Source organism: Aquimarina aggregata, assembly GCF_001632745.1.
In the GTDB taxonomy this organism is placed as follows: Bacteria; Bacteroidota; Bacteroidia; order Flavobacteriales; family Flavobacteriaceae; genus Aquimarina; species Aquimarina aggregata.
On record NZ_LQRT01000024.1, the window covers coordinates 1 to 115,343 of the forward strand.

Here is a 115,343-nt window from a genome sequence, read left to right on the forward strand (position 1 = left end):
TGCTATCAACCTGCATCGAAATACCACTACCCTTTATATCTTTTATAGGAATACTAAGTTCCTTGCCATCTCCTAAAATAACCTTAGCACTATACTGCCCGCCTAAAACTGGACGAAACGTAAACTTACCTAAACCTAAACTATTAGATGTAAAACTTACAAGCTTACTACCCTGAGCATCAACTATAAAACCCTCATCAAAACTCTTGCCTCTACCCTGACTATCTAATAACTTAAATCCAACCGTATTGTCTACTTCACTAACCAAATGACCACCTTCTGGCAATAACTGAAAATCATATGAATCTTCAACACTTGTAGCATCTACTGATAAATCACCATTGATAATACGAATCTTTGAAGTAAAAGAATCATCCTCTATAAAATTATTCATCCAATTCGTAGAGATACGAACATAATAATCCCCACTCTTCCAATCTGATCCAATCGCAATATTACCCAAAGTAACACCTTGATAGCCTAAAAATAATCCACTATACTTCTCGGTACCTTGATCATCAAAAACCTCTATATTAAAATTAGTGCTCGCTAAAGATGGTAAACCATTCTTACGATCATGAACATAACCCTTAAACCAAATCTCATCCTGAACAACATATGTGCTCTTGTTTAAATGTAAGTAAACCGTCTCTCTTGGTAGTTTAAAATAAGACGATACGGCAGCTTCTGAATCCACAACAGTAACCTGACCAAATGAAAGAAACGAACTAAATAATAAACCTAAAAGAAAAGATGATGAACGCATATTATTTTACTTACTAGTTTTTAATGTATTGTTTTGCCCCTTGCGATGTACTAAAGATAAAAATATAATTCCATCTTTAATTTGAGTTTATATTTTTTATTGTCTGAATTTTTGAAACAAGTGTTCCATCACTTCCAATACCTTCGATATAAAATTTTATGCTTTTTAAAAATGTATCCGGAATTTTTAAGGTACCAATTCCTTTGTCATCAAAAATAACTCTAGGTTGCCAATGTACTGTACCATAATCTCTAAAAAGAGGGTCTTGAAAACTGGCATAAATAGGGTTATAAAATTCCTTTGCAGGTGTAAAACCATTCTTAAAAGTATGTTCTGATATTTTATAATCTATTCCGGCACTTGCAGTACCATCAAAAAATGACTTTTTACTATAAATTCTTATTTCGCCGCTACTCCCTCCAAAACCAAATTTATCGTAATAAACATCCTCTACATCTTGGGTAAGTGTACTAAGTAAAATACTAAAATCTATGAGCTGTACATCATCTAGATATATTTCAGGAATATTTCTATTTGTCAATATATTTGGGGTCTGCACATTATCTGCATTGGGGTTTTCTGTAGCTCCCGCTGGATTTATATTTAACCGAATACCCAGAGACCGTATTAAATAATCTGCAATCGTTGTGTATGCATTTGCATCTGTTTCACTAATTTCTCTTGATTTTCCTATTAAAAACTCTGATTCTTCTTCTTTCTGTTTTTTCTTACCCTTTATAAGTACCTCATCTAATAGCTCTGTATCTCCAAAAAAATATGAAGGGATAGAAACATCGTCTGTTTTTTTGATGGTTGTTGAAAAAGCAGGTGGTGAAAAAGGTTTTTGAAACCGTTTTTGAAATGCCTGAACATATATCCCGGTTTTTATAAACTTACCTTTTGCATTTACGGCAGAGACATTGATTAATTCGCCTTGATTTGGGTAATAATTTTGAACCTTAAAGGCATTTGTACTATCCAAATCAATCAATCTAGATGTATTGTTTTTAGTTGGATAAAGATACACCTGTTTAATCTCCTTATTTTTAATATTCTGAAGCTTTCCTTTTAGTGTTAACCCGTTATTAAAATTATGTACAATACTTGGGGGTTTATTAAAGACTGTATCCCAGTTATATTTACTCCAACCCTGAGTTAGTAATAATAAATCCAGGTTATATACTTTTCTTCTATTTAAATTGGTAAAGTAGTACTTTGGATTCTGTATAAAACCTTTAACATAGGGTTTAAGGAGTATTGCAGAACGTATATTATCTTTATGGTTGTACGATTTTGTTTCTTCTGGAAGAACAGAAACACTTAGATCATAGTTTACGCCATTAGTGTAAGGCATCTTTATATTAAACAGTAAAGAATCATTTCTTGCATTTTGATATGTTAATTCTATTTCACTTTCTTTTTTTACCGCTGTATTAAAAAGTAACCGCTCTAGAATAGGTGTTTTATTTTTAAAGAGGGTGATTGTATTTACGCCATCATAAAATTGATCTCTTTTAATGTATATCGCTTTTTCAGTTTTTTTAGCAGAAAAATCTATTGCAATCTTCTTTGATTTGCCATTTCGGTGAATCAACAAATAATGCTTCTTATTTTTTATTTCTTTTAATGTGGTCTTATTTGTATTAAAAACGATTATAACATTGTCTTTATAAAGGTTATTAACGGTTATAGAAATACCTTTCTTTTTAATTTCAGGGAAAGGTATTTTTATTTCTTTTTTATCGTCAAGAACAACAACTGCCGTATATCCTTGATTTGACTGAGGGTTAAAACTAAATTTTCCGATCCCAAATCTATTTGATGTAAAAGATGCTACTTTATTTTCCTTATCATCAAGTACAAATCCATTATCAAAAGATACCCCGAGTCCCGAATTATTAGTTAGTTTAAATCCAATTGTATTCTCAGCATCTGCAATGAGGTGTCCTCCTTCGGGAAGTAATTGAAAATCATAAAGAATGCTTTTTTCGATGACTTGATTATCCAAGGATTGATTTACAATCTTGATTTCCTTTTTATAATAGTCTTCTTCTAGAAAATTATTCATCCAATTGGTCGATACTCTAAGATAGTAACTGCCACTCGGCCATGTTTTTTTAATTTTAATAGCACCACTGGCACTACCGCGATATCCTAAAAATAGCCCACCAAAGACTTGATTGCCTTTAGTATCAAAAAGCTCAACATTGAAATTTGTTGTAAATCGTGATGGTAAATTGTTTTTTCGATCGTATGCGTACATTTTGAACCAAATTTCTTCTCCTGTTAGAAATGTGCTCTTGTTGACATGTGTATACAACGTTTCTCGAGGGCTTTTGAAATATTCGTCTATTGCTTTTTGAGAAATTTCACTAGAATCTGTTTGTCCGGTTATATGATATGAACAAAATAGTAGTCCAAAAATTAAAATTAGAAGCCGCATATAATTTGTGTGTGTCATCTTTATAAATTGTAAATCAATTATTTACACTCTTGTTTCTTTAAATATAAAAAACCCAATGTGCAATCATTATCACTCTGGGGTTTTTAACTTAATCTTATCAAAAATGCTTGTCTTAATTTGCATTTACATTTCTTATAGTGTGAATTTTTGATATAAAACTACCGTCACTTCCCATTCCTTCAATAAAAAACTTAATATTTTCTATTGAGGTATCAGGAATTTTAAAAGTCCCTTTTCCTTTTTTATTAAAGGTAATCTCGGGTTGCCAATGGATAGTACCATAATTCACAAAAAGAGGGTCAGAAAAACTACTATATTCAGGGTTATAAAATTCTTTTTTCGGTTCAAACCCCTCCTTGATCTTATGTTCTGAAACTGTAGCCTTAACCTTTGACCCTGATGTATATCCTTCTAAAGGAGTTTTTCTGGTGTAAATAAAAAACGTTCCGTTTCCACTTAAACCAGTTATCCAGCCTCTTCTATCGATTAGTATTCGATCAATATCTTCAGTTCGTAAATTGAATAGTAGGTCCTGATTGGATATTCTAACATCATCAATATATACTGTATTTACCCCAACTATTTCTATTAAAGGGGAAAATACACCATCACCATATCGTACTCTATATCCATTTGCAACAATGTAATCAAGTATATTTGGAAAATTCTGTGTGTCCTGCTTTGTTATCTTTCTAGAATTTCTTTTAACATTATCAGAAATAAAAGCATCGTGAAACTCTTCTTTCTTATTCGAGCCTTTTAATATCACTTTTTCTAATTCCTCAACATTAGTACTGTATAATGAACCAACAATCTCTATAGGATCAAAATTTGTTATTCTATGGTCAACTTGTGTATTAAAAGTATCCAACGAAAGTGGTTTTTTAAATCTATTTGGTTGTACCTGCAAATACACTCCTGTTTTTGCAAAACGCCCATTTGATTTCATTGCTGATAACTTAATCGTTTCGTTCTTTTCTGGATAAAAATCGGTAATTACAAAGCTATTCCTTGTGCTGTCAAGATCAATAATTTTTGATGCATTATATTTCGTCGGAAACAAATATATTTTATTTATATCTTGACTTCTAGTGTTTTGCAATTTTCCTTTAACCGTTATACCATGGTTAAAATTATAATGAACTTTAGGTTGATTGGCATAGATGTTATGCCAGCTATATTTGCTCCACCCCTGTGTAATTAATAAAAGATCCAAATCATATGATTTTTCTCGATCTACATTTGTAAAGTAATATTTTGGGTTCTCAACAAAGCCTTTAAGGTGGTTTTTTAGCATTAAAGCAGATATTATATTATCGTCATGCTCATATGCCTTGGTGTATTCTGGTAATACTGATATACTCATATCATATTGAATCTCTTTTTTCTTATCTACCGCTATCGTAAAGGATAATGAATCTTTTTCTGTTCCTGTAGATGTAATAAGAACTTCATTAGTATTTATTGTCTGTATTGAGTTAAACAATAATCGTTCTAGAACAGGAACTTCTTCCTCAAATAAAGTTATACTATTAATCCCTTCAAAAAGTTCTTTTCTGCCAATATGAATAGGCTTTTTATATTGATTGGGCAAAAAACTCACAGCTACTTTTCTAGACTCACCATTTTGTCTAATCAATAGATAATATTCTTTTTGTTCTATATCTTTTGATGTGTTAGGGTTTGTATTTAATTCGATAACAATACTATCATCAAAAAGGTTATTAATGCTCATGGCAATTCCTTTAGGAGCTATGCTAGGAAAAGTAGTTCTCACTTCTTTTCCGTTCTTTAATTTTACAATAGCTTCATATTTTTTTTCAGGATCGGGCTGTATAGTAAACTTTCCCATTCCAAAAGCATTAGATTTAAAAGAAATGATTTTAGTATTTTGTTGGTCTACAATATAGGCCTCATCAAATGATACTCCGTATCCACGATTGTTTATTAATTTAAAACCAACTGTATTATCAGTGCCCGAGACGATATGACCTCCTTCTGGAAGTAATTGAAAGTCGTAAGTAATTTCCTGCGTTATATCCTCTTTAGCAATTTTTTGATTTATAATTTTAATCTTTTGTGTGTACGAATCATCTTCTATAAAATTATTCATCCAGTTGGTAGAGATTCTTAAATAATAATTTCCACTGCTCCAGGTCGAATCTATTTTAATAGTTCCGCTGGTTTTACCATTCTCTCCTAAGTGCAAACTACTGTGAAGTTCTTTACCATCTTTATCGAATAGGGCTACATTAAAGTTTTTGGTTCTTAACGAGGGTAATCTATTTTTTCTATCATACGCATAGCCTTTAAACCATATATTCTCTCCTAAAACATAGGTGCTTTTATTAAGGTGAGCGTATAGGGATTCTCTAGGTATTTCAAAATACTTAGCATTTGCATCTTCGGGCAACAACTTAACTTTTTTTTGTGAAAACGAGAAATTAGATAGTACTAGTGTAGTACATAATAATAGAAATAGCCTCATTTGATGGTAGTTTTTAAGTCTTAAAAATTTGTGTGTAATTATTATCACTCTCGGGTTTAATTTAACCGTATCAAAAATGCTTATTTTAATTTGCATTTACATTTCTTACGGTATAAACTTTTGATACCAAACTACCATCACTACCTATTCCTTCAATAAAAAATTTAATATTCTTTAAAGAAGTATCAGGAATTTTAAAAGTGCTTTTTCCTTTTTTGTTAAAGGTAATTTCAGGTTGCCAGTGGATCGTACCATAGTCTATAAAAAGAGGGTCAGAAAAACTACTATATTCTGGGTTATAAAATTCTTTTTTAGGCTCAAAACCGTCTTTTATTTTATGTTTTGAAACTGTAGATCTAACTTTTGACCCTGTTTTATATCCACCCAAAGGAGTTTTTCTAGTATAAATTTCAATAGTTCCTGCTCCTCTCAAACCGGTAATCGAACCCGTTCTGTCTATAAAGATTCGTTCTACTTCTTCTGTTCTAAAATTAAACAAGATATCATAATTGGAAAGTAACACGCCATCAAGAAACACTTGCGGAGAATTAGACCCAAGTGCAGAGACAAGTCTTGTCGAGATTATAGTAACCTCACCTTGAGGTGTTGTACTCACTGCATTTCCATTTTCACTACTTCCATATCTAACACGAAATCCCTTGGTCGAAATATAATCCAATACATTGGGATAAGATCTGGCATCTTGTTCTGTAATTTCTTTAGATCTTTTTTTTACGTAATCGGGTATAAATATATTACTAAGGTTCTCTTGTTTTTTCACAGCACTAATTTCGACTTTATCCAATTTCTGAATTTCGCTATTAAAAAAGTAATCTGGTATATCCACATCATCCAAAACAATATTGTTTACATCTATTTTTGAGGGAATAGTTGCTGAAAACGATTTTTTAAACCTATTTGGTTGTACTTGAAGATACACTCCTGTTTTTGCAAAACGCCCATTTGATTTGATAGCCGAAAGCTTAACTATTTCGTTCTTTTCTGGATAAAAATCAGTAATTACAAAGCTATTTCTAGTACTGTCAAGATCAATAATTTTTGATGCACTATGTTTTGTTGGAAACAGGTAAATCTTATCAATATCATGATCTCTGGTATTTTGCAATTTCCCTTTAACCGTTATACCATAATTAAAGTCATAACGTATTTTGGGTTGATATGTGAAAATATTATGCCAGCTATATTTGCTCCATCCCTGTGTAATTAATAAAAGATCCAAATCATATGATTTTTCTCGATCTACATTTGTAAAGTAATATTTTGGGTTCTCAACAAAGCCTTTAAGGTGGTTTTTTAGCATTAAAGCAGATATTATATTATCATCATGCTCATATGCCTTGGTATATTCTGGTAATACTGATATACTCATATCATATTGAATCTCTTTTTTCTTATCTATCGCTATCGTAAAGGATAATGAATCTTTTTCTGCTTTTGAAGATGTAATAAGAACTTCATTAGTATTTATTTTGGTTATTGAATTAAACAATAATCGTTCTAGAACTGGAGTTTTATCTTTAAATAGTGTTATGATATTAACACCTTCAAAAAGTTCTTTTCTGCCAATATGAATCGTCTTTTTATATTGATTGGACAAAAAACTCACAGCTACTTTTCTAGACTCACCATTTTGTCTAATCAATAGATAATACTCTTTTTGTTCTATATCTTTTGATGTATTAGGGTTTGTATTTAATTCGATAACAATACTATCATCAAAAAGGTTATTAATGCTCATAGAAATTCCTTTAGGAGCTATGCTAGGAAAAGTAGTTCTCACTTCTTTTCCATTCTTCAATTTTACAATAGCTTCATACTTTTTTTCAGGATCGGGCTGTATAGTAAACTTTCCCATTCCAAAAGCATTAGATCTAAAAGAAATGATTTTAGTATTTTGTTGGTCCACAATATAGGCTTCATCAAATGATACTCCGTATCCACGATCATTTATTAATTTAAAACCAATTGTATTATCTGTGCCCGAAACGATATGACCTCCTTCTGGTAATAACTTAAAGTCGTAAGCAATTTCCTGCGTTATATCCTGTTTAACAATTTTTTGATTTATAATTTTAATCTTTTGCGTATATGAATCATCTTCTATAAAATTATTCATCCAGTTGGTAGAGATTCTTAAATAATAGTTTCCACTGCTCCAGGTCGAATCTATTTTAATAGTTCCGCTGGTTTTACCATCTTCTCCAAGGTGCAGACTACTGTAAACTTCTTTACCTTCTTTATTAAATAACTCTATGTTAAAATTTTTAGTTCTTAACGAGGGTAGTCTATTTTTTCGATCATATGCATAGCCTTTAAACCAGATTTGATCTCCTAAAACATAGGTGCTTTTATTAAGATGAACATACAGGGACTCTCTAGGTATTTCAAAATATTTAGCATTTGCATCTTCGGGTAGTTCTGAAGGTGTTTTTTGTGAAAAAGCAAAGTTAGATAGTAGTAGTGTAGTCCACAATAATAGAAATAGCCTCATTTGATGGTAGTTTTTAAGTCTTAAAATGCTTGTGTGCAATTTAAAAGAGTCATCAAAAAATATACCATCTCCTAAAAATCTTAAAAAAAATACAGTTTTTTCAGGTTTCTAAAGCTATATGGGTGAATTTCTTAACAGAAAGTAAGGAAATACACTATTTAATCATACTATATGAGAAATTACTAATTAAATTTGATTGTTTTAATAATCGCTTCAAGTTCAAACATATTATTCCTTTTAGCAATCGAAGGTGCAAAAACAAACCCTTCTAAAACCAGTAATCTATTGTTTGGAACATCCTCGATAACATAATTTACAAAAGGACCTGCCATAAAGCGTTCTTTAATTTCCCAAGTTCCTTTAGTCTCAAAAGTAAATCTATTATCTAATTTAGTTTCATAAAGGTAAGGTGCATACGCTTCTTCGGTGATAAAATTTCCTACTGCCGATGTTGGGATTTTTACTGCGCCAATAGAATCTCTCATTTTAATAATACTAGAAACTGTGTTAGAATCTTTAGGAATCGTTCCTAAAGGGAGTTCATAAATCATTAAATCCATGCTTCCGTTAGTAATTTCTTTACGTATCCAGAAGAATTTATCCTCTTCAATTGCGACACGATATGCGCTAGGAATATCAAGATTGATTCCCATTTTTTCTGATAATTGCGGAATTCTTTCAAGAGATTTTTTAATCCGCTTATGTTTTTCTTTTGTCTCTGTAAGTTTATAGTTTGAAACTATCGTTTCATGATTTTTATGAATCAGCTCAATAATTTCATTTTCGGTACCCGAAATAACCACCCCATTTTGTGGTGTAGCAAATTTATTCTTTAATGTGATATAGCCTTTCTTCTTTCCTTTCTTAATAAGAAGAAATGTTCTGCTTTTACGAGCCAAACCTGAAAATGCTGCATTGGGCATTTGCCTCATTGAAAACAAAGGTTCTACTTGCGGTAATCCTGGTACTTCGGCTCCAAAATATTTACGGATAGTATCGCCTACTCTTCCTTTCCAAAGGTCATTATCGATAACTACTGAAAGTTCATTTATTTTACCCACAGAGTGTGCCATTGCACCTCTTGAGGCAGTATCTTTATTCTCTTTTTTTTTCTCTGTACAACTTAAAATACAAAGTGAAAAAATAAATACTAGTGTAAGTTTTTTCATAATATAATACCCTAATTTATTCAAGTAACGGATCCGTGATATTGAACGCATTACATTTATCAGTGTCAATTCCTGATGATTTAATAGCACAAATCGTACCATTTGCTTTAAATAATTGCCCGTTATCTACCAATAATTCGTAAGTAAATACTTTTTTATCAAAAGATTGGTCTATCAAGTCTAATCCAAACCTTTGATTTAGGTGATAGTTTTCTGTTTCAAAAATCAATACACCTCTATCAAATATCTTAATACTATTATTGGGATAGGCTCCTAAACCTGAAATCACAAATTGATCATTAAAACCATCTTTATTTGGTGTAATTACGTTAAAAATTGATAATTCTGTATTTCCGGGAAGTTCATTTGTTTCGATGCTTAATGCATCTTCTCCACAACAAGATAAGTTATTATTATCAGTGTCATCATCAGAACAACTCAAGAAGAGCAGGCAGGTGATACCTGTTAAGAGTAATTTATACATTATTAGTGCTTATACTTATGATTTAGAAAGTCTTAATTTCATACCTGGTTTAATACCACTGCCACTAATATCGTTCCAGCTTTTTAGGTTTTCTACAGAAATATTTTTAAACTTCTTAGAAATACTCCATAACGTATCTCCTGATTTAACAGTGTACAATTCTGAAGTACTGGTAACTGTTTTCGCTTTAGTAGTTTTTGAAGAAGAAGATGTTTTTTGAGCGGTATTTACTACAGGACGTCTTGGATATACAGTAAGACGTTGACCCACTCTTAGGTTATTACTGCGTAGTCTATTCCATTTTTTTAGTTGGCTTACCCTAACGCCATATCTTCGAGCGATTTTTCCCAAATAATCTCCACTTCGTACTCTATATCTAATCCTGTCATTAGCTTCAAAATATTTAGGAAGCGGTTTCTCTCGTTTATCAAATTCGGCTTTAGCCAATGTATACACTTGATCCTCATTAGCTACAAAAGGGCCTATTTTATCTAACGGCAAACGCAATACATAATTCTCATCTTTTATGTACGGTATAATATCAAGTTTATATGAAGGGTTTAAGAATTGAAGTTCCTCCATGTCTATATTCATATATTCTGAAACCTGATCTAATGAAATCATCTGTTTCACTTTAATAGTATCGGTTTCAAAATATGCAAACTCTGGTTTTCTGGGTTTAAAACCATGTTTGTCTGCATACTCAAAGATATACATAGTGGCTAGAAAGGCAGGCAAATATCCAGCAGTCTCTCTTGGAAGGTTATGTCTTATATTCCAATAATTAGTGTAACCACCACTACGTCTAATTGCCTTAGTTACATTACCTGGTCCAGAATTATATGATGCTAAAGCAAGATCCCAATCTCCAAATATTTTGTACAGTTTGGCAAGGTAAGCACAAGCCGCTTGGGTGGCCATAATTGGATCCATACGTTCATCTACATATGAACTTACTTCTAAGCCATACATTTTTCCTGTACCAAACATAAACTGCCACAATCCTGTAGCGCCAACTCTAGACTTTGCTCTAGGTTTTAAAGCTGATTCTACAATAGCAAGGTATTTAATCTCTAAAGGTATATTTTGATTATCTAATTCTTGTTCAAAAAGAGGGAAATAAAATTCACTAAGTGCCATCAACCTGTTCAAGTGTTCGTGCCTGTTTTTTAAGTAATTTTTGATAACACTCTCTAAAGAAGGGTTGTATTCTACATTAAATGGTGTTCGAGCATTTAACTCTGCTAATCTTGCTTTTAAAGTATCTGTAGGTAAATCAACATATTCTACAGGTTCATATGCTAGTTCTGTAACAGATTTATAAATGGTATCAAAAAGACTAGAGTTGTATAGTTCTTGTTTCCATAAAGAATCTAACTCAGACATTTTTGGATAGTCTTTTGCTGCATAGGTTAGGCTATCTTTTATACTTGTTTTAGTTAGCGTAGTCATTTGCAATTCATTACTTGTAGTAATAATCTGCGTAGTTGTATCTACTACCTGAACTGTATCTCTTTGAACAGTTAGAGACTTTTCTAACAAGATTTCTTTGCTTTTATCTGTATCTGCAGTTTTATGTTCTTTTGTTTTTTGCGCAAATGCACAAAATGAAACCAATAGAAAAAAAAGAAATGAAGAAGTAGTTTTTCTCATACCTAATATTATTTACTTCAAATTTTAGAGATTTAGGGGTATATGTCTTTCTTTATTAAAAAGAATTTAGACAAAACGGGTACTGCTTTCAAAAATAATTAAAAAACAATCACTAATTAACATGTTATCAACAATACCGTCGCGAAAATCGCATTTTTTTTCTAAAGCACAAAAGATCAGAGCGTTAAAAACATAAAAAAACCAGTCGAGATGACTGGTTTTTTCTTCATTTTTTCCAAAACAAGGTTTTTTCTTACAAAACCTTGATGTAACTTATTTTTTTATCGCTGCAATTCCTGGTAATGTTTTTCCTTCTAAACTTTCTAACATAGCCCCTCCACCTGTAGAAACATAACTTACCTTATCACCAAAACCAAACTGTTTTACTGCTGCAACAGAATCTCCTCCTCCTACTAAAGAGAACGCTCCATTCTTAGTTGCTTCGGCAATAGAATCACCTAAGGCAATAGTACCTTTTGCAAAATTTTCCATTTCAAAAACTCCTAATGGTCCATTCCATAGAATAGTTTTTGAAGCCAATATTACTTCATGAAAATTTTTCATAGTTTCAGGTCCTGCATCTAGCCCTTGCCAACCCTCTGGGATTTCTTTTACATCAACCACCTTAGTATTCGCATTATTATCAAATGCATCTGCCCCTAATACATCAACTGGTAAATGAATTTGAACTCCTTTTTCTTCCGCTTGTTTAAGAATATTTAAAGCCAATTCTTGTTTGTCATCCTCACAGATAGAATCACCAATCTGTCCACCTTGCGCTTTTATAAATGTATAGGTCATACCACCACCAACAATCAAGTGATCTACTTTATCTAAAATATTTTCGATAATTGTAATTTTTGAAGATACTTTAGATCCTCCTAAAACAGCAGTTATTGGTTTCTCTCCACTACGTAATACTTTATCAATACTCTCTATTTCTTTTGCAAGCAGACTACCAAAACATTTGTCTTCTGGGAAAAACTGAGCCACTATTGTTGTAGAAGCATGCGCTCTATGGGCGGTTCCAAAAGCATCGTTAACGTAGATATCTCCTAATTTTGATAATTTTTCTGCAAAATCAACATCACCTGCAGTTTCACTAGGATGAAATCTAAGGTTTTCTAACAATAATACCTCACCAGAACCAAGTTTTGCCACTGCATCTTCAGCTTCTTGTCCTGCACAATTTGGCACAAACTTTACCTGTACTCCAAGTACTTCTGATACTTTATCTACAATATGTCGAAGAGAAAATTCATCTTGAACCCCCTTTGGTCTTCCTAAGTGTGACATCAAAACTGCCGAGCCACCATCTTCTAATACTTTAATAATTGTAGGTTTAGCAGCTTGTATTCTAGTCTCGTCGGTTACCTCAAAACTATCATTTAAGGGTACATTAAAATCTACACGAATTAATGCTTTTTTATTTTCAAAATTAAAATCGTTGATTGTCTTCATCTTACAGTATTGATATTGAGTCAACGAAAATAATTCTATTTCGTTAAAAACATTAAAAATCGGCAGAAAAATTCTTTCGAAAACGATAGTAAATTTTCACTTTTATCGATTCTTTAGAAAAAGTGCTTTTTTGATAAAAAAATGATAGTGTTTTATTAAAAGATACTCTTTTCTAAACTTATAAAAAACACTTTTCAGTCCTACTAGTATACAAATATCTTAGTTACAGTACGTGTTTCTTTTGATTCAAAAAGTACCTCAACCTACTTTATATACATAGTTTATTTTTGATTCTGTTTTTTTGCTTTGATCTCATCAAAAAATATATCTCCATTTGGTACATCAAATTCTAATCCTGTTATTTCATTATTTGTATTGGTGATAAAGCCTAGCGTTCCAAAATCAAACCATGCGTGTTCATTTTCCCATTGTATTTCAAAAGTATTGTAGTGCCAATGCGCAAGTTTAGCTGTTAAATCCGGAGCTCCTTCAAAGTTTATTTTTAGTTCATTTTTTGAATTTGTTGATACTGTTATTTTTGCTCCATAAAGATCATCATAATAGCTGCCTTCCATTTCGGTCTTTGCAATGGTAGGAGTGGTACCTTTTTTTTGCTTGGTACGAATGGTATTTTTCTTTTTATCGATCCAATCTGTATAATTAGTATAGTTGTTTAGTCCTATTTTATGCCAATCTGTATCCTTTCTATTTAAAAAGTAATCTAAAATATCATATGTAAGGTAGTCGCCAATACTTTTCATACTATTGGTTAATATTACAATTCCCAATCCTTGTTCTGGTACCATTGCGACTCTTGAATACATACCATCATAGCCGCCACTATGTGTAATTACTTTTTGCCCTTCATAATCATAAAGACCAAAACCTAAACCATATGCCGAAAAATTCATAGGGTATACCGCCCTTCTTTTATAATTTACTTTATAACTATTATTAGGGTGCCACAATTCTTCTTGTTGATCTTGGGAAAAATATGTCTTATCATCAATCTTTCCATTAGAAAGATGAAGGTTAATCCATTTTAACATATCATCTACACTAGAAATAATGGCTCCGGCACTGCCCATACTATCCCAATTTGTCCATGTAATCGGTTTATTTTCATTTTTAATAGGTTTATGAGGTGTAGCGACATTAGAGAATTTGCCAAGCTCTTCTACGCTAGTTATTGTTCGGGTCATTTGTAAAGGTTCAAAAAAACGTGCTTTTACATAATCACTCCAAGAATTTCCTGTAATGGATTTAATGACTTCTCCCGCACTCATATACATCAAGTTACTATAACCGTATCCATTTCTGAAATCATAAGCTTTAGGGACATATTTGATTCTTTTTAAAAGGTCTGCAGCAGATCTATTATTCTTGTACCATATCACATCTCCACTAAAATTAGCAAAACCTACTTTATGGCTTAATATATCTCGAATTGTAACCTGTTCTGAAGTATAACTATCGTATAGTTCATAATCAGGGATATATTTTCGTACCTTATCATTCCATGATAGTTTTCCTTCTTCGACTAATGTTGCTAATGCTGTTGTCGTAAATGCCTTTGTGTTTGAAGCAATGGCATACATTGTCTTACTATTTGGTTTTTCTTTTCCTTTTGCCTTTAAAACACCATATCCTTTTGCCAAGACTACTTTTCCGTCTTTAATAATTCCTATTGACATACCGGGTATATTCCATAATTGCAATGCCTCTTCGAAGCTTTTATCTAACTGCTCGATTGATTTTTGTGCAATAGATGATGCCTGAAAAAAGAACAAAAAAACTAAGACTGTAAGTGTTCTCATTGTTTTATTTATTTTGATAGTTTTAGGTAAGTTATTCATATTTATTATCACTCAAATTATTATTTGCCTCTTAAGAACTATCCCAAATATCTTCTTAAAATTTCTAATAACACAGTTTTACACTAAGACATTTTTACAATATCATTTATTCATTGTGATCATTAAGACTCTTAAAATAGCCAAATGAGTTTAAAAATTAGTAAATACCCTTGGTTTTTAAATATGATCATAGCACAAGGTTTTCTTGTTTAACTATGAATGAGTTCATTATATTTGTCCATGCTTTTCTCAGAAATTTTAGGCCTAAAACATATTAAGAGCTATTTGGCAACAAGTGCAGATCGTAAGAGAATTCCTCATGCGCAACTTTTTGTAGGTCCAAACGGAAGTGGGACTTTACCAATGGCAATTGCGTATGCGCAATATATATTATGTCAAAATGAAAATGGAGAAAACACTAATGGTAATCAATCCTGTAATATTAAGTTTGATCATCTTGCACATCCTGATCTTCATTTTGCTTATCCCGTTGCCGTAAATGATAAAGTAAAAAAACACCCTACCTCTAATCATTTTGCAGAAGAATGGAGAAGCTTTGTAAAAGAAAACCCTTACGGAAGTATTTTTGACTGGTATCTTTCTTTAGGGATCGAAAAAAAACAAGGACAGATTGGTGTTGATGAGGCGCTAGAGATTGTAAAAAAACTTTCTCTAAAAAGTTATGAAGGTGGGTATAAAGTCATGCTTATTTGGATGGCGAATAAAATGAACATCGCCGCATCAAATAAACTTCTTAAACTTATTGAAGAACCTCCTGAAAAAACTGTATTTATTCTTATAGCAGAAGATGAAGAACAGCTTATACAAACCATTAGATCCCGATGTCAGGTTTTACATTTTCCACCTCTAGGAGAACAAGTTATAAAAGATGTATTACTAGAGAAAGAGAATTTATCTGATAGCGAAGCCTCAAAAATAGCACATCAAGCTAATGGTGATTACAGTAAGGCTTTGCATTTGCTACATCATGATGGAGGTGATGATCAATTTGAAGAATGGTTTATACAATGGGTACGTACTGCCTTTAGAGCAAAAGGAAATAAATCTGCTATAAATGATTTGATTAGTTGGAGTGAATCTATAGCGGGAACCGGAAGAGAAACACAAAAAAAATTCTTAAACTACTGTTTAGACTTTTTTAGACAAGCACTATTATTAAATTATGGCGCTAAAGATCTAGTTTTTCTAGAGCCTACTACAAGTGGTTTTAAACTCGAGAATTTTGCTCCTTTTATTCATGGAGCAAATATCATGGATATTTGTACAGAGTTACAAGATGCTGCGTATCATATAGAACGAAATGGTAATGCCAAAATCGTACTTACAGACCTTTCTATAAAACTTACACGTCTATTACATAAGAAAAGTTAATCGTTGTTGTAATACCCTATAGCTTTTCTTAAATGACATCTGGTTTTCAAATCTTATTCTATATTTGATATACTAAACATACTCATCATGGATAATTTTATGACGCATATTGTATCAATTACAATTCAATTATTTTTACTTATTACTTTTTTACAATCAGGAATTGATAAAATAGTGGATTGGAAAGGAAACGTTGGTTGGCTAAAAGAACATTTTGCAGCCAGTTTTATGGGCAAAATGGTGCCTTTACTATTAGTGATTATTTTGATTCTTGAAGTTTTTACTGCACTATGTTGTATAACTGCAATATATGCTCTCCTATGTTGCGGATATGGCTTTTATGCCATCTTAAGTGCATTTTCAGCGTCTGTAACGCTATTACTACTTCTTTTTGGACAACGAGTAGCAAAAGATTATCAAGGTGCTTTAACAATCACGTGTTACTTTATCGTAGCTATCTTTGGATTGTATATGGCAACAAAATAAAACAAAAAAAGCTGCCTAAAAAGTGTTGATAGTTGTAATCCGTCACATTGAGTGAAGTCGAAATGTATTAAAAATCAAGATATACTATTTCTCGACTTCGCTCGAAATGACAGAAAAATCACCTTTTTAGGCAGCTCTTTTTTATTTAACAATTCATGTTATTTTTTTACTAATCGAGTAAAGACCTCATCATTAGTATTGGTTACTACTTTAACAAAATAAATTCCGTTGGTTAACGAAGCAACGTCATAAGTGCTCTCTGATGTTTGTAAGACTAATTTACCCATCACATCAAAAACCTCTATACTTTTAACCTGCTTATTAATTTGTACCAAGCTAGTAGCTGGATTAGGATACATCACAAAATCTGGTTGGGTATCTGGTACTAGTCTTTCTGCCTTAAAATAATAGGTTTGTATTCGGTCTGTAGATTTATTTGCAAACTCGATTACTACCCTATATTCTCCTGCATCTGCAATGTCGCAATCATTAGTGGTACATAAATTAAACCAGCCAGAAGTGCAACTAGAGTCTGTTGTAGGACAATTATCTTGTAATTCTATATCACAATTAATATCATTAAATTTTTGCCAAACTACAGAAACCACATCCAGAAAAGGAATATCTAAGGTTTCACCATTAGCGTTTTCTATTGCAATTGTAGGGTAAATTTGTCCTGTTATCGTACAAAAGAAAATCTCATCTGCATACTCAATAATCGGGTTTTGAGCAGTAGACTCCATGGTAACTGTCTGTCCAATAATACATCCATTGCTATCCAAAACTTCAACAAGATATTCTCCTGATGAACCTACAGTAAAAGTATTTGAAAGTTGCTCATTAACTACAGTACCGGTCTGTATGTCTTTTAATTGATATATATATGGTGGGTTACCTCCTGTAGCGATGACTTCAATAACTCCATCTGCATCATTAGTAATCGGAGTAACTGTCACGTTCAAGAAAATTGCCGAAGCTTCTAAAATATCAACAGAAAGTGTTGTTATACAACTTTTTGCATCTCGAATATAGATTGTTGTTATTCCTGAAGGAAGATTGTCATAATTTAATTGACCTTCAACAAAATCAACATCATTATTTGTTATATTGGTTTGATATGGCGGAGTTCCTCCCGAAATTTCAAATACCACTGAACCATTACTATCTCCAAAACAAATCTCTGGTGTACTATTCACAACTGAAGCAAGTATAGGCGTATTTTCTAAAATTTCTATAGTTGAAAGTTGCTCACACCCATTAGTGTCTTGTGCTAAAACATCATAAGTTCCTGGTCCTAAGTCTTTGAATGCATGTTGATTAAAAATACCATCAGAATCATCACTAAAGAATGTATTAGGAATCGAACTAATTGCAAAAGAATAAGGAGGAGTACCTCCTGTTGCTAATATCGTAACGGTCCCATTATTCTCTCCATTACAAGAAACACTACTTAGCGTTACTTCACTTAAAAACTCTGGTGGGTTTGTAATTGTAAACGGTACCGACACATGTTCTGAGCCATCTCCGTTTACAGTATAAAGGTATGTCCCCGCAAATAGACCAGAAAAAGTACTACTTGTTTGGGGTCCAGAATTTATGGTTTCTCCTAGAATACTTGTTCCTGTAAGAACATACTCATATATACCCGTTCCTCCTGTTACATTTGCTTTTATTGATGCATTACTTTCTCCGAAACAAGATATAAAAGCACTGTCTAAATTTAATACTACCGATATAGGCAATATTAATGGGTCTATCGTTGCCGATACTGTTTTGATACAGCCATTACTATCTTTTATAAATATGGTAAAGGTTCCTGAAGGAAGATTTTCGAAAGTATTTGATGTTTCAAAAATATTTCCCCCATCTAAAGAATATTGATAAGGAGGAGTACCTCCGTCTGTATTTACAATAATTTTTCCGTCATTTATTGTTGTTAGTGGTACGATCTCTGTCGACGCATTTAGGGCAGAAGGTTCTGTGATTTCAAAAATTGAAATATCCTCACAATTTGTAGTAATGTCAAAAACTCTTATAGTATACGTACCAGTTCCAAGATCTGAAACAACAATTGTGTCTACCGTAGACAATGGATTACTAACCATAAATCCAGTTACAGAATCAAAAATTTCATAACCAAAATTAGACGAATTTACTGTAAACGCTACACTACCATCAAGACTACCATTACATGTTATATCTTGAGGATTAAGACTCGTAATTTCAATTTGATTTATTAGATCTGCACTGTAGTTCTTTGCAATACCACATTCGTTATCACTTCTTTTTGCTTCTATAGTATAGATAATACCTCTGCTAAAGGTAATTGGCTGCATGCCCGTTGTAGCTGTAATACTAAATGTTGCCGGTCCAGAAAAAGGAGCTGGTTGTATTGTAAAATCATATTGCACCCCATTTGCTATATCTGTAGAAGATAATGCTGGAAATGCTGTTACATCGGTAAGTACTGTTTGGTTTTCACAACTAGATGCTCCTTCTGTTAATATGATATCATCTATTTCTTCTAATTGATTAATGCTGATTGGCGCACTTGTCGGGCAAGCAGGTGCATTTGGGTTTCTAACAAAAATAGTATATACACCTGCCTCGCTTATAGGAAACGATGTTATATCAGATACTATAGCAACAAAAGGTCCTGAGGCATTTAAACTCCATTCATAATCTCCTGTGCCGCCAGTAAAATTGGATAATGTAACTTGAGCATCTTCATTTCCAGAAATACAACTTAATTCTCTAGTTAGATTAATATCAAAAGTTATTGGGCTTGGTATAATAATATCATAACCTTCTTTAACAACAGGGCAGATTGAGTCGGCTGTTGGGTCTGTTGTGTCATTGTGCGACACTCTTATTTTATAGCCTGGTCCTGAAGGTATATTCGTAAATGTAGTAGTAACATTAGATGTACTTATTGATAGTACTACCTCATCTTCACTAGTTAAAACTTCATAAACAAAAGTTCTTCCTGCAACTGCTGATGAAGGTGTAAGGGAAACCTCTATAGTACCCAAATCTGTTGGACAAACGGGATTGGTAGGCACTACCGAAGCAATCTCTATAGGAACGTACGTTTCTATTCCTGATATACTAGCTTCCTTAATGCAACTCAAAGGTAGACTTGTATCTAAAATTTGAAAATTAAATACATCCGAAGGTACCGCAGTAGTTGGTAGTGTAAATCTAAACCTATCTTGCGGTTCACCAGCATCAGGACTTACAAATACGCCTGAAGCAAATCCGAATTGATATGGCCCACCTGAGCCCTCTAAAACAATTACCTCTACTACTGCTCCCGTATCGCAGCTTGCAGGTGCTATAAAATCCACTCTTGTTGTAAACGCCGGTGCTGCAGGTACCACAACATTGGTAAACTCTTGAATGCATTCTGGATCTGGATTGCGATTAGAAACTATCTGTACAGTATATATTCCAGGTAATAAGCCATTAAATGTATAATCACCTTGGTTTGATGCCTCATCTCCTGTTACTATATCGATAGCATTAGGTCCTCCCTGAATACGATATTCATATAATGGCAGTCCCCCAATAACTTCGGCTCTAATACTACCCAAAGCACTTGGGTTATCAATAGTAGTGCACTCTGGTGCTGTAACAAAAATATCAAAAACAGGGTCAAATGATCTTATCGTACCATCTATCTCATACATACAATTTGGAAGTGCTGTATCCACAGCATACACTGTAAATAAAAATGGATTAGTTTGAAAAGGAATTACAAAACGTCCATCTATATTGGTTGATGCTATTACCTGTGCAGTAGTTGGTGGTGGATCTGAAGCTAGTCGAATCACAAATCTATACGTATCGCCGGGTGGTATATTGCTTACTTGAACAAGTCCATCATTACCACATTCCATATCCGAAATATCTACTTCTGGTTGGTAATCATTTTTATTAATATCAAAATAGAATATCTGCGTGCATCCTCCTACCACTTCTAATACCATTCTGTATTCTCCTGCATCTGTAAATTCATAAGTAGTTGGTGTTCCCGATCCAGAAGGTAAGGTTGTCCAATTTCCAAATGCATCACAACCACCAGTAACGGCAGGGCAACTATCTGTTCTATCCTTACATGTATCGTTAGTTAATTGTTGCCAAGTTATAGCGACTAAATTATCTGGATTTACTTGCGAATCTACAGTATATGTCTCATCACCACATAGATTAACTTTTGCTAAAGGCTGACTACACCCTCCATTAGTATTATCAAAATAATCTATAAAATTCTCTATAGTTGCGTCGTCTTGTAACGGATGAGGAGCCGACGCAAAGTTTATAACATCAAATTCTTCTGTAAGGGTCATACATATACCATCGGCAGGATTAGTATCCTCCTTAATTACGATATACAATCCGCTTTCATTTCCAGATGGCACAACCACTGACGGTATCGTTGTAACTGTAGAAAAACCATTCGGTCCTGACCATGTATAGCGATCATATCCCGTTCCTGCAGTTAATATTAATTCACCGCCACATGTACTTACACTTTGCGTGCATGCAGGTATGTTAACCAAAAAGTTTGTTGCTAATCCATCAGTATTTCCACATTCAAAAACTTCGTTTGCACTCTGTTGTGTTTGTTGTATCCCAGAAACGATACCGGTATATGTAGCTACCGCCAAATTCGTTATTTCATTAGAACATGCATCTCGTAACGATTCACAGTCAGAAACTACGCGTACCGTAAAATCGATACTCAATTCTCCATCTCCTGGTCCCGAAGGGCTCGTATACTCTAAAAGATCAGCAGGTATTGACAATTTTAAGGTTTGAGCTCCTTGGCTATCAATATTTACTGCATAACCTATAGTAGGAATTGTTACCAGATTACCTATTGGGTTTGCTGTAACATCAATACCATCAATAGACTCTAAATCAACATTTGCCGGTAATACATCATCTATAATTACATTCTCTGCATAGTTTTCATTACCAGTATTTTTAACTCGTAAACGATATACTAAAGCATCGCCTGGCTCTACAGCAGTGCCACTAATTGACGTGTTTAAGTCTGTTGGATCGTATACCTCGTTAATCAATAATAGTTCCGGTAAAATATCTTCGACTGCAATGACAGACATAAATGCCTGATAGCCATCACCATTTGATGATAGCCTAAAATTTGCACTAGTAGCATCATTAGGAATAAGATCATTTGCATTATTCGGTAATTCAAAAATATCGGTATCAAAACCAAGCGTGTTGGCAGATGCTGGATTTCTGTTTGTTGATATTACTCCATCAACAGAGATCGAACTATTAAAAAAGTTATTTTGGGGATTAGCTGCATTAAATATGTCTACATAAATCCCAGAGGTGTTTTCTATCTGCAAATTATCATTTACTATACCACTATCACCTTCTAAAGCTCCTATTCCAAACTTTACGTTTACCGGACTGGGAGCGGCAAGTGTTCTAAATCCCTCTATGGGTAAATCGACAGTACTTGATGTCGTACCGGGTTGAATTTCTCTAAAACCATCAAAAACAGACATAAATTTATTGACTCCCTCAAAACTTGGGTCATTATAAATAACAACCAATGACCAACCACCTGTTGCTCCTGAAACTCCCGAAGTATCACCTACCGTTGCTTTCATATTAGCAACTGTATATGTACCATAACCATTTGCTTGCACTATAGCAGTTACATCTGCATAACACGTATATGGAACATTATCGCTGGCCGTTGTACCTGGATTTGAAACTGTACCTGCATAACCGTCATAAATAATACCACCATGAGTCGTTGTTGGCGTACCATTTACATCGATTACCTGAGAACTTACTTGTGGTTGTACAGGGGTATAGGTAACTGCTCCCGGAGTTCCAAAACCTAATTGTATAGCTTTATAATCAGCAGTACCTCTAGCTCTAACATCGTTCAAAGGTAAACCGGTAGTAACTTCGTTACCTGTAGTAGATATGGTAGCATTTATTACGTTAGCCTCAAAATTAATAGCATCGATAAGGTTATTACCAAAAACATCATTATTGCCTATCGTTACAGACGGTATTGTTATGGTTGCACCATCCCCTGTAGCACGTTGCAAATTACCATTGTCATTTACAATTATTACTCCTATTGCTCCTGCATTTTGTGCATTAATGACTTTTTCTCTATCTGTACAACTACCTCCCGTATCAATTACTGCGATGTTGCCAGCTAATGCTCCTGCGTTTGTTATACCACAACCATTTCTAGGTGCTGCCACAACAAGGTTAGATGATGCAGGACTTAACCTAATATCAGAATTATCGTTAGAAAACTCTGTGACCCTAAGAAAATATGTTTCGGCCCATTGTGAATTATTTAGTGTCAATACAGTATTAGAAGTACTAGCATTAACCCTACCAGTACCATCAAAGTCTGTAGTAGGAATTTCATCTTCTATATATAAGGTTGGAATACCACCTCTTGCTAAATAATAATTAGCCGTCCAGTACAATCCAGCATATACAATTGTAGAGCAATTCTCGGTACTTGGGTTTTCTAAATCTGCGCTACTTGAACTAAATGTAGTATTATCCCCATCGATATCTATATATGCAGTATCAAAACTAGATCCATTATTAGTTCCAAGTGTATCATAATTTTCATTTGGATTGGACTGTATACCATGGATAGCATTACCGATTAAAAGTATATCTCCTCTGGTAGAAATATTCTGTCTAGGTCTAAAATCTTGTTGAGCCAGTATATTTGATACTGCACCAAAAAGCAAGCCCAATACTAAGAGTTTTTTGAGTAAAGTTGTTTTCATTTGTTTAGGTTTCGTTGATTATAAATTGTTTGTTACCAATAGATTATTCATATACTGTTATTACTTAGTGCAACCAGTAGAACAATTGTTACCCTTTAAAAACATCTTTTTCTTCTTTTTTTTGCATGAATTCGATATTGCATGATAAAAAATCATGAAATGCTGTAAAAGACATGCATTACATTCAAAAAACGTTTGTAAAATTATAGGGTTATGTGGGGTAGGATTTATTACTGGCAAATATAGTTGTCTAAAAATAAATATCACATATTTATTTATTGTTATTATTTTTAGATAAAATACTAAGCATAAAAAAGCCGATTCTTATAGGAATCGGCTTTTTAGTTATGTTATTTCTTTTCTAGTATGTACATCCACATTTACTTTGTCGACAACCAAAATCTAGTCCTAACGTAATCATATGAGATCCTGCACTTGTAGTTGGTTGTAATACTTCGTTTACGTTTACTTGATATCCATATGCTACATAAAAATTAGCTTTTTTTATACCAATCATTGGTGAAACAGAAAGTGGTTTAAAATCTTGATCCACCAGAGACCTTACGCTTACACCAGCCCAATAATAATCTCCTCGATGTAATTTTCTAACCTTTAAATTTATATCTGTCGTAGAACGGCCATCTCCTGCAAAATTTTGATATAGGATTGAGGGTTCGATCTCTATATCACTAAATCTATGATAAAATGTATATCCTGTATACAAATAGTAGTTTTGTATTTGTGACGGTTCTGTTGGATTAAAATCGTCTATTTGCTTTTGTAATAAGTTTACCGCATTGGCACTTAAGAAAAACCTTCCTAGACGATATAACAATGCAATATCAAAGTTAGAATCATTTACACTTACATCTGCCAATCCTGGATTAAAAGGGTTGTCAGGGTCTCCATTATTAAAATCAGAAGTATCAATACCAAACTGAGTGAATTTATAGCTCAATCCAAAAGAAAGATATTGGTTATCATACTCGCTTATTGTTAAATGGTGTGCAAATGATAATTGAATACCTTTTTGGGTTGTAAAACCATTTTGATCATTAAATAAAATCGCTCCTACTCCTGACCTATCAGATATCCTACCGTCTATAGACAGGGATTGTGTTCCTGGGGCATCTTCGATACTCACCCATTGCTCAAATCCGGAGGCTCTTATTTGCCAACAATCTCCTATACCTGCATACGCAGAAGAGATTAAATAGGGGTTATCTGCAATGTATTGGTTTTGTACAGGGGCAAAAAACTCTTGTCCAAACGTGCAATAACTTGCAAAAAGACTAAGTATTACAATATATTTCTTCATCTAACATTTAAAATTACTAACCATTGACTTTTGTGTTTACGTGTCATTTGGCATTATCCATATTGTTTCTTCTATAACTCTCTTCGTTTTTATATATTATCTATATAAAGTAAAGTGGCCAGTAAACTCTCTTCTGTCAACATCATTAAGAACGATAGTAAACCAATAATCTCCAGACGGAAGTTCTTTTCCTTGATAAATACCAGACCATCCTTGTTGATTTCCTTTAAACTCTTTCAACATTCTACCGTATCTATCAAAAATTGTTACCTCCATATTTTCAAAGAAGAATGGGTCTCCTGCGGTTCCTGGGGGTAAAATTTGTCTAGGATACCAGAATCTTTCTTCTGAGCTTGCATTTGGATCATCTGGTCTAAAGTAATTAGGAATACGAATATTGATATACGTAAGCTCTTGAAGTGATATTACCTCACAACCATTTGCATCTATTACTCGTATTGCATAAAATCCAGTCTGTCGTATTCTAAAGACATTTCCATCAACCGCAATATTATAGTCCACTTCGTTTAATGGTGTCTCATTTGATGTTAATCCTACATATCCCACAAGGAATGTGTAGAAAGGATCTGTTGGTAATTGAACTCCTCCTGTAACATTGATCTCATATTCATTTGGATCTTGAGGGTTACCTGTCATCACTGCTACTGGTAATGTCATTGGTATGTATTCTTCAACCTCTATACGTGGTATTGGCTCAGAACATCCATCAGCATGTAACATTGTTCCTTCATACTCACCAGGTGATACCTCAAAAGTACCTGTCATATTAAAGTTACTAGGTGGGTTTGGTGTACCATTAACTCCTGTTAATGTATATACGATATCTGTAGTCACAGAATTTTCACCCAGTACAAAATCAATAAAGTATCTTGGTGCTTGTGTTACATTTCCATCTAAATCAATAACAGGACAATCTAATCTGTCTCTAAGTATTCCTTCAAGAATAACACCTGGATCTATCGTTACAGAAATATCTGTTGGACAGTCATTAGCATCTCGAATAAATATTCTTACAACTCCTGCGGCAAGGTCATCAAATGTAAATTGATCTTGTACAAAATCTGCATCATTATTGGTTAGACTAGTTCTATATGGTGGTGTACCACCTGTTATTATTATTGTTACCGAACCATCTTCATCACCAAAGCAGGTTTCTGGCGTAGGCTCGCCATCTACACCAACCATTAATGCTGTTGGTTCTGTAATCTCTATATCTCTAATCTCACTACAACCAAGTGCATCCTGAGCTATTACAGTGTACATTCCAGGAGCTAACTCATCAAAAGTATGCTCTCCTATAATTCCGTCTGATACATCATTAAGGAATGCTTCATTATTAATCGCATAAGAATATGGTGGTGTACCTCCACTTGCAACAATTCGAATGAAACCATTGTCCTCTCCAGCACAAGTTACATTTCCAACATCACTAAAATCTGGTGTAAATTCTGGTGGATTAATGATTGTAAATTGCTCTTGAGCAGAACAACTTCTATCGGTTGTTACTGTATATACATACACTGCAGGAGCTAAATCTCTAAACTCACTTGTAGATTGTACAATTGGCGTAAACGGTGTGCCATCTGCAAGGTTACCAGATACTGTACTAAGTGTAAACGTATACATTCCTGTACCTCCTATAACGCTAGCATCTATTACTCCGTTTGATCCTCCATTACAATTTACGAAGGCAAAACGATCGTCTAATGTAATTTCTATATCTGGTATTGCAATAACAGGTAATGCTCCCGATGGTCTTGATTCACACCCTGTGTTATCAATAACAAAGAATTGATATTCTCCGACTGGTAAGGTAAATATACCTGTCGTATTCCTTTGAACCTCTACCGGATTTAATCGATCTGTACCGATATCTAACACTACAAAGGTTGTTATTGTTCTACCATTAATGATTCCTGTAGCTCCATCAAATCCTCCTGTCACAGTTACATCAACCGTTGGGTTAGGGTTTCCTGTACAATCAATTAGTGAGGCATTAAAGTTCACTGTTAACTCAGCAAGTTCATTAATTATAGCTGGTGAAGTATCTGTACAACCTAATTCATCATAAGCCGTAACGGTATAATTACCAGGCGCCAAGTTTCTAAATTCATTTGAAGTTTGCAGTACACCTTCTGTACCTCCTGTTGGAGTTAAAGAATAACGTAATGGTGTATCAGTACCTGTAGCAGTTACTACAATTCTACCATCTGCCTCACCAAAACATGATACATCAAAATCTTCGACTAAGCTTATATTAACATCATCAGCTGGTGGTCGAACAGTGATGATATCATCATCTGTACATACAAAAGTACCTCCCGGATCTGTATCTGTAGCAGTAACCGTAAACGTAAACGTTGGCGGTACTGTTGGTGGTACAACTGGTGTAGCTTGCGCTATTGACAACCCTTCAAATAATCCAGTAGTATTAGTTAATCCAGTTTCAACGAGTGTATAGGTAACATCTCCTCTTGCTCCTGTAACACTAGCCTGGAAAGAAATATCTCCTCCTGGGTTACAAGATTCCTGGTCATTTCTAGGGCTTATGTCTACTTCAAAGTCAGCTGTAGGTCCTGTAATTGTAAAGCTAGCAGCTTCATCACATTCAGGAGCACCAATTTGTACAACGTTAATCGTATAATTTCCTATTCCTAATCCAGGCTCCCCTGCTCTAGGCACTACAAAACTATTAGTTGTTGCTGTAGTTGTTTCGTTAGTACCACTTGCGGCACTATCATAAATTACCGTTACAGTTCCAACTGCATCTTCAGACGTAATTGTATAAGAAACTACACCTATATATCCGCCAAGTACAGTAAAACGAGCTCTACCATCTCTATCTTCGAAACAGGTTTCTGGTGTTTCTTCTGCAGCTGTTAACTCAAAATTATCATACTCAGGTATTGTATATGTTGTCGGTATCGTACACATTGTTCCTTCATCCCTCACTACAAAATTAAATGTATCGCCTACTACATTATTTAATGTGAAATCTGCTTCAAAAATTCCTGCTGCAGGGTCTTGAGTATCTAATACAGCACCCGTGCCATCTACTCTTGTAAAAATATAGTTTCCAGAACCTCCAGTTACCGTAACAGTTACTATTTCATTGCTAGTACATGTCGCAGCCGTATCCTGGTTTGCTTCTGCCATAGTCATAATTTCAAAGACAGGAACGGGTATATTTGTTGTTCCAGAGCAGTTATTACTATCTTCTATTGTGAAAGTATAAGTGCCATTACCTACAGGAGCTGTTACTTGATGTTGTACTCCAGGAGTAACAGGATCAGAATCTACTGCAACCTCATCTACTACAGGAGATAAAGGTGCCGGTCTTGTATATGAAACTCTATAAGTTCCATCGCCTCCAGAAATATCTAATGTAATCACAGGGAATACTTCATTATTAGATGAATCACAACCATATGGTGTTACACTAGGGTTTGCCACTATAGGAGCTGGTTCTGTGATAGGAATATTTGCTGTATTAACACATTCTACAGTTACCGCTCCAGCTCCAGAACCATTCACTACAGTTGCATAAACAGTTACTTCATATACATCCACATCTAAATTATTGAATGTAGGACTAACTTGTCTAGTTCTTAAGTCTCCTGTTGCAGGGGCCGCAGTAATCTCATACTCGTAAGTCACTCCAGCCTCAAAAGGAGCTGTTAATGTTACTGTAATACTTCCTGTAGGCGGTGTATCACTATTACATGTCATGTTTGTTATACCCATTGTAGGGTCAATAACAGGTAATGTCGGCCCCTCTAGACCTACTCTTGTTCTATAAGGACAACCTGTAGCAGGATTTCTATCAATATCGGTCAAGACAATCTCGTACTCTCCAACAGCTATACCAGGAAATACTCCTGTCGCATTTGTTTGAATAGCAGGAGTCACTACAACTCCACCAGTAACAGTAAACAATTCATATCTAGGTGGTGTAGCTCCGGCTAAGGTTCCTGATGTAATACTTGTAGTAATTGTTCCATCTGCTGCCTCACAATTTGGTGCAGTAAATACAGCTTCTATTGCTAAAGGAGGTAAAATGGTTATGGTATCCTCAATAGTACAACCATTATTATCTCGAATAGTAATTCTATATGTTCCTGGGTTATCCACCATAAATTGATGACTAGCACCATCTGCTACATAAACAATTGGATTAGTAATCGGATCTGTTGGAATCAACCCATTATTTATACCATAAAATATTTCTCCATCGGCGTTTAACGCACTCGGGTCTGCACTTCCTTCAACAGTAAAAGTAAAATCTCTTGTATCACATGGATTATCTGCGAAAGTAGGTATTGGATTTGTAAAAGTTGGGCCTGGAACAACAGTAATATTAATCTCAAGTAGATGTCTACAATCATTATCATCACGAGTCCAAATATCCCATTGTAATTGATCTCCTCCAGTTCCATCACCATTAGTATCTGTATCTATTGTTAATGTGCTAGAGGTTAATGTAAACCCTGATGGCGCAACAGGAGGCGCAACACCTCTTTCAACTACAACATAAGCATAGCCATCACCTAGAGTAATTGTTCCTCCATTTTCAGTACCTCCTTGAGTTGTAACTGCTACATCAACTGTAGTTTCACACACTGCCATTGTAGGTGTTGTATTTCCTGTAGTTATTAGCGGATCAGGAACATCAACTCTAAAATCATGACGATTAGAACACCCTGGGCCATCTAATTCTCTAACTATAACGTAATATCTTCCTTCTGGGATATTAGAAATTGTAACTGGAACTGGTATTGCAGGAGTGCTAGCTGCAACAGTCGCCGTATTTGTAAATGCAGCTCCTAATGAAGTGTCTGTTAAATCATTAAAAACTTCCCATTCTAATTGAGTAACTTGATTTGCTGCATTTCCGTAATCAGTAATTGTAAATGTAAGCTCTCCATTAGTCAATGCAGGTGTCTCGTTACATGTAACATCTGTAACCTGTGGATCAAAAATAGTTGGTTCAGAAGGTGCAGGGCCAGTTCTTACTCTTTGTTGGAAAACACATGATGAACCTGTATCTATTACCTCAATTATATATTCAGTATTAAATTCTATATCACCTACAAACTGATGATTTCTTTCAGGCACTGTACCACTAGATACAGGGTTTCCATTCATAGGTCCTACTGGATGTGTAGGATTTCCAATTATACTTATATTAAAGGGACCCGTACCAGATGTAGGATCAATACTTGCATTTATAATAGCTCCTGTGGTACAGCTTCCTGTTGATGCCAAAGAAATATTTAACTCAGTTACGTTAGAGAATACCGGAAATGGTCCAAATGGGTCAGCTGGTTCACAATTATTACCATCTTCTACAAGAATGTAATAATCTCCAAAAGCCAAGTCACCAAATGTAATTGTAGTTCCAGGTTGCGTAGTTGGATTAGCGATATCGGTAGCTGCAGGCACCACTGGACTAGCAAATAGATCTTCAGCTCTAACAAGAGTATATGTATAATTTGGAGTTCCACCATCGATAACAAGTTCAATACTTCCTGGTCGAAGAGTTCCTCCAGCTAAACAACTAATAGAAGTTACGTTTCTAGATACTTCTACGATTTCGCGAGGTTCATTTACTGTTATGGTTCCAGTATAAGTACACTCTCTACCATCCCGTACAACATATTCATAAGTTCCTGCTCCAATATTTGGAAAATCTGTTGATGTTCCCGTTACTACTTGAAAATCTGCAGGTACAGGTGTAAAAGGAGTAGGTCCAAATGCAATATCATAACCCCCAGGATCAGTTCCTACAACATTAATTGTAATTGTTGTTAAATCTTCAAAACAATCTACAGCAACCGTTGTTGGCGCTGTAATCGTTGGCGGTACAGGATTCGTTATGACAGCTGTATCAGTGTCTGTACATGTTTCAGAATCGGTAACAGTGAACGTATAATTCCCTGCTGCTGTACCTATAGGCGTTGGATTGAATGTTACGGTTGTAGCAACTGTTGGTGTTCCAGGAACTGTTCCTGTTGCTGCTGTAGTCGTATTCACATATGTAATTGTATACGGTGGATATCCATCTGCAATAGTAAGTTCAATTTCAGGAACAACGGTAGGGTTTCCTGCTGCGTCACAAGTAATATCATTAATTAGCGTTGCAACTAAGGTAACTGCAGGCTCTACAGTTTCGGTAAGTGTTACAGAACAATCATTATCATCGGTAAGTATAATTTCATAGTCACCATCTTGTGTAAATGTATTTGTAGTGAAACTAGCAACTGCACCAGTAACAACTGTAGATGTCTGAACAATAGTTCCGTTTCTGGATACTGTGTATCTGTAGTCCGGAGTTCCTGTACTTCCATTACTATTTGGATTTATAGTAACAATAAAACTAATCGAATTATCATCTAAACAAACATCTGATGTATTAGCAATTACGGCTTCTAAAGGTGTTAATGGATCTATCGTTAACGTTTGTGTTGCATTACAAACACCAGTAGTATCAAAAACCGTAACCGTATAGTCAGTGCCTGCACCATTAGGTACATTGGGAATTGCATCTGTAGAATTTGCTGGTCCAAAAGTACCATTTACTGGATGTGTTAGTGTATATGTATATGTGGGTCCATTTCCTCCCATCGGGTTACTAATGGATACTTCGTTAAGGTTCGTGCCGCAATCCTGATTTACATCATTGATCGTAAATGTAATAGGCACTACAGGATTAACCGTTACCGTTATGTCATCACTACAATTCGCAGAAGCCGGAGTAAGGCTAGTATCGGTAACTTCTATGGTATATGTTCCAGGAGTCAGTGATACTGCAGGACTCTGAACAGTTACTGTAGGGGTTGTAGAACTCCCATTAGTGACCAAAGCATTAGAAGGAGACGGTCCTCTTATCTCATATTCGAAGTTAGTACTGTTTTCTATTGTAAAGGAGATCCTTCCATCATCGGCATCTTCACAAGACTCAGAACCAGCTGTAGCATCTATAATACGTATTTGAGGAATTGTGTCTTCTGTAAACACCTCATTACGAAAACATTGATTAGTTGTATTTGTTGCTGTAAATGTATAAACGGTTCCTCTTCTTAATCTAAATACTCCTGTGTTTGAATTTCCAGATACCGGTGCAGGAGTAACTGCATATGTATATACTGGACCAACTGGTTCAGCTTGAACGGTAACATTAAAAGTCTGAGTAGTACAATTAGATGCTCCAGGCACACTAAATGTAAGATCGGTAACCTCTAACAATGCAGGAATATCTACAGATTGCGGAACAGAACAATCTGGAGCTAGAGGGTCTCTAACATATACTGTAAAACCTGTTTGAGCTGTATCCACATCTATTACAACCGAAGTACCTGTAATAGCAACAAAACCAGTTGTAGGAGAAGATATAGAATATTCATAAGTTCCTGCTCCCCCGCTAAAGTTGCTAATGGTAACTTGTGCATCTTCACTGCCTGTTATACAACTTAAATCTCTTGTTCTATTGATATCAAAATCAACTGCCGTTGCTGCAGTAATATCAAATGGCGGAGTGGAAAACACTGCACAAATAGGTGCACCTGCAGGATCTGTAGTGTTATTATGAGTTACTCTTATTACATAATCGGTACCTACTGGTACATTGGCAATATTAACTGTTGGATCTGGAGACGTCGCTGTTTGTACTGTAGTTAATACTGTTGGTGGAGTAGTACTTGAGTCTATAGTTACTACCTCATATGTGAAACTCCTACCTGCTATATCAGATGCGGGTGTTAGTGTCACTGCTACACTTCCTGGATCTGTTGGACAAACAGGACTAGCCGGTACTACAGATTGAATCTCTATAGGTACATATGCTTCTATTCCTGTAATATCAGCACTAATAATACAATTTAAAGCTGTACTAGTATCATTTACTCTAAATGTAAATACATCTGTAGGTACAGCCGTTGTAGGTAATATAAATCTAAATCGATCTTGAGGATCGCCTGCCAAAGGTGAATTAAACACCCCTGAAGAATCAGCAAACTCATAAGGCCCTCCTGTTCCTGCCGTAACAACAACTTCGACTATAGCTCCTGAATCACAAGTAGCAGGAGCAATAAGGTCTACTCTCGCTGTAAAATCTGGAGCCTCAGGAACAATGACATTTGTAAATTCTCGAATACATTCTGGATCAGGGTTACGATTAGATACAGCCTGTATGGTGTATGTACCAGGTCTTAAATCTCCAAAAGTAAAATCGCCGTTTGTAGCTTCAGAATTACCCGTTACTATGTTTATATTATCAGGGCCCCCTTGAATACTATATTCATACAATGGTATTCCGCCAGTTATTTCTACTCTTATCGAACCAAGGCCGTTTAAATTGTCATTATTCGTACACTCTGGTCCTGTTATTGTAATATCAAAATTTGGATCAAACGATCGTAAAGTTCCATCGATTTCATAAACACAATTAGGAAAAGAACTATCTACAGCGTATACAGTAAATACATATGGGTTTACTTGAAAAGGTATAATAAAACGACCGTCAGTATTAGTCGATGCCAATACTTGAGCGATAGTTGGTTCTGGATCTGTAGCTAAACGAATTACAAATCTATACGTATCACCTGGAGGTATGTTGTTTACTTGTACAAGTCCATCATTCGAACATTCCATATCGATTGTATCGACTTCTGGCTGGTAATCATTTTTATTGATATCAAAATAGAATATTCTTGTACATCCACCAACAATTTCTAGAACCAATCTATATTCTCCTGCATCAGAGAACTCATAAGTAATTGGTTTTGCATCGGCTGAAGGTAATGAAGTCCAATTTGCATTAGCTTCACAACCTCCTGTAATTGCTGGGCAATTATCATCTCTATCTCTACATGCATCATTCGTTAATTCTTGCCATGTAATACTTACTAGGTTATCTGGGTTACGCTCAGAATCAACCGTATATGTTTCATCACCACATAGAGTAATTTTGGCTAAAGGTTGACCGCAACCACCGTTAGTACTATCAAAATAATCTATAAAGTCTTCTGTAACCGCATCATTTTGTAATGGGTGTGCTATAACGCTGAAGTCTGTTACTTCTATCTCTTCTGTTAACGTCATACAAGTACCATCTGCTGGGTTTGTGTCTTCTTTAATGACAGTGTATGTTCCCGCAAGAGTTGCTGGAGGTATAACATTTGGTACGATAACTGAAGGTATTGCAGTTACTGCAGAAAAACCATTAGGTCCTGACCATGTATAACGATCATATCCCGCTCCTGCTGTCAATATTAATTCATCACCACAGGTACTAGCATTTTGTTCACAAGCAGGAACATTAGCCAAGAAATTAGTAGCCAAACCGTCAATAACGCCACAAGGTTCTATAACAGAACTACTACTTGGCGTCTCTCTTGGTGTGGGTTCATCAGAAAGAATTCCTGTAAAACGACCAATTGCCAAGTTATTTATTTCATTAGAACATGCATCTCTTAAAGAAGCACAATCGGATACTAATTGGACTGTAAAATCTATTTGTAGCTCACCCGTACCTGGACCTGCAATACCTGTATGAGTCAATAAATCAGGTGGTACTTGAAACACTATAGTTTGTTCACCTCCCCCACCAATTGTAACTTCATAAGTAATACTCGGAATACTAACCAAGTTTCCTGTTAAGGTAGCAGGATTAGCGGGATCTATAATAATACCATCTATATTTTGTAAATCTACATTTGCTGGTAACCGATCAGTTACCACTACATTGTCCTTATAATCCTCGTTACCGGTATTTTCTAAACGTAAACGATATGTTAAAAAATCACCTAATTCTACAGATTGACCATTAATAACTGTACCCAAATCTCCTGGGTCATATACCTCTTTTAATAGTCTCAACTCCGGTACTATTTCTTCTACCGAAAACAAAGTCATAAAGGCCTGATATGTATCTTGTGTAGTTCGTAATCTAAAAACAGTTTCTGTTTGACTATTACCAAGTAAATCTTTGGCTGCATTTCCTAATGTCCAAAAATCCGTATCAAAACCAAGAGTATTTGTGGACGCAGGAAGTCTGGTTGTAGTGATATTATCTTCGACTGAAATAGAACTATTAAAAAAATTGGTAACTCCATTGACTCCATTAAATAAATCAGTAAAATCAGTATTATCATATGGTCCAGGTGTAGCCAATCTAGCAGGGTCTATAATTCCCAATCTATCACCAGAAATTCCTAAATCACCTTCTAGAGAAGCTAATCCAAATTTTACATTAACAGGAAGGTTAGGAGGTAAGGTTTGAAAACCAGAAATAGGTATGTCAACACCTGTTGTATTGGTACCTTGAATCTCTCTAAATCCATCAAAAACAGTCATAAATCTATTATCCTCTGCCGGGCTTGGGTCATTATAAATTACAACCAGCGTCCATCCTCCAGCAGCACCAGAGACACCTGAAGTTTCCCCCAAAGTAGCTTTCATATTAGCAACTGTATAGGTACCATAGCCATTCGCCTGTACTATCGCAGTTACATCTGCATAACACGTATATGGAACATTATCTGTTGCTGATGTACCCGGATTAGATAAAGTACCCGCATAACCATCATAAATTACACCACTATGTGTTTCTGTTGCTACGCCATTTACATCTACAAATGCTGTCCCTATTTGTGGTTGTATTGGAGTATATGCTATTGCTCCTGGTGCTCCAAAACCAAATAATATATCCTTATAATCAGCAGTACCATTAATTCTGCCATCGTTTGTGGGCAAACCAGTAAATATTTCATTACCTGTAGTAGACATGGTCGCGTTCATTACATTGGGTTCAGAATTAATAACGTCGATAAGGTTATCCCCAAAAATATCATTGTCACCAATCGTTGCAGAAGGGATAGTTATCGTAGGTCCATTACCTGTTGCACGCTGTAAAAAACCATTATCATTAACGATAATAACCCCTATTGCTCCAGCATTTTGAGCATTGATTACTTTCTCTCTATCTGTACAGCCACCTCCAGTTTCAATTACCACAATATTACCTGCTAAAGCACCTGCGTTTGTTATACCACAGCCGTTTCTCGGTGCAGCAACAACAAGGTTAGATGATGCAGGGCTTAATCTAATACTAGAATTATCATTAGAAAACTCTGTTACTCTTAAGGCATAAATATTTGCTTCCCTTGTATTATTGATAGTTAATACCGTATTAGAATTACTTTCAGCATCAGCAGTAGAAATTTGATCTTCAGTATAGGTTGTCGGAAAACCTTCTCTTGCCATATAATAGTTTGCTGTCCAATATAATCCTGCATATCTAATTGTGGCACAATTTTCAGCACTAGGGTTTATAAGATCCGCACTACTCGAACTAAATGTTGTGTTATCCCCATCGATATCTATATAAGCCGTTTCTAAACCAGCACCACCATTACTTGCGTTTCCATTATATGGACCATTAGGGCCTAATGTTGGGCTTGTTGGGTTGTTTATTAAACCTAATATAGTATTACCAGTAACCAGTATATCTCCTCTGGTACTAATATTTTGTCTAGGCCTAAAATCTTGCTGAGCAAACACCCCTATAGTAGTCAAGAACAATAATACTACTAATTTTAGGCGCTTGTAGTTTTCTTTTTTCATAATGGGGGGTACAACGTTCTCTTTAGGTTTCATCTCCATCTATCTTTTGGGGTTACTGTATCTTTAATATATATAAATCACCATCATACGAATTGTTTACGTTAGAGAATAAGCTCTGTTTCGCATCATCAAGATTATCAAATCTTTTTAGGTAAACATATATATAATTATCTTTTGGATTTCTGAAAAATTGAGGTTCTAAGCCTTGCGATTTTAATTTAGCCATTCCTCTTTCAAAATAGTTTTCTCTCTTAAAAATGTTAGTAATTAAGTAGTATCCGTTCTCTATATTATGGCCTCCAATAAATGAAAGGCTTTCGCTTAATACAGTGTCGTCTTTAACTGTATCGGTAATTAATTTGGTTTCTTGTAATAATCGTTTAAAAGATGCCATTCTACTCTTAGCGATATGTAATATCCACATATCTCCATAGTATCTATTGTCAATATTACTCAAGTACTTCCTTGCTGCTTCATCTTTGTCTTGATAACTCTCAATAGCAACGTACTGGAAGTTGTTTTCAGGGTTTAGAATTATCTGCGAATTATTAAATCCTAAATCCTTCAATGTACTTGTGAATTTATTAGCATACTCGCCACCTTTAAACACGTTACCTATTAAATAATATCCTTCTGGATATCCTGGGATATATTTAGTAGCAAACTGTGCTTCTGGTCTTGTAGCATCAGCAAATTTTACAAATCTATTATTTGCAGACAATCGCTTAGAACTTGATGGATTTGCTTCTGCTTCTTTAGCATCGTCATCCATATTTACAAGAGATTCTAATAATTTATTAAATCCTCGTTTATCCACATTTAGACTAGTCGTTAATAATGAATCTCTACGAGCAAATATTTTATTCGTGATTCGACTATTATTATCTAACTCCTTCTTTATTTCATCTAAACCTTCTTCATTTTCTTCTGGTACATTTGCTGCTGCTGCTAATCGTGCAGCTTCTGCCTCTGCAGCTAATCTTTGCTCTTCTGCCAATCGTGCAGCTTCTGCTTCTGCAGCTAATCTTTGCTCTTCTGCCAATCGTGCAGCTTCTGCTTCTGCAGCTAATCTCTGCTCCTCGGCTAATCGTGCAGCTTCTGCCTCTGCAGCTAATCTTTGCTCTTCTGCCAATCGTGCAGCTTCTGCTTCTGCAGCTAATCTCTGCTCCTCAGCTAATCGTGCAGCTTCTGCCTCTGCAGCTAATCTCTGCTCCTCAGCTAATCTCTGCTCCTCAGCTAATCGTGCAGCTTCTGCCTCTGCAGCTAATCTCTGCTCCTCAGCTAATCGTGCAGCTTCTGCCTCTTCCGCCAATCTCTGCTCCTCAGCTAATCGTGCAGCTTCTGCCTCTGCAGCTAATCTTTGCTCTTCTGCCAATCGTGCAGCTTCTGCTTCTGCAGCTAATCTCTGCTCCTCGGCTAATCGTGCAGCTTCTGCCTCTGCAGCTAATCTCTGCTCTTCTGCCAATCGTGCAGCTTCTGCCTCTTCCGCCAATCTCTGCTCCTCAGCTAATCGTGCAGCTTCTGCCTCTGCAGCTAATCTCTGTTCCTCGGCCAATCGTGCAGCTTCTGCTTCCGCAGCTAATCTCTGCTCCTCAGCCAATCGTGCAGCTTCTGCAGCTAATCTCTGCTCCTCGGCTAATCGTGCGGCTTCTGCCTCTGCAGCTTGTTTATCTTCTTGTTCATTTTCAACACGTTCAATTTCTCTTTGTGCTGCCAAACGTTCCTCTTCAACCTTTTGTTCTGCTTCAACACGTTCGATTTCTCTTTGTGCGGCTAAACGTTCCTCTTCTGCTTTTTGCTCTGCTTCAACACGTTCGATTTCTCTTTGTGCGGCTAAACGTTCCTCTTCTGCCTTCTGCTCTGCTTCAACACGTTCTACTTCTCTTTGTGCAGCTAAACGTTCCTCTTCTGCTTTCTGCTCTGCTTCAACACGTTCTACTTCTCTTTGTGCAGCCAGACGTTCCTCTTCTGCTTTTTGCTCTGCGTCTTCTCTTTCGATTTCTCTTTGAGCAGCTAATCTATCTTCCTCTGCTTGCTGTTTAGCAGCCTCTGCTTCTCTTTCAGCTTCTTCTGCGGCAATCCTTGTTTCTTCAGTTTCTTGAGTAGATACTTCTCGCTCCACTTCTCTTTGCGAAGCTAAACGTTCCTCTTCTGCTTTTTGCTCTGCTTCTTCTCTTTCGATTTCTCTTTGAGCAGCTAATCTATCTTCTTCTGCTTGCTTATTAAGTAGTTTTACTTCTTCTTCACGTTGTAACTCTAACTGTCTTGCCGCTTCTGCTTCTTTTTCTTTGGCTTCTGCAATAGATCGTTCAAGTTCGCTCATTGCTCTTTGTTCTTGACTTTCAGCATCACCACGTTGTTCTTGAAGTTCTCTTATAATTCTATTCTGTTCTAATATTTCTCTTTTTAATCTTCTGATTTCAGAATCTCTTTCTTCATATGCTTTCTGAGATGATGTCTTTCTTCCTGATTTTCTTGAAGATCTTCTGTCTGATTCAAAATTATAGGCCAAACCAAACTCGTGCGTAGCACCAAATTCCGCTATAACTGCTTCTCCTCCTATTCCAGGTTCTACAGTATATCCTATTGATACATTTTTAGTAATATTTGCTCCTATACCTATTGCGGCGCCATAAAAACTATTATAACCCACTTGTCCCCATCCATATTGCGGTAATTCAAAAATCACGTTACCTCCGTATCTAAGTGCTTCTTCTCCTGGCTTAGAGGCATATACCATCCCACGGATTTCGTTATCTGCTCTCCAATCTAGATTTGTTGTATACATTACATGACCCGATAATATCATATTATCGGTGATCAATTCACTAGAAGAAACATTATACGCTACAAGGTTTCCTGCAGACACACCTACATCAAAATTTTCCCAATTAAAATTTACTCCAGGGTGAAGAAGGAAAACTGAACTATTCTGAAAATTATTTACAATATCATCATCTGCTTGTGCTTGATCTAAATTACTCTTAAGTCCACTTTGAGAATAGTTTAAATTCATCCCAAACGTAAAATTCATATCTCTATTCAGTTCAATATTATACGCATAGTTTAACGCTGCGCCAAAAAATCTGAATATGCCGACATTTTGCTGAAATAAACCTACTCCAACCCCTGTTTTTTCTTCGAATCTTGCCGAATAATTCATAAAATAAGTTTGTGAATTATCGCTGAAACTAGCTCTAGGGTTCCTGTTATAAATATTGATTGAATTTTTGTTTTCTCTTACTAAAGAAAAGGTAGGGTTAAACACGAAACGATTATACTTAATTGAATTGTGTAGAGGAATATCCGAAGGTAAAACTCCGCTAATCGGGGTCTCATCCTCTTGACCCATAATTATATTACAGGAAACTAAACATATGGCAATAAAAAGTATTCTTTTAATCATAAATTATCTCATTACTGTAATTGTACCTTTCCTGACTACGGAATTGCTTTTAGTTATTATATAAAAGTATAGTGATTCACTAGCTCCCGTAGCCGAATTTGCTGGCCATTCCTCATTATATCCTCCTGACTTCTGGAAATCTAATTCTCCTCTTGTACTATAAATACTTACTTCTACATCTGATTCGTTATACGTTGCGGGTAATATCCAATTGTTATTTGCACTATTACCTCCTGGGGTGATTAGATTTGGTATTAATTCTGATACTCCTGGTGGATTACCTATAACAATACTATCCTCATCCGTACATATTCCTGATGAAATCACAACCTTATATTCTCCTTCTGCAGTAACTGTTATCGTATTACCATTAAGTCCTACTAAAGGTTCATCTACTCCATCAATTATTCTAAACCATTCATATGTATATGCCGGATTTTGTTGTACGGATAAAGTAACAGATCCACCTGCCGGTAAGGAGGTGGGTGAAGCTGTAATTTCGATACCTGATGGTATTGGTGCTATAGTTAGGGGGGGTGACTCTGTATCTAACCCTACGGCTCCTGCGTTAAACATTGCCCTTAAAGTATATTCAGCGTTTTCGTCTGCTGTGCTTATTTCTAGCGTTCTTTCTGTGACCCCTGTGGGCACTCCATCTTTTACCCATTCAAAATCAAAAAAATCGTATTGATCTTCAGTCAACGATACTTGTGGAGGAGCACCACTACCTGCTAAAGTTAAACCAAAAAGATCTTTTATTTCTAAAATTACAGAACTATCATCACAATCAAAATCCTCTGTCGCACCTATAATTAACCCAATACTTACTGGCGAAAATACATTGGTAGTAGAGTTTAACATACTTAAACAACTATCATCTGCCATAATACGGATACTATACCTACCAGGGTTCATAACATCAACACTAACCGTAGGGTCTGTAAGTGATAGAATACCCGTAAGTGGACTTGTATCTCTTAACCATTGAAATAGACTCGTCGCTGGGGCAACTGGTGCGTCTGTAGTAACTTCTAAGTTTAATGTTTGCGCAGGAAGTATGATTAAGTTTTCTAATAAAGGCGTAGTTATCGTAGAGCCATCATTGATCACTCTAATTGGATTTACTGGTAATGGGCAAGATGCACCTAAATCAATTTTTACAGTATAATTACCATCAAAATTATTATCTGGTAAAGTATAAGTAGGACCCGTTGCGCCATCTATATCAACATCGTCTTTTTGCCACTGAAAAGCAGCTCTTACAATTAATTGTGGATTAAGAACATCAACAATATTTGTTCTCAATGTTTTATTAGGGTCCTGAGGACAAAAATTTACGGTTGGTGATCCTATTATATTGATATCCCCAGTGTTAATTCTATTAACCGTAATAACATTTGTTTGGGAAGTATATTGAAACGTACATTGACCAAAATCTATTGCAGCAAAATATCTGGCCGTACCATCAGGCTCAAGATCATTTTGAGTAATATTCAATGTCGGACCTGTTTCACCGGGTACAAGTACTCTATCTGTAAACCCGCCTTTAAACCATTGGTATGTAAAACCTGCTGGATCAATCTCGTTACCTAGCTCGTCTCTTACACTAAATGAAAGCGTTTCAACAAAATTAACAACATCACATATAACCAAAAGACCACTAGTTGTATTATTGGATAGTAATCTTAAATCGTTTCTATAAAAGTGAATCGGTATGGGATCTGATATATCTGCTGGACTCTCTGGTGAAGAGGATGTAATTACTCTAATTCTGTAGGTATCACTACTAGCATCTGAAGGTATTTCAACGTTGTCAAAACGAAGTTCTACATCAGACAAGGATGCATCATTTTTATCGGTAACCTTACCCAACTCTGTAGGCGTATCAAAATTACCATCGGCGTCTGAAAGCTCTAGTATAAATTCATTATCACTTGGTAATGCATCCCCTGGCCTTAGTGTTGTAATTACAGTAAAACTATTGTTGGCTGGAGACGAACTATTAGCAGCAAAAGCACATATTTCTGAGCGTTCATCACCCAGATTATCGATAAAAGTAGGTGCTAAAACAGCACGTTGTGCTAAAAGTTCACCGTAGTTAATGAACGATAGCAGACTAACGAGTAGTATTAGGTTAAGTTTTTTATTCATGATATCACACTTATAATTCTGGTGGATATACTATATCAACTTCGCGATTTGGGGCGCTTGTTAATAATATTGTTAATATATTTTTTACCAAGTTATAAAATTATAAATTAAATAGTTATATCAAACTAATTTTTGATGTTTTTTTGTAATAATTTTCTGACTTCTAGTTTGTTATCTCATTCAAACTAAAACATTTTTAAATCATAATAACAAGTTAATATACATAAAATTTTGTTAATCAACTAGTTGTATTACAAAAAAGATAGTAAAAGTACTGTAAATAAAAGCAGAAATTTCCCCATAATCTATCTAAAAAAATGTTCTATTTCAAAGAAAATCTATCTAATTTTTCCGCAAATATAGATTATTATACAGGTTAAAAAACACTTAAAAAGGCATTTTTTTTCGATTAAGTGTAAAAAAAAAGTAAAAAAATCAGTGAAGAAAAACCATTTTTTCCTTCTTTAAAAGAATGTTTTTAGGCCTGTTTTATCAACTAGATTTACAGCAAAAAAAATAACAAAAATGTATTTAGCTCAGTTACACTGGATAACCTAAATTATAGCTATAAAAATTACTCAATAACTATTCTTTTTCAACTACATTATCCCGTATTTATACTCTACAAATATACACTTACTAGCCTCTATCTACTAAAACACATTTACTCATAAAAATGCCGACTATTCATTACATAAAAATGATACCCGTTTTTGAATAAATTCAAAAAAAAACCTCATTAGACATTTCTAATGAGGCATATACATTCGATATAAAATATTATTCTTTTGTTTCTGTTTTGGCAGTTTCTCCACCATTTAATTCTTTAATAACATCTTCTGTAATATCTAATTCTTCTTTACCGTATAAAATATTACTAACCTCGGTATCACCATAGATATATGTATATCCATTTTTCTTACCGTATTCTTTAATAAAATCTTTTACTTTTGAAATTATAGAATCGATTTCTTTTTGGCTTCCCTGTTGAATCTCCTGCATTCTAGATTGTTGCTCTCTCTGAAGACCTTGTTGTTTAGCCATTAATTCTTGTTCTTTCTTCTCTCTATTGGTCTTAGACATAGATTTCATGATATTTTGATACCCTTGTACCTCGATCTGAAATTGTTTTGCCTTTTCCTCAAGCTCTGCTCTTACTTCGGTATTACGTTTTGTCCATTTTTCCTGAGCAACTTTCATTTCGGTGAAATCAGAAACAACTTTTGTGTTATTTACGAAACCTGTTTTCTCTATTTGTTGTTGACAAGAAGCAAATATCAAACATGCCCCCGCAATCCATAAAAATCTTTTCATTTTTCAAAAATTTAGTTCTGGGCAAAAATATCAAAGTTCAACTGATGTTATTCACTATATTCATCAAAAAAACAATTTATAATAAAAAACAATTAATTTACATTTTATTATAAACAAAATCTATTAAAAAGAAGTTGATTTAAAGCTTTTTAAGCACTATTTAAAAATCTCGCATATGTTAACCCCAAATAAGCTCTAAAAAGCAAAGAAAACTTAATTAAAAACGATTTGATCACTTTTTTAACACATAAATATGCGAAGAAAACTCTTTTGTGCGCATTGCTTTTATGTTTGAAACAATTCCGACCCAAAAAGCTTTTAAAAAATTCATTTTTCCGTTTTTATATTTTTCGGATAACAAAGACACATAAAAAGAATCAAACCTCATTGGAAGTGTTTTCTGTAACATAATGTTCTCTTTTGAAAAAAGTGTTTTGATTGAAGTTTTAGAGAAATGCCATAAATGTCTTGGTACATCATAAGCCGCCCAAAATTTCTTATAATAATCAGCATCATACGATTTGAAATTTGGTACAGCGACAATAAGATACCCTTCGGGTTTTAAAAGTCTTTTAATTTCTAAAATTTGATCATCCAAATCAGAAACATGTTCTAAAACGTGCCACATTGTAATAACATCAAACTTCTGTGATTCATAATCCAATGTAGTCCCGTCTAAATCAATTCCTTTTTGTTTGGCTAAATTTTTTGCTTGTTGATTAGGTTCTGTGCCAAAAACATGCCATCCAGCATTTTTGGCTACCAACAAAAATTCTCCTGTACCCGCTCCAATATCCAACAATATACCTGATTTACTTTTATTAGTTCTGGAGACAAGTCTTACTTTTTTACTAAGAGAGTATGTTTTAACCAAATGATATATTTTCTCAAAAAGAGATCTCTTTGCATCTGTATGAGAAATATAATCTTCGCTTTCATAATATTTCCCAATTTCTTCATTTTTTGGTTTAGGAGAAGTTATTAGCATATCATATTGTTTATCATGAAACAATTGAAATTTTTCTCCAGACACACTATGATCTTTACACTCGATAAAAAGTTCTAAATTTTGTTTTGTATTCATTATTCTGAAATCATTGGCTTAAGATAATCTTCTTTTTTAATGTTGTTTTTTATATCAAGTAACTTCGCTTTTGTTTTACTATAAAACAAAGAATGTGTAGATAGACAGTTTTTTCCGTTATTATCTTTAACGATTATTTTCACAAAAGTATATGTCGAGTTCTTAGTATGCTGTGATAAGTTATCACACAAACCTGGAGCAACATTTTTGTATGTATCCAAGTCTGTGTCAAAATTAATACTAACTGTAAAATTCAAATCTAAATTTTCAAACAATTTAGTTTTAAAGAAATTTAGTTTTTCATCCTCTTTCAATTCGAAATTTTTTCTCAACCAATATTTAGCTTCAGGAGTAGTAATTTTTGATTTAAACAAAAAATAGTCTCCAGTTCCGTATTTAAAAGAAACTATTCTATAATTTTCTATTTTGTTGATCGACTTACAGGAAAAAAAGAAAAAGGAAAGAAAAAAAACATATTTCACACAGCCTTTGTTCCACGTGGAACTATTCTTTGATAGCATCATGAATTTCTACATTTAGCATCTTACCTAATTTATTTGCAATTTTGACCGCATCATCATATCGTTTTGTTTTATAAACAGTGTGATGTTTATTGTTTCTAAAAAACCGAATGACGATTCTATCATGTTTTTCACTTGTTCCTAAAGCACTCACTGTACTCCATTCATTATTTAATTTGAAAGAAGCTGAAAAAACAGAAATATAATCAGGGAATTCTAAATTCAAGTCTACGGCAAAAAAAGGAATTCCAAAACAACTGTATACTTTTTTATTTCTAAAATCTTTTGAGATTTTAAAAGAAATAGAAAAACCAAAAATTATGAGCGTCACAAAGAATAAAATAATTCTTGGTAAAAAAGGTTCGGTTTCATTAAATAAAAAAAGAAAAGAAAAAACCAAAACGATAGTCGTTAAGATTTTTCCTTTTAGTGCTTTTTCCTGTTTACAAATTACACTTTCCATTATCTACCCATATAAACTAAAAGAACAGAAATATCACTTGGAGATACTCCACTAATTCTAGACGCTTGAGAAATTGTTGCTGGTTTAATTTTTGACATCTTTTCACATGCTTCAAAAGAAAGTGATTTAAGTTTAGTATAATCAAAATCCTTAGGGATTTTAATATCTTCTAATCTATTTAATTTATCAGCGTTATTTTTTTCCTTCTCTATGTACCCAGAATATTTTACTTGAATTTCAGCTTGTTCTAAAACTTCTTTATCCAAATTATGTTCCTGGATATACTCAGACACTTTTTTAAAATGTTTAATATCCTCTAATGCAATTTGAGGCCTAGAAAACAATTTAAACATTTTACCACTTTGATTTATTAAAGAAGAATTGTTTGCTTCTAAAACTGGATTTGCTTCTTCTGGTGAAACACTAGTATCTTTAAAAAACTGAACAAAAGCTGAAGACTTTTTCTCTTTATCTTCCATTCGTTTCATTCTATCATCTGATGCCAACCCTATCTTATGTGCTTTGGGTGTAAGTCTAAAGTCTGCATTATCCTGTCTAAGCAACGTTCTATACTCTGCCCTTGATGTAAACATCCTATAAGGCTCTTCTGTGCCCTTAGTAATTAGATCGTCTATTAAGACCCCTATATACGCTTCACTTCTTTTAAGAATAAAAGACTCTTGTTCTTTTACTTTTAAGGCAGCATTCATTCCTGCCATTAGACCTTGAGATGCCGCTTCTTCATACCCTGTTGTTCCGTTAATCTGACCAGCAAAAAACAAACCAGAAACTAATTTTGTTTCTAAAGTATGCGTTAACTGCGTAGGCGGAAAATAATCATACTCGATTGCGTATCCAGGTCTAAAAAATTTGACATTTTCAAAACCAACCACAGATCTTAATGCTTTAAATTGTACATCTTCTGGCAAAGATGTTGAGAAACCATTTACATATACTTCTACAGTGTTCCAACCTTCTGGTTCCACAAATAACTGATGTCTGTCTTTATCCGCAAATCTATTAATCTTATCCTCGATAGACGGACAATATCTAGGACCTATACTTTTTATTCTACCATTAAACATTGGTGATCTATCAAAACCTTCTCGAAGTAAATCATGAACCTCATTAGAGGTATATGTCATGTAGCAGGATCTTTGTTCTTTTAATGGTTTTGTTAAATCGGTATAACTAAATTTCTCAGGATGATCGTCACCTGGTTGTTCGATCATCTTCGAATAATCCAAAGATCGTCCATCTACTCTTGGAGGTGTTCCGGTTTTCATTCTTCCAGAATCAAAACCAAAATCAATTAATTGTTCTGTAATTCCAGTTGCTGCTCTTTCACCTGCTCTACCTCCTCCAAATTGTTTCTCACCTATATGAATCAAACCGTTTAAAAAAGTCCCATTTGTAAGCACTACAGCTTTGGCTCTAACCTCAATTCCTAAAGAAGTTTTAACCCCACGAATTTCATCGTTTTCTACAATAAGACCACTTACCATCTCCTGATAAAAATCTACATTAGGTGTTCCTTCAAGAAGCAACCTCCACTCTTCTGCAAAACGCATTCTATCACTTTGAACTCTCGGGCTCCACATTGCTGGACCTTTTGATTTGTTCAACATTTTAAATTGTATTGCTGTGCGATCACTAACTATTCCGCTATATCCTCCTAATGCATCAATTTCTCTTACTATTTGTCCTTTTGCAATTCCTCCCATTGCGGGATTACAACTCATTTGCGCGATGTTTTGCAGGTTCATAGTAATTAACAATGTACTACATCCCAAATTTGCCGCTGCCGCGGCAGCTTCACTACCCGCATGTCCCGCACCAACAACTATAACATCATACTCCTTATCAAACATATTATTTCTTTTTGTTCCACGTGGAACATCATATTATAAAACATTTTTTTGTTCCACGTGGAACAAAAATTAAAACCAAAAAACTACTATTGTTCCACGTGGAACAATAGTAGTTTTTCGTCTTCCTTATTTCTCATTAAAGCAGCCTCGTCATCTGATTTGTCCTTATAACCACATAGGTGCAAAATCCCATGAACTATCACTCTACTCATCTCATTAATTTCACTTACTTTAAACTTTTTTGCGTTCTCAAAAACTCTTTCAGTGGATATAAAAATATCTCCATTCAATTCGTTTCCCAAACTGTTATCAAAGCTAATAATATCCGTATACGTATCATGATTAAGAAATTCTTTGTTTAACTTCAACAAATACTCATCGTCACAAAAAATGAAACTTATTTCTCCTTCCTCTTTATTCTCGGATGAGATTACCTCACTAATCCATGAAGATATCCTGTCTTCATTTAACCTATCAATATCTCCTTCGTAAAAAAAATTAATCATTGTTTTTATTAAAATACTCTTGTACTTTTTGTTTATAATTTTGCCGCAAAGGTAATACTTGTCTGTTTAATATCTCGGTTGTATTAAAATATTGTTTCGCTCTGTTCAAACGTTCTGTATTTGTGTTTTTAAAATTAACCTTATTGGTTTTACTTTCTCTCTTTTTTTCTTCACCTTGTTCAAAAGTAGCTTCCTCTAATTTTAATAACTCATGTTTTAAGTCTAACATTTTACTCAACGTTTTTTCATTAAAACCTTTGTCCAAAAGCTCTTGTTCTACCTGCTCCATTCTTCTTAGTAAATCACTTCCTTTCTTGTTTCCAAAACCTTGCTTTTCAAGTTTATCTTGAAGCGCATTTCTCAACTGTTGTTGTTGTTTAAAAATATTATATAGTTCTCCATTTAAGTCTTCATTAAATTCTTCATTATCCCCTTCCTCGCCATTTTGTTTCCCATCTTTACCCTTACCATTTTTTCCATTCTTCCCGTTCTTCTTTCCACTTTTACCTCCTTCTTTTTGACCATCTTTTTGTCCTCCATTCTCGCCACTTTCACCTTTCTCTCCTTCTTTTCCATTCTGCTTTCCACCCTTCTCTTTTCCGCCTTCCTTATTTCCTTTCTCCTTACCTTTCTTCGTGCCTTCTTTCATTTTATCATTAAGTTCTTCTTGTTTCTTAATGATATCCGGCAACTGAAACTCACCCTTGCTATTCTTCCCTTTCTTACCCTTTCCAGATGCAGACATACTGTTCTGCATTTGATCCAAAGTTCTACTTAATAAATACGCCAAATCATTAGATCCAGTAATAGTGTATTGTTGATTTGCTGACCCCTGCACTATTTGGTTCTCTGCTAATTTCTCTAAAGACTTATCTATATTAAACTCTATATCTGTAAGCTTTTGCGTTACGTCCTCTGTTATTTGCGGTGTTCTTAACGCCAACGCATATAAACTATCATCTATGTGAACAAAATTCTCTCGCAGTACACTTTGCCTTTTTAATTTTTCAGAATACGTAGGATTGTCTTTTGTTACTTTCTTAAATCCAGCCATCAGGTTCTCTTGTTCAAAAGAAAAATCAACTAAGTTGTCTAGAATTTGTCTAAGCATTTCCATGTCCTCTTGTTGTTGCTCACTACCCGACATATTCATTTGCATCCTCATATTATTACTCATCTGCTTCATCTTCTGAGCTGCACTTTTTTGGTTTTTCTTAGCATCAGATTTATTCTCTTTCTCCAAATTTTCACTTGCCTTCTTCTGCTCTTCCTTTACCTCATTCTCATCTTCCTTTTTTTCATCTAAGCTCATAGGCTTTTTAAGCCCTTCATTTTGTTTTCTAAGATCCTCCATTTCCTTCTGGAAGTCGTCAAACTCTTTATTAAGCTTTTCTTGCCTTTCTTTGGTATTCTCTTCATCTTTCTTTTCAGAAAGTTCTTCTTGCTTTTTAGACATTTCTTCTAAAGCCAAACTTAGTTTTTCATGTTTCTCGATAACATAATATCTCTTTGTTAGCTCTAAAAGTTGTTCGAGATTTTTGTTTAAATTTTTATTTTCTTTACCTAATTCTTCTAACTTTTTCGTTAACTCTTCCTTTTGTATTTTATCAGAAAGCTTCTCAATTTCTTTTAATAATTTTTCATTTTTCTTTAGTCTTTCTTCATTACGTTCTAAACGCTCTTTTAGTGCATCCTTAAAAGGTTCCTCCTCTTCTTTTTTATCTAATTTCTCTAAATTATCTTTTAGCTGTTTAGAGAAGTTTTTCATCATTTTTTCTTGTTGCTTTTGTCTTTTTAAAAAATCCTCAAGTTTCTTTTTATCATTAAAATCTAATCTCTTTTTTTCTTTTTGTAACTTACTTAAACTATTAAGTTCTTCCTGTTGTTTCTTAAACTTATCCAAAGATTTATCCAATCCGGATATCGCTTCATTTTGTTTTTCTAACAATTTATTTGCTATTTCTTCTTTGGTAAGTTTAGTGAAATTAAAAACCTGACTCTTGGTACTTTTGAAATTATGAATTGCGTCATTGTCAAAAATCTCAAAATAAAACTCCTGTTCTATTCCTTCATTGATTTCTAAATCACCAGGGAATGTATATATAAACTCGTCAAAATTTGATTGACTAATTGTAATATTCTTAAATCTCTTTTGATCTGGTTTTTCTTGATCATAATAAACCAATCTTAATTTACTTAACCCATAATCATCACTTACACGTCCAAAAAAATACATGGTACTATTATCTAATGTATCCTTTTCTGACTTTAAATTTAGCTCTGGATATTGATCTTTGATAACATTCAAATTAAAAGACAGCCTATCATAATTATTTACATTTACATTAGAGGTAGTGATCTCGTAATCCATGTTTTTATAAATGTTCTTTTCTTTAGAAAAAGCAGTTTCATTTTTTTCCATTGGAATAATGGTGTCCTTTGTTTTTAATTCTACTTTGTCTGTGTTTCGTGTGTATACAAGCCAACTTACTTTTGTTCCTTCTGGTATCACGGCATTCCCTGTACTTTTTAAAACTTCATCACTTTTTTTTGTATATGCTGGGTAATCCAACCTCATTTCAAAATTCAATAAAGCCGGTACAGGTACTACTTCTAACTGATACGGAATCGAACTTACATCATTAGCACTTAATGTAAAATCAACTGAATTTTTGGGTTTTACAAACGTATACTCAAACTCACCGACTGCCGTATTCTTTAGAAAATAAATTTCTTCATTATAGTTAATAGTTACTGTTTCAGGAATTATATCCCCAGCAATCTTGACTTTTAGTAAAAAGTCCTTATTTTCAAAAGCATTTAGGTTTTCATTTACCACAAAAAACTGAAAAGGTGCCGGTGGCGTATACGCAACCTTATAATTTACCACTCTTTCATAACTATCTGAAATCCAACTAGTTTTATTAAAAACAGATAATAACAACAATATTACCACAGGTATTGCAGCATATTTTAAATATCCTACGTTTTTTCCAAAATTTATAGCTAGTTTAAAAGGAATCGGAGTTAGTTCTTCTGATTTTTGTTCTATACTTGCTAACAGTAATGATGAAGATGAATTGTTTTCTCTTAGCTGCAATAGATTTAACAATCTATCACTTACCTCTGGGAAATGATTTCCAATAATTCCAGATGCATCTTTATAATCTATTCCTTTAGCCAATCTAAATAATTTAGCCAATGGTATAGCTATAAACTTTATAAACAAACCTAATTCTACAGTAATAAATAACCAAAACAATATGGTTCTACCTATAGGGTTTAACCATAAAAGATTTTCGATTAACAGTGTTATCAAAAAATATAACACTCCTATTGCGAAGAAAAGGATAAGTCCTTTTATTAATTCGTTTATATAATATTTTCTAGTAAACTGTTCTAGCTTACTCTTTATGACCTCAAAATTATTCATATACAGCTATCTTCATTTAGCATTAACTTTTAAAACTACAACTTTATTTTCAATAGAATTGTTATATTTATGATAATTCAACCCCTTATTATCTAAAGAGTTATGAAGGACCTTAAATACATATGTGCCTATACCATACCTATAACGGCTATCTTAGGTCTTTTCTTACAAGGTTATTTCACCTATTTAACACCTATTTATGCATTTGGTCTTATACCAATAATCGAATTATTTACTCAGGATTCTAAACAAAACTTAAACGAGCAACAACGATTATCTAAAGGGCAAAAAAAACTATTTAATTGGTTATTATACCTTAATTTACCCATTGTATACAGTCTAATGTTTTTTACCATTTACACCTGTACCAATCAAACATTTTTTACTTATGAAATTATAGGAATTGTTATTTCTACAGGAATCGTATTAGGTACTAATGGTATTAATGTAGGTCATGAATTAGGACATAGATCCACTTATGAACGTTTTTTAGGTAAGGCTTTACTCCTACCTTCTTTATATATGCATTTTTTTATTGAACATAATTACGGTCATCATTTAAAAGTTGCCACCAAGGAGGATCCGGCTACCGCCAAATTTAATCATCCTGTATATTGGTTTTGGATTACCTCTACCATTGGACAATACCTTAGCGCTTGGAAAATCCAGTTTAAGCTTTTACAACAAAACAAACTTTCTTTCTTTTCTATAAAAAATGATATGTTCTGGTATCTAATCATAACCGTATCCTATTTATTACTTATTTATTTCTCTTTTGGATCATTTGGTTTTATCATTGCTTTGTCTAGTGGTATAGTAGGCTTTTTACTATTAGAAACAATAAATTATATTGAACATTATGGTCTAGCCAGAAGTAAAAAAACAACCGGTAGATATGAACGAGTACGTGAAATTCACTCCTGGAACTCTAATCACACATTAGGTAGAATATTATTATACGAACTAACAAGACATAGTGATCATCATCATCGTGCGGCAAAAAAATATCAGTTATTAGATCATCATGATAAAAGTCCACAGCTGCCTTTTGGATATCCCACATCAATGGTATTATCCCTTATTCCTCCCCTATGGTTTATGATCATGAATAAACATGTTCCACGTGAAATGAGAAATATTTCAAAATCTCAACACTAAAATTTCACAAGCAAAATCATTTCAACAGGACATTTAAGATTGTATCTTTGCCTTTAATTTTAGATCAAAAACCACACGATCATGGCAAATAATATTAGGGTTCGATTTGCACCTAGTCCCACAGGTCCGTTACATATTGGTGGCGTAAGAACCGCATTGTTTAATTATCTTTTTGCTAAAAAACAAAAAGGAACATTTATACTTCGTATAGAAGATACTGATCAAAACAGATATGTAGAAGGTGCAGAAGACTATATAAAACAAGCTTTGGATTGGTGCGGAATTCCGTTTGATGAAGGACCAGGAAAAGATGGCGGATTTGGACCTTACCGACAAAGTGAACGCAAACATTTATATAAGCAATATGCCGAGCAGCTTATCAAAAATGGTCATGCTTATTATGCATTTGACACAGCAGAAGCATTAGATCATCACCGTAAAGATCATGAAAGTAAAGGTAAAACCTTTATTTATAATTGGCATAATAGAGAAAAGTTAACTAATTCATTATCATTAACAGATGATGAAGTTCAACAGAATTTAAATTCTGGTGTGCCGTTTGTGATTCGATTTAAATCTCCACAAGACGAAACGCTTCATCTTTTTGATGAAATTCGTGGTGACATAAAAATTGATACCAACATCTTAGATGACAAGATTCTATTTAAAAGTGATGGTATGCCAACATATCACCTTGCCAACATTGTAGATGATCATTTAATGCAAATAACTCACGTTATTCGTGGAGAAGAATGGTTACCATCTCTAGCTTTACATGTATTGCTATATCGTTCTTTAGGTTGGAATCCTCCAAGTTTTTCGCATTTACCATTAATTTTAAAACCTGTTGGTAAAGGAAAACTAAGCAAACGTGATGGTGATAAGTTAGGTTTTCCCGTATTTCCATTAGCTTGGACAGATCCTAAAACTAAAGATATATCCTCCGGTTATAAAGAAGATGGTTACCTACCCCAAGCAGTTGTTAACATGTTAGCATTCTTGGGCTGGAATCCCGGAACTGAACAAGAATTATTTTCTTTAGAAGAATTAATTCAAGAATTCGATCTTAAACGTGTTAATAAAGCAGGCGCTAAATTTGATCCCGAAAAAACGAAATGGTTTCAACAACAACATTTACAGCAGACTAAGACCTCGATATTATCAGATCAATACGCCCAATTACTACAACAAAAAAATGTTTCAACTACTTTAGACATCCATAAAATTGTAGATACCATCAAAGAAAGAGCAGTATTCGTCGAGGATTTTTGGAATCTAAGTAACTTCTTTTTTATTGCACCTTCTGAATATGAAGCAAAAGCCACTAAAAAAGCTTGGAAAGAAGATACACCTAGCCTAATGCACGAACTAATTAGAATTCTTGATGATATCACCGATTTCTCTGAAGAAAATGTTTCTACGATTACCAAAGGATGGATTACCGGTAAAGAAATTGGATTTGGTAAAATTATGATGCCCCTTAGAGTAGCCCTTGTAGGTTCTTTACAAGGTCCTGATCTATTTCTTATTGCTTCTATGATTGGAAAAACTGAAACCATTCAACGTATAGAAAATGCTATAGAAAAACTTTAAAACACATAGTACAACTCCTAAAGAAAACCATTAATAGTTCAAACTGTTAGTGGTTTTCTTACTTTATCGACTGTAACATTTCTATCCCATCGTACACTAATACAGTAAGAACACTTTGAACTAATACAACTATGGGAAAACAATTTAAAGTAATAGAAATATCTCATTCTTGGTCTCTTAAAAAACTAAGAGCGAAAGTTGAATATGAATTAAATAGGGTATCAAAAGACGGCTGGGAGATTGTAGATATCTCTTTTATCGGAAGTATGTATACAGCAATGATAACAATTTCTAAATAACAACAATTGATCTATAATTTATTACTAAATTCAATCATTATTAACTTTAAAATATAAAAGATGGGGCAATATATAATTTATCTATTTTTATTCTTCGGAATTATAATCATATTAAAAGGAATATTTACTGTAAAACAACAAACTTCTGCAATTGTTGAACGTTTTGGTAAATTTTTAAGTATTAGAAACTCAGGATTACACTTTAAAATCCCAGTTTTTGATCGTATTGCAGGACGTATTAATCTTAAAATTCAACAGTTAGATGTATTAGTTGAAACAAAAACAAAAGATGATGTATTTGTACGTCTTAAGATTTCAGTACAATTTCAAGTTATTAAAGAAAAGGTTTACGATGCCTTTTATAAACTAGAAAATCCGCATGATCAAATTACATCTTATGTATTTGATGTTGTCCGTGCTGAAGTTCCTAAAATGAAGTTGGATGATGTTTTTGAGCGTAAAGATGACATTGCAATCGCAGTGAAACAAGAACTTAATGAAGCCATGGTTAATTATGGATACGACATCATTAAAACTTTAGTTACCGATATTGATCCAGATCTGCAAGTTAAAGAAGCTATGAATCGTATTAATGCTGCAGAAAGAGAAAAAGTAGCAGCCGAGTATGAAGCTGAGGCTGAACGAATTAAAATTGTAGCAAAAGCCCGTGCCGAAGCTGAAAGTAAAAGATTACAAGGACAAGGTATTGCTGATCAACGTAGAGAAATTGCTAGAGGTTTAGAAGAGAGTGTTGATGTGTTAAATAATGTTGGTATAAATTCACAAGAAGCCTCTGCTCTAATTGTGGTTACTCAACATTATGATACCCTTCAATCGATAGGTGAAGAAACTAATAGTAATTTAATATTACTTCCTAATTCTCCACAAGCCGGTAGTGATATGTTAAACAATATGATTGCATCTTTTACAGCCTCTAACCAAATTGGTGAAGAAATGAAAAAACAAAATGCAAAAAAAGGAATCACTAGAAAAAAACCAGGTTCTGACGCTTAAAAAATTATATCATTCACGTACCGAAACCCGATCCTAAAATTGATCGGGTTTTATTTTGTTAATTTTTATTCAAAATTAATTTAAGAGCTTTTAAGCCATTTTAACATCATCATTAATCCAATCATAAATCGATGTTTTTTAAACACCACAAACAGCTTTATTTTAATTCAATTTTAATCATAAAAAATTATTAATATTAAAAATAAATAAATAAAATCTATTATAGTTAATATAAATTTTAACATCACTTATTATAATAATAATTTATCAAATATGAATGTATTTCATTTTACAAAATAATACGCTAAAATCTGTAGCGTCATAAATTTTATAATAGATCCAATATCAATAACTCATTTGTTCTACAAATAAAATTATTCTTTATAGACTTACCTTCTACATAGATTGCCTACTATATGTCTTATTAATAATTTTAATCCAAACTATTCTAATTCTAAAAACATTGTATTTTGGTTAAAATTACTTTACTTTTTGTACTACTGTTGTTTCAATTTTTAGGGCACTCACAGCCCCCTGAACCACCTATTGGGCATCGTTGGGTACTATTTGATCAATACTCTGATGAATTCAACGATAAAGCTTTAGATACTAAAAAATGGCGAGATACATTTAATGGTTGGAAAGGCAGGCCACCCGCAAAGTTTGATCCTTCTACTATATCAGTACAAAACGGTACGATGCAAATAAAAAATAAAAAATTGGCCACTCCAGATGGAAAATATACTATAGCAGGGGGTGCCGTTCAATCTCTAAAACAAACTGCCCATTTTGGATATTATGAAGTTAAGTTTAAAGCATCCAAACTATCTATGTCTACAACATTTTGGATGTCTAACGGCAAGAAAAAAATAAAAGGTCCAACCAAACTAAGTAATGATTGCCAAAAAGATAGCTGGAGTCAAGAATTGGACATTATAGAGAGTGTAGGTGGTGAATTTAATCAACCATGGGCGTCCGGTTTTAGAACAAAAATAAATTTTAATACACATTACCGTTATATTGACTGTAACGGATCTCCAGAAAAATTCTACTCTGCCGGAAATAATGCTATAGAAGGAAACGGTATCAAAGCCGATGCAACTCTCGTAGGTGGTGGTGAATCCTGGGAAGATTTTCATATCTATGGTTGCTATTGGAGAGATAGTAAAACCTTTGATTTTTATGTAGATAAAAAGTATGCCGGTACTGTAATCGCTAGTACAGATGTGGTAGACACCCCTTTCTCAGAACCAATGGGTATCAATATGGTTACAGAAACTTATGATTTTGCAACCCCCTATCCTACTGATCATCAATTATCTAATAATAAAATTAATACATCATATTACGATTGGATAAGATCATATAGATTATTTGCTGTAAATGAACCTGAATCTAGTACTATTGATACTTCTATAGTTGAAGTTTTTGATGAAACTATATCTTTTTTTAAAGACCCAATTTTAGATAGTAAAAAGAACGAAATTACCCTTTCCTATTTATACAAAGCCAATCAAAATAGAACCTTAAAAGTTCATATTAATAATAATAAAAATAAGGAAGTTTATTCTCAAGATTTAAAGGTTTTAGAAGGTTACGGTAAAGCACAAACCCAATTAAATTTAAAAACTTCTTTACCAAAAGGGTCTTATACAATTACTGCAGATATTAGATCTAATGTACCATCTAATACCTCGGTAATTGCAGTAACAAAAGACCATACAATAATATTTTAATTTACAATATTTTAGAATTAAAAGAAACTATTGCTAGAAGTTCTACTTTTTGGTACTATTTTTGCTCCGCATACTATAAATAGTTATCAATTTTAAAAGATCCTTTGATAATATCTGTTATACGTTAAGATATTGATTTATTAGAGTTTACAATAAATTTGTTTAATTTAAAATTAATTATACTTATAACAAAAGTCTCATGAAAAATTACTTAATCATTTTTTTATTCATCTCTGGAAATATATTTTCTCAAAGTATAGGTGAATTAAAAAAAACAGCTAAACGTGACGCTCAAGCAACAATTCAAGCTTCTGTGGATAGAAATCTTAGTACCATATTAAAATATACTCATCCTACCGTTTTTAAAGCATATGGCGAACAGAAACTTATGGAAACTATGAATGATATTTTTAGAACTATGGACGCCCAAAAAATCAAAATAAAAGACTTTAAAATTGATGAAGTAACAGAAGTTAAAAAAGAAGGAAATCAATATAAATCTTTAGTAAAAAACACGATTAATATGGATTTTAATGGGCGTTCTGTAACATTAAAGAGTTCATTATTTGGTTTTTATAATAAAAAGAAAGCACAATGGTATTTTGTTGAATCTAATAAACTTCTAGACGATCCCGATACCAAAAAGCTATTTCCAAAATTTAAAACCGATATAGAAATTCCTCTAGATGAACATATCGCAGATGATTATTAAATCATAAACAATCAAAAAAAAATAACCCCAAAACTTTGAGTTTTGGGGTTATTTTTTGGTTATAAACTGTACGTAGATGCTAATTCTTTAGCTTCTAATTGTAGCAATTCATTTTTATCTTCTAATGCCTTATTAATAAAATCCTTTGCCTCTTGATTGGGTTTTAACTTGTTATTTTTTAAAACAATACCAAGAGCTATCATTGTAGCAATTCTAGTACCTACTTTTTTAACAGCAGTCCCATATAACGGTTCCAGCTCCTCGATAGTTACATTGTTCGCAGCCTCCTGAATTTTATTTTTAAGTACAATTCTTTTCTCATCAGGTAAATTAGTGTACTTCTTCCCTGCTCTTTTTACTTCTTCTATAGCAGGTATTACGGCTTGTTTATTATTTTGTTGTGGTTTTTGAGATTTATGTTGTTCTTGAACTGGTTTAACTTTAGCCCATGTGTCTCGTAAACCTACAGTTTTATTAAATACCAAATTTTCTGCAGTACTATCACTATCCATATTAAAATATCCTAATCTCTGAAATTGAAATTGTTCTAAAAGTTTACCTGTCTTTAAACTAGGTTCTACATAACCAGTTATTATTTTAAGAGAATCTGAATTAATAAATTCTACAAAATCCTTATCCTTATCACTATCAGGTGCTTCGTGATTAAATAAACGATCATAAATTCTAATTTCTGCAGGAATAGCATGTTTTACAGTAACCCAATGCAATGTTCCTTTTACATTGCGTTTAGATTCTTCTGTACCACTTCCCGATTTACTTTTAGGGTCATAAGTACAATGAATTTCTGTAATCTTACCGTTTTCATCTTTTACTACACCTTCTCCTTTGATAATATAAGCGTTTTTAAGACGTACCTCTTTACCTAAGGTTAGTCTAAAGAACTTTCTACCTGCCTCTTCTTTAAAATCCTCTCTTTCGATATATAATTCACCAGAAAAAGGAACTTGTCTTGATCCTGCAGTTTCATCTTCAGGATTATTTTCTGCTGTTAACCATTCTTCTTGATCTTTTGGATAGTTTGTAATTACCAATTTAACGGGATCAAGTACTGCCATTACACGTGATGCAGTTTTATTAAGATCCTCACGTACACAAAACTCTAACAACGAAACATCTATTACGTTTTCACGTTTTGCTACACCAACGGTATCTACAAATTTACGTATTGAATTAGGTGTATATCCTCTCCTTCTTAGTCCCGATATAGTAGGCATTCTTGGATCATCCCACCCAGATACTATTCCTTCTTGAACCAATCTAAGTAACTTGCGCTTACTCATTATCGTATAGCTTAAGTTAAGACGAGCAAATTCTCTTTGTTTTGGTCTAATATTGCTACTGTAGATTTGATCTAAAAACCAATCATAAAGTTTTCTATGCGGCTTAAACTCTAATGAACATAGTGAATGTGAAATATTTTCTATATAATCACTTTCACCATGTGTCCAATCATACATTGGATAAATACACCAATCATCTCCAGTTCTATGATGAGTTTTCTTTAAAATTCTATACATCAAAGGATCACGCATTAACATATTTGGATCTGCCATATCTATTTTGGCTCTAACCACGTGAGCTCCCTCATCAAACTCCCCATCTTTCATCTTTTGAAATAAGGACAGGTTTTCTTCTACCGAGCGATCTCTAAAAGGACTGTCAGTTCCAGGTTCTGTAGTTGTTCCTTTTTGCTCTGCAATAGCCTCTGCAGATTGTGAATCAACATATGCTTTACCTTCCTTGATTAACAATACCGTCCAATCATACAGCTGTTGAAAGTAATCAGAAGAATAACACTCTTTATCCCATTGATATCCTAACCATGCGATATCTTCTTTGATAGCATCAACATATTCTTGTTCTTCTTTTGCAGGGTTAGTGTCATCAAAGCGCAAATTTACAGGTGCGTTGTATCTAAGACCAAGACCAAAACTTATTCCTATAGCTTTGGTATGCCCTATATGTAAATATCCATTAGGTTCTGGTGGAAAACGAAAGCGTAAGCTATCACTACTCATTCCTTCTTTTAGATCTTCTTCTATGATATGCTCTATAAAATTGAGCGATTTTTTCTCTTCTGTCATTACTTAAAAATAAAACACAAAACTACAAATTCTAATCCTGCTTAGCTATTCTATAAAAATGTTTAATATAAATTATTATGTATTCTATAATTTGATTTAAAAAGGGGTCGTTTTCCCTTGTTAATTAAACCAACATTCTCATTACCTTTGTTTAAAAAAAAGCAGTGGGATATATCAAACTGAAAAATATTAAAGTTTATGCCTATCATGGTTGTCTTGTTGAAGAAAAAAAAATAGGTTCTGATTATCGAGTAGATTTAAAAATTAAAGGGGATCTATCTAATTCTGCACAAACCGATCGTTTGGCGGATACTATAGATTACGTTCATCTTAATCATATTGTAAAAGAAGAGATGGCGATACGTTCTAAGCTACTAGAACATGCAGCAGAGCGTATTTTAAATAGAATCATAGTAGAGTTACCTTTGGTTCAAAAAGCGACCGTAGATGTCTCTAAAATCAATCCTCCTATTGGTGGAAATGTAGAAATGGTAACAATTACCAGAACCAAAAAACGCTAACTTTATGGTGTTAAAAAAAAATGAATGTTGTTTTAATGTGAAATCATTTGTTTAGAACTAATAAATTTTTTTACATTTGCCTGAATCCAACCAAAACTGGTGTCGTGGCCGAGTGGCTAGGCAGTGGTCTGCAACACCATCTACAGCGGTTCGAATCCGCTCGACACCTCAAAAAATCCTGTAAGTATTTACAGGATTTTTTTATTTAGTATTAAAACTTGATTCTGGTCTAATTTTTTCGATTCTATCCTGAATTTTCTTTTCCATTGTGTCAGGTAATACACCTTTAAGAATAAGAAATACACCAAAAACTACCATCATTATACTGATAACTCTTTTTATAATATACGTTCTTTTTGGTGTTAATTTCTTTTTTAAACGTTTCGCTAATAACATTTTAAAAATATCAATAAGTAGATAGGTTCCTAAAACCATACTAAAAAAATACAGAATTCTATTCGTATTCATATCTAGTTGTGGTCCAATTACTATGATTATGCTTAACCAAAAACCTAGTACACCGATATTAATAAAATTAAGTAGAAACCCTTTTACAAAAAGCATTAAATAATTATGCTTATTAATAATTTCTACTGATGTATCTCTAAGTTTATTATAATTTTTACGTTCTTGAATAAATGATATTATCCCATAGGTACCTAGAAGCATTCCGCCAAAAATGAATAATGCGGGATCATCTTTTATTTTTTCTAAAATTTGATTTGTACTAAAATATGCAATAAGAATAAATACAATATCCGCAAAGATTACTCCTAAATCAACTGCAAGTGCTGCTCTAAAACCTTTTATAGCTGCAGTTTCTAACAATACAAAAAACACAGGTCCTATTAGAAATGCTAATAAAAACCCTAAAGGTATTGCTGCTTGTGCATCTTGGAGCATGTGATTTATGAATCTTTCTTACAAAGTTAAAAAACTACTTAGTTAACTTCAATAATTTTTCCTCCTAAAAGTTTTTGAGTATCCATTTCTTTTGGATTACCATAAATTCTGATCGTTCCACCAGCATTAGTATTTGCTTTGATATAGTTTTTGGCATATACTTCTGCCGAACCACCTGCACTAATTTTTACTTGTGTATCTTTTGTTTTTAGGTTTCTTCCATAATATTGTCCACCAGATGTAACAACTACCTCCTGCTCTTTTACCTCACCATCTATTTCTATTTCTCCTCCTGATATTGCTTTTACAAATAAATGTTCTGCTTCAATATTTGCTCCAATACTGGCACCTTCTTGAGCTCTTAAATCTAACGAATTAGAAGATATTACATCTTTAGATTCTACTCGGGATCCTTCATTAACATCAATCTTTCTTAATTCTTTATAATACACAACCACCTGAGTGTTATTATTATCCCAAATATTATCTAAAGACATACTAATCTTTAACAGATTATTGTTTTGTATAACATTTATATTTCTGCGTTTTACTCCAGTAATTTCAACTTTATTCTCATCACTTTGAACTAAAGTAACCTGAATTTTATTAAATATTTTTAATTCACTGAAGTCACCAACATTTTTAGTTACTACATCTTGTGCTTGAACTACAGATACTGCACATACAAGTAAAAGAAACATTATTTTTTTCATCGCCCTATTTTTAAGATTTATAATTTTTTGTTTTATTATGAACGACACTTATATATTATTATTCCATTTCTTCTCTACTTCCTAACAACGTAAAGTCTAAGTGCCTTTTCACGAGATCAGCGTTTTTTACTCTCACAACCACTTCATCTCCTAATTGGTATGTTTTCTTATTGGTTTGCCCAATTACAGCATATTCATCTTGATCAAAAACATAATGATCATCTGCTATATCTTTAAGTCGAACCATGCCTTCGCATTTATTGCTTAAGATTTCTACATAAATACCCCATTCTGTTACTCCAGAGATCACTCCTATGAAATTTTCATTTTCATGATCTTTCATAAATTTTATCTGCATAAACTTAATAGAATCACGTTCTGCACTAGCAGCTAGATTTTCCATGCTACTACTGTGATTACATTTTTCTTCATATTCTTCTTCTACTACAGATTTTCCTTTATCTAAATAATGTTGTAGCAAACGGTGTGCCATAACATCAGGATACCTTCTTATTGGTGATGTAAAATGAGAATAATAATCAAAAGCTAAACCATAATGCCCTATGTTATGGGTTGTATATTCTGCTTTACTCATACTTCGTATAGCTAAAGTATCTACAAGATTTTGTTCTTTTTTACCTTGAACATCTTTTAATAAACCATTAAGTGATTTTGTAGTGGTCTTGCGATCTCTAAGATCTAGCTTATACCCAAATCGACCTATAATGTTTTGTAAGGCTGCTAATTTTTCATCATTAGGTTCATCATGAACTCTATAAATAAATGTTTTTTTAGGGTTCTGTTTTCCTATAAATTCTGCAACTTTTTTATTAGCTAGAAGCATAAACTCTTCGATAAGCTTATTTGCATCTTTAGAAGTCTTAAAAAATACTCCTACAGGTTCGTTATCTTGATTTAAATTAAACTTAACTTCTACCTTGTCAAAAGATATAGCTCCTTCTCCCATTCGTTTTGCACGCATTATTTTAGCTAATTCATCTAATTTTAATGTTGCTTCTGCTACTTTAGGATCTGCTTTATATTCTTTTCCTGTTAATGAGATTTCTGCAGGTATGGTATTTTCTTTAGTTTCTATGATATGCTGTGCTTCTTCATAAGCAAAACGTGCATCAGAATAGGTTACTGTTCTACCAAACCATTGATCTACAATTTCTGCTTTATGATTAAGTTCAAATACAGCAGAAAATGTATATTTTTCTTCATTTGGTCTTAATGAACAAGCATTATTAGACAAGACTTCAGGCAGCATAGGTACTACTCTATCTACTAAATATACAGAGGTTGCTCTCTCATATGCTTCATCATCCAGAATTGTTCCTGGTTGTAAATAATGGGATACATCTGCAATATGAATCCCTATTTCATAGTTACCATTTTCTAATACTTCAAAAGATAACGCATCATCAAAATCCTTAGCATCTTTTGGATCAATTGTAAAGGTGAGTGTTTTTCTCATATCTCTACGTTTCTTGATCTCAGACTCTTGGATACTGGTATCTAACGTATTTGCATATTCTTCTACTTCTGCCGGAAATTCATATGGTAAACCATACTGCGCCAAAATTGAATGAATTTCTGTATCATGCTCTCCTGGTTTTCCTAAAACACTAACTATTTTACCAAAAGGAGAATCTGCTTTTTCTGGCCAATCTTCGAGTTTAACTAATACTTTATCGCCATTTTCTGCTTCTCCAATTTTATTTTTAGGAACAAAAACATCGGTATACATTTTAGGATCCTGCATGTTTACAAATGCATAATTTTTTTGAATCTCTATAACGCCTACAAACTCCTCTCTTTTACGTGTTATAATTCTAGTAACCTCACCTTCACTTTTTCCTCTTCGTTTTCTGCGATATACATACACTTCTACTTCATCTCCATGTAGACCTTTATTTAGATTATTACTAGGGATAAAGATATCATCATCTAGATCCTTTACGATTACATATCCACTACCTTTAGATGTGATATCTAATATACCAGTGTATGTATTTATATTGGGTATTATTTTAAACTTTCCTCTATCTACCTCTTCTATTTGCTTTTTAGCAGCAAGCTGTGCTAATTTTTTAATAATTTGATTACGACTACTTGCGTCATTAACACCAAATTTTGCAGCTATTTGTTTATAATTAAAAGGGGTATTAGGTTCTGATTTTAATATTTTAAGTATTCCTTGGGTGATATTCTCTATTTTTGGAGACTTTTTTTTTCTATTTCTCTTTCTTTTCATTAATATTCATTATATATATGCGTTAAAAGTACAGCTTATCTTTTAACATTTGTAATTTTAAGTTTAATCTTTTATTAATCCTTTAAAAGTGCCCTTAATTCAGCTGTTCAAAATATAGTATCTGTAAATCAACGTATTACATTTATATATTTTATCTAAATCATCATTTATTTCTGATTTTTTGATTAATTTTAAAACACTAGGATATTATTTTGTTTACTAAGTATTTCCCCCTAATGAGTAAAGTCAAAAAAATACATAAGATTATATTTCTATTCGTTCTAATTTTTATCATAGGTGTTTACTCTTTTTCATTGTATATCAATAACACTATAGATAAGAAAAAAGAAACTACCTTAGAATCAGAAACTCACAACATTCTCAAACAAGATAAAAAAGCAATACAATTACAGTAAACGTATAGGTCTATTCTATATTTTATTCATTCATATTTACGTATTCAATTATTACTACTTATTTTGTATATTTAGATATACTATACCACAGGGAATTATTAGATGAAAGACTTTGTTATTATAAAAACGTATACCTATCCGCACGAGTATGCTGTTCTAAAACTTCTTTTAGACAAGGAACGCATTTCTTACTTTTTTGAAAATGAAACCATGATTGGCGTTTTTCCTTTTTACTCAAACGCACTAGGAGGTATTAATCTAAAAGTACATCAAAAAGACAAAGCAAAGGTACTACAAATTATAGACAATCTAAATACGGACTCTCATTTAACAATAGTCTAAACTTTTATTTCAATTTTATTTCACGATTTAAAACAGTTGTCAACACATATTATATATATATCTTTTTTCTTTTAAAATTTAAAAAATAAAATAGTGATTATTATATAGTGTGAATAGCGGTATAACTTTTCTAAGTTTTATTAGTTTCTTACGTTAGATTGAATTTTCAGAATGATATTAACAGGATATGAATATAGTAAGTACTTGAAAATCTTCTAAAAATGAAATTTAATTAACAACTGTTAATAGCTAATAAACACATATAATCTTTAATATTTTTACGGTAAAACCGTAGTTCATAACATTAAATTAATGTTTAAAAACTTATCCAAAAAAACATGAGTTATAATTTTGATATATGGTTATGATGCTTGTATTCTAATAAAAATGATAACGACCAAATAAACTTTCTGAATTTTAAGAACTATTTATCCACACGCAATGTTAACAGAGGATAGGGACTTATTAACATTGGGGTAACATTAAGGTAAAATATTGATTTTTTGGAGGTTAGTATTTCTGAGATTGAAGTATCTTTGTTGAAACAATAAAAACGTATTCAAAAAATGAAAATCGCCATTGGAAATGATCACGCCGGCACGGCATATAAGTTCGGTATTACTGAATATCTAAAATCTCAAGGGATTGAAGTTAATAATTATGGTACTAATGAAGATAGTAGTGTAGATTATCCAGATTTTGTTCATCCAGTTGCAAAAGATGTAGATGGTGAAGCAGTAGATTTTGGTATTTTAATTTGCGGTAGTGGAAATGGAGTATGCATGACAGCAAATAAATACAAAAATGTTAGAGCTGGATTATGTTGGACCAAAGAAATTACAGAATTAACAAGACAACATAATAATGCAAATATTATTTGTATTCCAGCTAGATTTACATCTCAACCCCAGGCATTAGAAATGGTAAAAACTTTTCTTGCTACAAGTTTTGAAGGAGGTAGACATCAAAATAGAGTAGATAAAATATCGATGTGCGTATAATTGTATGACAAAAACACACGCTCATAATCATTCTCATCAAAAACGTACTGGGCGTAATTTATTATTTTCAATTGTATTAAATATAGTAATTACAGTTGCTCAAGTAATTGGTGGATTGTTATCAGGTAGTTTATCTTTACTATCCGATGCGCTTCATAATTTTAGTGATGTTTTATCACTTATCGTAAGTTATTTTGCTAATCGATTGGCAAAGAAAGAGGCATCGATAAAAAGAACTTTTGGATTTAAGAGAGCAGAAATTATGGCAGCATTTATTAATGCTGCTTCTTTGATTATTATTGCTATTTTTCTTGTTTTTGAAGCTGTAGAGCGATTACAAAACCCACAAGAGATTAGTGTTGGGATTGTGATTATATTATCTATCGTAGCTATATTAGGTAATGGTTTAAGTGTTTTACTATTACAAAAAGATAGTAAAGTAAATATGAATATGCGGTCGGCATATGTGCATTTACTTACAGATTTAATGGCTTCTGTAGCTGTTTTGTTAGGAGGTTTATTAATGCGATTTTATGAATTATTCTGGATAGATAGTGTATTAACTTTTGCTATTGCTGTTTATTTAATAATAGTAGGTTATGACCTTTTAAGAAAATCGTTTAAAATATTAATGTTGTATACGCCAGATACTATCGAAGTAAAAGAAATTGTAGCTACAATTAATGCATTACCCAAAGTAAAAAGTATTCACCATGTACATGTATGGCAATTAAATGAAGAAGAAACACATCTAGAAGCTCATATTGATTTTAGTGCAGATATTCCTGTTTCTGAATTTGGAGAGATTCTTCATACAATTGAAGCTATAGTACACGAAAAATTTGAGATTAATCATGTTACTTTGCAACCAGAATTTGATAAAGAAGACAGTAAAGATATTATAGTACAAGACTAGGCTTATGAGTATTAATTTTAGAGTGAAACGGTTTGAAGAAATCGAGGCATTAGAGTTATACAAAATTCTGCGCTTACGCGCAGAGGTATTTGTAGTAGAACAAGATTGTGTTTATCAAGATATAGACAATAAAGATCAAAAAGCGCTACATGTTATAGGATATAAAAACGATCAAATTGTGGCTTATACCAGATTATTTAAGGGTGGCGATTATTTTGAAAATGCAAGTATCGGTAGGGTAATCGTATCGCAAAAAGAAAGACAATTTGGGTATGGTCATGATCTTATAAAAGCCAGTATTGAAGCTATAGAAAAACACTTTAAAACAACCGAAATTAAAATATCCGCACAAACGTATCTAAAGAAGTTTTATGAAAGCCATGGGTTCTCGCAAATAGGAGAGGAGTATCTAGAAGATGGTATCCCTCATATTGCGATGGTTAGAATATGAGTTGATTTTAATTTCGTACTTCATTTTGATACAGATGTACACCCCAAAGGTTTTCAAAACCTTTGGGGTGTACAACAGCTAAATTATTTTAAAGTATACTTAGCTTCAATAAAAACCTTTTTTTGAATATGAGCATATTCAAAGTTGGATTTTCCATCAAATGTATCAAGGACATAATCTGTAAAAATACTAGTTTTCTTATTTGATAGATATGCATGATATGATGAATGAGGATATCTTCTGAAATCTTTTGTTATTTGATGATGTTCTGCATTTGTATGAATATACAGTACTAAATTCTTAAAATATACTTCGTCTGTTATTCGTATTCTAGAAAACTTTCTTTTAAACAAACTTCCTGTTCTGTTGTACATCTTATTAATTGCTTTTGCATACGCATTAAACAGATTTGAGAAACCTTGAGATATGATTTTGCTTTCTAAATTATGCTTTGTTTTTATCAATAAATGAAAATGATTAGGAAGCAGACAATAACAATGAATGTTAGCAATAGGAAGAATATGATTTTTCAATAATTTTAGAAAATAAGTATAGTTTTTTTCTTCAATAAATAAGTTTTCTTTATTGTTTCCTTGATTATAGATATGATAATATTGATTAGGCTGTACTACTTCGTACTTCATTTTGATACGTATTAAGACCCCGGGGGTTTTCAAAACCCCCGGGGTCTGGCAAGCTGTTAATTACTTTTAATTTTAATATTATCAATGTGATATCTGGTTGTAGCCCTTGGATCTCCTCCAACATACTTAAAACCAATTCGCATAGAACCTTCGATACAAGATAGATTTATGGGTCCAGCAGGAGAAAAATCTCCAAATGCATTTATAGGACCTCTAGGTATCTGTGCATCAAGAAGTGTCCATGTTGCTGTGTTTATATCATCAGTAAAGTCATTAGAGACAAAGACTTGTAAAATATTACCATTATCAAAACCAGCTTGTAGATCAAAATTTAATACCTCATCTGTTGTGGTACTCATATCAATTTCTGGAGATAATAACCAGATTTCATACAAGGGTTCTTTTGATCTAAATCCGGTGATTTGTACATATTCGTTTTCACTAAATGTTGCAATATCATAATCCAAATCACCTTTTGTTAGATTGATATTAATCCATCCTTTTTCTTCAAGATCTTTTATTTTTAAACCTGTAAATTCTTCTTCAAATAAGACGTTTTTTCCTTCTGTAGCCGATGTACATGTTACTACTTCTGGATCACAACGATTTTCAATATCAAAAACCAACCCATCAGGATCGTTAAGTGCCAAATTGTATGCATTACCAAGAAAATTTTTGGTTAATATTCCTGTAAAACTTCCTTGTTGATTAGGAAGTGTGAGACCTCTAAAATCAGAAAAAGTACTGGTGCTTAAAATAGTAGTTCTTCCTGTTTCGCAACTTTCAATAATACGTTCTCCATCAAACTTATCATTGGGTTCTGCTGCAAATGTGAAAGCGTTGTTTTCTTGCACGATATTTTTATTAAACTGAATATTATTTACTTTGACATAAAGGTTTAAAAGACGATCTGTAAAATTATCTATGGTTGTTTCTAGAGGCGTTATAGCAAAAACTTCAGAAGAGCGATTAATAACTTCGTTCACCGAAAACGAAGGAATAGCAGCAATAGTATTGCCATCTAAAACACCTAGTGTTGGCACGCCATTTTCTATACCTATAGACAATCCATCAAGTTTTATAAATACTTTTCTACCAAACTCATACGAAGTGAATAAAGGCGCATTATCAATTAGTACACGTATGCCAGCTGTTGGATTTACAGCTGCATTCTGAAGTATCAATTCTTTAAAAAAATTGCCTCCTTTATCACTAGAAACAACATAACCAATACTATAATTATTGGTATCGGTAAAGCTAGCTTTAGCATTTTCTCCTTCTTTCTCGATTTCTTGTGCTAAAATGCCGAGTAAGGCTTCTAAATCCATGACTGTACCATTAATAATAGGCTCTTCTATAAGTAAAGGCGGTGTTTTAAAATCTTCTTCGGGTGTGCAACGTATTGCAATAAGTGTAAGGATAAAGATAAACACGATTGGTTTTAAATAGTGTGTAGACATATTTTTGTTTGTGTTAATTGTTTAAAATCGTACGTAAAAATTGATGTAATAAGATGTTCCAAAACCGTAGAAGTATTTGGGACCAAAAACAGGTGTTTGACGCTTGGATTCTTCTAGCGCTCTTCTATAATTCGCATTTCTGGTTTGTTCAAAACCTCCTGTTCTGTATTGTTGATTAAAAATGTTATTTACAGATGCAAAGAACCCAACATAATATTGATCTATTTTCCAGGATTTACCACCGATAGCATTCACTAAAAAGTAAGCATCAAATTGTTCTTGTTTTAATAAGTTATTAGCAATGTTTTGATCAAAATCATTAAAAGGTAATCCATCTACATCTTGGTTAAAGTTAGTTGTTCGGGCAAACGGGCTAATACTTATAAAAGCGTTAGAAAAGTAGTTTGTTGTGGCACCAAACCACCAAAATTTAGGATCGCGATATTCAAAACCTAATTGTGCCGCATTTTGAGGACCACCAGAAAGGTAATATCCTTTTAAGCTAGATTTTCCGAAGGAACGTATACCTTGAACATCAGTAAAAATATCACTTGTGCTGGCTAGTGCAAGATCAGGGTTATTATCATATTTAAATCGACCAATACCCGCTGCGCCTTTAAGTTTTATGGTAGGTGTGATTTGATATTCAATTCCAAGCTCGGCACCCAGATGTGACTTATCTATATCGGTTAAGATTTCCTGAACAAAACCAGCTCCCGAGCCAGCAATTGCCTGAGTAAAGAAAAAAGAAATATTCGTTGCGTCAAGAATTTTTGTGTAGTAGCCAGTTAGCCGGGCTTTTATTTTAGAAGAGCGAAACACGTAACTGGCATCTATAGATTGTATTTTTTCAGTTTCTTGTGGTTTTCCTATTAATTGAGAAACAGGTGCATTATTTTGTCTTGCGTTTACAAACGTATTTCGAATAGTAGGCGCTTTATTAAAATAAGCAGCATTAACTACTGCAGAGTGTTTTCCGTGTAATCGAAAGGTTGCTCCACCTTTGACACCATAATTTTTAAAAGAAACTGCAGGACTCATTCCTAGAGATTGTACTCCGGGAAAATATCCGTTTTCAAATAAACCATTACGCTGGTAGGTAGTGTTGGCTACATTTCCGCTTACAAAAAAATCGAGGTTTTTATATTTAAATTGTGCTTGTACAAATCCATTTAGTACGGCTGCATTAATTTCATAATTATAGTCAAAACGATCTCCTTCTCCAACGATTCGATTAGGGTTTTGTAAATCGCTTTGTGCACGATTTGTTAATGCCGTATTTGAGAATCCTGAAGCTGATGTAGCAAATAAATCTACATCAAGAAATCCTGTTCCTCCAAGAAGATCCTTAACCCGAGCAAAATTCTCACTTTTTAAGTTTCTATACTTGACAGATGCATTTAAGGTAAGGTGATTGGTTATTCTGCTGTTTAGGATAATATTTCCGGTAAGCTGTGTATCATCATTTCTGTCTTCATATAAAATATACGTAGCATTGCTTCCTTGTTGTGCATTTTGTTGATTTGTTTGTCGTAAAGTATCCCAATCTAATTGGCCATTGTTAATAAGGTTTTGTTGCGCTAAAAATGCATTTTGATAATCTACAGCAGTTGGATTAGCTTCTTTTAAAAAAGAACTAGGTAGATGATCCGGATGCACTGGATTGGTATTTGCTCCTCTGCCACCACCAAGGTAAACAGACTCTCCAGATGTATTGGTTACTAGATCTCCCCCTCCAGTATCTATTCGTGTATTGGCTATTGTACCGGTTTGAAAGGCTAAATTTGTATTAATGCTGGTTTTTGGAGTCACATCCCAATAGTGATTTATCATGAGTACTGGTTCTTTAACACTACGTTCTCTTGCATTTCTTATTTTACCATCTTGATATCCCCAGTTGGGATTGTATCTCGCCCCTTTTATGTTAAAAACCTCTTCGGTAATAGCAGTAGATCTACCTCGACGATTGGGAGTATAAAACCCGGTAAGATTAAGACTATGGTATTTGTTTAATTTCTTTTCAATTGCGATAAAAAAAGAATTAGCATCATAGCCTGTACCCTGTATAAACCCTTGATTACCAAATCTACGCGCTAACGAGAGTGAAAAAGCCCATCCTTTTCGTGTAATTCCAGAGTTGTAGGTGCCTATGATTCTACCTTGATAACTTCGGTTAGAAGATGCATAGGAGACTCTACCGCCTTTTCTGTATGTAGATGCTCTCATGATGATGTTTGAAGTCCCTAGCAAATCACCAAAGGTGTAATCGTTTTGAGAAATGCCGGCAGAAAATTCCTGATTGCGTTGCACATCATTAAGACCACCCCAGTTACTCCATTGTGGTCTTCCGGTAGCTAGCTTATTCATTTCAATACCATTGATTAAAACTTTTCCGTTCTCATTATTTAATCCTCTTGGGCGAAAGAATGTTGCACTAAAATCAAATGCCGCGGCATTTAAAAACGTATCTCGATTTGCATGCAGTAATGCAGCCACAGTAAAAGAAGTATCATCTGCATCGTTTATTTCAGCATCAGAAAGAGATATCGTTGCTATTTGCGATTGCGCTATTGTAAAGTCATGTTGCAGCGTTATTTTTTTGAGATCTAGAAGTTTCCCTTCATTAATCACTATAGGAAATCTCTTGGTGATATATCCTGGTTTTGAAATGATCAGGATTTGTTCGCCTAAAGGAAGTGTTTCGTTTTTAAAATCAAATACTCCAAAACTGTTTGTAGTACTCTGGATTGTTGAAGCTTTAATACGTATAGCAACTGCAGCGATATTCTCTTTAGAAATCGCATCAATAATCCTTCCTTTTACATTGGTTTGTTGTGCGTGTGTTTTAGCAATACAAGATAAAAATAGTACCACTATTATTTTTGAAACATGAGATTTTAGAATCATTTTTTGACGTGTGTAAACTTTTAACGAATTAAAAATGTTGAGGTTAATGATTGGTACAATAGTAGGATACGCCAGTTTCATTTTTCGGAACTGAAAAAAACAATCTTTGCACTAAGACCATTTACATTTTGATTTTGCTGTAAAATAGAATCGACTATTTTTTGTCTATGTGAATAAGAAAAATTCAGCATAGCCATAGCTACGGTTAATTTTTATTGTGAAACAGATATGAAAAAGAGTACTTGTATTAAGGTAAATTCAATGTGTAAATGGTATAACTTATAATTACTAAGAAGATGTTACGAAGTTTACCGTACTTAATTATGCTGATTTGTACCGTAGTCTTTTCACAAGAAAAGAAGACCTATAAAATCAATACGATTGCGTTTTATAATCTTGAAAATCTTTTTGATCCAGAAGATGATCCCAAAACTTTTGATGATGACAGAACCCCAAATGGTAAAGATCATTGGACCTATGACATATATGCCGATAAACTAAAAAACATGGCAGATGCAATCTCTAAAATAGGTGTAGACCTTACTAAAAATGCACCGGTAGTTTTGGGTGTTGCAGAGATAGAAAACAGAAAGGTTTTAGAAGACCTCGTAAATGAAAAAGTATTGCAATCGAATGATTATGGTATCGCTCATGTAGATTCTCCGGATAGAAGAGGTATAGATGTGGCCTTATTATACCAAAAGGCATTGTTTAAGCTTAAAAATATAAAAACTCATGCTTTGCTACTATATGATCATGAAAAAGAAAATAAGCGTATGTATACAAGAGATCAATTGGTGGTTAGTGGGTATCTGGATGGGGATTTAATGCATATTATTGTAAACCACTGGCCATCACGAAGGGGAGGAGAAGCGCGAAGTCGGCAAAAACGTATACAAGCAGCAATAGTAAATAAAAAAATTATAGATTCTCTTTTTTCAATAGACCCATATGCTAAGATTGTCACTATGGGTGATTTTAATGATGAACCCAATAGCCCAAGTATCAAAAAAATCCTAAAGCCCAAATCAAATCAAGAAGATGTGGCGCTAAAAGGATTGTATAACCCTATGATCAAAATGACCAAAAAAGGTATAGGTTCACTTGCCTGGCGCGATAGTTGGACACTTTTTGATCAAATCATACTCTCTAAAGGACTATTAGATACTACCAAAGGCTATCGTTATTATAAAGCAGGTGTGTTTAATAAAGATTTTTTAACGACCCAAAAGGGAAAATATAAAGGATATCCCTTTAGGAGTTATAGTAGTGGCCAATATACAGGTGGCTATAGTGATCACTTTCCTGTGTATGTGTATTTGATTAAAGAGGAATAAAAGTAAATTTTGATTGTTATTTTTTGTTTTTAGACATCTTCTCTGCTAATAACAAAGCATTATAAGCATTCACTATTTTGCCGGATTTTGAGAGTTCTGAAAAGGGAATCAGTTTTTTCTCTCCATTTTGACCTGTGATTTCTACATCTATATCATAAGAAGTGCCAGATTCCAAAATAACTTTTTTTACCTGACTTGCACTTAGATTAGGGTAATAGGACCTAATTAAAGCTGCAACTCCAGCTGTTATTGGTGAAGCTATAGATGTACCTCTAGAAAATTCATATTTGTTATTAATATCGGTAGTATAAATTTTTTCTCCCGGAGCAAAAACATCAACATTCTTTTTTCCGTAGTTTGAAAAAAATGCTACTAAATTTTTGTCTAAAGCGTGAGTTGTAGCCCCTACAACTATATAATTATCAATGATTTCTTTATCGTTTTTATAATCAATAGGAAAAAAATCTTTTGTATCATTACTTCTACCATCATTTCCTCCGCCAGCAACTAAAAGCACATCATTTTTTTCGGCATATTTCATTGCATCCTGAACCCAATCTTTATGAAGAGAAAAATCTTTACCCCAACTCATGTTTATTACTTTGGCTCCATTGTCGACCGCATATCTGATCGCTGATACAATATCTTTATCATGTTCATCACCAGAAGCAACCATTACCACTGGCATTATTTTAATATTATCAGATACTCCTTTAATACCAATATTATTGTTTCTTGTAGCCGCTAGAACACCACTCACTACGATTGAATGTTGAAAAGGAACATCCCCATAAACTTGATTGTAACCATAATTTAAATCTTTATTATCATTTGGATTATCGCCTATAAGTTCACGCTCTTTATAATCAACATTTAATACTGTTTTTAATGCTTCTTGAGTCTCAGGAATATACTTTTCGTAGAATTCTGGAGTAAGTTCATAAGTAATCGCGCGTTTTATGAATTGTATATGAGCTTTTGCTAAACTATCACTTGGTTTAGTATTCGATAAACTATCTAATTGTGAGATTTTATACTTATTTTTTGGAAAAAAAGTGTTTAAATACCCTTTTGCTTTTGGATATACTTCTAACCAATTTTTTGCATATTTGATGAAATCTTCCTCTTCCTGTATTACATCGTTGACCCTTTTTTTTGCTTTTGAGTATAACTCATAAAGTTCTTTTTGATCTTGGGAAATAGTTTCTGGCGCTTTATCTTTAAAAAGAGGAGTATATTTTCTAAGGATCCGAACGGCTTCTGTATTTTCATATTTCAGATATTCACCTTTAGTATTACCTAAAAAATCCCAACCATGAATATCGTCGATATATCCGTTTTGATCATCATCAATGCCATTATTTGCTATTTCATCGGTATTTAGCCATAATTGTTGTTTAATATCTTCATGATGGATATCTAGTTTGGTATCTAAAACAGCAACAATAATTTCTTTTCCTTTTTTGTTGGACAGCAACTCTTTGTAAGCTTTATCTAAGCTTATACCTGGTATAGTATCTTCTTTTAGATCTTTATGATACCAGTTTTTAAGTTCATGTTCAGAAAGCTCTTGTTGTTTTGTTATTACATTGCCTGCTTGGGCATAGTTTAATAGAGGAATACTAAAGAAAAAGAATATTGTTTTAAGCTTCATAAATTAACTATTGTAATTGATACATTTTAGTTGCCCTAATTTCGAACAAATATATGGCAAAGAATACTTCAATCATTACGTTTAGGCACCTGCTCTACCAAAAGTAAAGCATTATAGGCACTAACGACTTTACCAGATTTTGAGAGTTCTGAAAATGTAATCAATTTTTAGGTTGATAATCAGGATGTCCTATTTGATAAAGATTCAGTAAATGTATGTAAAGAAAAAAATTCTCCTCATATTGAAGTTATTCCCCATTTTTAATCCGTTTCTCGATTTCCCTTTTACCGGCGGGAGTAAGGGTAGTGGCAGAGGTTTCTTTAATAAAGATTATACCATCAAATTGTTTTCCCGGTATTATGTTAAAAATCGGAGAATAAGAACGATCAAATGTCCATGTTGCGCCTGCTGAGTGCATTTTTAGATTTTTCTTTAAAAATGATTGTACCGCATTAGGGTTGGTAAGTTGTTTTAGGTGAATGTATAACCTATCTTTTTTTGACTGTGCAAAGTACCAATCAAAATGACCTTCTTCCCCGGGGTAAATCTTAAAAGAACCTGCTTTTCCATACACATTTGTATTTTTGTTTTTTGTATAACTCCTAGCCTGAAATGTGCCTTGGTAAGTTGCAAACCCAATGGCATAATATTTTTTATCTCCAAGGTACTTTTTTAAAACACTGCCTAATGGTTTTTGGGCTCCATTGAAATAGCTTTCCGGATCTTTATTGATATGTCCATTATGTGCCCATAACATCATTTTAGCATTGGAGCCTTCCTTTTGCAAAGCCTCTAATACAGTCTGTGCCATATATTCGTCACGTATGTTAAACCCAGCTCGTTTTTGTAATTTACTATCTTTTACTTCGACACCTTGAATAATTTTTTTTAAATCTGCTATTACATTAAAATATTCCTTATTTGAGGTTTTTTGAACGAGATGCGCCTTGTTCATAATTATATAAGAAAGCAAAGTGTATAATTTTTGCCTTGTATCAGAAACACTAATTTTATCACTCTTTAAAGTTTTGGTAGCTTTAAATATAGAATCAATGTTAACCTCTAGCATAGGGTGATTTGCAGTCCTTTTTAAGAAGTTTCTTACTCTGGTGTATGCTAAATCCAATCCTACCAGTTGAGTATCTATACCAACAAATTTTACTTTCTTAGCATCTGGTATAGTTTTATTATAATCGTGCATCCATTCGATCATCTCGATTACCTCTTCGGTATTCCAAATCCAAAACCCTTGGGCAGATAATGCATCTCTACTGTTACCTTTACCATGTAACACATAATCATTAATCGGTCTACACCCGACATGGCTGGCTTCAATACCAAATAATGTAAATCCCATTTCTTTTACCAAAAACTCGAGCATACGATGTTTCATTTGGAAGATTTCCTTTGTACCATGACTAGTTTCGCCCATGCCTACCACCTGTATATCTTTTAAAATGGGTTTAAGATGATTAAGATCTTCAAATCCTGTTTCTGCTATTACACTGTTTATTGTGATGGATTTCTTTTGGATCCATGAAACGACACTGTCCTTTTGTTTTTGTCTAAATTCCAGAAGTGTTTCATACTGTTTTTGGGATAAAATTTTAAACTTCTCTATAGCATAACTACCATTAATATTTTTTATAAAATTATCTCGGTCAGTACCTTTTAACCATCTTGATATATATGGAGAAATTTGAAAAATATAGGTATCACTTTTCTTGACAGGAAACTCAACAATCTCCAGCCCATCTTTTCTAAAATTATTTAAAAACCCTTGTAATGTATCTTTTTGGGAAGACAGCAATAATACTTGAAGATTTACATTTTTTTGTTGAAGGTGTAGTTGAAAAAAATCTCCTTTCTTTAATTGAAGTTCATAAGTATGTGTTTCATTTCCTTTAAGTTTTATTTCTTTGTTTTCCTCAAAAGTTCTTATTGCTTCTTGACTATAGAGTTCGTTTTGGATAAAACATAAAAAGAGTAAACAAAAAAGTAATTTAAGTATATTCATTCTAAGTTTTGATTTATGTACTGTCTTTTTAGAGTATTACTCAAAAAACAAACTTTTAATTATAGAATAACAATATAAGATCTACCTATTCTCTCGTAGGCGTTTTTCAAGTTCTTTTTTTCCTCCTGGTGTAAGTGTAGCAGCAGAGGTTTCTTTGATAAAAATCATACCATCATAAGATTTTCCGGGTTCAACTCTACGCGTTGGGGAATAAGAATATTCAAAAGTCCAATTGGCTCCAGCGCTATTCGTTTTGTGTTTTGTGTTTAAAAAGGTTTGGACAGCATTTGAATTTGGAGAAGGATTAAAATTAAGAAAGAATATATCTTTCTTGGATTGGTTAAAATACCAATCTAAACTTTCTACCTCAGCAGGTGATATTTTAAAAGAAACGGCTCCCGCATATTTTTTTTCTTTTGGGCTATAATTTCTGGCCTGAAAACTTCCTTGATACGTAGAAAACCCAACAGCATAATACTTATCGCCTAAATCTCTTTTTAATATACTTCCTAAAGATTTTAAATATCCATTTATATAAGCTCCTGAGTTTTTAGAAATATGACCATTATGTGCCCAAAGAACCATTTTAGACCCTAATTTTTCTTTGTGTAATACTTCTAAAGTAGTTTGTGCCATATATTCATCACGAATATCAAAGTCAACCTTTTTCTGAAATTTACGATCATTAGACTCTACTCCCTGTATAATTTTTTTTAAGTCTCTAATAGTTTTAGCATATTCTTGATTAGAGGTATTGCGCACTAATCTAGTTTCATTTACTACGAGATATGACAATAAGGTATATAATTGTTGTCGTTGCAAAGACATATCCGTTCTATCTCTATTCGTTTTTAATCCTTGAAATACGGAATCTACTTGTATGTTGTGTAATTCATTAAAATTAGTTTTTTTTATAAAACTACTTACATTTTTATAAGCTAGATCTAATGCGACTATTTGTGTATCAATACCTACAAATTTTATTTTTTTATCATTGCTCACAGAGGTGTTATACTTTCTCATCCATTCGATCATATCAATCACCTCTTCTGTATTCCAAATCCAAAATTCTTGAGCAGACAAGGCAGTTCTACTAGTTCCTTTACCATGCAACACATAATCATTAATAGGCCTACACCCTATATGACTAGCCTCGATAGCAAAGATATTAAAGCCCATTTCTTTAACAAGAAATTCCAGCATGCGATGTTTCATCTGGAAAATCTCTTTGGTACCATGACTAGTTTCACCTAAGCCAACAATTTGTATATTTTTTAGAATGGGCTTTAAATACGATAGATCTTTAAAGCCAGTTTCTGATTTTACACTTTTTAATAAACGAGATTCATCTTTTATCCAAGAAATTACACTGTCTTTTTGAATTTCTCTAAAAGCCAACAACTTTTTATAAGCTACAGAAGAAAGCGTCTTAAATTTTATAACTTTATAACTACCATCAATATTATTTATAAAATTGGCACGAGTAGAATCCGTATAACTTTTAGGGATATACGGACTAATTTTAAAAGAATAGTTACCGTTTTTTTTAATAGGGAGTTCTATGATCTCTTTTCCGTTTTTTCCATATGCTGTATTAAATCGTTGTATTGTGTTTTTTTTTTGGTGAAACACTTCAATTTGAATATTAACATTTTTTTGTAACAGCTGTAATTGTAATAGCTCTCCCTTCTTTAATGGGAGCTCATAAAGATGTGTTTCATTACCTTTAAGCTTTGTTTCCTTGTTGTCTTCAAACGACATGGGTGCTTCTTGCCCCAAAACCTCTTGTAAGAATGGAAAATATAAAAAGGTTAATAATAAGACTAATTTGATTTTAATTCTTTGCATAATAAAACTTAGAAATTGTAACGTTTTTCTTATTTAAAATTAGACTATTGTTAAAAAACACCATTGTTTTGGATAATAATTTTGATATTATGTTTAGCTTGAAAATTACTTTGATTAACTTAGAAAGCCATACTATACAATTTTTTAATTTTGGTTGTTCAACAACCAAAATTAAATGGTTATTCAAAATAACTTAAACAACATTTCTAACACACTTTACTCAAAGGGCATAATGGATCCTGTGGGTCAGCCTCGCTTTCTTCATTTGTACCACCAACTATTTTTCTGAGACTATTCCTGTTAAGGTTTGAGATGGTTATTTTGTTTAAACTTAATTTTTTAGTTTCTCTACTTTTCTTCATGATTATTAGTTTTTAATTTTTGGCAAATATATTGTAAAAGCTTGCAAAATCAATATCTCTACAAATGAAACAAGTCGCAATTCTAGAATTAAGACTTAAAAACAATCCAATAATTTTTAACTTTGGTGTGTTAGTAAACGTTTTACAAAGTACGATGGATATATCCCTGTTTTTTTAAAAAAATATTTAGAAAACACCTCAGCAGAATTAAACCCAGCTTCTGCTGCCAATGCCTTTATAGTATAGTTTTGTAACCTAGAATCTAACTTTAATTGATTAGTGATATAATCTATTCTTAAATCATTTATGTAAGGTGAAAAGCTTTTTTGTCGATGGTATTTAATTACTTTGGTCAAATATTTAGAATTGGTATTTATCTTTTTGGCTAATACTCCAGAAGTAATATTCATTTCTAGAAATCCCTTATTTTTTTCAAATTGATCTAGTTCTTTTAATATGATTTCGACGACCTCTTCTGTAATACCAATTGAGGAAGATTCTTCAGTGATTTTATTTTCATGTTTTTCTATTATAACTTCTTTTTTTGTAGAATTCATTAGATCTTCAAAACGTTTTTGATATTGCTTGTTTTTTCGATAGCTAAAAAAAAGAATGCTTGTAATGATTAGTATAATAATAGATGAAAGAATAAGCCCAAAATGTGATTGACTATTTTTACTTTTCAGTTCAGTAATCAGCTCTTCTTTTTTTATAAGTAATAAAGGAGTATCATATTCTTTAACTAATTTAACACTCAAAGATTTATGTTTACTATTAAATATGCTGTCGTTATGGAGTAATCGATTAATATAATAGAGTTGATAATTCTTATCCTTTAAAGTTTTATAATATTTAATTATTTCTAAATAAGCAGGTCTGGATTCAGAAATTAAATTATGAGACTGTTGTACAATTGAATCTATTTTCTTAAAATAAATAAGAGCTTTTTCTTTTTTAGATAATGCATTATATGATTTTCCTAAAAAGAGATAAGTATCAATTATATTATGATGGCCATATCCTTGTCTATACTTGCTTTTTAAAAACTCATCTAACCCTGCATTTAAGGTTTCGATAGCATTAATATATTCTTTATTGTAATAGTAAAACATTCCCTCATTCATCCTGAATAAACCTTCTATATCTGTATTTTTTGACATTTCAACACCTTGTTTATAAAAATATAAGGCAGAATCTATTTCTTTAGTTTGCCTATAGATAGTTACTAGATTAGAGAGAGTTAATAGATAAGGTATAGAATCGTTTCGCTTTTTACCAAGTCTTGTTTTTCTATAGAGCAAAGATTCTTTAAATAGTAGTTTTGCTTCCTCATATTTCCCAAACTTTCTTTTTAAGGAAGCGATATTACTTTGCAAAGCAGAAACATAAAAAAGGACTTCATGTTTTTTTGAATGAGCTAACCCTTCTAGATAATAATCCAAAGCTTTGTCATAGTCACCTTTTGCTTGAGTAATTGCTCCTTTATATGTATGTAAATAAGCTATTTGCTGCACATGCCAAGTATTTTTAACTATATCGAGTGCACTATCTAAATATACAATACGTTGTTCATGGTTATCCATAAATAGTTTAGACATATAGAAAAAACCTTTCGATGTTTCAAAAACACTATCAAGATTCTTTCCTTTTTGCAAATAAGCTTTTGCATACACTTCTGCGGTCGATCTATTTGTTTCTATCGTTTTATAAAACTTATCGTGAAGTTCTTTAAAGTCTAATCCAATTAGAGAATCCAAGTCGCTAGAAGTTATTTTTTGACTATATGAGATACCTTGTAGACCAAACAAACAAAACAAATAAAGTAATAATGTATATCTAGGCATTTTGGTCTTGATTCTTTTTATAGTATATGTCTTATTGTCTTAAAATATTACCCTAAAAGTTTTAAAAATTGTTTTTTAAATAATTCAAGAAGGTTTTTTCTTTAGTTTCTAAACGACACAAAGATACATTTAATATGTGTTATTAAAAAAACGTTAAAGCCTTTTAAAATCAAATAACGACAACGTTTATACTGTAGTCTTAATTCTAGAATTTGGTGCTGGATTTTCTAGAATCAAGACTAGCTCTAGTTGTTTTATAGAGAGTGCTCCAACTACATTTGACCCATCAAAACGCAAAAGATGGGAACACAAACCAACCAGCAGCAACACCAATTTATCAATGCTATTTTAGAGACGTTTCACTTAAAGATGGATGTGTTTTTCTATAACATCGTGCATCATCATCGGTATGAGATTATCATGTATCTGTGGATCACAAAATTGTATACTCAAGGTAAGTCTATAGATCACGCCATACAAATCCTGTATAAAGCCAGAAATCGGTTTATGTTACCTAACTGCTACCAAAAGAAATCATAACGCTACATATACATTTAAAATAAAAACATCATGAGAAATATTATAGAAGACCAAATACCCCAGGAAGAAAAAGATAAAGCCAGCAACTTGATCACGCAATTAGAAGCCATTTTTAATGATAAACTATCGGCACTAACCGAAAAACAACGCCAGGATTATAAAGCAATCAACGAAAAAAACAAATTGTTTGTAAATAAGGTGTGGGATTATCGCCAGCATAGCGAAGCTTTAAGTTCGCCCGATGTTGATTGGCAGGAGTTTGAGCGAGATTATAAAGCACGTGTATTTACCGAAAACCTATTGGGTAGAGTAGAAAGTCTTGTGTATCGATTAGAGAGTACCAAGATCCTGCACGATTATGATAACTATCAGGACTCGTTAAATGATTATGCCTATGCACAATATAGCAAAGGAGCTGGTAAAGCAGGATTTACTGAAAAAGTAGCCGAGTTAAAGCAATTTTTTAACCGCACCAAAAGTACCCCAAAAACAGAAAATATAGTTGAGTGAGTGCAAAAGACCTTCCGTTGGGCCAAAAAGGCCCTCGGTTGGACTTATGAGACCCAATTTTAGACACACAAGGTCTAAAATTAGAGCAACGGAGTCTAATTTTTAACCCATCGGGTTCAAATTTGAACCGTATCGACCCAAGATTACCCCCCAGAGGTCTAACACTTCGTCAATCTTGCCCAACAGAAGGTCAAAAAGGCCCATAGCATGGTATAGGTAGCTCAATTTTTAGGTTGCGAAGTCTAAAATTACACCCCTGAGTCCCATCATTAGCTATCATAACCCCAAGATTGAGGTTTTCAAGGAAAACAAATAGTATAAAAATAAAAGGGAATTACAATGAATATTTTAATCAAACAAATAGAACTAATAGATCGCATAGATCAACTGATCCGATTACAAGCTACAGGGACTCCAGAATCGCTAGCGCATCGGTTAGGAGTTTCAAAAACAAAGCTCTATAGAATCATTAATATTATGAAAGATCTAAACGCCCCCATCCTTTATGATGTAGCCATACAAAGTTTTGTGTATGAAGCTGCGGTGGGGTTTCAGTTTGGGTTTTATGACAAAGAAACGAGTACTAGAGGGGTGAATCCTTTTGTGGGGTAATAGCGATCTCAAAACAATCAATAGTATCAAATAACAACAATTATTATGACGCATTATGTAAACATGTGCAGGTATGCTGCACTCTTATTTTTAGTGACCACACTTTTTACTGCCTGTCAAAAAGATGATGAACAGAGCATACCAACAGAAACGAACCAAGAGGTTACAGAAACACCGTATCAGATTAGCAGGCTATTTATAAATGATCTGGATAGTGATCCAGAGTTTCAAAAAATGGCATATACTTTTAAATTAGAGGAGCCTCTGAAAAGAGCAAAACAGGCTCCTTTTAGAAAATCCAGTATAACCAATAGTGGGTTTTCTATAAAATTTGGTTCTACCAAAAAACTGGTTAGCGCAGGCAAAATATCCTACACCTTTTTAATAGAAAGAGACATTCCAGAAGCCAATATTTTTGAAAACCTGGTCATTGAAAAAGCTACCGATGGCAGTATTAGGGGCTATCTCATGAAATATAAATCAGATGTGTATTGGGATGAGGGCAGCGATGATCCCTTTAGAGGTGACATTTCTATTTCACCGTATAGTGAAAATCTAGATGAATTAATTACGACATTAAATGACCAAAAATCGAGTAGTCTACAAAAGGCCGAAGATTGTAATACAGTTGTACATGTTAGCATATTTGTAGAGTATTCATGCACAGGCTCTAATCAACACACTGTTGATGAAGCAGAGGATTGTAATTGCGGTACTGTATATGCCTGTGAACAACCTCATAACGAAGTATATACCTTTCCTACTTATGTACCATGCAATGATTTTAGCGCACCTACTAACACCAACAATACTAATGGTGGTCAAGATGGTGGTGGTAGTGGTGGAGTTTTAGGAGGAGGTGATGGTGGCACGGGCACTGCTATTTTAGGGCCAGATGGGATTAATGTGCCTAATAGAGAGTTTTTAGTTGATGGTCTTTCTTATGCGCCTTATGCCAGTACCTATGCTAATTATTTCCAGAAAAGCTGGCAATTATTCAAATTTATGGAAGAGACCAAGTTTGTTAAATATGATAAGCCTGTAAACAAACCTATCTACAACCAACTAAAAGAAATTACCAACAGTATTTATAAAAAAAGATATACTCTAAGTAAACAGGACTTTGAATTTTTGTATGGTCGTCAACGACAGATTATTAGTTTATTAGATGCTGTTAATTTTGACTATGCTGCTTTACCCAATGCTCAAAAAAAGCAAATAGGTCAGGCTGCGGCTTTTATGGCTATTATGCCCGAAGCAAAAACAATAAGTAGCATATGGCCCAAAACAGAAGGAGAATGGGCAGCTATTGGTGAGTTATTTGCGCAATTTTTACCAGAGTTAGCTTTAGGGTTTATACCAGGTAGTAGTATTATAGATGTTATCAAGGGAGCTGATCAAGGTGATTATGTGGCCATAAGTTTTGGTATTGCAGGATTGGTTGCCGATGCGTTTGGGGGAACTATTATAAAAGGAGTAGCCAAATTAGGAAAAATAGCCTTTAAAACCTTTAAACTATTCAAAGTAGTTCATAAATTTGCTAAAGCCGCTGGTGTTGCTCTTAAGAGAGGTTTTAAAATGAACCTCGAAAATGGAGTTGCGGTCTTAAAAGATAGTGTAGGTAAGGTTATCGCTAAAGGTGACAATACTGTTAAGGAGTTTTTAGGAATAGTTAATATTCCTAAAGGATCAAGACCGAATCCAAGTACTTATTTAGATGCTAGTTATATTGTTAGACATCTAGAGAAATTTAAAGATGGGGCTTCTAGGATAGTTAAAAAAAGTGATTTTGATGAGTTTGGAATAGGTAAACCAGATGTTGGAAAAACTGAATTTGTTGCTACTAAAGCAGATATTGATGAGATTTTAAAACTGCCATTGGAAAAACAAGCGGAAAAATTAGGTATTCCCGTAGATCAAATTAAAAACGATGGACTTGTTCGGGTTGATTTTAAACCTACTTCAAAGATAGAACTGCCTTCTGGCAATGAATTTGGAGCTAATGATCAATGGATACCTGGTGGTATTACATCCGGAGGCGTTGATGAAGCTATTGTTAAAACAGAGGGAATGAAAGAGGGAATCGATTACATTGTAAAAAACCTTTAAGAATAAAAAATGGAAGTAGTTTTAAAAAGTAGCTGGGATTTTATTTTGAGAAAAAAAGAGAACTATTATATTTTTAATGTAGTTTTCTGTAATAGTGCTATAGATTACTCAAGATCATTTAAATTTTTAGAAGATGAAATAAAAATTGAACTAGAATCTATGAAGAATCTTTCAGAGGAAATTAGAAAAAACCCTGACAATTATGCGGATCGGGAAATAATTCCTTCTATTTGATAATTATCTAAAAGTCAAGAGGATTAAAACCTTTGCTAACTAAATAGGAGAAAGCTGCTGCTTGGTTTCATGAACATGGAGGAGGAGATCAAATTTTAATGCCTCTAAATTGGAACCCTCAAAATTGGGTGAATCAAGTTGTTGATAAAACCACGGGACGGACTTATACATTTGAACAATTTAAAAACGCTTTTCCTAACTTAATATCAAATTAAAAATGAAATTGAATTTAATTGTAGAAGCTTTTAATGTAGGAAAATTGCCCAAACAAGGATGTATATCAATATATGGTAATTTTTTTGGAAAACCAGGAGATACAATATCATCAATTAAAGAGATATCTATAGATAACAACTCTTTAGTTTTCCGATTAGGTGATTCAAAAATTCTTTCTATTGAGTCACCCGAGGAGATAAGTTATGATTCTAATTCAATTGTTATAAGCAAATCAACCAGTGTTAAAGTTGATAATGAGGAGTATTTACCTGTAGGTGGTAAGGAAGCTCTTAACTTATATAATTGGTAAACATATGAAACCAGATGATGCAGATTTAAGGTTATAATCCAGAGGATAAAAGAAGCGTTCAAAACGGTCAATACTGATGTGGCCGTTTTTGATATAAAATAATTTCCCCAGTGTCAAAAAATGAAACTAACTAATCTTAGTTTTGAAGTCACAAAAAAACAATATTAACTCATGCATATGCACTATGGATACTATTTCTTATTTCCTTTTGATCTGGCAAATTATTATTCTTATTCTAGCAATAGGCTTTTTAGTCATTATCCTACGCTCATTTTATATGCTTACCAAAATATATAACAAAATAGTAAAGGCAGAAGATGCCCAAAATAACTAAGTTTCTAAGTTAAAAAATGACACAAAAAAATATAGTCGTAGCGATCATTATACTTTTATGTACTGTTTCTACTAAAGCACAGTATAAAAAGAAAATTTATTTAGACGAGTTTAATCAGCAAATCAAATTTGAAGCCTATCGACAAAAATCGCAATCCAAAGTTTTTGATCAGGTTACATTTAATAATGATACAGTTGAGGTAAAGAAACTGCGGTTTAGAACTTATTTTGGTAAACTTAATACAGAAAAGAAAGAACAGCTTAACAAATTCTTTTTGGCAAGACATGGTATAGATTCTACCAAAGTATGGCTAATACACCATGTGGATACGTTACCTAATCCTAAACAGATGCCCAAAACATCAAAAATAGTCTATCTGGATAGTACAAAAAGAAAGCATAAGCATGTATTAAATTTAGAAGATTACGAAGGCATTATTGCTAAGGAAAGAGAAAATCTAAAACATAAAAAAGACATCGCTTTATTACATTTTTATACAAACGATAATCAATATCCCGTACAAGAACATTCAAACAATTGGTACAAAGATGAAAGCACGATACTCAAAAGAATATTCTCTGATGGTTTTATGCGATATCGAGTAATTATTGTCTATCCTAATGGCGATTTTTTTCTTTCACACTATTATAGATGTAACGAAAAAGAGTTATTGCGTGCTAAAGGGTTTAAAAAACGCAAAAAACAATGGGTTAGTGCCTTTTAGACTGTTTTGAGTATGAGGTTTTTCCTATAAATAAAAATTATAGCTATAAGGTTAGTAAATTCAAAAATACTTTTAAAAAAGTGTCACCCAATAGAAGTATTGTCTATTGGTTTACTTTGATTATGAGATTTTTAAGAAATAGTAAATTTAAAGTATCGTACAATCGCCTAGAGCATCTAACTGTTCTCTAAACGAAGCTTCTGTTGCTGCATCGGGACTACAATTGTTGTTTAGATAATTTTGTAAAGCCGTTTTATAAGCATTACAACTTTCGGTAGTTCTGCTTTCTCCAAAAGTAGAGGCCGCATCTAATGCATTTGTACTTAATGAAAGACAATCAATGCCTGGATCATCACTACCACATGAATTTAAAAAAGAAGCAAAAACAAATAACAATGCAACGAATATCGTTTTTTTCATAATGTCGGGGGTAAGGGTTATTTTTTATGAAACAAATATATGTAAAATTATGTTAAAACAAAACCGTTAATCGAATATAAATGCATTTAATCGATGTATTTAAAGTAGATTTTAAGATGTATGCATTAAAAAAAGGAATCTATAAGACTCCCTTTATATTATTTATACCTTAACATTATTAGTTCACATTAGGGTATAACAACCACGTCACAACTTCTTTCTACAAACTCGGCAAAAGTTTCTCCGTCTCTAAACGAATCTACAGTAGTTGTAGTGGTTCCTGTTATAGATATAGTAGCGGTACGATCACCATTGTCACAAATAGTTACAGGAATCCCTGCTACCTCACAAGAGCTGCAGTTATCTCCACCATCATCATCACTTCCGCAAGACAGTAATAACAAGACAAAAGCTCCTGTGGCAAACAACATTAGTTTTTTCATAATTTGAGGAATTTAGGTTTAAATACCTTTCAAAGATAACTCTTAAAGGATAGGTAACAAAAAAAGACCTCTTAAATACGCTACTGTTGTTTTGTTAAAATAAAATAGGGTCTTATTATCTAACCTCTTCTATATCAATAGGTTTTCCTATATATGCTAATATGCTATCTTCATCTATTTGTTGTATTTCTTCACTGTAGGAAGAAATAATTCTAATACTTTTTTGGGCGTTTTTAAGAAATAAAGGTATAATTTCTGCGTCTTCTTTGGTGAGGTCGATAAGTGTTTTATAGTGTTTTTTATCTTTGATTTTTATCTCCTGAATACCTGGAAATTTTTCGGCAAGTGTCATTAATTTATGAAAATCATCGGTATGCGAAAACAACCCTTCTTGAGGGTTATTATTAGGATTCTTCATCTCTTCGGGTGTAATAAGTCTAAAAGCTCCTTGCTCTCCAAACTGCTCTCCAAATTTATTGATCGCATATTTATTAATGTCACTATTAGCCGTTAATGCCATTAAATAGCCTACATCATTTAACTCGATATCATCTTTGAGCTTGTCTCCGTAAATATTTCCTTCGATAGCTTCTAATCCCAGATCTTTAGCTTTGTTAATATTATCTCTATTACTATCTACAAGGACAACATGACGATTGTTTTCTTTAATATAAACCGCAATTAATCTAGATACTTTAGAAGCTCCAACGATTAAAATACCTTCGGATTTTTTAAGAAAAACACCAACTAATTTTGCAAAAAGTCGAGCTGTGGTAGCATTTAATAACACCGTACCCAAAACAATCATGAATACTAATGGCGTAATATACTCTGCACCTGGCACCCCTTCTTTGTATAATTTTAATCCAAATAAAGAAGCAATACCCGCAGCTACAATTCCTCTTGGTCCCACCCAACTAATAAATAGTTTTTCATTGGTTTTTAGACCCGAACCAGAAGCGCTTAAAAATACTCCTAGCGGTCGTACAATAAACACTACAATGGCAAATAATAAAATGGCATCCCAATTATAGATCAGTTTGAGGTCTTCTAAGTTAATATTTGCAGATAGTAAAATGAATAATATTGAAATTAATAATACGCTAAGAGACTCTTTAAAATATAGGATTTCATTTAGGTTAGGCAGGTTAATATTCCCTAATACCATACCCATAACCACTACCGATAGCAGCCCAGATTCATGCGCAAACACATCAGATAGTACAAAAACACCTAAAACTGCCGCCAAAGTGACTACATTTAGTAAGTAATGAGGGATAATTTTCTTTTTGATAGCAAAAGCTAAAGAATGTGCAAATGTAAAACCAAACGTAAGACCAAAAAGGACAATTTTTCCAAATTCTGCCAAAGCTGTGAATGTAAATTCTTCTCCGCCACCCACTTTTATAAATTCAAAAACCAATACAGCCAATAAAGCCCCTACAGGATCGATTAAAATCCCTTCCCATTTTAGTACTGCAGATACATCTTTGGTAAGCGGAATATTTCTTAGGATAGGAGTAATTACAGTTGGTCCGGTAACTACAATTAATGACGAAAACAAGAATGAAATGGGCCAGCTCAAATTAAAAATATAATGAGCAGCAATTCCTGCGCCAAAAAAAGTAACCACAACAGCCAAAGTAATTAGTTTGATAATTACTGGACCAACATTTAAAATTTCGTTTCTTCTAAGCGTTAAGCCTCCTTCAAAAAGTATAATACTAATGGCTAGAGAAACAAAATAAAACAGACTTTCGCCAGGAAATAATCCATTTACACCATTCCAGATTGGTTGTATTAGTTTAGTGCCGTCACTTGTAATTAGTGTGGCAAAAGGGCCTACCAAAAGACCTATTAAAATGAGTGGTAGAATTGCTGGGATTTTAAATTTCCAGGCTACCCATTGTGCCAATATGCCTAATATAATGATTCCTGCTAGTTCTAACATGGTTTAAATTTAATCTAGTAATGAACTCATGAAGAGTACATACGTTTTGTAATCAAGAAAGATCGCAAATTTTTTAAACATATTGGAAATAAGTTTTATTTTATGGTTTAAAAAAATAAGTTTATATCTTACCGCATTAAATTAAAAGAAAGTATAAGATCTTGAGCGAAGCATTACATCATAAATTTAACACTATACTTATTGGTGTTGCTTTTTCTCCTAATCTGAAGAACAATATTTTTGAAGCCATGAGAATGGTGGATTTCTTTGATTGCAAAATGATCATTGTACATGTTGGAGAGAAAACACAAGAGAAAGAAGACAAGATCAAAGCTTTAATTTCTGGATTTTCTGAAGATCATGAAAAAGTAAAAGTAATCTGGAAACAAGGAAATCCCGTAGAGGTCATTATAGAAACAGCTAAAACAAATCATGCTGATCTTATTATGCTCGGGGCAATCCCCAGAGAAGATTTTCTTAAGTTTTATATAGGGTCAATAGCCAGAAAAATTACAAGACATGCACATTGTTCTGTATTGCTATTAATAAAACCCTCAGAAGATTTAAGACCATGCAATCATATTGTGGTAAATGGACTGCAAGATGAAAAAACAAGACAAACTATATTAGATTCGTTTGAAGTTGCCCAAAATCTTGGGGCCCAAAAACTAACCATTGTTGAAGAAATTTCTCATCAAGAAGTAAAAGTAGTGGTCGAAGATGATAGATCCCTGCTTAAGGATACCTTAATAAAAGAACAATTAGCAAAAAAAGAAGACTTAAGAGTACAACATATTTTAGAGGATGTACCGGAAGACCTTAAATACGGAATTTTGATTAAAACACAATCTATTTTTGGAAAAAGAGGATATTCTATAGGACATTATGCCAAAGTGGTTGCCGCAGATCTATTGATCATGAATGCGCCCGAAAGAACGACATTTTTGGATCGTATTTTTATTCAGGATATAGAGCATATTTTGTCAGAATTACCAACAGATGTTTTAATAATGAGATAGATGGGAAATAGCAAAAGCAATACCTCTAAATTTATATCAGAATTACCAAAAAACATGTTTTCGGGCTTTGTAGTTTCTCTTATTGCCTTGCCATTAGGTTTAGGGCTGGCACTAGCTTCTGAAGCACCACCAATTTCTGGGGTGATTGCTTCTATCGTAGGTGGTATTGTTGTTTCTATATTTGGTGGCTCAAATGTAACGATAACTGGTCCTGGTAATGGATTAGTAGTGGTATTATTAGGAGCAATTACGATACTGGCCGATGGAAATATGTACCAAGGATATATTTTTACATTAGCCGCAATTATATGTTCTGGGGTACTAATGATCATTATAGGACAATTGCGTTTAGGAACACTAAGTGATTTTTTCCCCTCATCTGCAATTCAAGGAATGCTAGCTGCTATTGGTATTAGTATCTTTGCAAAACAGTTTCATGTAATGTTGGCCAACACAAGTATTAAAGGCGATACCCTCTCGATGCTTGCAGATATTCCAACAAGTATTTCGGTATTGTTTACACCAGAATACAGTGATATTGTCATCGCCGCCGTTGTTGGAGTATCCAGCTTATTTATAATGGTATTTTACGGAAAGATTAGAAATAAATATTTTCAGTTAGTACCTGCTCCCATGTGGATTGTTCTTATCGCAATTGGTTTGAGTTATTATTATGAGTTTTTTTCAACAGAAGCGTATCCAATAAGTGCCTCTCTTTTGGTTCAAATACCCAATGAAGTTTTTTCTAGCTTTCCCAGACCCGATTTTTCATTACTACTCGACATGAAATTTATTGGGGTAGTCGTTTCGATTACATTAATATCTACGATAGAGTCTTTACTAAGTATAAAAGCAGTAGATAAACTAGACCCATTAAAAAGAAGATCAAATGTTAATAAAGATCTCACAGCGCTTGGGATTGCTTCAATTGTTAGTGGTTTTGTAGGAGGATTAAATGTAGTTACTGTTATTGCGCGTAGCTCTGTAAATGTTAATAACGGAGGCTCGAATCGATCTTCGAACTTTTTTCACTCGGTGTTCTTAATCCTATTTGTAGTATTATTTCAGGATCAACTTAGAAGAATACCCCTTACCGCATTAGCCGCAATCTTAGTGTATACAGGATATAAACTTGCGGCACCCAAAAACCTTAAAGATGTTGCAAAAATAGGAAAAGAACAACTACTTATTTTTTCGGCAACAGTTATAGCTACAATTACTACAAATCTTATTACCGGAATTTTGGTAGGGATCTTAACCACTATACTTATTCATTTTGTATTAAATAAGAGTATTATGTTTTTTGTCAGAAACCTTTTTAAGCCTAATGTGCTTATGTTTAAAGAAGAGATTAATGACAACTACTTTGTGAGTATCAAGAATTTTTCAAGCTTTATGAATTATACCAAATTAAAAAAGAAACTTGATACTATTCCAGAAAATGAAGATGCGGTGGTAGACTTCTCATTATGTGATTTTGTGGATTATACCGTACAAGAAAGTTTAATAGGGTATCAGGAAACATTTAAAAGAAAAGGAGGTTCTTTTGAAATAACAGGGCTTGATATTCACGGCGCATCATCAGAACACCCACTTGCCGTTCGAAGTTTAATACCATTTTCTAAGAAATTAAAAGTAGGACCAAAATCTAACCTTACCAAAAGGCAGTTTGATTTACAGCAGATAGCCGATGATTTTTCATGGAATTATGATCCTAAAAAAGACGAAAATGTATTGGCATTAAGTGACTTTGTATTCTTTAAAATTAAAAAGGTTAGCTATCTTAATAACGCTATTTTTGATCAAAGAGACGTTTTTAGAATATCAGATGTGGTTTTCTCTGAGGGTGAATTTATTGCAAGGTCACTAGTAAGGACTACCGTTTTGACCATAAAATTGAATAAAGAGATACCTAAATTTACACTAGATAAAGAAGGGCTATTAGAATTTGTGTATAAGTTCGCAGGATTTAAAGATGTTACCATTCAAGGACATCCTGATTTTTCTAAACGATTCTATCTTTTAGGAGAAGACACAGAAAATATAAGATCATTTTTTACCGATGAAATAGTTTTGTTTTTTGAAAGTAATCCGTATTATCATATAGAGTGTAATGGGCAATCCTTATTGCTAATGCGAAAAGAACGTTTAGCAAGTATAAAAGAAATAAAAGCACTATTAGATTACGGAACTCGCCTAGAAAAGATAATATCTGGCACTCAATATGATGAAATAGTGTTAAAAACTCCAAAAATTAAAACTTGATCCTCTTCTTTTTTTCTATTTTGCAAAGATTTTTATCAAAATTTGAAATAAACCATACTAAGCAGAGTCATTTAAGAAGAGATAATATGGGGGCATACAATCTTATGATTGAAAAATAAAAATGTAAATAGAGTAAAAAAATCAACCGGTGTTTTGTACATACTTATCTTAGTATCAGAGTATAGATAACGAATAATCGTTGTACCTTCGCCAGAAAATTTAAAGAAATATAGCGTTAAATACATGAATTTACACCCTATAAAAGCAGGAAATTTTAAACTCGATGGCGGCGCCATGTTTGGGGTCGTTCCTAAAACGTTATGGCAAAAAACGAATCCTGCAGATAATAATAACTTAATAGATATTGCAGCAAGGTGTTTATTAATAGAAAATGGAGATAAACTTATACTGATCGACTCTGGAATGGGAGATAAGCAATCAGAAAAGTTTTTTGGATACTATTCACTTTGGGGAGATGATAATCTTGATGCTTCGCTAAAAGCAAAAGGATTTCATAGAGATGATATTACAGATGTATTTATAACGCACCTTCATTTTGACCATTGTGGTGGTGTCGTGCAGTGGAACGATAGTAGAACAGGATATGAACTAGCATTTAAAAATGCTAAGATCTGGAGCAATAAAGAACATTGGCAATGGGCCGTAGCACCAAATGCACGCGAAAAAGCATCATTTCTTAAAGAAAATATACTACCAATTGAAGAAAGTGGACACTTAAACTTTATTTCAAGAACAGATGCAACATTTCAAAAAACGTCAGAATTAGGTTTTGGCGTACTATTTGCAAATGGTCATACAGAAAAGCAAATGCTTCCGCATATAGCATATAAAGATAAAACCATAGTTTTTATGGCCGATCTTTTACCAACGGTAGGACATATACCTCTACCCTATGTAATGGGCTATGACACTAGACCTTTATTAACTTTGGATGAAAAAAAACTTTTTCTAGAAAACGCCGCTACCCATGGGTGGTACTTATTTCTAGAACATGATGCACATAATGAAATTATAACAGTACAGCATACCGAGAAAGGAGTGCGATTAAAAGAAATATTTACTTGCAATGACATATTTAATTAAAAGAAAGAATACGGTAATGACCCTATCAAATAAAGTACTTTTTACGATTGCTTCATCAATACTATTAGCAAGTTGTGGTGGCGCACCAGCTATAGTTTCTACACCAATAGAAAATATAGATACGATTCCGTTAAAAAATGTTGATTTAGACAACACGCAACTAAAAAATTGGTTTCTAAAAGACCTCGTTTCGGATACTATCCCAGGAATGAGTGTTGATAAGGCATACGATGAACTGCTAAAAAATAAAAAAGGAACTACAGTAATCGTAGGGGTTATTGATAGCGGTGTAGATATCGAGCACGAAGATCTTAAAGGAGTAGTGTGGACCAATACTGATGAGATTAAGGGAAATGGAAAAGATGATGATAACAATGGGTATATTGATGATATACATGGTTGGAATTTCTTAGGAGATTCTTATAACGAAAACCTGGAGTTTGTTAGAATTATTAAAAAATTGAAACCAAAATATACAGGTAAAAATTTAGCATCGGTTGCAGAAGAAGATAGAGACGAGTATAGAAATTATATAGAAGCTAAAGCAGAATTTGAAAAAGAGTATCAAGAAAATGCTGAGCAAAAAATTCAATATGAACAAATCCTGCAACAATCTGAAGCTTCTCATAAAGCAATTGTTGCTAGTATTGGTAAAGAAGACTATTCTAGAGAAGAACTCTTAAATGTAGAAGCAAAAACACCTGAAATGCAGCAACATGTTGCATTTTTGGCACAAATGTTTGGGTTTCTAGATGCCGGAGATACGATCCCTGATTTTATAAAAAACATAACAGAAGGCGTAGATCACTTTACAGAGCAATTAAACTATAACTTAAGCCTAGAGCTTGATGGTAGAGCAAAAGTTGGTGATAATGTTGATGATATTACAGATACCGATTATGGTAATAACAATGTAATGGGACCTGATCCTAAAAAAGAAGGTATTAGGCACGGTACTCATGTTGCAGGTATTATTGCAGCACAACGAAACAATGGAAAAGGAATGAATGGTGTGGCCAAAAATGTAAAAATAATGGCATTAAGAGCAGTACCTAACGGAGATGAATATGATAAAGACATTGCTTTAGCCATTCGATATGCTGCAGATAACGGGGCAAAAGTTATAAATACTAGTTTTGGTAAATACTATAGCACGCACCCAGAATGGGTAAGAGAAGCTATTGTATATGCAGAATCAAAAGATGTATTGATCGTAAATGCTGCCGGTAATGAAGGAGAGGATTTAGATCAAAAACTAGTATATCCTAATGATCAAATCGACAATAACACCGAAGTTGCAAATAATTTTATAACTATAGGAGCTTTAAATTATGAATACGGTGCTAATTTGGTTGCTGATTTTTCAAATTACGGAAAAAGCAATGTAGACGTATTTTCTCCAGGAGTAAAAATATGGTCTACGACACCTAATAATAATTATGAATTTCTACAAGGAACCTCTATGGCATCTCCAGCTGTAGCAGGTGTAGCTGCATTAATAAGATCGTATTATCCTAAGCTAAAAGCGGCTCAGGTAAAACAAATACTTATGAATAGTGGTTTAGCTACAAAGGCAACCGTTATGGTGGCAGGAGATGAAACAAACACCAAGAAATTTTCTGAATTATCTAAATCAGGAAAAATGGTTAACTTGTATAATGCCTTAATCTTGGCAGATAAAATGTCTAAGTAATATTACTGATTATGATTAAAAAAATTGCCCTAGTTTTCTTATTTGGTGCATTTAGTGCAAATGCCCAGAACAATACTTCATACTGGCAACAGCATGTGGATTATGTGATGAAAGTGGATATGAATGTAGAAAACTTTCAATATTTAGGAACACAAGAATTGGTGTACACAAACAATTCACCAGATACATTAAGTAAGGTATTTTATCATTTATATTTCAATGCTTTTAAACCAGGTAGTGAAATGGATATTCGATCTCTTAACTTACCTGATCCAGATCCAAGAGTACTAGATAAGATTAGCAAGTTAATACCAGAAGAGTCTGGATATTTAATGGTTTCATCGTTAACACAAAACAAAAAACCATTAACATATAAGGTCGAAGGAACAGTGTTAGAAGTTACTTTGGATAAGCCAATATTGCCTGGTGAAAAAACGACTTTTTCGATGAAGTTTAATGGTCAGGTACCAAAACAAATTCGTAGATCAGGACGCAATAATAAAGAAGGTGTTGCCTTGTCTATGACACAATGGTATCCCAAAATTGCCGAATATGATTTTGAAGGTTGGCATGCAGATCCATATATAGCAAGAGAGTTTCATGGTGTATGGGGTGATTTTGATGTAACCATAAATATAGATAAAGATTATGTTTTAGGCGGTTCAGGATATTTACAGAACCCTCAGGAAATAGGGCATGGTTACGAAAAACCAGGAACCAAGGTTAAACATAAAGGAAAAACATTATCCTGGCATTTTAAAGCACCGAATGTTCATGATTTTGCTTGGGCAGCAGATCCAGAATATATACACGATAGTGTAAAAGTACCAAATGGACCAACACTTCACTTTTTATATAAAGATAAAAAGGAAATTTTGGATAACTGGAAAGATCTACAACCTAAAACAGTAGAACTGATGAACTATTTTAGTGAAAAAATAGGGAAATATCCGTATGATCAATATTCTGTGATACAAGGAGGTGATGGTGGTATGGAGTATGCAATGTCTACATTGATTACAGGAGAACGAAGTTTTGAGAGTCTTGTTGGGGTTACTGCACATGAAATGGCGCATTCTTGGTTTCAACATATCTTAGCCACTAACGAGGCTAAACACGAATGGATGGATGAAGGCTTTACAAGTTATATTTCTACCTTGGCAATGAATGAAGTTATGAAGCAAAATAACCCAAATTCACTTAAAGGTATGTACAAGACCTACTTTCAGTTAGCAATATCAGGAGTAGAGCAGCCACAAACAACGCAAGCAGATCGATATGCACATAATGCCGCATACGGTGCTTCTGCATATGCCAAAGGAGCTGTGTTTTTATCTCAATTAGGATATGTTATAGGAGAAGATAACCTTGCTAAAACAATAAGAAGATATTTTGACACCTGGAAATTTAAACATCCTACTCCAAATGATTTTAAACGAATTGCCGAAAAAGTTTCAGGATTAGAACTTGATTGGTACCTAACCGATTGGACACAGACCACCAATAGAATTGACTACGGAATTAAAGAAGTAATCGAAGAATCAGGAAAAACAAAAGTAGTTTTAGAACGTAATGGACAAATGCCAATGCCTATTGATCTTTACGTAGAATATACAGACGGAACAATAGAGTCATTTTATATGCCTATTCGATTAATGAGAGGAGAAAAAGAAAACCCAATCTCTTCGATGAAACGAACAGTGCTTGCCGATTGGCCATGGGCTAACCCTACATATACGGTAGAATTAGATAAGCCAGCCGCAGCAATAAAATCGATTTCAATAGATATTATGAACCTTTTAGCAGACGTTAATCCAAGTAATAATAGCTACACAAATTAATAAAAATAGTAATTCTATATAATGATCCGACCTTTGCTATATAGTTAAGGTCGGTTTTTTTAATCATTACCTTATCACTACATTTAGTATCTAATGAGGGAGACATTTAATAAGAAGGAAAGGCTTAAAAGTAAAAAGGAAATAGAGCTACTTTTTTCTGAAGGAAAATCGGTTTCGAAATATCCCATCAGGTTAGTCTATAGAAAGACTGTCTTTGAAGATGATGTTACGATTAAAACTGGTGTATCTGTAAGTAAAAAGCACTTTAAAAGTGCAGTAAAACGCAATCGTATAAAACGTTTATTGCGCGAAAGTTATCGAAAAAATAAGTATATTGTAGCCAACACTACGCATCAATTTACTTTTATGTTTTTATATACCGGTAAGGAGTTACCGGAGTATGCATTGATTGAAACTAAAATTAAAAAAATATTACAAAAATTTATCGAGAAAGAAATAACGTCTAAATAAATGATGTTATTTCTGTTTTTAGTTTTTGTAATAATTAATAAAAATAGATCCATGAAGAAGAGAATTATTTACCCCGTAATTGCTGTTGTTATTTTATTAACTACAGTAAGTTTTAAATCTGATTTTTTTGAAATCGCAAAACAGATTGAAATCTTCACAACTATGTTTAAAGAATTAAACATGAACTATGTAGATGAAACCAATCCAGCAGAACTCATGGATACTGCTATCAAAGCAATGCTCGATGATTTGGATCCGTATACCAAATACTGGAACGAACAAGATGTAGAAGCCTCGAAAATTCGTAATGCAGGAGAATATACAGGTATAGGAGCTTCTGTACGAACAATAAAAGATAAGATTATTATCATAGAACCGTATAAAGACTATCCTGCAGATAAGGCAGGCTTAAAAGCAGGTGATGAGATTATTCAAATTGGAGACGTAAAGGTTGCCGATTTTAAAGATGATGCAGGTGAGCTTTTAAAAGGAGCAAGTGGGACCAAAGTAGATATTACCTATACAAGACAAGGAGAAACTAAAAAAACAGTGCTTTCAAGAGAAGAAATAGAGGTAGATGCGGTGCCGTTTTTTACATTGTTAGATGACAATACGGGATATATTGTATTATCAAAATTTAATAATAAAGCCTCAAGCGAAACGATAGCAGCTTTAAAAGATTTAAAGGCTAAAGGTGCTAATAAGGTTATTTTAGATTTACGAGGAAACCCAGGAGGACTTTTAAGTGAAGCTATTAATGTTACTAATATTTTTGTTCCTAAAGGAGAGCTAATAACGACCACAAAGTCGGTAGTTAAAAAATATAATAAAGAATATTTTACAAAAAAAGCACCTGTTGATACTCAAATCCCTTTGGTAGTTTTAGTAAACGGAAGAAGTGCTTCTGCCAGTGAAATTGTTGCAGGAAGTATTCAAGATTTGGATAGAGGTGTAGTTATAGGGGCAAGGAGTTTTGGTAAAGGATTAGTACAACGTCCTAAAAAACTGACCTATGGGACACAACTAAAAATAACCATTTCTAGATACTATACGCCAAGCGGTAGATGTATCCAAGCACTAGATTATTGGAATCGTGATAAAAATAATAATGCCGTACGTATTGATGAAAAGGATTTTAAAGCCTTTAAGACTAAAAATGGAAGAACAGTATATGATGGAGGGGGAATAGAACCAGATATAGTACTAGAGACTTCTAAATATAGTAAGATCACTACAGCCTTGCTAAAGTCTGATGCTATTTTTGGATATGGTACCAAATATTACTATTCACACCAGTTAAAAGAATCAGGAGATTTTAAATTTACAGATAAGGATTATGAAGATTTTAAAAGCTTCGTAAAGCAAAGCGATTTTAATTTTGAAACCGAAACCGAAACGGCTTTTAGTAAGTCACTACTTACCGCCAAAAAAGAGAAATTAGATGCAGAAATTACCAAAAGTTATGCTGCACTTATGGATGCCATAAAAGTTTCTAAAGAGAAAGCATTAGATACTCATAAGGAAGAAATCGTAAACCTACTTACCGATGAGATTATTAAGCGCTATTTTTATAGAGAAGGATTATATAATTATTATGTAAAAAATAATCCTGAAGTCTCTAAAAGTAAAGAGATACTTAATGATGAGAAGAAGTATCAGGAAATTTTAAAATAGAATTTTTTAATATGTAAATGAGCATATGTACTTTTATTGTTTTTAGGATGTAAGTTGTGTTGTTCTGGAGATCATGCAAACTGCAGAAATTATCGAAAAAACACTCATTGTTGTAGTTCCTTTTAATTATGTAAAAGGAACGATTACTGTATAAAATGACACGAATACAGAAGCAGTTTTTACGTATTTAATTTTCAGAAACCTGTTCTAATACTCTTTCTGCTTGAGCTATATGTCTCTGATTATGGTAGATAACTACTCTAAACGTATCACCCAACTTTAATTTGATCCATTTAGAAATTGAAATTGAAGTTTTTGTTGTATTCAAATTCACATTTTTGGCAAGACTTAATGCATCAATTAATAGATGTTGTTGTTGTATAAACTTAGATAGTACATCTGGATGTAATACACTACCCAAAGGATTCATAGAAACAAAGGTTTTCATGGTATTTAATTTCTCTTTAGGAAGCATGATATTAGCAAAATAGTTTCCTAATCCACTACTTTTGAATCGATCAACACTAGTACTTTTAGAATGTTTAATTTTTTCTTCAATTTCTGGAATATAGAAATCACCATACCTGTTTAAATGTTCAACACACTCTAAAATACTCCAACTTTTTTGATCTTTTTTCCAGTTTAAAGTTTCTAGAGGTAATTGCTTAAGTTGTTCTGCTTTATTAATATGCTCTCGTGTTCTTTCGATTAAATCTTGTATTAATTCTACTGATGAAATATTCATTGTTTTTATTACAAAAATCAGAATACAAAGAGTATAAAATCTTGATTCAAATTAAGATTTTTTAATTCGTGATAATGTTTCTGGAGTCATCCTTAGGTATGACGCTATGTACTTATTAGGTATTTCCTGAAAGAGTTGCGGACTTCTTTGTAAGACTCTTTTATATCGTTCTAGAGGTGATGTGGTGAGTATATCTCTTTCTCTTTCCATTTGTTGTAATACAAAATTTTCTAAAATTTGATTCCATAATTTAATGTTTTCAGGAGATGAGGTAATAAAATTTAGATACTCGGTTTTGTAGATAACTTTTAAAGTAGTTTTTTTTAATGCCTGAATATAAAAATCCGAAGGTTGTTCATTCAGAAATGAATCTAGAGATGCGATTAAATTGTTTTTGTAGCCAAACCTAATGGTGTGTTCTTCAAATTCGTCAAGAACAAAAATTCTTAAACTTCCGCTTTGTACTAAATATATGTTTGTATCAATACTACCCTTTACCTTTAAATATTCATTTCTATCCAATGTTATTTCTTTATTCCACAAATTGTGGTGACTTATTTTTTCTATTAAGACAGAAATTGGATTCATGATTTAGATTGTAAAAATTATACTTTGATAAATATACATGAACCATTAGAACAGTTATATGCGTTTTTAAAAAAGGTGAATTGATGTATACCCTGTCTATTTCTTTAATTGAGAATTAATAGCAATGAAGTTATTGATATAATTTTTAATTTCTAAAGGAATATCCTCTTTAAGTTCATCAAATACAAATGTTTTTGACGTACCATTAATTCTTAAGTTAATAAAATAGTCAAAATCAGAGATTATTTGACTGCCAATTTCAAACTCATAGGATAATAAAATATCAGGTATTTGTAGTAATGGTTTAGCTAAATCGAACTGATCCATGGCTAACGATTGATTTTGAAATGTAGTGTTTTCCCAATCTCCATAAATTGTGTTGCTATTGGCGTCACCATACACTCCTTGCGCTGTTAATAAATATAGGTTTCGGCAATCCCCAACGCATGCCCCATATATTTCTCCAAATATGATGCTATCGGTAGGAATTATATCTTGACTATCATCGGCTCTGTTACAACTATATATTAATACAATTACTAAAATAAGCAGGCTAAAATTTTTCATTTTGTTAAGGGTATTTTTTTGTAGATGAATAAGGGATAGAAAGGTTGCATTTGTCTGTGTTAATTAACAGGTTTATTTTCCCTGAAACATAACAATTAGTAAATTTAGGAATGATTTAAAACAAAAACAGCCATATTCAAATACTTGAATATGGCTGTTTTTAAATGCTAGTGTGTGTTATTGATGTATAATCTTTTCAACGACACTAAAACTTCCTTTTTCGTCGGCAGCACTTACCATATAGAAACCTTTAGGGTAGCGCGTCATATCAATAGTTAGTTTAGATTCTCCAACATTAAGTTGTATACTTTGGTTATATACTGTTTTTCCAGTCACATCTGTCATTATAACATTGACGTTGCTTTTTGCTAGTGTATTAAATGCAATGGATAACTTTTCGTTAGCAGGGTTAGGATACATGGCTATAGCTATTTCTTCTAGACCAAAATCTTTTTCCATTAATTCACTTTCAAAAGCGGTAGGCGTACCTATAAATGTTGTTGCATTTTTTGTTGAAAAACGCTTACCATTTTCTAAACAAACAATAGCATCAAGGTCATAGCCGTCGGCAAACCAAGGAAATATGTTTTTATCACTAGTATCGACCACTTTAATATATTTGGCAGATCTTAAATTACCTGTAGCTAAGTCAAATTCTCCATCCTGACAAGTAGTCCCCAGAGATACAAATTCAACACCATCTTGTGATGCGAACACCTCTGCAGATTCTGGAAAATAATGACAAGGAATGTTATCAAAGAAGCCTGTAGATTCGAATACAGCGAACTCATTTGTATCTGCATTGTCAAAGATTTCATTAGTAAGTTCTATAGTGATAGATCCACCAAATCCTAAGCTCACAAAATTAAAATACCTTCTTTCTCTTGGGTTTCCTAGAGCTTTTTGCGGATAACTTCTAAATCTTGAGATTCTACGACCATCTCGTCTACGACCTTGATCAAACGAAACGACAGTACCACCGGCGCATTCATTGTCTACAAATTCAGGTTCTAATAAGAATCGAGCAGAAACAGGTAAATGATCAGATGCGGTAAATGCATAATCATTATCATACACATCATAATGCACAGTGACAGAATTTTCGATATAAGCTTCATTAAGGTCATTTGTAATGGCAATATGATCAATCATATTTTCTCTAGAAATAAAAGAGCGTAAACCTGCATCACTTAGTGCCGAAGAAACAATATTATAATTAGCATTATCATCAACATATTCCTGGAAACTAGAAATAGTTGAGGTAATGTCGGCAACAGTCTCATCAACATCATCATTATAATCCCCTAACAAAATTACTTTGTTATTTGCAAAATTAGCGTCTAATGAATCTTTTAACACCTCAACATCATATTTACGCATATCATAACGGTTTTGCGCACCATTACCACTATTTGCTCTGGCGTGCAAAGCAATAAGGTCGATACGTTCTGTTACTCCATTAATTGTTACATCTGCAGTCATTAAGAAAGGTAATCTTCCACTTGCATAAAAACGAGAAGTTTCACTTGGATAATTTATTAGAGCAGAATCATCACCTCCATTATATAACGGGTGTATTGATTGTAACATTGCTCTTGTCTTAACCACAGAAACAGTTTGTGTATTATAGATAAAACCTACTTTTTGAAAAGGAGGTGTACCTCCCGGATTAGAAACGGCATCAGACAAGATATAATCATATCCTGGTAATAAACCTACTAACTCGTCAAACAAAGCATCATCTGCGATCTCTTCTACAGCATATACATCTGCATTTAGTGTTCTTAATACGGCAGCAGTACTATCTCTTTGTATGGCATCAGACATTGGATTTTGACCTACAGGAGAGTTGTTTTCGTCTCCAAACCACTCGATATTCCAAGTGACTACATCAAATGTATCTTCTTTAGGAAAACCAACAGTATCTCCAGGAGGTATAAATTCTACTGCACAAGGAATATCACTATCTTGTCTAGGTAATAACTGGAAAAACTCTCTAAAACGACCAACAACACCTGTAACTTCTGGACATGTAATTGGCTGTACTTTACCCACTACAGAAGCAACATTATTATCTACACGTAATTCTCCATTTCCACTTGCATCAGTAAGTGTAAAATTAGAGTTTCCAAATAATAGATCACCAGGATTTGGGAATGTAGTATTAAGTATTCTAACTAACTCACCAGGATGGTCGGCAAGTTCTGCTAATGTTATTTCTAAAGGAGCAATAGGGTTTTGTGGAAGCCCATTATTAATGACCTCTACAACACCATTGATTTGAACCTGATCATTAAAGTTATCTCTAACACCTGTTAAGGTAATAGAGTCTCCAACTTTTACATTAGGATTGTCATGTACTTGTTGATCAAAAACAGCAATTCCACCCGTTTCATCTTGTATAAATGCAGGACCATTAAAACTATCGGTAACGGTAAGTACTCCTGTAATAGTAACAGGAGTCCCGGCAGCAGCAGCTCTCGCTTCTGCTATGGTAATTGGTTCTCCGGGAACAACAATAACACCATCATTACTGGCTCCTGGAGTAGGAGCTTTTGCAACATATGTACTGGTGTTACGAGCACCCCCTTCGCCATTAGGAACTCGTTGCAAAGATTCAGCATCTTTGTTTCCGTTAGCATCTTCATTAACTTGTAGTTGACCAGCATTTAATAAAACTAATAATTCTGGGTCATCGCTATCATTAGTATCATAAACTATAGCATCAATGATATTATCAGTACTTACGGCAGTACCATTAGGAAAAGAAGTTGCGTCTCCAAAATAAAGCACTACAGCATCCGCTCCATTTTGAAACGAATTTCCTGGAACTACAAGATCTACATTAGCAACATCAGTATTACCAATAACAAAGTAACCCTCTGCATCTGTAGAAAACCCATCTAAATCAATAGCATTATAACTAGTATTATTGCTTCCGTTATAATTTACCAATACAAAACCATCTAGAGAGGTATTTCCTGTTCCGCCATCATACAATTCTACAAACTCTAAAGCGTCAGAACCTTGCGTGTCTGCGTCGATTTCATTAATTATTAAATTTACTACTTCTGTAGCATTCGTATTTGCACTACCCGGAGTAGCAATTGCCTGTGTATAAGTAGAAGTGTTTCTTAATCCTCCAGAACCGTTTGGAAAACGTTGTAAAGAGTGAAAATCTTTATCTCCTTTTTCATCTTCGTTGACTTGTGGCTCGTTAGCATTTAATAGTGCTAACAGCTCAACATCATCGCTATCGTTTGTATCATAAACCATGGCATCGACAAGATTGTCAATAGTAACGGCCGAACCATTAGGAAAGTTTGATGCTTCTGTTTTATATAGGGCAACGGCATCTTGTCCATTTTGTAGTCCATTTCCAGGAAATGTGATCGATACATTAGGAACGTCTGTATTGCCAATCACGAAATATCCGTTAGTATTTGTAGTAAATCCAGTGAGATCATAAGTGGCATAACTTTGATTATTTGATCCATTATAAAATACTAGTATATGACCATCTAAAGAAGTATTTCCTGTTCCGCCATCATATAGCTCAACAAATTCTAAAACATCAGATCCATTAGTATCTGCATCTATTTCATTGATAACTAATACCGCATCTTCTCCGCCAACATCTTCAATGATTACATTTTCTCTGTTAGGTGTATTTACAGCTTCTCCTGGTTCTGCTGCTACTGCAGGAAAACTTGGTAAGCCACTTCCGTCGAAGTCATTTCTTGTCCAGTCGGATACTGCATCGGTATCTACTCCATTAGGAAACCTTGAGGCCCCACCCACAGTAAAGGTGCTACCATCAAAAGATTGCAATAATGTAGTTGTTGCATAATTAAAATCTGCGGCACCACCATCATTTACACCTATGTCATCAATGATCTCTTCCCAAGGTGTAGTATCTAGAGTACCATCATCATTTGTATCGAGGTCTTGTCCTAAAGTACCTGTAAAGTTTTTTACTAGAAGTAAAGCTACGCTTCCATTTTCATAGGTGTTTCCTGCAAAAGGAGTTGTATAATAACCGTTTACATCTGTTGTTCCTAATTGTATAACTTCATCTATAGTACCAGAAGCATTACTATCTCCTTCGATTTCTAATATCCAAAATGTACTTAAATCAGTATTTGCCGGTGCGATAACTTCAACAAATTCATCGGTGTCTGCTCCTGTATGATTAAATACAAACTCATTAATTAATGGCATTACTACTGGGTTGCCAAAAGTCTGATTTGTATTTACTGCACCATACGTATTAGTTGTAGTCGCTTCCCAAGCAAAATCTGCGGCAGTAGTACCTGCTCCCGATAATTGTAATGAGGCTCCTACAACTGTGCTGCTAGATTCTGATACCCCAATATCAACACTTGTTGTCCCAGATGCAGGTCCGTTAGTTGCAGTAATAGTACCTTCGTAACTTAAAAATTGAATAACAGTATCTGTGTTATCCACTAACGCGAGTCCATCAGGGGCTCCATTTTGTAATCCATTTGAAGGAAGTACTTCGATAACTGTTCCAAATCCGTCTTGTTGATCCGGAATGGTGCCAGAAAGTGATACGGTATTATAAACAGTACCATTAGAACCATTATATAATGCTATACTCCAACCGGTAAGGTCTGTTCCTGAAACTCCTGCTATTTCAACAGCTTCTTCGACATCTCCGCCAGCATTATCATAATGTATTTCGTTAATAAATGTAGTTTGAGAAAATCCATTTTGCATTGCTAGAAAAAAGCAGATAGCAAACGGAATTAAAAGTAATTTTAATTTCATGACTATTAATTTGAATGTGTGATTTTTTGCGTATCGCAAGGTATGGCATTAGAACCATTCAATCCTACTAGCAATGTTAAAAAAACATAAAGAAATGAATATTTATGACACGAGCCCTTTAATAATCAGTTATATAGGTAAATCAATAATGTTAAAATAAAAAGCTAATCTAGCTAAAGACCCAAAAACAAATAGGTGAAACACCTTATCAAAATCAGGTATTACTACCCAATTATTTGATTTATAGAGTTTTATATTTGAATAGGAACAATGAAATAAAATCAAAATAGATAGTAGGGTATTTTGATTTTATAATGTTTTAGGAATAAGACTTTGATTATAGCGAAAAAAAATCACAATGAGATTTATAGTAAAAATAAAATATTAATTAAAAAGGAGGTAGGACAAAATGAAAAAATTAGGGGATTATATTGGTTTTGTATTCTTATTGGCATGTATATTTTTTATGATATCATGTGAAAAACCAGACGGAGAAAAGGAGTTTATAAATACAAATGAGCCAGAAGGGTTTACAAATACTATAATAGATACTAAAATAGGTTTAGAAAAAGATCAAGATTTGAATGAAGAACAGCATTAAGTTAAAAATTAAACACCCTTTTTTCGAACTAGAGCTAGGTCATAATATTAATATTGTGGCCTTTTGTTTTATATAGGTTTTATTTAATTAGATAAAGAAAGTATACTATATATGGGTGAGATTGTGTTAATAGGATTGCTTATCTTAGAAATGAATATATAAGAACCAACTATATATTTCGTTTGCATATATAAGATCGTCTTTGATCTGTTTTCACTTTTAAAACCTAAATCTATGAAACTAAAAACGTTTATTTTCATAGCATGCTTACTATGCTATGTATGTACTACCGCCCAATGTAATGATGATGTAAAATCTGGAGAAGCCACTTTTTATGGTGGTGTTGCAGGCAGTTCCGGAGGAAATTGCTCATTGCCTGTAGCAGCCGATGATGTTAAGCATTGTGCATTAAACAATGCAGATTATGATAACAGTAATGGCTGTGGTGCCTGCCTTGAAGTAACAGGATCCAGAGGAAAAACAATTGTGAAAGTTGTAGACCGTTGTCCCGAATGTAAACCTGGAGATGTGGATTTAACCCAAGAAGCATTTTCAGAAGTTGCAAACCCAATAGATGGGCGAGTACCAATTACTTGGAAATTTGTTCCATGCCCATTGATGGCTAATGAAACAATCAAGGTAAATTTTAAATCAGGATCTTCAAAATACTGGACTGCAATACAATTTCGTGATCATAAATATGCTGTTTCCAAAATGGAATATTTAAAAGATAATGTCTGGATAAATGTAGAACGAAAGCTCTTCAATTTCTTTATTGAGCCAAAAGGAATAACATCTCCTATGAAACTAAGAATCACATCGGTTGTAGGAGAGCAGTTAATATTTGATGCTGTCGAGATCAATACAAATTCAGATTTTGACACAGCACAACAGTTTAGTGTTCCTGCAAATTGTGATGGAGACTCTCCTGGAGGAGATACATCAGGAAATCAACCGTTTAAAAATCATATTCTTCCAGGACAGGTACAGGCAGAGGATTTTGACAAAGGAGGACAAGGAGAAGGGTATAATGATAGTGATGTGGCAAATAGAGGAGGACAATATAGAAACGAAGGAGTTGACATTCAAACAACAGGAGATGCAGGTGGAGGTTTTAATGTGGGCTGGACCAATGTGGGAGAATGGCTCACGTATACCATTAACGCAGATCAGACAGGAACCTATAATTTTAAATTTAGGACGGCTTCTATTTTTACAACATCTTCTATACAGTTGATGATTGACGACAGTTATACATCATCCCCAATAGCCATTCCTAATACCAACAATTGGCAACAATATACCGATGTTATTCTTACAAATATTCCTTTGTCGAAAGGGAAACATAATATCAGATTAAATGTTATTACATCTGGTTTTAACCTAAACTATTGGTCTGCCTCTCTTGCACAAGGAAATAATCCTGCAACTACTTCTTCTAACGAATTAGAATCTGTAGCATTTATAGGAGAAACTAAAATGTACCCAAACCCTACATCTTCTAAAGTAACTTTACAGGGCTATACGGGCCCTTGGAAATTACAAAATATAGAAGGAAAAATTCTTTTAGAGGGAACAGGTAACACAATAGACTTATCATTATATACAAAAGGAAACTATTTTGTAAAAACCAATGACAAAACATATAGAGTCATTAAAAAATAAGTAGTGTATCAAAAATATAGGCATCTTTATTAAGATGCCTATATAAACTAGGGATAAGTCCTATTTAAAGACTAGAAGAACTTAGTATATGCTCTAAATTTCCCGGTATTATTAGGACGGAACCTCTTTACTTGACGTCTTTTAGTTCCTTTGTTATACCATTTTACATACCAAATTCCATTGGTGAAATCTACCTGGTATTCTAAAACATCATTACCATAAATCTGTAGTCTTGTTAGACCACAGATAACATTTGTCCAAGCCAAGGTATCATCCATCTTTTTCCATTTTCCTCCAAAAACAGAATTACGAATAAGCGTGTTCCATTTTTGACTGTCACAGAATTCAATTCTTGTGGCTGTAGAAGATACTGGAGCATCACAATATTTATTTCTAAATTGTGTAGCACCTACATCATAACAAGCAGCACTTTTGAGCGTATTAAACCCAGGTTCTAATACTATAAGTGGGTCTGTTTGATGAGTAGTACTTCTTCCCGAAGAAATAAGAGCATTATTAATTGCTGTATTAGCAATTGATTGCGGCACCTTTACATCGGGATTAGTTAAACTAACAAATACATCAAAAGGAGTGCTTTCTTCATTTTCTAAGATGACACTAGTTACATTACTTTCAAGTTCATTAAGCTTCTGCACAATAGCAATATTGTTATCTGCACCTACTTTAAAAAATTGAAATTCATGGCCGTCTTTCTGTATCTTAGCAACTAATGTTTGCTTAGGAACAGTTTGATCGAGTTCTTGTACAATAGCTTCTTCTGGAGCTATTTCTGTACTCTCTTCGCGATCACAGGATGTCAAGAATAGTACGCCTATGATGGGTAAAACATACAATAAATTTTTCATTTTAATATTGGTTTTAAGAGTGGTTGCTTATAAATTTTTATACAGATAATAAGCAATAGTCTGTGGGTTAGAGACTCACAGGAATGCACACTAGTATTGCATATAAAACACTTGTGTTTTAGCGCTAAATTTGTTTTATATTGCTGTTGTAGTATAAATACTGTAAGCTCTAAGGGTTTGTAAAATTTTACAGTACGAAACTAAGAATGTTGGAAATGTAGAATATCCTGAATCTTTGACTTTCAAAGTATTCGGACTTTTTAAGAGGTTTTATCCCCCCTGTTTAATAAGGAGTTTGTTTTTTTAATTTAGCTGCAATCTTATATAAACTGGAAAATGATCGCTATAGCCACCTGTATACTTTCCAGCAGCGTAGGTTCTAAAAGGTTTTCCTTTATAACGCCCTTTATAGATTTTTAAGAAATCATCATCAAATATTGATGCACTAGAAAAAGAGTGTTTTCCTTTCTCGTATTTATGAAAATTATGACTAAAGATAATTTGATCAAATAGATTCCACTGACTTCTATAATTTGTAGTACCTCTATATCTGGTAAGTAATTTTTCCATCGGGTTAAAAAGATCATTTTGCACTAAATGTGTATTAACACTTTCACTAGATGGGTCATCATTAAAGTCACCCATGATGATAATTTTAGCATTACTATTTTCTGCAGTGATTTTGCTAATTATTTCACGATTTTTTTCGGCAGCTGTAATGCGTTTGTATGATGTGCTTTCTGCTCCATCACGTCTCGAAGGCCAATGATTAACCAAAATATGAATTTCTTCATTATTTAAAATCCCAGTAACCCATAAAATATCACGAGTATAATCTCTTTCTCCTCTTTGACTATCAACTAACACAGGAATACTTTCTGAGTGTACAACCTCAAAATGCTCTTTTTGATATAGCAATCCAACATCGATACCCCGTTCGTCGGGAGAATCATAATGTACAATACCGTAGTTTTTGTTTTTTAAATGTTTTGAGCTAACCAGATCTTCTAATACTTTTTGATTTTCTACTTCGGCTACGCCAACCAAAATAGGAGACTTTCTAGCTTTAGAAAACCCAATATTTGAAATTACAGTTCCTAGTTTAAATATTTTATTTTCATAACGTTTACGATTCCATTGTTTTTCTGAGTCAGGTAAAAAATCTTCGTCTAACGTATTTGGATCATCTTGCGTATCAAATAGATTTTCCAAATTATAAAATGCAATGGTGTGGTAGTTCGTGTTTTTTTTACTAAAATAAGATTTGTTGGCCATGACATTTAATTTTATAAGAAACCCTTTATATTGTAAACTTCTGAGTATATAATTGTTGTACTTTTGTATATTACATCGGTTCTGATATATAAAACAATCAGAACGATGGCGCAATATAATAAATTAAGATATAGAAGATAAAGTAGCTAATGTTAGAGCACAAGGAAATAGCATACGAGAGAACGGTATTAATAGGAATTATTACTAAAAATCAAGATGAAGAAAAGCTAGATGAGTTTTTAGACGAGTTAGAGTTTCTTACATATACAGCAGGAGGAGAAGTTGTAAAACGATTTACTCAAAAAATGGACATGCCTAATTCTAAGACATTTATAGGATCAGGTAAGATGGAAGATGTTAGAGTTTATGTAGAGCAACATGATATTGGTACTGTTGTTTTTGATGATGAGCTAACGCCTGCACAGATGCGAAATATTGAACGTATTTTAAAAGCAAAAATTATTGATCGTACGAATCTGATTTTGGATATTTTTGCTCAGCGCGCTCAAACTAGCTATGCGCGCACACAGGTAGAATTAGCACAATATCAATATTTATTACCAAGACTTACCGGTTTATGGACTCACTTAGAGCGACAACGTGGTGGTATTGGAATGCGTGGACCTGGAGAAACAGAGATTGAAACAGATAGACGTATTGTAAGAGATCGTATTTCTTTATTAAAGAAAAAACTACTTACTATAGATAAACAAATGGCTACGCAAAGAGGTAATCGCGGAAAATTAGTTCGTGTAGCTTTAGTAGGGTATACAAATGTGGGTAAGTCTACGCTTATGAATGTGATTGCTAAAAGTAAAGTGTTTGCAGAAAATAAGCTTTTTGCCACTCTAGATACCACTGTGCGTAAAGTGGTAATTGGTAACCTTCCGTTTTTATTAAGTGATACAGTTGGATTTATTAGAAAATTACCTACGCAACTTGTAGAAAGTTTTAAAAGTACGTTAGATGAGGTTAGAGAAGCAGATTTATTATTGCATGTAGTTGATATTTCTCACCCTCAATTCGAGGATCATATCGAATCGGTAAATAAGATTTTAGGAGAAATCGATTGTAGAGACAAAGCTACTATTATGGTTTTTAATAAAATTGATACTTATGAACATGAAACTATCGATGCCGATGATTTGACTACAGAAAGAACTAAAGCTCATTATACACTAGAGGAGTGGAAACAAACTTGGATGAGTAGAATAGGGGATAATGCTTTATTTATTTCTGCAATTCAAAAAGAGAATATAGAAGACTTTAGAAAGCGGGTATATAAAGAGGTGCGAGATATACATGTAACTCGATTTCCGTATAATAACTTCTTGTATCCTGAAATTGTAGAAGAATAAAAAGAGTTCTAAGCTAGAATTTATAATCTAATCCTATACCTAAAACCTGACGTATTTGGAATGCTCCGGTGGCGTTATCATCATAAATGCTTTGGAAAACAAAACTGCTTGATATATATCTGTTTACCTTAAGGTTCATATCAAGGGTATAGTCGATATCAACATTAGCAGGATCTTCTATATAATTCGAATATAAATTTAGAATGTTTTCAATAGTGAAGCTTTTACTAATAGGAAACTTGAGATTTGCTGCTAAAGCACCTCCAAACTCAAATCTAGTACTCTCCCCAGCATCAATACCAAAATAATCGCCATCAACATACCCTGGAACATTAGTAAATTCTTTATCTACGAATATCATACGTGAGGTTACAGGAGCAATATTAATCGTTAGATCATCTCTTTTTTTCCAAAGTAATCCAGGACCTGCTTGTACAAAAGCAGGAGAGAAAAAATGAGTTTCTTCTATTCGTATAGTCCTATCTGTATCAGGATCTACTTCAAATCTAAACCCTTTATCAAATTGTGATAAAAAATTAGCAAAAAATGAATAGTTCCATTTGCTTTCTCCGATACGTTGGCCTACTCGTGTATTAAAAATAAGGCGATCATTAGTTTTTCTGGCAAAGTCTTCATCTTTTAAAAAAGTGATACCATAATCAGTTTGAATTTTATTATCCCAAGTAAGGCTTTTCTTTTTATAATTAAATTCATAAATAACACCTGCATTTCCCGAAATATTTGAAGTCCCTCCTCCTTGCCAATCAAAATTAAATGAAGACTGGTTAAACAACAGTGAAAATTTACCTTTGGTTAACCATCCAACTTGCTCTTTTTTAACCTTTTTAGGAGTTATTTCTTTTAATTTTGCTTTGAGCACTATAATATTAAGCTCGTTTGTAGTGTTTTTTAAAACACTATCAAGAGCCCGTTTCAAATTTATTTGAATCGAATCTAATTGTTTTACTTTTTCTTGTTCCTGACCTACAGTTTTTCCTATAAAAAAAAGCAGAAAAAGAACCGAGGAAAACTTACTCATTTGATCTTTTTTTGCAAGGGTAAGCCACAAATATACGGGATACACATAGTTTTTCAAACAGTAGAACCGTTCAAATTGAATTATATTCGTATTAGATACAAACAATTAGCTTTGGAAAAATTAAAAATACAGCTTATAAAAGCCAAAGAAGAAGATAAAGTTTTCTTATTTAAATTAAGAATGCAAACCATGGTTGTGCACCTTGAAAAGGCAGGCATCTTTTTGTCCAACAAAGAACATAAAGATAGAGTTAACAAGGGTTTTAAAGGGGCGTATATTGTTTTAAGGTCGAATAACAAAGTAGGAGTATTGAAATGTATAGAAACTGCAGAAACGATAGAAATAATGCAGTTGCAAATAGCACCAGAGTATCAAGGTTTAGGAATAGGAAAAAAGGTGGTTGAGGATGTAATTTCAAGAGCAAAAAGTACCAAAAAAATATTAATTTTAAAGGTGTTGAAAGAAAATCCGGCAATACGTCTTTATGAGCGAGTTGGTTTTAAAGCAATCGGAGAAGATGATCACGAGTTTCATATGAAACTCATATTATAAAAAATAAAGACCACCTATAAGGTGGTCTTTTATTGTATCGAATATTTCTAAATTTTATTGGAAAGAATAACTTAGTCCAACATTCCAGAAAGATTGTAATTCATTATCTGTATTTTCTAAGGTAGGAGTTGGCACAATTGCAGGCTCCTGAGCTAATGCAAAGTTAAACGCTTCTTGCTTATTACTTCTTAAACCAAAATCAAAACCAACACCAATAGCTTTCCATAAAGTATATGAGAAAGAGTTAGTCCAAGTCCAGTTAGAATAATCGGCATCTTCATAGCTTAAAAATGCAGATAAATTTGTCTTAAAGTTTATTGCTCCTATTTTACGAGTATAGTCAGCAACTATTTTAGCACCTAAAGAAGACTCATATTGCGCAGCGCCTTCACTAAATACAAAGTTATAGTTAAGTGGGTGTACAACAACAACAAGATCTTTAATCGGAGTCCATGTACCCCCAACACCAAGGTCAAGATATCCTGGGTCATTAAAATTATTAAGTAATGTTGTTCTGTATTCACCTAAAACAGATACTGCTAATGTTTTAGTTAGTTTATAACCAAATAAAGAAGAAACTGTAAATACATCTGTAGCTTCTCTAAAACTATCATCATCTGTTGGATCATCTTCATCATCCAACTTTACCCAAGAAAGATTAATAGCTGCACTATTTCTCCAAAAATACTTTTCTTGAAGTAAGTTGGCATAAGGGTTTATTGTGATCCCTATATTTCCTGCAGAGTTATTAGGAATGCCTTGTGCGAACCAATTGTTAAAACCTGAAATATTTCCTCCTATTGTACCAAAAGCACCTATTTTCCAACCAGGGATTGCATCAATTTGGGCTTGTATCGCATTTACTCTACCCTGTATAGCCGCAATAGAATCTTTTTTAGCTGCTTGAGTCTTTTTTAATTCTTCAAGTGTTTGAGCTGTGATAGAGGTTGCTCCTAATAATAGGGTCGTTACCAAAACTAGTTTCTTAATCATTTTGTTAGGTTTAAAGTGTTTTATTATCATATTAAAAATAGTAATAATTTAAACGTTAATTTTAATAAATGCGAATTTAACCCAATCGATATTTGAAGAATAATTGGGGTTTTATTTAAATTTCGGTTTTTCGATAAAAAACCAAATTAACGGACAAAACGATCTATTTTCTCTTATATAAAGGAACAGAAGAGCATGCCTCGCCATACATTATACTTTTAGCCACAGGTTGTAATTTTTGGATCAAAGAAATATATGCACCCTCTGGAACAGGTTTATTTGAACATCCTTTAATAATTAAAAGCTTATCCTGATATTCTGAAACATCAAGAGTATGTATAATTTCATTATAAAGAATTGTCTCGAGAAT

At 33.3% G+C, this 115,343-nt stretch carries 76 protein-coding genes, 1 tRNA gene and 1 pseudogene (1 of these 78 running past the window's edge); 33 read left to right on the forward strand and 45 right to left on the reverse strand.

Features of this window, described 5'->3' with window-relative positions; all coding sequences use genetic code 11:
* From AWE51_RS15375 to AWE51_RS15415, 9 genes and pseudogenes are all read right to left on the reverse strand, one after another.
* Positions 1-766: pseudogene (locus tag AWE51_RS15375) on the reverse strand (hypothetical protein); the annotation flags it as partial.
* A 76-nt stretch (positions 767-842) separates the two neighbouring features.
* Entirely contained in the window at positions 843-3,209 is a 2,367-nt protein-coding gene (locus tag AWE51_RS15380; RefSeq protein ID WP_066315051.1) for a hypothetical protein, read from the reverse strand.
* Positions 3,210-3,342: 133 nt separating this feature from the next.
* Positions 3,343-5,718 (reverse strand): hypothetical protein, encoded by a 2,376-nt coding sequence (locus tag AWE51_RS15385; RefSeq protein ID WP_157766128.1) that lies wholly within the window; start codon positions 5,716-5,718, stop codon positions 3,343-3,345.
* A gap of 85 nt (positions 5,719-5,803) precedes the next feature.
* Complete coding sequence (locus AWE51_RS15390) at positions 5,804-8,230, reverse strand: hypothetical protein (RefSeq protein ID WP_066315056.1); 2,427 nt, start codon at positions 8,228-8,230, stop codon at positions 5,804-5,806.
* A gap of 182 nt (positions 8,231-8,412) precedes the next feature.
* Positions 8,413-9,399 (reverse strand): DUF4837 family protein, encoded by a 987-nt coding sequence (locus tag AWE51_RS15395; RefSeq protein ID WP_066315059.1) that lies wholly within the window; start codon positions 9,397-9,399, stop codon positions 8,413-8,415.
* A 16-nt stretch (positions 9,400-9,415) separates the two neighbouring features.
* Positions 9,416-9,883, reverse strand: a complete 468-nt coding sequence (locus tag AWE51_RS15400) for a T9SS type B sorting domain-containing protein (protein ID WP_082832468.1) — start codon at positions 9,881-9,883, stop codon at positions 9,416-9,418.
* Between the two features lie 15 nt (positions 9,884-9,898).
* Positions 9,899-11,536: a LysM peptidoglycan-binding domain-containing protein gene (locus AWE51_RS15405; protein ID WP_066315063.1), complete on the reverse strand. Its 1,638-nt coding sequence runs from the start codon at positions 11,534-11,536 to the stop codon at positions 9,899-9,901.
* 273 nt (positions 11,537-11,809) lie between these two features.
* Positions 11,810-12,997 carry a phosphoglycerate kinase gene (locus AWE51_RS15410; protein WP_066315065.1) on the reverse strand — a complete coding sequence of 396 codons (1,188 nt, stop codon included), beginning with the start codon at positions 12,995-12,997 and terminating at the stop codon, positions 11,810-11,812.
* 281 nt (positions 12,998-13,278) lie between these two features.
* Positions 13,279-14,814, reverse strand: coding sequence for a serine hydrolase (locus tag AWE51_RS15415; RefSeq protein ID WP_066316303.1), 1,536 nt, complete (start codon positions 14,812-14,814; stop codon positions 13,279-13,281).
* Positions 14,815-15,093: 279 nt separating this feature from the next.
* Between AWE51_RS15415 and AWE51_RS15420 the strand changes: the two genes are divergently transcribed.
* Both AWE51_RS15420 and AWE51_RS15425 read left to right on the forward strand, forming a co-directional pair.
* Positions 15,094-16,245 carry a DNA polymerase III subunit gene (locus AWE51_RS15420; protein ID WP_066315068.1) on the forward strand — a complete coding sequence of 384 codons (1,152 nt, stop codon included), beginning with the start codon at positions 15,094-15,096 and terminating at the stop codon, positions 16,243-16,245.
* Between the two features lie 87 nt (positions 16,246-16,332).
* Positions 16,333-16,731, forward strand: a complete 399-nt coding sequence (locus tag AWE51_RS15425; protein WP_066315070.1) for a DoxX family protein — start codon at positions 16,333-16,335, stop codon at positions 16,729-16,731.
* Between the two features lie 158 nt (positions 16,732-16,889).
* Here AWE51_RS15425 and AWE51_RS15430 read toward each other — a convergent pair whose 3' ends face one another.
* The 12 genes from AWE51_RS15430 to AWE51_RS15485 all read right to left on the reverse strand — a co-directional run bounded on the left by AWE51_RS15430 (position 16,890) and on the right by AWE51_RS15485 (position 51,253).
* Complete coding sequence (locus AWE51_RS15430) at positions 16,890-23,543, reverse strand: PA domain-containing protein (protein ID WP_066315072.1); 6,654 nt, start codon at positions 23,541-23,543, stop codon at positions 16,890-16,892.
* Positions 23,544-23,904: 361 nt separating this feature from the next.
* Positions 23,905-24,861, reverse strand: a complete 957-nt coding sequence (locus AWE51_RS15435; RefSeq protein ID WP_066315075.1) for a PorP/SprF family type IX secretion system membrane protein — start codon at positions 24,859-24,861, stop codon at positions 23,905-23,907.
* A gap of 96 nt (positions 24,862-24,957) precedes the next feature.
* A complete protein-coding gene (locus tag AWE51_RS15440) occupies positions 24,958-36,537 on the reverse strand; it encodes a T9SS type B sorting domain-containing protein (protein ID WP_066315078.1) in 11,580 nt (3,859 codons plus the stop codon).
* 19 nt (positions 36,538-36,556) lie between these two features.
* Positions 36,557-39,910, reverse strand: a complete 3,354-nt coding sequence (locus tag AWE51_RS15445) for a PorP/SprF family type IX secretion system membrane protein (protein ID WP_082832471.1) — start codon at positions 39,908-39,910, stop codon at positions 36,557-36,559.
* Positions 39,911-39,913: 3 nt separating this feature from the next.
* Positions 39,914-42,061: a T9SS type B sorting domain-containing protein gene (locus AWE51_RS15450; RefSeq protein WP_066315085.1), complete on the reverse strand. Its 2,148-nt coding sequence runs from the start codon at positions 42,059-42,061 to the stop codon at positions 39,914-39,916.
* Positions 42,062-42,841: 780 nt separating this feature from the next.
* Positions 42,842-43,375: an OmpH family outer membrane protein gene (locus AWE51_RS15455; protein ID WP_066315087.1), complete on the reverse strand. Its 534-nt coding sequence runs from the start codon at positions 43,373-43,375 to the stop codon at positions 42,842-42,844.
* Between the two features lie 232 nt (positions 43,376-43,607).
* Positions 43,608-44,459 (reverse strand): class I SAM-dependent methyltransferase, encoded by an 852-nt coding sequence (locus AWE51_RS15460; protein ID WP_066315089.1) that lies wholly within the window; start codon positions 44,457-44,459, stop codon positions 43,608-43,610.
* A complete protein-coding gene (locus tag AWE51_RS15465; protein WP_066315096.1) occupies positions 44,459-44,983 on the reverse strand; it encodes a hypothetical protein in 525 nt (174 codons plus the stop codon). The genes AWE51_RS15460 and AWE51_RS15465 overlap by 1 nt, the downstream gene beginning before the upstream one ends.
* Complete coding sequence (locus AWE51_RS15470) at positions 44,964-45,443, reverse strand: hypothetical protein (RefSeq protein ID WP_066315097.1); 480 nt, start codon at positions 45,441-45,443, stop codon at positions 44,964-44,966. Before AWE51_RS15470 ends, AWE51_RS15465 begins: the two co-directional genes overlap by 20 nt.
* Entirely contained in the window at positions 45,443-47,314 is a 1,872-nt protein-coding gene (gene mnmG / locus AWE51_RS15475) for a tRNA uridine-5-carboxymethylaminomethyl(34) synthesis enzyme MnmG (RefSeq protein ID WP_066315099.1), read from the reverse strand. The genes AWE51_RS15470 and mnmG overlap by 1 nt, the downstream gene beginning before the upstream one ends.
* Before the next feature lie 86 nt (positions 47,315-47,400).
* Positions 47,401-47,820: an rRNA maturation RNase YbeY gene (gene ybeY / locus AWE51_RS15480; RefSeq protein WP_066315101.1), complete on the reverse strand. Its 420-nt coding sequence runs from the start codon at positions 47,818-47,820 to the stop codon at positions 47,401-47,403.
* Positions 47,813-51,253 carry a DUF4175 family protein gene (locus AWE51_RS15485; protein ID WP_066315103.1) on the reverse strand — a complete coding sequence of 1,147 codons (3,441 nt, stop codon included), beginning with the start codon at positions 51,251-51,253 and terminating at the stop codon, positions 47,813-47,815. The genes ybeY and AWE51_RS15485 overlap by 8 nt, the downstream gene beginning before the upstream one ends.
* Before the next feature lie 102 nt (positions 51,254-51,355).
* Between AWE51_RS15485 and AWE51_RS15490 the strand changes: the two genes are divergently transcribed.
* The 6 genes from AWE51_RS15490 (at position 51,356) to AWE51_RS15510 (ending at position 57,765) form a co-directional block, all read left to right on the forward strand.
* Positions 51,356-52,411 carry an alkane 1-monooxygenase gene (locus AWE51_RS15490; RefSeq protein ID WP_066315105.1) on the forward strand — a complete coding sequence of 352 codons (1,056 nt, stop codon included), beginning with the start codon at positions 51,356-51,358 and terminating at the stop codon, positions 52,409-52,411.
* A gap of 81 nt (positions 52,412-52,492) precedes the next feature.
* Positions 52,493-54,004, forward strand: coding sequence for a glutamate--tRNA ligase (gene gltX / locus AWE51_RS15495; RefSeq protein ID WP_066315108.1), 1,512 nt, complete (start codon positions 52,493-52,495; stop codon positions 54,002-54,004).
* A gap of 131 nt (positions 54,005-54,135) precedes the next feature.
* On the forward strand, positions 54,136-54,303 hold the full coding sequence (locus AWE51_RS26540; protein ID WP_157766130.1) for a hypothetical protein: 168 nt from the start codon (positions 54,136-54,138) through the stop codon (positions 54,301-54,303).
* A 60-nt stretch (positions 54,304-54,363) separates the two neighbouring features.
* Entirely contained in the window at positions 54,364-55,317 is a 954-nt protein-coding gene (locus tag AWE51_RS15500; RefSeq protein WP_066315111.1) for an SPFH domain-containing protein, read from the forward strand.
* 470 nt (positions 55,318-55,787) lie between these two features.
* Positions 55,788-57,053 carry a LamG domain-containing protein gene (locus tag AWE51_RS15505; protein ID WP_066315113.1) on the forward strand — a complete coding sequence of 422 codons (1,266 nt, stop codon included), beginning with the start codon at positions 55,788-55,790 and terminating at the stop codon, positions 57,051-57,053.
* Between the two features lie 199 nt (positions 57,054-57,252).
* Entirely contained in the window at positions 57,253-57,765 is a 513-nt protein-coding gene (locus AWE51_RS15510; protein WP_066315115.1) for a hypothetical protein, read from the forward strand.
* A gap of 59 nt (positions 57,766-57,824) precedes the next feature.
* On the opposite strand, the gene AWE51_RS15515 is transcribed toward AWE51_RS15510, so the two are convergent.
* A complete protein-coding gene (locus tag AWE51_RS15515; RefSeq protein ID WP_066315116.1) occupies positions 57,825-59,870 on the reverse strand; it encodes a glutamine--tRNA ligase/YqeY domain fusion protein in 2,046 nt (681 codons plus the stop codon).
* 164 nt (positions 59,871-60,034) lie between these two features.
* Here AWE51_RS15515 and folB point away from each other — a divergent pair, with 164 nt between their 5' ends.
* Both folB and AWE51_RS15525 read left to right on the forward strand, forming a co-directional pair.
* Entirely contained in the window at positions 60,035-60,391 is a 357-nt protein-coding gene (gene folB / locus AWE51_RS15520; RefSeq protein ID WP_066315117.1) for a dihydroneopterin aldolase, read from the forward strand.
* 98 nt (positions 60,392-60,489) lie between these two features.
* Positions 60,490-60,560: transfer RNA gene (locus AWE51_RS15525), tRNA-Cys, on the forward strand.
* 32 nt (positions 60,561-60,592) lie between these two features.
* Here the strand turns inward: AWE51_RS15525 and AWE51_RS15530 are convergent.
* Genes AWE51_RS15530 through rnr form a run of 3 tightly spaced genes read right to left on the reverse strand, consistent with a single transcriptional unit; the run spans position 60,593 to position 64,264 of the window.
* Positions 60,593-61,294, reverse strand: a complete 702-nt coding sequence (locus AWE51_RS15530) for a LysE family translocator (protein WP_066315118.1) — start codon at positions 61,292-61,294, stop codon at positions 60,593-60,595.
* 38 nt (positions 61,295-61,332) lie between these two features.
* Positions 61,333-62,007, reverse strand: a complete 675-nt coding sequence (locus AWE51_RS15535; protein ID WP_066315122.1) for a head GIN domain-containing protein — start codon at positions 62,005-62,007, stop codon at positions 61,333-61,335.
* A gap of 58 nt (positions 62,008-62,065) precedes the next feature.
* Positions 62,066-64,264: a ribonuclease R gene (gene rnr, locus AWE51_RS15540; protein WP_066315123.1), complete on the reverse strand. Its 2,199-nt coding sequence runs from the start codon at positions 64,262-64,264 to the stop codon at positions 62,066-62,068.
* Positions 64,265-64,782: 518 nt separating this feature from the next.
* On the opposite strand from rnr, the gene AWE51_RS15545 reads away from it, so the two are divergent.
* The 4 genes from AWE51_RS15545 (at position 64,783) to AWE51_RS15560 (ending at position 67,390) form a co-directional block, all read left to right on the forward strand.
* Complete coding sequence (locus AWE51_RS15545; protein WP_066315125.1) at positions 64,783-65,022, forward strand: hypothetical protein; 240 nt, start codon at positions 64,783-64,785, stop codon at positions 65,020-65,022.
* Between the two features lie 566 nt (positions 65,023-65,588).
* Complete coding sequence (gene rpiB / locus AWE51_RS15550) at positions 65,589-66,023, forward strand: ribose 5-phosphate isomerase B (RefSeq protein WP_066315126.1); 435 nt, start codon at positions 65,589-65,591, stop codon at positions 66,021-66,023.
* A gap of 4 nt (positions 66,024-66,027) precedes the next feature.
* Entirely contained in the window at positions 66,028-66,939 is a 912-nt protein-coding gene (locus tag AWE51_RS15555; RefSeq protein WP_066315127.1) for a cation diffusion facilitator family transporter, read from the forward strand.
* Positions 66,940-66,943: 4 nt separating this feature from the next.
* Positions 66,944-67,390, forward strand: coding sequence for a GNAT family N-acetyltransferase (locus tag AWE51_RS15560; protein WP_099098793.1), 447 nt, complete (start codon positions 66,944-66,946; stop codon positions 67,388-67,390).
* A gap of 83 nt (positions 67,391-67,473) precedes the next feature.
* Here AWE51_RS15560 and AWE51_RS15565 read toward each other — a convergent pair whose 3' ends face one another.
* From AWE51_RS15565 to AWE51_RS15575, 3 genes are read right to left on the reverse strand one after another with little or no spacing between them, the layout of a single operon-like run.
* Positions 67,474-68,034, reverse strand: coding sequence for a transposase (locus AWE51_RS15565; protein WP_066315128.1), 561 nt, complete (start codon positions 68,032-68,034; stop codon positions 67,474-67,476).
* Between the two features lie 56 nt (positions 68,035-68,090).
* Positions 68,091-69,494 (reverse strand): DUF5689 domain-containing protein, encoded by a 1,404-nt coding sequence (locus AWE51_RS15570; RefSeq protein WP_066315130.1) that lies wholly within the window; start codon positions 69,492-69,494, stop codon positions 68,091-68,093.
* A 21-nt stretch (positions 69,495-69,515) separates the two neighbouring features.
* Entirely contained in the window at positions 69,516-72,401 is a 2,886-nt protein-coding gene (locus AWE51_RS15575; RefSeq protein ID WP_066316305.1) for a TonB-dependent receptor, read from the reverse strand.
* Between the two features lie 323 nt (positions 72,402-72,724).
* Here AWE51_RS15575 and AWE51_RS15580 point away from each other — a divergent pair, with 323 nt between their 5' ends.
* Entirely contained in the window at positions 72,725-73,738 is a 1,014-nt protein-coding gene (locus AWE51_RS15580; RefSeq protein ID WP_232517395.1) for an endonuclease/exonuclease/phosphatase family protein, read from the forward strand.
* Between the two features lie 16 nt (positions 73,739-73,754).
* Here the strand turns inward: AWE51_RS15580 and AWE51_RS15585 are convergent, their stop codons facing one another.
* The 5 genes from AWE51_RS15585 to AWE51_RS15600 form a co-directional block, all read right to left on the reverse strand.
* On the reverse strand, positions 73,755-75,392 hold the full coding sequence (locus AWE51_RS15585; protein ID WP_066315135.1) for a S8 family serine peptidase: 1,638 nt from the start codon (positions 75,390-75,392) through the stop codon (positions 73,755-73,757).
* 247 nt (positions 75,393-75,639) lie between these two features.
* Positions 75,640-77,409, reverse strand: coding sequence for an erythromycin esterase family protein (locus AWE51_RS15590; RefSeq protein WP_066315137.1), 1,770 nt, complete (start codon positions 77,407-77,409; stop codon positions 75,640-75,642).
* A gap of 81 nt (positions 77,410-77,490) precedes the next feature.
* Entirely contained in the window at positions 77,491-79,257 is a 1,767-nt protein-coding gene (locus tag AWE51_RS15595; RefSeq protein WP_066315140.1) for an erythromycin esterase family protein, read from the reverse strand.
* A 206-nt stretch (positions 79,258-79,463) separates the two neighbouring features.
* Positions 79,464-79,619 (reverse strand): class I lanthipeptide, encoded by a 156-nt coding sequence (locus tag AWE51_RS26545; protein ID WP_157766131.1) that lies wholly within the window; start codon positions 79,617-79,619, stop codon positions 79,464-79,466.
* A gap of 116 nt (positions 79,620-79,735) precedes the next feature.
* Entirely contained in the window at positions 79,736-81,463 is a 1,728-nt protein-coding gene (locus tag AWE51_RS15600) for an AraC family transcriptional regulator (RefSeq protein ID WP_066315143.1), read from the reverse strand.
* A 300-nt stretch (positions 81,464-81,763) separates the two neighbouring features.
* Between AWE51_RS15600 and AWE51_RS26550 the strand changes: the two genes are divergently transcribed.
* From AWE51_RS26550 to AWE51_RS15630, 7 genes are all read left to right on the forward strand, one after another.
* The gene (locus tag AWE51_RS26550; protein ID WP_147405009.1) at positions 81,764-82,003 is read left to right on the forward strand and encodes a hypothetical protein; all 240 of its coding nucleotides are present in this window, start codon (positions 81,764-81,766) and stop codon (positions 82,001-82,003) included.
* 30 nt (positions 82,004-82,033) lie between these two features.
* Positions 82,034-82,513: a hypothetical protein gene (locus AWE51_RS15605; RefSeq protein WP_066315145.1), complete on the forward strand. Its 480-nt coding sequence runs from the start codon at positions 82,034-82,036 to the stop codon at positions 82,511-82,513.
* A 339-nt stretch (positions 82,514-82,852) separates the two neighbouring features.
* A complete protein-coding gene (locus tag AWE51_RS15610; protein ID WP_066315146.1) occupies positions 82,853-83,125 on the forward strand; it encodes a hypothetical protein in 273 nt (90 codons plus the stop codon).
* Positions 83,126-83,170: 45 nt separating this feature from the next.
* Positions 83,171-85,234, forward strand: a complete 2,064-nt coding sequence (locus AWE51_RS15615) for a hypothetical protein (RefSeq protein ID WP_066315148.1) — start codon at positions 83,171-83,173, stop codon at positions 85,232-85,234.
* A 9-nt stretch (positions 85,235-85,243) separates the two neighbouring features.
* Positions 85,244-85,468 (forward strand): hypothetical protein, encoded by a 225-nt coding sequence (locus AWE51_RS15620; protein WP_066315150.1) that lies wholly within the window; start codon positions 85,244-85,246, stop codon positions 85,466-85,468.
* 217 nt (positions 85,469-85,685) lie between these two features.
* On the forward strand, positions 85,686-85,994 hold the full coding sequence (locus AWE51_RS15625) for a hypothetical protein (RefSeq protein ID WP_066315152.1): 309 nt from the start codon (positions 85,686-85,688) through the stop codon (positions 85,992-85,994).
* A 350-nt stretch (positions 85,995-86,344) separates the two neighbouring features.
* Positions 86,345-87,052 carry a hypothetical protein gene (locus tag AWE51_RS15630; protein ID WP_066315154.1) on the forward strand — a complete coding sequence of 236 codons (708 nt, stop codon included), beginning with the start codon at positions 86,345-86,347 and terminating at the stop codon, positions 87,050-87,052.
* 147 nt (positions 87,053-87,199) lie between these two features.
* Here the strand turns inward: AWE51_RS15630 and AWE51_RS15635 are convergent, their stop codons facing one another.
* From AWE51_RS15635 to AWE51_RS15645, 3 genes are all read right to left on the reverse strand, one after another.
* Entirely contained in the window at positions 87,200-87,472 is a 273-nt protein-coding gene (locus tag AWE51_RS15635) for a hypothetical protein (RefSeq protein WP_066315156.1), read from the reverse strand.
* Positions 87,473-87,660: 188 nt separating this feature from the next.
* On the reverse strand, positions 87,661-87,915 hold the full coding sequence (locus AWE51_RS15640; protein WP_066315163.1) for a hypothetical protein: 255 nt from the start codon (positions 87,913-87,915) through the stop codon (positions 87,661-87,663).
* Positions 87,916-88,030: 115 nt separating this feature from the next.
* Positions 88,031-89,866, reverse strand: coding sequence for a cation:proton antiporter (locus AWE51_RS15645; RefSeq protein WP_066315165.1), 1,836 nt, complete (start codon positions 89,864-89,866; stop codon positions 88,031-88,033).
* Positions 89,867-90,027: 161 nt separating this feature from the next.
* On the opposite strand from AWE51_RS15645, the gene AWE51_RS15650 reads away from it, so the two are divergent.
* The 7 genes from AWE51_RS15650 (at position 90,028) to AWE51_RS15680 (ending at position 99,933) form a co-directional block, all read left to right on the forward strand.
* Positions 90,028-90,885 carry a universal stress protein gene (locus AWE51_RS15650; protein ID WP_066315168.1) on the forward strand — a complete coding sequence of 286 codons (858 nt, stop codon included), beginning with the start codon at positions 90,028-90,030 and terminating at the stop codon, positions 90,883-90,885.
* Positions 90,886-93,150 carry a SulP family inorganic anion transporter gene (locus AWE51_RS15655; protein WP_066315170.1) on the forward strand — a complete coding sequence of 755 codons (2,265 nt, stop codon included), beginning with the start codon at positions 90,886-90,888 and terminating at the stop codon, positions 93,148-93,150.
* Positions 93,151-93,393: 243 nt separating this feature from the next.
* Positions 93,394-94,254 (forward strand): MBL fold metallo-hydrolase, encoded by an 861-nt coding sequence (locus AWE51_RS15660; RefSeq protein ID WP_066315172.1) that lies wholly within the window; start codon positions 93,394-93,396, stop codon positions 94,252-94,254.
* Entirely contained in the window at positions 94,238-95,947 is a 1,710-nt protein-coding gene (locus AWE51_RS15665) for a S8 family peptidase (protein WP_232517396.1), read from the forward strand. Before AWE51_RS15660 ends, AWE51_RS15665 begins: the two co-directional genes overlap by 17 nt.
* An 11-nt stretch (positions 95,948-95,958) precedes the next feature.
* Complete coding sequence (locus AWE51_RS15670) at positions 95,959-97,788, forward strand: M1 family metallopeptidase (protein ID WP_066315173.1); 1,830 nt, start codon at positions 95,959-95,961, stop codon at positions 97,786-97,788.
* A 93-nt stretch (positions 97,789-97,881) separates the two neighbouring features.
* Positions 97,882-98,259, forward strand: a complete 378-nt coding sequence (gene rnpA / locus AWE51_RS15675) for a ribonuclease P protein component (RefSeq protein ID WP_066315174.1) — start codon at positions 97,882-97,884, stop codon at positions 98,257-98,259.
* Positions 98,260-98,310: 51 nt separating this feature from the next.
* The gene (locus AWE51_RS15680; protein WP_066315175.1) at positions 98,311-99,933 is read left to right on the forward strand and encodes a S41 family peptidase; all 1,623 of its coding nucleotides are present in this window, start codon (positions 98,311-98,313) and stop codon (positions 99,931-99,933) included.
* Positions 99,934-100,120: 187 nt separating this feature from the next.
* Here the strand turns inward: AWE51_RS15680 and AWE51_RS15685 are convergent, their stop codons facing one another.
* From AWE51_RS15685 to AWE51_RS15700, 4 genes are all read right to left on the reverse strand, one after another.
* The gene (locus tag AWE51_RS15685; RefSeq protein WP_198403838.1) at positions 100,121-100,678 is read right to left on the reverse strand and encodes a DinB family protein; all 558 of its coding nucleotides are present in this window, start codon (positions 100,676-100,678) and stop codon (positions 100,121-100,123) included.
* Between the two features lie 51 nt (positions 100,679-100,729).
* Positions 100,730-101,266, reverse strand: coding sequence for a Crp/Fnr family transcriptional regulator (locus AWE51_RS15690; RefSeq protein WP_066315176.1), 537 nt, complete (start codon positions 101,264-101,266; stop codon positions 100,730-100,732).
* Between the two features lie 96 nt (positions 101,267-101,362).
* On the reverse strand, positions 101,363-101,833 hold the full coding sequence (locus AWE51_RS15695; RefSeq protein ID WP_066315184.1) for a hypothetical protein: 471 nt from the start codon (positions 101,831-101,833) through the stop codon (positions 101,363-101,365).
* Positions 101,834-102,010: 177 nt separating this feature from the next.
* Positions 102,011-106,624, reverse strand: a complete 4,614-nt coding sequence (locus AWE51_RS15700) for a T9SS type A sorting domain-containing protein (protein WP_082832472.1) — start codon at positions 106,622-106,624, stop codon at positions 102,011-102,013.
* 409 nt (positions 106,625-107,033) lie between these two features.
* Here AWE51_RS15700 and AWE51_RS15705 point away from each other — a divergent pair, with 409 nt between their 5' ends.
* Positions 107,034-107,225, forward strand: coding sequence for a hypothetical protein (locus AWE51_RS15705; RefSeq protein ID WP_066315186.1), 192 nt, complete (start codon positions 107,034-107,036; stop codon positions 107,223-107,225).
* Between the two features lie 234 nt (positions 107,226-107,459).
* Complete coding sequence (locus AWE51_RS15710; RefSeq protein ID WP_066315188.1) at positions 107,460-108,890, forward strand: expansin EXLX1 family cellulose-binding protein; 1,431 nt, start codon at positions 107,460-107,462, stop codon at positions 108,888-108,890.
* A gap of 71 nt (positions 108,891-108,961) precedes the next feature.
* On the opposite strand, the gene AWE51_RS15715 is transcribed toward AWE51_RS15710, so the two are convergent.
* Both AWE51_RS15715 and AWE51_RS15720 read right to left on the reverse strand, forming a co-directional pair.
* Positions 108,962-109,756 (reverse strand): hypothetical protein, encoded by a 795-nt coding sequence (locus AWE51_RS15715; protein ID WP_066315190.1) that lies wholly within the window; start codon positions 109,754-109,756, stop codon positions 108,962-108,964.
* A 303-nt stretch (positions 109,757-110,059) separates the two neighbouring features.
* Complete coding sequence (locus tag AWE51_RS15720; RefSeq protein ID WP_066315192.1) at positions 110,060-111,031, reverse strand: endonuclease/exonuclease/phosphatase family protein; 972 nt, start codon at positions 111,029-111,031, stop codon at positions 110,060-110,062.
* A 149-nt stretch (positions 111,032-111,180) separates the two neighbouring features.
* Here AWE51_RS15720 and hflX point away from each other — a divergent pair, with 149 nt between their 5' ends.
* Positions 111,181-112,389 (forward strand): GTPase HflX, encoded by a 1,209-nt coding sequence (hflX, locus tag AWE51_RS15725; protein ID WP_066315195.1) that lies wholly within the window; start codon positions 111,181-111,183, stop codon positions 112,387-112,389.
* Positions 112,390-112,402: 13 nt separating this feature from the next.
* On the opposite strand, the gene AWE51_RS15730 is transcribed toward hflX, so the two are convergent.
* Complete coding sequence (locus tag AWE51_RS15730) at positions 112,403-113,428, reverse strand: DUF3078 domain-containing protein (protein ID WP_082832473.1); 1,026 nt, start codon at positions 113,426-113,428, stop codon at positions 112,403-112,405.
* A 111-nt stretch (positions 113,429-113,539) separates the two neighbouring features.
* Here AWE51_RS15730 and AWE51_RS15735 point away from each other — a divergent pair, with 111 nt between their 5' ends.
* Entirely contained in the window at positions 113,540-113,980 is a 441-nt protein-coding gene (locus AWE51_RS15735; protein ID WP_066316316.1) for a GNAT family N-acetyltransferase, read from the forward strand.
* Between the two features lie 54 nt (positions 113,981-114,034).
* Here the strand turns inward: AWE51_RS15735 and AWE51_RS15740 are convergent, their stop codons facing one another.
* Positions 114,035-114,970 carry a DUF3078 domain-containing protein gene (locus AWE51_RS15740; protein ID WP_066316318.1) on the reverse strand — a complete coding sequence of 312 codons (936 nt, stop codon included), beginning with the start codon at positions 114,968-114,970 and terminating at the stop codon, positions 114,035-114,037.
* A gap of 166 nt (positions 114,971-115,136) precedes the next feature.
* Positions 115,137-115,343, reverse strand: partial view of a DUF2480 family protein gene (locus tag AWE51_RS15745; RefSeq protein WP_066315198.1) — the final stretch only. It continues 303 nt past the right edge of the window; the window shows 207 of its 510 coding nt (coding positions 304-510); the start codon falls outside the window, past its right edge; its stop codon occupies positions 115,137-115,139.

Coding starts and splice junctions, on each gene's coding strand:
- AWE51_RS15715 (WP_066315190.1), bottom strand. CDS start 109,756: ATGAAAAATTTATTGTATGTTTTACCCATCATAGGCGTACTATTCTTG.
- AWE51_RS15530 (WP_066315118.1), bottom strand. CDS start 61,294: ATGCTCCAAGATGCACAAGCAGCAATACCTTTAGGGTTTTTATTAGCA.
- AWE51_RS15455 (WP_066315087.1), bottom strand. CDS start 43,375: ATGAAAAGATTTTTATGGATTGCGGGGGCATGTTTGATATTTGCTTCT.
- AWE51_RS15620 (WP_066315150.1), top strand. CDS start 85,244: ATGGAAGTAGTTTTAAAAAGTAGCTGGGATTTTATTTTGAGAAAAAAA.
- AWE51_RS15565 (WP_066315128.1), bottom strand. CDS start 68,034: ATGAAGTACGAAGTAGTACAGCCTAATCAATATTATCATATCTATAAT.
- AWE51_RS15395 (WP_066315059.1), bottom strand. CDS start 9,399: ATGAAAAAACTTACACTAGTATTTATTTTTTCACTTTGTATTTTAAGT.
- AWE51_RS15435 (WP_066315075.1), bottom strand. CDS start 24,861: ATGAAGAAATATATTGTAATACTTAGTCTTTTTGCAAGTTATTGCACG.
- AWE51_RS15470 (WP_066315097.1), bottom strand. CDS start 45,443: ATGGAAAGTGTAATTTGTAAACAGGAAAAAGCACTAAAAGGAAAAATC.
- gltX (WP_066315108.1), top strand. CDS start 52,493: ATGGCAAATAATATTAGGGTTCGATTTGCACCTAGTCCCACAGGTCCG.
- AWE51_RS15585 (WP_066315135.1), bottom strand. CDS start 75,392: ATGAAGCTTAAAACAATATTCTTTTTCTTTAGTATTCCTCTATTAAAC.
- AWE51_RS15710 (WP_066315188.1), top strand. CDS start 107,460: ATGAAACTAAAAACGTTTATTTTCATAGCATGCTTACTATGCTATGTA.
- AWE51_RS15390 (WP_066315056.1), bottom strand. CDS start 8,230: ATGAGGCTATTTCTATTATTGTGGACTACACTACTACTATCTAACTTT.
- AWE51_RS15380 (WP_066315051.1), bottom strand. CDS start 3,209: ATGCGGCTTCTAATTTTAATTTTTGGACTACTATTTTGTTCATATCAT.
- AWE51_RS15405 (WP_066315063.1), bottom strand. CDS start 11,536: ATGAGAAAAACTACTTCTTCATTTCTTTTTTTTCTATTGGTTTCATTT.
- AWE51_RS15705 (WP_066315186.1), top strand. CDS start 107,034: ATGAAAAAATTAGGGGATTATATTGGTTTTGTATTCTTATTGGCATGT.
- AWE51_RS15610 (WP_066315146.1), top strand. CDS start 82,853: ATGAATATTTTAATCAAACAAATAGAACTAATAGATCGCATAGATCAA.
- AWE51_RS15700 (WP_082832472.1), bottom strand. CDS start 106,624: ATGAAATTAAAATTACTTTTAATTCCGTTTGCTATCTGCTTTTTTCTA.
- AWE51_RS15625 (WP_066315152.1), top strand. CDS start 85,686: ATGAAATTGAATTTAATTGTAGAAGCTTTTAATGTAGGAAAATTGCCC.
- AWE51_RS15690 (WP_066315176.1), bottom strand. CDS start 101,266: ATGAATCCAATTTCTGTCTTAATAGAAAAAATAAGTCACCACAATTTG.
- AWE51_RS15535 (WP_066315122.1), bottom strand. CDS start 62,007: ATGAAAAAAATAATGTTTCTTTTACTTGTATGTGCAGTATCTGTAGTT.
- AWE51_RS15595 (WP_066315140.1), bottom strand. CDS start 79,257: ATGCAAAGAATTAAAATCAAATTAGTCTTATTATTAACCTTTTTATAT.
- ybeY (WP_066315101.1), bottom strand. CDS start 47,820: ATGATTAATTTTTTTTACGAAGGAGATATTGATAGGTTAAATGAAGAC.
- AWE51_RS15400 (WP_082832468.1), bottom strand. CDS start 9,883: ATGTATAAATTACTCTTAACAGGTATCACCTGCCTGCTCTTCTTGAGT.
- AWE51_RS15685 (WP_198403838.1), bottom strand. CDS start 100,678: ATGAATATTTCATCAGTAGAATTAATACAAGATTTAATCGAAAGAACA.
- AWE51_RS15385 (WP_157766128.1), bottom strand. CDS start 5,718: ATGAGGCTATTTCTATTATTATGTACTACACTAGTACTATCTAATTTC.
- AWE51_RS15575 (WP_066316305.1), bottom strand. CDS start 72,401: ATGATTCTAAAATCTCATGTTTCAAAAATAATAGTGGTACTATTTTTA.
- rnr (WP_066315123.1), bottom strand. CDS start 64,264: ATGAAAAGAAAGAGAAATAGAAAAAAAAAGTCTCCAAAAATAGAGAAT.
- AWE51_RS15600 (WP_066315143.1), bottom strand. CDS start 81,463: ATGCCTAGATATACATTATTACTTTATTTGTTTTGTTTGTTTGGTCTA.
- AWE51_RS15730 (WP_082832473.1), bottom strand. CDS start 113,428: ATGAGTAAGTTTTCCTCGGTTCTTTTTCTGCTTTTTTTTATAGGAAAA.
- AWE51_RS15570 (WP_066315130.1), bottom strand. CDS start 69,494: ATGTCTACACACTATTTAAAACCAATCGTGTTTATCTTTATCCTTACA.
- AWE51_RS15465 (WP_066315096.1), bottom strand. CDS start 44,983: ATGATGCTATCAAAGAATAGTTCCACGTGGAACAAAGGCTGTGTGAAA.
- mnmG (WP_066315099.1), bottom strand. CDS start 47,314: ATGTTTGATAAGGAGTATGATGTTATAGTTGTTGGTGCGGGACATGCG.
- AWE51_RS15635 (WP_066315156.1), bottom strand. CDS start 87,472: ATGAAAAAAACGATATTCGTTGCATTGTTATTTGTTTTTGCTTCTTTT.
- AWE51_RS26540 (WP_157766130.1), top strand. CDS start 54,136: ATGGGAAAACAATTTAAAGTAATAGAAATATCTCATTCTTGGTCTCTT.
- AWE51_RS15695 (WP_066315184.1), bottom strand. CDS start 101,833: ATGAAAAATTTTAGCCTGCTTATTTTAGTAATTGTATTAATATATAGT.
- AWE51_RS15445 (WP_082832471.1), bottom strand. CDS start 39,910: ATGATTAAAAGAATACTTTTTATTGCCATATGTTTAGTTTCCTGTAAT.
- AWE51_RS15515 (WP_066315116.1), bottom strand. CDS start 59,870: ATGACAGAAGAGAAAAAATCGCTCAATTTTATAGAGCATATCATAGAA.
- AWE51_RS15510 (WP_066315115.1), top strand. CDS start 57,253: ATGAAAAATTACTTAATCATTTTTTTATTCATCTCTGGAAATATATTT.
- AWE51_RS15410 (WP_066315065.1), bottom strand. CDS start 12,997: ATGAAGACAATCAACGATTTTAATTTTGAAAATAAAAAAGCATTAATT.
- AWE51_RS15485 (WP_066315103.1), bottom strand. CDS start 51,253: ATGAATAATTTTGAGGTCATAAAGAGTAAGCTAGAACAGTTTACTAGA.
- AWE51_RS26550 (WP_147405009.1), top strand. CDS start 81,764: ATGGGAACACAAACCAACCAGCAGCAACACCAATTTATCAATGCTATT.
- AWE51_RS15605 (WP_066315145.1), top strand. CDS start 82,034: ATGAGAAATATTATAGAAGACCAAATACCCCAGGAAGAAAAAGATAAA.
- AWE51_RS15560 (WP_099098793.1), top strand. CDS start 66,944: ATGAGTATTAATTTTAGAGTGAAACGGTTTGAAGAAATCGAGGCATTA.
- AWE51_RS15425 (WP_066315070.1), top strand. CDS start 16,333: ATGGATAATTTTATGACGCATATTGTATCAATTACAATTCAATTATTT.
- AWE51_RS15640 (WP_066315163.1), bottom strand. CDS start 87,915: ATGAAAAAACTAATGTTGTTTGCCACAGGAGCTTTTGTCTTGTTATTA.
- AWE51_RS15490 (WP_066315105.1), top strand. CDS start 51,356: ATGAAGGACCTTAAATACATATGTGCCTATACCATACCTATAACGGCT.
- AWE51_RS15615 (WP_066315148.1), top strand. CDS start 83,171: ATGACGCATTATGTAAACATGTGCAGGTATGCTGCACTCTTATTTTTA.
- AWE51_RS15415 (WP_066316303.1), bottom strand. CDS start 14,814: ATGAGAACACTTACAGTCTTAGTTTTTTTGTTCTTTTTTCAGGCATCA.
- AWE51_RS15420 (WP_066315068.1), top strand. CDS start 15,094: ATGCTTTTCTCAGAAATTTTAGGCCTAAAACATATTAAGAGCTATTTG.
- AWE51_RS15645 (WP_066315165.1), bottom strand. CDS start 89,866: ATGTTAGAACTAGCAGGAATCATTATATTAGGCATATTGGCACAATGG.
- AWE51_RS15720 (WP_066315192.1), bottom strand. CDS start 111,031: ATGGCCAACAAATCTTATTTTAGTAAAAAAAACACGAACTACCACACC.
- AWE51_RS15580 (WP_232517395.1), top strand. CDS start 72,725: ATGCTGATTTGTACCGTAGTCTTTTCACAAGAAAAGAAGACCTATAAA.
- AWE51_RS15590 (WP_066315137.1), bottom strand. CDS start 77,409: ATGAATATACTTAAATTACTTTTTTGTTTACTCTTTTTATGTTTTATC.
- hflX (WP_066315195.1), top strand. CDS start 111,181: ATGTTAGAGCACAAGGAAATAGCATACGAGAGAACGGTATTAATAGGA.
- rpiB (WP_066315126.1), top strand. CDS start 65,589: ATGAAAATCGCCATTGGAAATGATCACGCCGGCACGGCATATAAGTTC.
- AWE51_RS15460 (WP_066315089.1), bottom strand. CDS start 44,459: ATGAATACAAAACAAAATTTAGAACTTTTTATCGAGTGTAAAGATCAT.
- AWE51_RS15555 (WP_066315127.1), top strand. CDS start 66,028: ATGACAAAAACACACGCTCATAATCATTCTCATCAAAAACGTACTGGG.
- rnpA (WP_066315174.1), top strand. CDS start 97,882: ATGAGGGAGACATTTAATAAGAAGGAAAGGCTTAAAAGTAAAAAGGAA.
- AWE51_RS15680 (WP_066315175.1), top strand. CDS start 98,311: ATGAAGAAGAGAATTATTTACCCCGTAATTGCTGTTGTTATTTTATTA.
- AWE51_RS15630 (WP_066315154.1), top strand. CDS start 86,345: ATGACACAAAAAAATATAGTCGTAGCGATCATTATACTTTTATGTACT.
- AWE51_RS15545 (WP_066315125.1), top strand. CDS start 64,783: ATGAAAGACTTTGTTATTATAAAAACGTATACCTATCCGCACGAGTAT.
- AWE51_RS15655 (WP_066315170.1), top strand. CDS start 90,886: ATGGGAAATAGCAAAAGCAATACCTCTAAATTTATATCAGAATTACCA.
- AWE51_RS15500 (WP_066315111.1), top strand. CDS start 54,364: ATGGGGCAATATATAATTTATCTATTTTTATTCTTCGGAATTATAATC.
- AWE51_RS26545 (WP_157766131.1), bottom strand. CDS start 79,619: ATGAAGAAAAGTAGAGAAACTAAAAAATTAAGTTTAAACAAAATAACC.
- AWE51_RS15670 (WP_066315173.1), top strand. CDS start 95,959: ATGATTAAAAAAATTGCCCTAGTTTTCTTATTTGGTGCATTTAGTGCA.
- AWE51_RS15660 (WP_066315172.1), top strand. CDS start 93,394: ATGAATTTACACCCTATAAAAGCAGGAAATTTTAAACTCGATGGCGGC.
- AWE51_RS15430 (WP_066315072.1), bottom strand. CDS start 23,543: ATGAAAACAACTTTACTCAAAAAACTCTTAGTATTGGGCTTGCTTTTT.
- AWE51_RS15450 (WP_066315085.1), bottom strand. CDS start 42,061: ATGAATAAAAAACTTAACCTAATACTACTCGTTAGTCTGCTATCGTTC.
- AWE51_RS15440 (WP_066315078.1), bottom strand. CDS start 36,537: ATGAAACCTAAAGAGAACGTTGTACCCCCCATTATGAAAAAAGAAAAC.
- AWE51_RS15665 (WP_232517396.1), top strand. CDS start 94,238: ATGACATATTTAATTAAAAGAAAGAATACGGTAATGACCCTATCAAAT.